The organism is Cytobacillus sp. IB215316 (assembly GCF_033963865.1).
Classification (GTDB): domain Bacteria; phylum Bacillota; class Bacilli; order Bacillales; family SM2101; genus Nanhaiella; species Nanhaiella sioensis.
The window spans coordinates 1-115,343 of record NZ_JAXBMC010000008.1 but is presented as its reverse complement, the minus strand read 5'-3'; the positions used below and the strand labels follow the sequence as shown (position 1 = coordinate 115,343).

111 protein-coding genes and 1 riboswitch (1 of these 112 running past the window's edge) are annotated in these 115,343 nt (G+C 34.5%); of the genes, 79 read left to right on the top strand and 32 right to left on the bottom strand.

Going from position 1 to position 115,343, the window contains the following annotated elements; genetic code table 11:
* Together SLH48_RS14015 and cysK are read left to right on the top strand one after the other, a co-directional pair.
* Window positions 1-359, top strand: partial view of an amidase family protein gene (locus tag SLH48_RS14015; RefSeq protein WP_320258686.1) — the 3' end only. It extends 1,105 nt beyond the left edge of the window; only the last 359 of its 1,464 coding nucleotides appear in the window; its start codon lies beyond the left edge, outside the window; the stop codon is at window positions 357-359.
* Window positions 360-402: 43 nt separating this feature from the next.
* Window positions 403-1,332, top strand: coding sequence for a cysteine synthase A (gene cysK, locus SLH48_RS14010; RefSeq protein WP_320258685.1), 930 nt, complete (start codon window positions 403-405; stop codon window positions 1,330-1,332).
* 417 nt (window positions 1,333-1,749) lie between these two features.
* On the opposite strand, the gene SLH48_RS14005 is transcribed toward cysK, so the two are convergent.
* Window positions 1,750-2,067 carry a YbjQ family protein gene (locus SLH48_RS14005; RefSeq protein ID WP_214481342.1) on the bottom strand — a complete coding sequence of 106 codons (318 nt, stop codon included), beginning with the start codon at window positions 2,065-2,067 and terminating at the stop codon, window positions 1,750-1,752.
* 378 nt (window positions 2,068-2,445) lie between these two features.
* Between SLH48_RS14005 and SLH48_RS14000 the strand changes: the two genes are divergently transcribed.
* The gene (locus SLH48_RS14000; protein ID WP_320258684.1) at window positions 2,446-3,330 is read left to right on the top strand and encodes a hypothetical protein; all 885 of its coding nucleotides are present in this window, start codon (window positions 2,446-2,448) and stop codon (window positions 3,328-3,330) included.
* A 298-nt stretch (window positions 3,331-3,628) separates the two neighbouring features.
* On the opposite strand, the gene SLH48_RS13995 is transcribed toward SLH48_RS14000, so the two are convergent.
* Entirely contained in the window at window positions 3,629-3,787 is a 159-nt protein-coding gene (locus SLH48_RS13995; protein ID WP_214481340.1) for a hypothetical protein, read from the bottom strand.
* Window positions 3,784-4,200 carry a Fur-regulated basic protein FbpA gene (locus tag SLH48_RS13990; RefSeq protein ID WP_320258683.1) on the bottom strand — a complete coding sequence of 139 codons (417 nt, stop codon included), beginning with the start codon at window positions 4,198-4,200 and terminating at the stop codon, window positions 3,784-3,786. Before SLH48_RS13990 ends, SLH48_RS13995 begins: the two co-directional genes overlap by 4 nt.
* Window positions 4,201-4,773: 573 nt before the next feature.
* Between SLH48_RS13990 and SLH48_RS13985 the strand changes: the two genes are divergently transcribed.
* The 9 genes from SLH48_RS13985 to SLH48_RS13945 all read left to right on the top strand — a co-directional run bounded on the left by SLH48_RS13985 (window position 4,774) and on the right by SLH48_RS13945 (window position 13,026).
* Window positions 4,774-6,123 (top strand): aspartate kinase, encoded by a 1,350-nt coding sequence (locus SLH48_RS13985; RefSeq protein ID WP_320258682.1) that lies wholly within the window; start codon window positions 4,774-4,776, stop codon window positions 6,121-6,123.
* A 490-nt stretch (window positions 6,124-6,613) separates the two neighbouring features.
* Complete coding sequence (locus SLH48_RS13980; protein WP_320258681.1) at window positions 6,614-8,311, top strand: methyl-accepting chemotaxis protein; 1,698 nt, start codon at window positions 6,614-6,616, stop codon at window positions 8,309-8,311.
* A 110-nt stretch (window positions 8,312-8,421) separates the two neighbouring features.
* Window positions 8,422-8,640, top strand: coding sequence for a DUF1659 domain-containing protein (locus SLH48_RS13975; protein ID WP_320258680.1), 219 nt, complete (start codon window positions 8,422-8,424; stop codon window positions 8,638-8,640).
* Window positions 8,641-8,720: 80 nt separating this feature from the next.
* Entirely contained in the window at window positions 8,721-8,939 is a 219-nt protein-coding gene (locus SLH48_RS13970; protein WP_320258679.1) for a DUF2922 domain-containing protein, read from the top strand.
* A gap of 149 nt (window positions 8,940-9,088) precedes the next feature.
* Complete coding sequence (locus tag SLH48_RS13965; protein ID WP_320258678.1) at window positions 9,089-9,253, top strand: YvrJ family protein; 165 nt, start codon at window positions 9,089-9,091, stop codon at window positions 9,251-9,253.
* Between the two features lie 399 nt (window positions 9,254-9,652).
* Window positions 9,653-9,976 (top strand): hypothetical protein, encoded by a 324-nt coding sequence (locus SLH48_RS13960; protein ID WP_214481334.1) that lies wholly within the window; start codon window positions 9,653-9,655, stop codon window positions 9,974-9,976.
* Window positions 9,977-10,263: 287 nt separating this feature from the next.
* Complete coding sequence (gene ggt, locus SLH48_RS13955; protein WP_320258677.1) at window positions 10,264-11,874, top strand: gamma-glutamyltransferase; 1,611 nt, start codon at window positions 10,264-10,266, stop codon at window positions 11,872-11,874.
* A gap of 70 nt (window positions 11,875-11,944) precedes the next feature.
* On the top strand, window positions 11,945-12,496 hold the full coding sequence (locus tag SLH48_RS13950; RefSeq protein WP_320258739.1) for a chromate transporter: 552 nt from the start codon (window positions 11,945-11,947) through the stop codon (window positions 12,494-12,496).
* Window positions 12,493-13,026 carry a chromate transporter gene (locus SLH48_RS13945; RefSeq protein WP_214481331.1) on the top strand — a complete coding sequence of 178 codons (534 nt, stop codon included), beginning with the start codon at window positions 12,493-12,495 and terminating at the stop codon, window positions 13,024-13,026. Before SLH48_RS13950 ends, SLH48_RS13945 begins: the two co-directional genes overlap by 4 nt.
* A 47-nt stretch (window positions 13,027-13,073) precedes the next feature.
* Here the strand turns inward: SLH48_RS13945 and SLH48_RS13940 are convergent, their stop codons facing one another.
* Both SLH48_RS13940 and SLH48_RS13935 read right to left on the bottom strand, forming a co-directional pair.
* Window positions 13,074-13,628 carry an isoprenylcysteine carboxyl methyltransferase family protein gene (locus SLH48_RS13940; RefSeq protein WP_320258676.1) on the bottom strand — a complete coding sequence of 185 codons (555 nt, stop codon included), beginning with the start codon at window positions 13,626-13,628 and terminating at the stop codon, window positions 13,074-13,076.
* Window positions 13,629-13,647: 19 nt separating this feature from the next.
* Window positions 13,648-14,736, bottom strand: a complete 1,089-nt coding sequence (locus SLH48_RS13935) for a type III polyketide synthase (RefSeq protein WP_320258675.1) — start codon at window positions 14,734-14,736, stop codon at window positions 13,648-13,650.
* Between the two features lie 453 nt (window positions 14,737-15,189).
* Here SLH48_RS13935 and SLH48_RS13930 point away from each other — a divergent pair, with 453 nt between their 5' ends.
* Window positions 15,190-15,834: a histidine phosphatase family protein gene (locus SLH48_RS13930; protein ID WP_320258674.1), complete on the top strand. Its 645-nt coding sequence runs from the start codon at window positions 15,190-15,192 to the stop codon at window positions 15,832-15,834.
* Between the two features lie 90 nt (window positions 15,835-15,924).
* Here SLH48_RS13930 and SLH48_RS13925 read toward each other — a convergent pair whose 3' ends face one another.
* From SLH48_RS13925 to adh, 7 genes are all read right to left on the bottom strand, one after another.
* Entirely contained in the window at window positions 15,925-16,890 is a 966-nt protein-coding gene (locus tag SLH48_RS13925; RefSeq protein WP_320258673.1) for a TIGR03943 family putative permease subunit, read from the bottom strand.
* Between the two features lie 12 nt (window positions 16,891-16,902).
* Entirely contained in the window at window positions 16,903-17,907 is a 1,005-nt protein-coding gene (locus tag SLH48_RS13920) for a permease (protein ID WP_214481326.1), read from the bottom strand.
* A gap of 175 nt (window positions 17,908-18,082) precedes the next feature.
* The gene (locus SLH48_RS13915; protein ID WP_320258672.1) at window positions 18,083-19,198 is read right to left on the bottom strand and encodes a metal ABC transporter solute-binding protein, Zn/Mn family; all 1,116 of its coding nucleotides are present in this window, start codon (window positions 19,196-19,198) and stop codon (window positions 18,083-18,085) included.
* Window positions 19,199-20,232: 1,034 nt separating this feature from the next.
* On the bottom strand, window positions 20,233-21,207 hold the full coding sequence (locus SLH48_RS13910; protein WP_320258671.1) for a hypothetical protein: 975 nt from the start codon (window positions 21,205-21,207) through the stop codon (window positions 20,233-20,235).
* Window positions 21,197-21,769, bottom strand: coding sequence for a sigma-70 family RNA polymerase sigma factor (locus SLH48_RS13905; RefSeq protein WP_214481323.1), 573 nt, complete (start codon window positions 21,767-21,769; stop codon window positions 21,197-21,199). Before SLH48_RS13905 ends, SLH48_RS13910 begins: the two co-directional genes overlap by 11 nt.
* A 543-nt stretch (window positions 21,770-22,312) precedes the next feature.
* Window positions 22,313-22,660, bottom strand: a complete 348-nt coding sequence (locus SLH48_RS13900; protein WP_214481322.1) for a DUF779 domain-containing protein — start codon at window positions 22,658-22,660, stop codon at window positions 22,313-22,315.
* Window positions 22,660-24,180 carry an aldehyde dehydrogenase gene (gene adh, locus SLH48_RS13895; RefSeq protein ID WP_320258670.1) on the bottom strand — a complete coding sequence of 507 codons (1,521 nt, stop codon included), beginning with the start codon at window positions 24,178-24,180 and terminating at the stop codon, window positions 22,660-22,662. Before adh ends, SLH48_RS13900 begins: the two co-directional genes overlap by 1 nt.
* A gap of 411 nt (window positions 24,181-24,591) precedes the next feature.
* Here adh and SLH48_RS13890 point away from each other — a divergent pair, with 411 nt between their 5' ends.
* The 4 genes from SLH48_RS13890 to SLH48_RS13875 all read left to right on the top strand — a co-directional run bounded on the left by SLH48_RS13890 (window position 24,592) and on the right by SLH48_RS13875 (window position 28,989).
* Window positions 24,592-25,437 (top strand): ABC transporter ATP-binding protein, encoded by an 846-nt coding sequence (locus SLH48_RS13890; RefSeq protein ID WP_320258669.1) that lies wholly within the window; start codon window positions 24,592-24,594, stop codon window positions 25,435-25,437.
* Window positions 25,438-25,447: 10 nt separating this feature from the next.
* A complete protein-coding gene (locus SLH48_RS13885) occupies window positions 25,448-26,149 on the top strand; it encodes a hypothetical protein (protein ID WP_320258668.1) in 702 nt (233 codons plus the stop codon).
* Window positions 26,150-26,230: 81 nt separating this feature from the next.
* Window positions 26,231-26,692 (top strand): NUDIX hydrolase, encoded by a 462-nt coding sequence (locus SLH48_RS13880; protein ID WP_320258667.1) that lies wholly within the window; start codon window positions 26,231-26,233, stop codon window positions 26,690-26,692.
* A gap of 422 nt (window positions 26,693-27,114) precedes the next feature.
* The gene (locus SLH48_RS13875; RefSeq protein WP_320258666.1) at window positions 27,115-28,989 is read left to right on the top strand and encodes a glycoside hydrolase family 30 beta sandwich domain-containing protein; all 1,875 of its coding nucleotides are present in this window, start codon (window positions 27,115-27,117) and stop codon (window positions 28,987-28,989) included.
* 1,089 nt (window positions 28,990-30,078) lie between these two features.
* Here SLH48_RS13875 and SLH48_RS13870 read toward each other — a convergent pair.
* The 3 genes from SLH48_RS13870 to dat all read right to left on the bottom strand — a co-directional run bounded on the left by SLH48_RS13870 (window position 30,079) and on the right by dat (window position 31,573).
* A complete protein-coding gene (locus SLH48_RS13870) occupies window positions 30,079-30,213 on the bottom strand; it encodes a YjcZ family sporulation protein (protein ID WP_214481315.1) in 135 nt (44 codons plus the stop codon).
* A gap of 218 nt (window positions 30,214-30,431) precedes the next feature.
* Window positions 30,432-30,533 carry a YjcZ family sporulation protein gene (locus SLH48_RS13865; protein ID WP_320210010.1) on the bottom strand — a complete coding sequence of 34 codons (102 nt, stop codon included), beginning with the start codon at window positions 30,531-30,533 and terminating at the stop codon, window positions 30,432-30,434.
* Window positions 30,534-30,742: 209 nt separating this feature from the next.
* Window positions 30,743-31,573, bottom strand: a complete 831-nt coding sequence (gene dat / locus SLH48_RS13860; RefSeq protein ID WP_320258665.1) for a D-amino-acid transaminase — start codon at window positions 31,571-31,573, stop codon at window positions 30,743-30,745.
* A 215-nt stretch (window positions 31,574-31,788) separates the two neighbouring features.
* Between dat and SLH48_RS13855 the strand changes: the two genes are divergently transcribed.
* Window positions 31,789-33,237: a PAS domain S-box protein gene (locus tag SLH48_RS13855; RefSeq protein WP_320258664.1), complete on the top strand. Its 1,449-nt coding sequence runs from the start codon at window positions 31,789-31,791 to the stop codon at window positions 33,235-33,237.
* A gap of 84 nt (window positions 33,238-33,321) precedes the next feature.
* Here SLH48_RS13855 and SLH48_RS13850 read toward each other — a convergent pair whose 3' ends face one another.
* Complete coding sequence (locus SLH48_RS13850; protein ID WP_320210013.1) at window positions 33,322-33,456, bottom strand: hypothetical protein; 135 nt, start codon at window positions 33,454-33,456, stop codon at window positions 33,322-33,324.
* Window positions 33,457-33,915: 459 nt separating this feature from the next.
* On the opposite strand from SLH48_RS13850, the gene SLH48_RS13845 reads away from it, so the two are divergent.
* On the top strand, window positions 33,916-34,533 hold the full coding sequence (locus SLH48_RS13845; RefSeq protein WP_320258663.1) for a C40 family peptidase: 618 nt from the start codon (window positions 33,916-33,918) through the stop codon (window positions 34,531-34,533).
* A 239-nt stretch (window positions 34,534-34,772) separates the two neighbouring features.
* Here SLH48_RS13845 and SLH48_RS13840 read toward each other — a convergent pair whose 3' ends face one another.
* The 3 genes from SLH48_RS13840 to SLH48_RS13830 form a co-directional block, all read right to left on the bottom strand.
* Window positions 34,773-35,282: a DNA topology modulation protein gene (locus SLH48_RS13840; RefSeq protein WP_320258662.1), complete on the bottom strand. Its 510-nt coding sequence runs from the start codon at window positions 35,280-35,282 to the stop codon at window positions 34,773-34,775.
* A 439-nt stretch (window positions 35,283-35,721) separates the two neighbouring features.
* Window positions 35,722-36,249 carry a MerR family transcriptional regulator gene (locus SLH48_RS13835; protein WP_320258661.1) on the bottom strand — a complete coding sequence of 176 codons (528 nt, stop codon included), beginning with the start codon at window positions 36,247-36,249 and terminating at the stop codon, window positions 35,722-35,724.
* Window positions 36,250-36,540: 291 nt separating this feature from the next.
* Window positions 36,541-37,347, bottom strand: a complete 807-nt coding sequence (locus SLH48_RS13830) for an HAD family hydrolase (protein WP_320258660.1) — start codon at window positions 37,345-37,347, stop codon at window positions 36,541-36,543.
* 192 nt (window positions 37,348-37,539) lie between these two features.
* Here SLH48_RS13830 and SLH48_RS13825 point away from each other — a divergent pair, with 192 nt between their 5' ends.
* The 16 genes from SLH48_RS13825 (at window position 37,540) to SLH48_RS13750 (ending at window position 53,970) form a co-directional block, all read left to right on the top strand.
* Window positions 37,540-37,746: a hypothetical protein gene (locus SLH48_RS13825; RefSeq protein WP_320258659.1), complete on the top strand. Its 207-nt coding sequence runs from the start codon at window positions 37,540-37,542 to the stop codon at window positions 37,744-37,746.
* 60 nt (window positions 37,747-37,806) lie between these two features.
* On the top strand, window positions 37,807-38,178 hold the full coding sequence (locus SLH48_RS13820) for a hypothetical protein (RefSeq protein WP_320258658.1): 372 nt from the start codon (window positions 37,807-37,809) through the stop codon (window positions 38,176-38,178).
* 82 nt (window positions 38,179-38,260) lie between these two features.
* The gene (gene glcT / locus SLH48_RS13815; RefSeq protein WP_214481307.1) at window positions 38,261-39,106 is read left to right on the top strand and encodes a glucose PTS transporter transcription antiterminator GlcT; all 846 of its coding nucleotides are present in this window, start codon (window positions 38,261-38,263) and stop codon (window positions 39,104-39,106) included.
* A gap of 192 nt (window positions 39,107-39,298) precedes the next feature.
* The gene (ptsG, locus tag SLH48_RS13810) at window positions 39,299-41,371 is read left to right on the top strand and encodes a glucose-specific PTS transporter subunit IIBC (protein ID WP_320258657.1); all 2,073 of its coding nucleotides are present in this window, start codon (window positions 39,299-39,301) and stop codon (window positions 41,369-41,371) included.
* Window positions 41,372-41,527: 156 nt separating this feature from the next.
* Window positions 41,528-41,794 (top strand): phosphocarrier protein HPr, encoded by a 267-nt coding sequence (locus SLH48_RS13805; protein WP_214481305.1) that lies wholly within the window; start codon window positions 41,528-41,530, stop codon window positions 41,792-41,794.
* 2 nt (window positions 41,795-41,796) lie between these two features.
* Window positions 41,797-43,515, top strand: a complete 1,719-nt coding sequence (ptsP, locus tag SLH48_RS13800) for a phosphoenolpyruvate--protein phosphotransferase (RefSeq protein WP_320258738.1) — start codon at window positions 41,797-41,799, stop codon at window positions 43,513-43,515.
* 597 nt (window positions 43,516-44,112) lie between these two features.
* Window positions 44,113-44,322, top strand: coding sequence for a hypothetical protein (locus tag SLH48_RS13795; protein ID WP_320258656.1), 210 nt, complete (start codon window positions 44,113-44,115; stop codon window positions 44,320-44,322).
* 95 nt (window positions 44,323-44,417) lie between these two features.
* Window positions 44,418-44,660 (top strand): DUF2164 domain-containing protein, encoded by a 243-nt coding sequence (locus tag SLH48_RS13790; protein ID WP_320258737.1) that lies wholly within the window; start codon window positions 44,418-44,420, stop codon window positions 44,658-44,660.
* Between the two features lie 98 nt (window positions 44,661-44,758).
* Window positions 44,759-45,202: a hut operon transcriptional regulator HutP gene (hutP, locus tag SLH48_RS13785; RefSeq protein WP_320258655.1), complete on the top strand. Its 444-nt coding sequence runs from the start codon at window positions 44,759-44,761 to the stop codon at window positions 45,200-45,202.
* A 224-nt stretch (window positions 45,203-45,426) separates the two neighbouring features.
* The gene (gene hutH, locus SLH48_RS13780) at window positions 45,427-46,923 is read left to right on the top strand and encodes a histidine ammonia-lyase (protein WP_320258736.1); all 1,497 of its coding nucleotides are present in this window, start codon (window positions 45,427-45,429) and stop codon (window positions 46,921-46,923) included.
* 629 nt (window positions 46,924-47,552) lie between these two features.
* A complete protein-coding gene (locus SLH48_RS13775) occupies window positions 47,553-48,425 on the top strand; it encodes an NAD(P)-dependent oxidoreductase (RefSeq protein ID WP_320258654.1) in 873 nt (290 codons plus the stop codon).
* 137 nt (window positions 48,426-48,562) lie between these two features.
* Complete coding sequence (locus SLH48_RS13770) at window positions 48,563-48,739, top strand: hypothetical protein (RefSeq protein ID WP_214481301.1); 177 nt, start codon at window positions 48,563-48,565, stop codon at window positions 48,737-48,739.
* 323 nt (window positions 48,740-49,062) lie between these two features.
* Window positions 49,063-49,527: an NUDIX domain-containing protein gene (locus SLH48_RS13765; protein WP_320258653.1), complete on the top strand. Its 465-nt coding sequence runs from the start codon at window positions 49,063-49,065 to the stop codon at window positions 49,525-49,527.
* A 515-nt stretch (window positions 49,528-50,042) separates the two neighbouring features.
* On the top strand, window positions 50,043-50,924 hold the full coding sequence (locus SLH48_RS13760; RefSeq protein ID WP_320258652.1) for a dihydrodipicolinate synthase family protein: 882 nt from the start codon (window positions 50,043-50,045) through the stop codon (window positions 50,922-50,924).
* Between the two features lie 371 nt (window positions 50,925-51,295).
* Window positions 51,296-52,732: an aldehyde dehydrogenase family protein gene (locus SLH48_RS13755; protein WP_320258651.1), complete on the top strand. Its 1,437-nt coding sequence runs from the start codon at window positions 51,296-51,298 to the stop codon at window positions 52,730-52,732.
* 275 nt (window positions 52,733-53,007) lie between these two features.
* The gene (locus SLH48_RS13750) at window positions 53,008-53,970 is read left to right on the top strand and encodes an NAD(P)-dependent alcohol dehydrogenase (protein ID WP_214481297.1); all 963 of its coding nucleotides are present in this window, start codon (window positions 53,008-53,010) and stop codon (window positions 53,968-53,970) included.
* 319 nt (window positions 53,971-54,289) lie between these two features.
* Here the strand turns inward: SLH48_RS13750 and SLH48_RS13745 are convergent, their stop codons facing one another.
* From SLH48_RS13745 to SLH48_RS13730, 4 genes are all read right to left on the bottom strand, one after another.
* Window positions 54,290-55,528 carry an NAD(P)/FAD-dependent oxidoreductase gene (locus SLH48_RS13745; protein ID WP_320258650.1) on the bottom strand — a complete coding sequence of 413 codons (1,239 nt, stop codon included), beginning with the start codon at window positions 55,526-55,528 and terminating at the stop codon, window positions 54,290-54,292.
* Window positions 55,525-55,863, bottom strand: coding sequence for a (2Fe-2S)-binding protein (locus SLH48_RS13740; RefSeq protein WP_320258649.1), 339 nt, complete (start codon window positions 55,861-55,863; stop codon window positions 55,525-55,527). The genes SLH48_RS13745 and SLH48_RS13740 overlap by 4 nt, the downstream gene beginning before the upstream one ends.
* A complete protein-coding gene (locus SLH48_RS13735; protein ID WP_413785427.1) occupies window positions 55,860-56,132 on the bottom strand; it encodes a (2Fe-2S)-binding protein in 273 nt (90 codons plus the stop codon). Before SLH48_RS13735 ends, SLH48_RS13740 begins: the two co-directional genes overlap by 4 nt.
* 81 nt (window positions 56,133-56,213) lie before the next feature.
* A complete protein-coding gene (locus SLH48_RS13730) occupies window positions 56,214-57,944 on the bottom strand; it encodes a sigma-54 interaction domain-containing protein (protein WP_320258648.1) in 1,731 nt (576 codons plus the stop codon).
* Window positions 57,945-58,173: 229 nt separating this feature from the next.
* Between SLH48_RS13730 and SLH48_RS13725 the strand changes: the two genes are divergently transcribed.
* The 6 genes from SLH48_RS13725 (at window position 58,174) to SLH48_RS13700 (ending at window position 64,783) form a co-directional block, all read left to right on the top strand.
* On the top strand, window positions 58,174-59,358 hold the full coding sequence (locus SLH48_RS13725; RefSeq protein ID WP_320258647.1) for an FAD-dependent oxidoreductase: 1,185 nt from the start codon (window positions 58,174-58,176) through the stop codon (window positions 59,356-59,358).
* Window positions 59,358-60,383: a proline racemase family protein gene (locus SLH48_RS13720; protein ID WP_214481291.1), complete on the top strand. Its 1,026-nt coding sequence runs from the start codon at window positions 59,358-59,360 to the stop codon at window positions 60,381-60,383. The genes SLH48_RS13725 and SLH48_RS13720 overlap by 1 nt, the downstream gene beginning before the upstream one ends.
* A gap of 203 nt (window positions 60,384-60,586) precedes the next feature.
* Window positions 60,587-61,585 (top strand): proline racemase family protein, encoded by a 999-nt coding sequence (locus SLH48_RS13715; protein ID WP_320258646.1) that lies wholly within the window; start codon window positions 60,587-60,589, stop codon window positions 61,583-61,585.
* Window positions 61,586-62,075: 490 nt separating this feature from the next.
* Window positions 62,076-62,858 (top strand): GH25 family lysozyme, encoded by a 783-nt coding sequence (locus SLH48_RS13710; RefSeq protein WP_320258645.1) that lies wholly within the window; start codon window positions 62,076-62,078, stop codon window positions 62,856-62,858.
* Between the two features lie 163 nt (window positions 62,859-63,021).
* The gene (locus SLH48_RS13705) at window positions 63,022-63,423 is read left to right on the top strand and encodes an acyl-CoA thioesterase (RefSeq protein ID WP_214481288.1); all 402 of its coding nucleotides are present in this window, start codon (window positions 63,022-63,024) and stop codon (window positions 63,421-63,423) included.
* Window positions 63,424-63,886: 463 nt separating this feature from the next.
* Window positions 63,887-64,783 (top strand): hypothetical protein, encoded by an 897-nt coding sequence (locus SLH48_RS13700; RefSeq protein WP_320258644.1) that lies wholly within the window; start codon window positions 63,887-63,889, stop codon window positions 64,781-64,783.
* A 446-nt stretch (window positions 64,784-65,229) separates the two neighbouring features.
* Here SLH48_RS13700 and SLH48_RS13695 read toward each other — a convergent pair whose 3' ends face one another.
* Complete coding sequence (locus tag SLH48_RS13695) at window positions 65,230-66,378, bottom strand: aminotransferase A (protein ID WP_320258643.1); 1,149 nt, start codon at window positions 66,376-66,378, stop codon at window positions 65,230-65,232.
* Window positions 66,379-66,684: 306 nt separating this feature from the next.
* Here SLH48_RS13695 and SLH48_RS13690 point away from each other — a divergent pair, with 306 nt between their 5' ends.
* From SLH48_RS13690 to ald, 3 genes are all read left to right on the top strand, one after another.
* Complete coding sequence (locus tag SLH48_RS13690; RefSeq protein ID WP_320258642.1) at window positions 66,685-66,921, top strand: hypothetical protein; 237 nt, start codon at window positions 66,685-66,687, stop codon at window positions 66,919-66,921.
* 59 nt (window positions 66,922-66,980) lie between these two features.
* Window positions 66,981-68,339, top strand: a complete 1,359-nt coding sequence (locus tag SLH48_RS13685; protein WP_214481284.1) for an aspartate aminotransferase family protein — start codon at window positions 66,981-66,983, stop codon at window positions 68,337-68,339.
* A gap of 216 nt (window positions 68,340-68,555) precedes the next feature.
* Window positions 68,556-69,686, top strand: a complete 1,131-nt coding sequence (ald, locus tag SLH48_RS13680; RefSeq protein ID WP_320258641.1) for an alanine dehydrogenase — start codon at window positions 68,556-68,558, stop codon at window positions 69,684-69,686.
* A gap of 100 nt (window positions 69,687-69,786) precedes the next feature.
* Here the strand turns inward: ald and SLH48_RS13675 are convergent, their stop codons facing one another.
* Window positions 69,787-69,936, bottom strand: coding sequence for a YjcZ family sporulation protein (locus tag SLH48_RS13675; RefSeq protein WP_214481282.1), 150 nt, complete (start codon window positions 69,934-69,936; stop codon window positions 69,787-69,789).
* A 383-nt stretch (window positions 69,937-70,319) separates the two neighbouring features.
* On the opposite strand from SLH48_RS13675, the gene SLH48_RS13670 reads away from it, so the two are divergent.
* Window positions 70,320-70,817 carry a DinB family protein gene (locus SLH48_RS13670; RefSeq protein WP_320258640.1) on the top strand — a complete coding sequence of 166 codons (498 nt, stop codon included), beginning with the start codon at window positions 70,320-70,322 and terminating at the stop codon, window positions 70,815-70,817.
* Between the two features lie 217 nt (window positions 70,818-71,034).
* Here SLH48_RS13670 and SLH48_RS13665 read toward each other — a convergent pair whose 3' ends face one another.
* Window positions 71,035-71,238, bottom strand: coding sequence for a hypothetical protein (locus tag SLH48_RS13665; protein WP_214481280.1), 204 nt, complete (start codon window positions 71,236-71,238; stop codon window positions 71,035-71,037).
* A 654-nt stretch (window positions 71,239-71,892) separates the two neighbouring features.
* On the opposite strand from SLH48_RS13665, the gene SLH48_RS13660 reads away from it, so the two are divergent.
* The 8 genes from SLH48_RS13660 (at window position 71,893) to SLH48_RS13625 (ending at window position 79,503) form a co-directional block, all read left to right on the top strand.
* Window positions 71,893-72,567, top strand: coding sequence for a DUF4386 domain-containing protein (locus SLH48_RS13660; RefSeq protein WP_320258639.1), 675 nt, complete (start codon window positions 71,893-71,895; stop codon window positions 72,565-72,567).
* A 421-nt stretch (window positions 72,568-72,988) separates the two neighbouring features.
* A complete protein-coding gene (locus SLH48_RS13655) occupies window positions 72,989-73,981 on the top strand; it encodes an NAD(P)-dependent alcohol dehydrogenase (RefSeq protein WP_320258735.1) in 993 nt (330 codons plus the stop codon).
* A gap of 229 nt (window positions 73,982-74,210) precedes the next feature.
* Entirely contained in the window at window positions 74,211-74,579 is a 369-nt protein-coding gene (locus SLH48_RS13650; protein WP_320258638.1) for a nuclear transport factor 2 family protein, read from the top strand.
* Between the two features lie 152 nt (window positions 74,580-74,731).
* A complete protein-coding gene (locus SLH48_RS13645; RefSeq protein WP_320258637.1) occupies window positions 74,732-75,307 on the top strand; it encodes a hypothetical protein in 576 nt (191 codons plus the stop codon).
* A gap of 629 nt (window positions 75,308-75,936) precedes the next feature.
* Window positions 75,937-76,842, top strand: coding sequence for a chemotaxis protein (locus SLH48_RS13640; RefSeq protein WP_214481276.1), 906 nt, complete (start codon window positions 75,937-75,939; stop codon window positions 76,840-76,842).
* Window positions 76,843-76,890: 48 nt separating this feature from the next.
* Entirely contained in the window at window positions 76,891-77,484 is a 594-nt protein-coding gene (locus SLH48_RS13635; protein WP_320258636.1) for a DUF1405 domain-containing protein, read from the top strand.
* Window positions 77,485-77,966: 482 nt separating this feature from the next.
* A complete protein-coding gene (ypjB, locus tag SLH48_RS13630; RefSeq protein ID WP_320258635.1) occupies window positions 77,967-78,758 on the top strand; it encodes a sporulation protein YpjB in 792 nt (263 codons plus the stop codon).
* Between the two features lie 67 nt (window positions 78,759-78,825).
* On the top strand, window positions 78,826-79,503 hold the full coding sequence (locus SLH48_RS13625) for a zinc metallopeptidase (RefSeq protein ID WP_214481273.1): 678 nt from the start codon (window positions 78,826-78,828) through the stop codon (window positions 79,501-79,503).
* Between the two features lie 147 nt (window positions 79,504-79,650).
* On the opposite strand, the gene SLH48_RS13620 is transcribed toward SLH48_RS13625, so the two are convergent.
* Window positions 79,651-80,523, bottom strand: a complete 873-nt coding sequence (locus tag SLH48_RS13620; protein ID WP_214481272.1) for a YitT family protein — start codon at window positions 80,521-80,523, stop codon at window positions 79,651-79,653.
* A 494-nt stretch (window positions 80,524-81,017) separates the two neighbouring features.
* Here SLH48_RS13620 and SLH48_RS13615 point away from each other — a divergent pair, with 494 nt between their 5' ends.
* From SLH48_RS13615 to SLH48_RS13525, 19 genes are all read left to right on the top strand, one after another.
* A complete protein-coding gene (locus SLH48_RS13615; RefSeq protein ID WP_214481271.1) occupies window positions 81,018-81,350 on the top strand; it encodes a nucleotide pyrophosphohydrolase in 333 nt (110 codons plus the stop codon).
* Window positions 81,351-81,355: 5 nt separating this feature from the next.
* The gene (dapB, locus tag SLH48_RS13610) at window positions 81,356-82,159 is read left to right on the top strand and encodes a 4-hydroxy-tetrahydrodipicolinate reductase (RefSeq protein WP_320258634.1); all 804 of its coding nucleotides are present in this window, start codon (window positions 81,356-81,358) and stop codon (window positions 82,157-82,159) included.
* Window positions 82,160-82,171: 12 nt separating this feature from the next.
* Window positions 82,172-82,588, top strand: a complete 417-nt coding sequence (mgsA, locus tag SLH48_RS13605; RefSeq protein WP_214481270.1) for a methylglyoxal synthase — start codon at window positions 82,172-82,174, stop codon at window positions 82,586-82,588.
* Window positions 82,585-83,292, top strand: coding sequence for a bacillithiol biosynthesis deacetylase BshB1 (gene bshB1, locus SLH48_RS13600; protein ID WP_320258633.1), 708 nt, complete (start codon window positions 82,585-82,587; stop codon window positions 83,290-83,292). The genes mgsA and bshB1 overlap by 4 nt, the downstream gene beginning before the upstream one ends.
* On the top strand, window positions 83,289-84,440 hold the full coding sequence (gene bshA / locus SLH48_RS13595) for an N-acetyl-alpha-D-glucosaminyl L-malate synthase BshA (RefSeq protein ID WP_320258632.1): 1,152 nt from the start codon (window positions 83,289-83,291) through the stop codon (window positions 84,438-84,440). Before bshB1 ends, bshA begins: the two co-directional genes overlap by 4 nt.
* A gap of 486 nt (window positions 84,441-84,926) precedes the next feature.
* On the top strand, window positions 84,927-86,141 hold the full coding sequence (locus SLH48_RS13590; protein WP_320258631.1) for a CCA tRNA nucleotidyltransferase: 1,215 nt from the start codon (window positions 84,927-84,929) through the stop codon (window positions 86,139-86,141).
* The gene (locus tag SLH48_RS13585) at window positions 86,099-87,091 is read left to right on the top strand and encodes a biotin--[acetyl-CoA-carboxylase] ligase (protein ID WP_214481266.1); all 993 of its coding nucleotides are present in this window, start codon (window positions 86,099-86,101) and stop codon (window positions 87,089-87,091) included. Before SLH48_RS13590 ends, SLH48_RS13585 begins: the two co-directional genes overlap by 43 nt.
* Window positions 87,092-87,495: 404 nt before the next feature.
* On the top strand, window positions 87,496-88,335 hold the full coding sequence (panB, locus tag SLH48_RS13580) for a 3-methyl-2-oxobutanoate hydroxymethyltransferase (RefSeq protein WP_320258630.1): 840 nt from the start codon (window positions 87,496-87,498) through the stop codon (window positions 88,333-88,335).
* Window positions 88,332-89,189 (top strand): pantoate--beta-alanine ligase, encoded by an 858-nt coding sequence (gene panC, locus SLH48_RS13575; protein WP_320258629.1) that lies wholly within the window; start codon window positions 88,332-88,334, stop codon window positions 89,187-89,189. The genes panB and panC overlap by 4 nt, the downstream gene beginning before the upstream one ends.
* 2 nt (window positions 89,190-89,191) lie before the next feature.
* Window positions 89,192-89,575: an aspartate 1-decarboxylase gene (panD, locus tag SLH48_RS13570; protein WP_214481263.1), complete on the top strand. Its 384-nt coding sequence runs from the start codon at window positions 89,192-89,194 to the stop codon at window positions 89,573-89,575.
* Between the two features lie 91 nt (window positions 89,576-89,666).
* Window positions 89,667-92,465, top strand: a complete 2,799-nt coding sequence (gene dinG, locus SLH48_RS13565; RefSeq protein WP_320258628.1) for an ATP-dependent DNA helicase DinG — start codon at window positions 89,667-89,669, stop codon at window positions 92,463-92,465.
* Between the two features lie 30 nt (window positions 92,466-92,495).
* The gene (locus SLH48_RS13560; protein ID WP_320258627.1) at window positions 92,496-93,338 is read left to right on the top strand and encodes a hypothetical protein; all 843 of its coding nucleotides are present in this window, start codon (window positions 92,496-92,498) and stop codon (window positions 93,336-93,338) included.
* A gap of 660 nt (window positions 93,339-93,998) precedes the next feature.
* Window positions 93,999-94,169: a YpmA family protein gene (locus tag SLH48_RS13555; RefSeq protein ID WP_214481260.1), complete on the top strand. Its 171-nt coding sequence runs from the start codon at window positions 93,999-94,001 to the stop codon at window positions 94,167-94,169.
* 19 nt (window positions 94,170-94,188) lie between these two features.
* Complete coding sequence (locus tag SLH48_RS13550) at window positions 94,189-94,668, top strand: DUF5590 domain-containing protein (protein ID WP_214481259.1); 480 nt, start codon at window positions 94,189-94,191, stop codon at window positions 94,666-94,668.
* A 20-nt stretch (window positions 94,669-94,688) separates the two neighbouring features.
* Window positions 94,689-95,876 carry a pyridoxal phosphate-dependent aminotransferase gene (locus SLH48_RS13545; protein WP_214481258.1) on the top strand — a complete coding sequence of 396 codons (1,188 nt, stop codon included), beginning with the start codon at window positions 94,689-94,691 and terminating at the stop codon, window positions 95,874-95,876.
* A gap of 470 nt (window positions 95,877-96,346) precedes the next feature.
* The gene (gene asnS / locus SLH48_RS13540; protein WP_214481257.1) at window positions 96,347-97,639 is read left to right on the top strand and encodes an asparagine--tRNA ligase; all 1,293 of its coding nucleotides are present in this window, start codon (window positions 96,347-96,349) and stop codon (window positions 97,637-97,639) included.
* A gap of 399 nt (window positions 97,640-98,038) precedes the next feature.
* On the top strand, window positions 98,039-98,734 hold the full coding sequence (locus SLH48_RS13535) for a DnaD domain-containing protein (protein ID WP_320258734.1): 696 nt from the start codon (window positions 98,039-98,041) through the stop codon (window positions 98,732-98,734).
* 287 nt (window positions 98,735-99,021) lie between these two features.
* Complete coding sequence (nth, locus tag SLH48_RS13530) at window positions 99,022-99,693, top strand: endonuclease III (protein ID WP_320258626.1); 672 nt, start codon at window positions 99,022-99,024, stop codon at window positions 99,691-99,693.
* 2 nt (window positions 99,694-99,695) lie between these two features.
* Window positions 99,696-100,208 carry a YpoC family protein gene (locus SLH48_RS13525; protein ID WP_320258625.1) on the top strand — a complete coding sequence of 171 codons (513 nt, stop codon included), beginning with the start codon at window positions 99,696-99,698 and terminating at the stop codon, window positions 100,206-100,208.
* A gap of 282 nt (window positions 100,209-100,490) precedes the next feature.
* Here SLH48_RS13525 and SLH48_RS13520 read toward each other — a convergent pair whose 3' ends face one another.
* Together SLH48_RS13520 and recU are read right to left on the bottom strand one after the other, a co-directional pair.
* Window positions 100,491-103,034 (bottom strand): PBP1A family penicillin-binding protein, encoded by a 2,544-nt coding sequence (locus SLH48_RS13520; protein WP_320258624.1) that lies wholly within the window; start codon window positions 103,032-103,034, stop codon window positions 100,491-100,493.
* Between the two features lie 40 nt (window positions 103,035-103,074).
* Window positions 103,075-103,674 carry a Holliday junction resolvase RecU gene (gene recU / locus SLH48_RS13515; RefSeq protein WP_413785424.1) on the bottom strand — a complete coding sequence of 200 codons (600 nt, stop codon included), beginning with the start codon at window positions 103,672-103,674 and terminating at the stop codon, window positions 103,075-103,077.
* 668 nt (window positions 103,675-104,342) lie between these two features.
* Here recU and SLH48_RS13510 point away from each other — a divergent pair.
* The 3 genes from SLH48_RS13510 (at window position 104,343) to thiC (ending at window position 107,157) form a co-directional block, all read left to right on the top strand.
* Window positions 104,343-104,552, top strand: a complete 210-nt coding sequence (locus SLH48_RS13510; RefSeq protein ID WP_320258623.1) for a hypothetical protein — start codon at window positions 104,343-104,345, stop codon at window positions 104,550-104,552.
* Between the two features lie 106 nt (window positions 104,553-104,658).
* Entirely contained in the window at window positions 104,659-105,027 is a 369-nt protein-coding gene (locus tag SLH48_RS13505) for a DUF1798 family protein (protein ID WP_214481251.1), read from the top strand.
* 72 nt (window positions 105,028-105,099) lie between these two features.
* A riboswitch (TPP riboswitch) is annotated at window positions 105,100-105,214 on the top strand.
* A gap of 176 nt (window positions 105,215-105,390) precedes the next feature.
* On the top strand, window positions 105,391-107,157 hold the full coding sequence (gene thiC / locus SLH48_RS13500; RefSeq protein WP_320258622.1) for a phosphomethylpyrimidine synthase ThiC: 1,767 nt from the start codon (window positions 105,391-105,393) through the stop codon (window positions 107,155-107,157).
* 106 nt (window positions 107,158-107,263) lie between these two features.
* Here thiC and SLH48_RS13495 read toward each other — a convergent pair whose 3' ends face one another.
* Window positions 107,264-107,431: a hypothetical protein gene (locus SLH48_RS13495; protein WP_320258621.1), complete on the bottom strand. Its 168-nt coding sequence runs from the start codon at window positions 107,429-107,431 to the stop codon at window positions 107,264-107,266.
* Between the two features lie 257 nt (window positions 107,432-107,688).
* Between SLH48_RS13495 and SLH48_RS13490 the strand changes: the two genes are divergently transcribed.
* Window positions 107,689-108,228 carry a hypothetical protein gene (locus SLH48_RS13490; RefSeq protein ID WP_320258620.1) on the top strand — a complete coding sequence of 180 codons (540 nt, stop codon included), beginning with the start codon at window positions 107,689-107,691 and terminating at the stop codon, window positions 108,226-108,228.
* A 175-nt stretch (window positions 108,229-108,403) separates the two neighbouring features.
* Here SLH48_RS13490 and SLH48_RS13485 read toward each other — a convergent pair whose 3' ends face one another.
* Window positions 108,404-108,601 carry a YppF family protein gene (locus SLH48_RS13485; protein WP_214481247.1) on the bottom strand — a complete coding sequence of 66 codons (198 nt, stop codon included), beginning with the start codon at window positions 108,599-108,601 and terminating at the stop codon, window positions 108,404-108,406.
* Window positions 108,602-109,037: 436 nt separating this feature from the next.
* On the opposite strand from SLH48_RS13485, the gene SLH48_RS13480 reads away from it, so the two are divergent.
* The 3 genes from SLH48_RS13480 to SLH48_RS13470 all read left to right on the top strand — a co-directional run bounded on the left by SLH48_RS13480 (window position 109,038) and on the right by SLH48_RS13470 (window position 114,450).
* A complete protein-coding gene (locus tag SLH48_RS13480; RefSeq protein ID WP_320258619.1) occupies window positions 109,038-112,208 on the top strand; it encodes an ATP-binding protein in 3,171 nt (1,056 codons plus the stop codon).
* On the top strand, window positions 112,208-113,311 hold the full coding sequence (locus SLH48_RS13475; RefSeq protein ID WP_320258618.1) for a response regulator: 1,104 nt from the start codon (window positions 112,208-112,210) through the stop codon (window positions 113,309-113,311). The genes SLH48_RS13480 and SLH48_RS13475 overlap by 1 nt, the downstream gene beginning before the upstream one ends.
* A 338-nt stretch (window positions 113,312-113,649) precedes the next feature.
* The gene (locus SLH48_RS13470; protein WP_320258617.1) at window positions 113,650-114,450 is read left to right on the top strand and encodes an FxLYD domain-containing protein; all 801 of its coding nucleotides are present in this window, start codon (window positions 113,650-113,652) and stop codon (window positions 114,448-114,450) included.
* 289 nt (window positions 114,451-114,739) lie between these two features.
* Here the strand turns inward: SLH48_RS13470 and SLH48_RS13465 are convergent.
* Window positions 114,740-115,343 (bottom strand): transposase (locus tag SLH48_RS13465; protein ID WP_320258616.1); only part of this gene is annotated, 604 nt, incomplete at its 5' end.

Genomic DNA, 115,343 nt, shown 5'->3' with positions numbered 1-115,343 from the left:
ATGGGCAACACTATTTTTTACAATCCCAAAGTAGAAGTGGGGCATTAACAGAGGCGGAATATATTCATAGTAGAGCGAATGATATTTCTTTATCGAGAGACCAAGGAATTGACTACGCAATAGATAAGTACGATGTTGATGTGATTTTATTTCCTTCAGATTCGGGAGCAGATATAGCAGCTAGAGCCGGCTATCCGTCAATAAGTGTACCTTGTGGCTTTACTACAGATGGGAAGCCCTATGGGTTCACATTGACTGGAAAAGCATTTACAGAAACTCAATTAATTAAAATAGCGTACTCATACGAACAAAAAACAAAACACCGTCAACCCCCAAGGAGTCAGTTCTCCGGCGCTTAGAAGCGTTATAGTAGTGGGGGTCAGACCCCGAAGGAGTGTACATATGCGTGTCGTGCAAAATATTGCAGATTTAATTGGTAATACACCACTTATTAAATTAAATCGTCTCACAGGTCAAAATGAAGCAACGGTTTATGTTAAGCTTGAATACTACAACCCAAGTAGGAGTGTAAAAGATCGTGCTGCCTATAATATGATTATTGAGGCAGAAAAGCACGGATTGCTAAAATCTGGTTCAACAATTATTGAGCCTACCTCTGGTAATACTGGTATCGGCCTTGCTATGAATGCTGCAGCGAGAGGATATAAAGCTATTATCGTTATGCCTGACACAATGACAGAAGAGAGAATTAACCTTGTTAAAGCATATGGAGCAAAGGTTGTCTTAACCCCTGGTGAACAGCGTATGCCTGGAGCGATAGAGAAAGCAAAAGAATTAGCGAAACAGATTCCTAATAGTTTTATGCCAATGCAATTTGAAAACGAAGCAAACCCAAATGCCCACCGTACAACTACAGCGGTTGAAATAATTGAAGCTATGAAGCAACTTGGTAAAACACCGTCAGCTTTCGTTGCTACATCTGGAACTGGAGGTACGATTACAGGAACTGGTGAAACGTTAAAAGAAGAATATGAAAACATAAAGATATATGTTGTTGAGCCATCGGGCTCGCCGGTTTTATCTGGGGGGCAGCCAGGTAAGCATAAACTTGTTGGAACGAGTCCAGGGTTTATTCCTGATACGTTAAATACAAGCATATACGATGAAATTATCAAAATTGAGGATGATCAAGCATATAGTATTGTTCGAGATCTTGCATCAAAAGAGGGGATTCTTGTTGGGCCGTCTTCAGGTGCGGCTGTTTACGCAGCTATACAGGTTGCAAAAGAATTATCTCCACAGGATATTGTAATATGTATGACCGCGGACTCTGGTGAACGCTATTTATCCAGTGATGTATTCAAAGAGTGACTGTTTGCATAGCACGAAAGACATAGCTATATGAATGATAACTTAATAAAATCATCAGTCTGTTTATACTATTATTTACGCAAAGAAGTGACTAATTTTTAGATATCCATGTTAAGTTTAGTGAGTATATTAACAAAACAAAGAGGCTGGGACAAAACCCAATTAAAATGAAGAAACCGCACGAAATCAAATTTATAAACCTTGATTTCGTGCGGTTTTATTTTTACTTAATGTATAAAAACCAGATAGTTTTCCACTTATGTTCCAGCCTCTTTTGCATTATATTTACTGGATGCTTCTAGATAAATGATTTTTATTATTGTCATATTAAGAAATAACTTCATGTTTTTGTTTTATATATTATTGATAGTTCATAAAAGCTCTAGTAGCAACTTTAAAATAGCTCTATAAAAAGTACTATTTAGCCAATTTCACTGCAGTGCCTGTAGCGACAACCATCATCATTCCATCTCTTAGTGTTTCAAAGTCTAAGTCTACTGCAATTACTGCATCAGCACCTAATTGCTTTGCTTTTCCTTCCATTTCAGCAATTGCTGCACGACGTCCTTCAGCTAACTTACTCTCGTATGTGCCACTTCTTCCACCAATTATGTCTGTTACACTTGCTAAAAAATCTCGGACGACGTTAGCACCCATAATAGCCTCAGCTGTTACGATGCCTAAATACGATTCAATTTTCTTACCTTCTAATGAATTAGTTGTTGTTACAATCATTTCTAATTCCTCCTTGTAATGGATTCGTGTTTTTGAGTTCCTTCAATAATTAATACGATTAACTGCAAAAAGAGATTCATTTTTACTTCAACTTCTTTCTAAAGTTGTTTTGTCCTAAGAAATACATAGTTATACAATTAGAGTTCACAGCATTCTTACTTATAAAAAATAATGGCAAGCTGTTAAACTTCGCTTAGAGGTTCTTGTTAAAAGGTTACAACAAGAGCATTCATAAAGTTGTCATTAGATAGACTGAATGTATAGGTCATCATAAGGTAAAATATAGTAGAGAGATTATGTGCTAAACATTGAAATATATTAAACTGCGAACTCTGGTGGAAATATGCATATCATTCATAATGGGGGAGTGGAGCTAATATGAAGCACGCAAAGGTAATTAAGATGCTCGTTATACTTATTATAGTCTTGTCGTTGATTTCATCTGTTTATGGTGTTTTCTCAAATCGAGGACCAGGTCAGTTTGAATTTATGTCTGTACGTGGGGAAACAGTAACCGTACAAGGAAATGGGTTATATCAATATGATTCTATAGCCATAGCGTCACAGGCAATTGCACAAGATCTCGTGACGATAGTAGTAGGTATTCCTTTACTTATTATATCTCTCTATATGTCTAGGAAGGGACTAATAAAAGGTGATATTTTACTCACAGGTACTTTAGGGTATTTTTTATATACGTATACTTCGTATTCTTTTCTATCGATGTATAATCCATTTTTTCTTATATATGTACTTTTGATGTCAGCGGCGTTTTTTGCATTTACACTCGCCATGACGTCATTTGATTTGAAAAAGCTAAGCTCTTCGGTTTTCGATAACCGGTTTCCCACAAAGTTTGTAGGTGGATTTTTATTATTCATAGGGGTAACAGTTGGGTTGATGTGGCTAGGTAGGATTGTTCCCGCTCTTATTGACAATTCAATACCAATTGGCTTGGAACACTATAACACGTTAGTGATACAAGCACTAGATCTTGGATTTCTTGTACCAATTTCTATTTTATCAGGTTATTTAGTACTACGAAAAAATTCTTTCGGTTATTTACTTGCATCTATCGTAATCGTTAAAGGAATTACAATGCTAACTGCAATTACAGGAATGATTATTAGTCAATTATTATCAGGTGTCCACGTTAGTGTAAGTGAGATTATACTATTTCCATTGTTTAATGTTGTAGTCATATATTGTTTGTTTCTAATTTTGAAAAACATCGATGAACGAATTGAGCTTAGACATCATTAAAAGTGAGTAAACCAGTAATGCTTTTATCAAATGACGTAAGTACAATGATCATCTATACTTGGAAACATGATTGTACAACAATGTGAAAATCGATCTAATCATACTAAATTTAAGCCACTTTTTCATACACTATGCTGCTAATATTGTTAAATTAGAATATGAAGAATTATGGGATTTCCGTCTATCAAATTCCACACAAATGGAGTTGTTCAATCAGGTGAAGTACATCTCCACCTGATTGGATTTTAGTTTAATCGAAGGAGCGTTATTCGTTTTTGAGACAACTACTTATTGCTAGTCATCGAAAATCGTAGTTTTTTCCATTTTCACCATAATCCTTTGCTTCTTCAAGAATAATTTTTCGTTGATAACGTATTTGATCGGATTCTAGCTTTTTATCCCCCGATTTCTTTTTCGACATTACTTCGTATATATACATTTTTTTATTTTTACTCATATTGATACCTCTTTCTGCAAATATACGGATTCTAATAATGTGAATAATTCGCTTTGACTAAGTTCATAGAGATGGCGATCGTCAGGTGATTTGAAAACCCCGTTATCTATAAGAATAGAGATCCCTAAATCTTGTATTGCTTCATGCATTGAACTTTCGTTTTCTTCGTCCACTGTATTCATTATTTCTTTCATTGTTTCAAGAGGTATATGATTAGCGTCAATATCTACCGTTGACAAATTTGCATTTGACTGTTTTTTTCCATCTTCATGTTGTGTCTCATTATTTGTTGTTTCAGAGTAAATAACTTTCGATGTGTCAGTATGTTCTTCACTGTTTGCAAGTACATTGTTTGTAGTTAGTCCGCTCAATGTAATTGCACCCGCTAATGTTAAGGCTCTAAGTTTTTTCATTAAAATTTCCTCCAAATTGTTAAGTATGATATGTTAATATACATATTTTTTAAGAATGAATCATTGATTTGTGCTGCTAAATGCTCATCATTGTTCTTAAAGCTAAAAAAATGTGTGGTGTTTACCACCTTGATTAGATGTTAACAAAACAATATGTGATAAATGTGTTATAGCTTATTTTTTTCTGTAAATTCATTTCTTCCCTAGAAAAACTAGACGCTACATGATTGAAATTGATTTCTGTTTATTAGTGTAATAGAGTAGTTAGAAAATGAAACACTATACATATTTAGATAAGTTTTTTTCGTAAACTATATTCCTATTTTTACTATAAGACCTCAATAATTTTATAATAGAAAACGTGATTATATCTAATAATGAAAATCGGGCAATTAATGCGAAAAAAACCATTAATAAAGGCATAATAAATGAAAAAAAAGTGTAGTTAAACAATTTGGAATTTTTTATACTGACAAAAAAGGTTGAAAATGTGGTAGTATAAAATATTATAAAAATTTAAACAAATTAATGCGTTAATGCAATGATTAACTTGACGGAAAGGTGTTAATGAAGATGAAAGTGGCAAAATTTGGTGGTAGTTCAGTTGCGAGTGCTGAGCAATTTAGAAAGGTAGCTTCAATAATAACAGCAGACTTACAGAGAAAATTTGTCGTAGTTTCTGCTCCTGGCAAGAGGCATAAAGAAGATACTAAAATGACTGATATGCTAATTACACTAGCAGAAAAAGTTATCGAAAGAGACACGTATGCAAAGGCTCAAGCTGCAATTTTACAAAGATATGCTGAGATAGCTGCAGGTCTAGAGTTATCAAGTAATATCGTTTCAGAAATTGAAAAAAGTATTAAGGACGTAATTGAATCTTATCAAGATGATGATGAGCAATTTTTAGATAGAATAAAAGCAAGTGGCGAAGACAATAACGCAAAACTGATGGCATTTTATTTGAATCACATAGGTTTTGAGGCACATTATGTTAATCCGAAAGAAGCAGGAATTTTTGTAAGTGAGGAGCCTGGTAACGCAAATATTTTACGTGAATCCTACGATCATCTGTACAAACTTAGGAACAGAAGTGGATTTTTAATCATTCCAGGTTTTTTTGGTTACTCTCCTAAAGGGCAATTAGTTACTTTCTCAAGAGGTGGATCAGATATAACTGGGGCTATTGTTGCAGCTGGCGTCCATGCAGACCTTTATGAAAACTTTACTGATGTTGATTCTATATATTGTGTTAATCCAAATATTGTTAATCAGCCGAAAGACATAAAAGAATTATCATACCGTGAAATGCGTGAACTATCTTATGCAGGGTTTTCGGTTTTTCATGATGAGGCATTACAGCCAGTATTTAAGGCTAAAATACCAGTTTGTGTAAAGAATACGAATAACCCTGAAGCAGAAGGCACACTCATTTTATCTGAAAGAGAAATTGGTGAAAATCCAGTTGTTGGGATTGCAAGTGATACAGGGTTTTGTAGTATTTATGTGAGTAAATTCTTAATGAATAGAGAGATAGGTTTTGGTAGAAGGCTGTTGCAAATCCTAGAAGATGAAGGTGTGTCGTATGAACATACTCCTTCGGGAATTGATAATATGTCAATCATTTTGCGCGAGCATCAGCTAGATGGATTAAAAGAAGATAAGTTGCTAGACAGAATTCAAACAGAATTGCACGTAGACGATATATCTATTGAGAGAAATTTAGCCATGATTATGGTCGTTGGTGAAGGAATGAATCATAGTATAGGAATAGCGTCAAAAGCTACTGAAGCATTTGCAAAAGCTGAAGTGAATATTGAAATGATCAACCAAGGGTCTTCTGAAGTGAGTATGATGTTTGGAGTTAAAGCATCAGCTGTCGACAGAGCAGTACGGTCATTGTATGAGAACTTTTACAAATAAAAAATAATTAGCTGAAGTAGTGGGCTTACTTGTTCTTTAAAAGAATGAGTAAGCCTTATTTTATTGTCAACTCTACTTAACTTAATTGAGAAGTTGCTTATGTTATATAAGATTTTTAGCGTCTTTTCATAAGGCTGTTTTCGCATTAATTGTTGCTTTTTCGTAATAAGAGTTAAACACGAACACAACTAGAGTTCGTGGCATCTTTTCTTCTGTACAATGATGATTAACAATATAAAAACCACTTTTTATAGTATTAAATTGATATCAATAGCAAAAATGTTTACGAAAAGAGCCTTTCATAAAAAGATGCTAGGGTAGGAACGCTAGAAACGATAATTTTTTCATTTTTAGCTCCTAGTAAGATAAACAACAATTAATAGGAAAAATAGTAGAAAATAGTAAGATACCTAAATTTTATAGACAAACCTAACTGGAATTCTTTATTATTAAAGGTAGATATTACATTACAGTTGCGTGGGGTGCTATCATGAATTCAGTTGGGAAAAAGCTCACATTATCATTTGCAGTTATAATAGTAGGAATGTTCTTTGTTAGCGGTCTAGGTATTTATCAACAACAACAAATGAACGAAAAAACAGAAAAAATCACGACAAAGTGGTTGCCTAGTGTGGAATCAATTAATAAATTGAATTATATGAAGGAGCATTTATTCAGATTAGAACTTACATATATAAATAAACAAGAAAATAACATAAAAAATAAAATGGATTATACGATTGAGAAAATAGAGGAAGAAATTGAGTTATATGAAAATAAAGGCCTATTAATTGAAGAAAATAGATTGTTTAGTGAATTTGTGTCATTGTGGGAAAAGTATATCAACTTTCATTATGACTTCATTGATAGAATTGACGAGATGGGAGACAACCAGGATATCGATGAAATAAATGAAATGGTAAACACTGCTAGTAAAATTTTTGATAATACAAACGTCTATGTTGATAAATTATTAGCCATTAACAAAAATGAAGCGATAAAAGCAAGTGAGGAAAGTACAGTTGTTTTTGAACAAATGAGATTATTGGCAATTGCTGTATCGATAGCAATTATCGTAATTACAGTTGTATTGTTACTTGTCTTAAGAAGAAGTATAAAAAAACCATTATTACACGTATTGTATGGACTAGACAGTCTTGCAAAAGGAGATTTCTCAATTGATCCTTTACAAGTGAAAAATAAAGATGAAATTGGTAAGTTAGGCACTGCATTTAATGTAATGGGTAAGAACGTTGCAAATCTAGTCCGCAGTGTGATAAAGAACGTTGAGCAGGTTGCTGCATCCTCTCAACAACTTACTGCAAGTGCTGAACAAACTAGTAGAGCTAGTGAACAAATTTCTAACGATATTCAAGAAATTACGAGCGGTGCAGAGCAGCAAATGACTGGTGCAAAAGAATCTTCAACTGCGATAAATGAGATTTCTAAAGGAATGACAGAGGTGACTGCTTCAATTCAATCAGTTGCACAAGCTTCTGAAATAGCGAAGAAAAAAGCTACATCAGGATCAGCAGTCGTTACTCAAACAGTTGAACAGATGAATCTCGTTCACGATAAAGTAGAAGCAACTTCAATTGTCATTGATGCATTTGGGGAAAAATCTAACCAAATTGGACAAATTGTCTCATTAATAACTGATATTGCTGATCAAACTAATCTATTGTCATTAAATGCGGCTATAGAGGCTGCTCGAGCTGGAGAGCACGGGCGTGGTTTTGCAGTAGTTGCTGATGAAGTTCGTAAACTCGCGGAGGAGTCTAGCCGTGCTGCAAACAAGATACATCACATTATAAATGAAGTGCAAGTTGAATCTACGAAAGCAATTACAGCAATGAATGCTGGAACAACTGCTGTTCGAGATGGGATACACCTCGTCAACCAAACTGGACAAGCGTTTAGTGAGATTGAATCTAGTATTAAGGGCATTGCAACTCAATCATTAGAAGTATCTACTGTCGTTGAACAAGTGAACACCAATGCTCAAAGTATTATATCTGTAGTTGAACATACTTCATCGATCGCAGAACAAGCAGCTGCAAGTACACAACATGTTGCAGCGGCTGCTGAAGAGCAAAATGCTACGATGGAGGAGGTGGCATCGTCTGCAGAGGCTTTAAGCCATTTAGCGATGGAACTTCAGGAGTCCATTAACCAATTTAAAGTATAAGCTGTATATTTTTTCAGGAAAGCTACTCATCAAATTGAGTAGTTTTTTGTGTCTGAACGCTACTTTTTACCTTGTTTTCGCTATTAATATAGCGAAAGGAGGTGAGAATCTTGGCTCAAGCGATTATAACTGACTCTCAATTACGGATTATTTACGATTTAGGCATTGATGAGGAAGGAAAGCAAATATTTCGTAATAAAAACTACAACAATGTTAAAACACAAGCAACAACAGATGAACTCTATACTGCTGCTGAAGCGATTATTAGTCTACAGGAAAATGAAGTGCATCGTGTTGAAAGAAACGACTCTCAACAACTTGTTCAATAATATTAACTTTAATTTAGTAAAGTAGACGGTGATAATTGAGCATTATTAACCATGCATATTGTAATGAGGAGGTGTAAGTTTTGGCAAAAACTTTAGAGCTGAAGTTTGGGAATGAAGAAGGGAAAGTAAGTACAATCTCTATTGAATATCCAACAGAACCAGTTGATTCAACGCATGTATCTTCAGTCATGGATACAATCCTTTCATCAAACGTATTCACTTCATCTGGTGGAGAATTTACAAGTGAAAAAGGTGCACGTGTTGTTGAACGAAATGTAACAGACATTGAAATATTGTAAAACCTGACTTAAGTTGAGTGTATTATTAAGGTCGCCCTCATCATTAATACGTTTAAGTAAAGTTATCAATCACATAGAGTGTTCATGTTGTATGGCGGTCTATTGATCATTTATTATGCTAACTTTTGTACATGAAGGGGGGAATTGGAATGGATCAATGGCTCTCTTACGTTAGTGAAGTTGGCTTTCCCATTGTCATATCATTTTATTTGTTACATCGTATTGAAGTTAAGCTTGATGTTGTGATACGAACGATAAAAAGCTTACAAAATAAAAGTGGAGATGAGTTTTTACCGAGTAAGAGAAGTAGCTAATTCAAAATTTATTTCCAACTCAAGGTCCCATCTTTCTTGATGGGACTATTCTATCAGGTGTAGCAGTCACTTCACTAATTTTTAGATATACAGTTTGTTTTAACAAGTTTACTATCCTTCAACGACTGCATCATAGCTTCATCATTTTGACATTGATTATGGATGAAAAATATGTTAACATAGTTAATGTTTTTTATGAAGGCTCTTTTTCGCACACTTCATTGTATGAACCTACAACAGCAAAACGAGGCCTTTGTCGATTGTCATCGTTTTTATCGAGGGAAAGAAGCCACGAAAATTTCGTTTTATACCTGTTTATTGTTTAATGCAGATATCAACAATGATTGCGAAAACAGCCTTAATGAAACTAGGACAAACTCTAAAATAATGGAGGCCATCATGAAAAAGGTTGGATTTTTACTTATTAAGATGGTTGGGCTAGTAACATTTTTTACAGCATTTATTTTTAGTCTTGAAGATGTGTTAGAACATCAAACAACAATTTATGTAGGTATTGTTGTTTGGGTGTGCTGTGACATGTTAGCTAATTTTATAATCGAAAACAAATCGATAAAAAACAAATTGGTAGAGCTATCAACTATTTTAACTCTGTTTGTAATTGGACTTCTTGTTCCAAATTATTATTTCAAATTGTCCATACTATTAGCTATGGCGATAATAACATTTATGTTTAATAGAAAAAGTCAGTCTTCGATTGCATAGCGAGACTGTCTTTTTTTGTTCCTGTTGATAACTTATATGCTTTATTGATATAGTAAATTACGTATTTAAAGGGTATCATCGTTGTGATAGTTTAATTCATGAAATTAGTGGATAATATTCTATATATTTACTTAAGTGTGAAATTTTTAAATGTCTAACGATCATATTTAGTACAACATGTAGGGAATTCTTATTAAATAATAGATTTTTCTGAGTGATTAATTTATAATCTACAATTAGAATATTTTTTATGTTAACAATTGAAAGTTAATGGGGTGTAAAAACAGATGAGTATAGATTTCTTAAATTATCCTTATTCTTCACAACGAATGACAACCTTTGCTAGCAAAGGTATGGTAGCCACATCACAACCTTTAGCAGCTCAAGCTGGCTTAGATATTTTGAAAAAAGGTGGAAATGCCATTGATGCAGCTATAGCAACAGCAGCATGTTTAACTGTTGTAGAACCAACTTCTAATGGTATTGGTGGCGATGCTTTTGCATTAGTTTGGACGAAAGGAGAACTGCATGGTCTAAATGCAAGTGGTCCAGCTCCTAAAAATATTTCAATTGATGCGGTTAAATCGAAGGGTTATGAGAAAATGCCTAAATTCGGTTGGTTACCGGTTACCGTACCTGGTGCACCGAGTGCATGGGCAGAGCTATCAAAAAAATTCGGTAAACTACCATTGACTGATGTCTTAGCGCCGGCAATCGAATATGCTGAAAAGGGTTATCCGATATCACCTATATTAGGTAAGTATTGGAATTCAGCTTATAAAATATTCAAAAAAATATTTACTGATAAAGAATTTACTCATTGGTTTGAAACGTTTGCTCCTGAAGGAAGGGCACCTGAAATTGGGGAGCTTTGGCGTTCTCAAGGACATGCGGAAACTTTACGTTTAATTGCTGAAACAAATGGAGAGAGCTTTTATCGAGGGGAGCTTGCAGAAAAAATCGCAGCTTTCTCAAAACAATATGATGGCTTTTTAGCATTGGAAGATCTTGCATCATATAAACCTGAATGGGTAAAACCTATTTCAGTTAATTATCGTGGTTATGATGTATGGGAGATCCCTCCTAACGGACAAGGCCTTATTGCTTTAATGGCACTTAACACACTTAAAGGATTTAATTTCTCAAGTAAAGACGATGTTAATACATATCATAAGCAAATTGAAGCAATGAAACTGGCATTTACTGATGGTAAAGCATATATAACTGATCCAGACCATATGTCTACTTCAGTTAACGAACTACTGTCTGATGAATATGGACAAGTTAGACGAAACGAAATAACTGATCAAGCTATATTACCAGAAGCTGGTAAACCACCAAAGGGAGGTACAGTTTATTTAGCTACAGCTGATGAAGAAGGAAATATGGTTTCATTCATCCAAAGTAATTACATGGGATTTGGATCAGGTTTAGTTGTTCCAGGCACTGGTATTGCTCTGCAAAATCGTGGACAAGAGTTCTCGCTCGACGAATCGCACGAAAATGCACTACAACCTGGTAAAAGAACTTACCACACAATTATTCCAGGGTTTTTAACGAAAGATAATGAGGCGGTTGGACCATTTGGTGTAATGGGAGGGTATATGCAGCCCCAAGGTCATTTACAAGTCGTAATGAATATGATTGACTTTCATTTAAATCCACAAGCAGCACTTGATGCCCCTAGGTGGCAGTGGATTGATGGTAAAAAAGTTAGAGTAGAGCATAACTTCCCGAATCATATAGCTCAACAACTAGCTCGAAAAGGTCATGAGATTGAAATTGCAACAGATCGTGGAGAGTTTGGTCGTGGTCAAATTATTTGTCGTGACAAGCAAACAGGTGTGCTCTCTGGTGGTACAGAGTCACGTACAGATGGTACTATTGCGGCATATTAGAAATCCAATGAAATAGATTATGGTTTAAAGTAACTTGTACTTAAAGCTTGACTAGAAGGAAATGATGAAGATGAAGCAAATACACCTTTTTTTAGCATTTTTTAGAGTGGGTATGCTAGGTTATGGTGGTGGCCCGTCCAGTATTCCATTAGTACATAAGGAAGTTGTGGAAAAATATAAATGGATGAATGATGATGAGTTTGCAGATGTGCTAGCATTAGGTAACGCGTTACCTGGCCCCATTGCAACAAAGATGGCTGGATATATTGGTTATCGTGTTGCTGGTATATTAGGGATGATCAATGCAGTACTCGCGACAATTGTTCCAACAATTTTGCTGATGGTTCTGTTGTTAACATCATTAACATCTGTCAAAGACCAACCGTGGGTTATTGGGATGACAAAAGCGGTAATTCCAGTGGTTGGGGTAATGCTAGCTGTATTAACATGGCAGTTTTTAAATAACGCTCAAAAAGGACTGGGCTGGTCAAAGACAATTTTTTTAGCGCTTGTTAGTTTATTGTTATTAGAAGTATTGAATGTACACCCTGGAGTCATTATTGCCATTTTATTATTGGTAGCTCTCATGAAAAAAGATAAAATAGGAGGGACTTCCAAATGATATATTGGCAAATATTCCTTGCTTTCTTTATACCAGGAATACTTGGGTACGGTGGTGGACCTGCTTCAATTCCGTTAGTTGAAAATGAGGTTGTACACCGTTATCATTGGTTGACTGTTAATGAATTTAGTGAAGTTATAGCAATTGGAAATGCATTGCCAGGCCCAATTGCAACAAAAATGGCCGGATACATAGGGTACCAACAAGGTGGTGTCCTTGGTGCAGTCACCGCGATTTTTGCAACTGTCGCACCTTCACTTATCTTAATGGTTACGTTATTAAGTATTTTATATAAATTTAAAGACTCGCCAAAAGTGAAGCGTATGACTGCTTTTATAAGGCCTACGATTGCTGTGTTACTAGGGTTAATGGCTATGCGCTTTTTTGTTAATTCGTATGAAGGCTCAGGTACGCTACAAACAGGTATCTTAATAATTCTTAGCTATTTGCTATTGGAAAAATGGAAAGTTCATCCAGCTTATGTGATTGTTGCAGCACTTGGCTATGGTGCCATTTTCCTTGGAGGATAACACCCTTAACTTGGGTGTTATCTTATTTTGAGCTTGGATTAACTTCGCTAATTCTTCAGCAATGGAATGAACCTTGGTTTATCATTTAACTCATTGCTAATCATATATTTTGCTAGCATATTCTCCTCAAGCTTAATGCGATGTTTTAGAACCACTGCATTTAATACAGTAAAAACAAGGGCAGTCAAATAAGCTTCAAACATAATAGGAATAAGAATGAACTCGATAATTACTACTGCATAATTTGGATGCTGAACATATTTATAGGGTCCTTTTGTTACATATTCTACATTCGGTAAAATGATAATCTTCGTGTTCCAATGTTTTCCTAATGAATGTAGTGCCCAAACTCGAATAACTTGAGTAAGAAAAAACAAGCTTAGCAATAATGGCCAAGCTATAGATAACGTTTTTCCAAAAAAATTAACTTCTACAACTAATGATAAGAAGAAGCAACTATGTAGTAACACGATGAGTGGATAACGATCTTGTTGAATGACTATTCCACCTTGAGTAAGCATCCATTTCTCATTAGATTTTGCAATAGCAATTTCAGACAGACGTTGAATAATGATAACAGTTAAAAAAATAGTAAAAATCATACTTACACCTCCATTAATGTTATTTCCATGTTAACAGCGCTAATTCGGCTGAAAATCCTGGTCCCAATGCAATGGCTAAGCCTATTGATCCTTGCTTTACATGCTGTCGCATAACTAAATCAAGTACATACAAAACAGTTGGGGAAGACATATTGCCATATTGTTGAAGAACTGTTAACGATGGTTGTAATAAGTCATCACTCATATGTAAACAACTCTTATAAGCTTCAATGACTTTTTTTCCTCCTGGATGAGCAATAAAATGATTAATATCATCAATGTTTAAGTCATGTTGTTCTAAAAAAGAATGGACGACAGGTGACAGCCAAGAGTTTACTAATGTAGGAATATGCCTTGAGAAGATTACTGAAAGGCCGTCATTAGTTACATCCCACCCCATAATGTCTTCGGAATTTTTCATAAACACTGACTGAGTGCATGAAATATGAGGGAGAGTATTCAGCGTTGATAATTGATCAGCATTTACTTCATCCCCTACAACACATAAGGCAGCAACACCATCAGCAAATAATGACATTCCGACTATGTTACTTTTTGAAGCATCGTTTTTTTGAAATGTTAAACTACATAATTCTATTGATAAGACGATGACCTTTGAGTGAGGGTAAGCTTTACAATAGTCAAATGCACGGGATAAGCCAGCTACACCACCAGCACATCCTAATCCCCATATAGGAATACGCTTCGTATGATTAGCAAAAGGAAGGATATTCATAATTTTTGCTTCTATCGTTGGTGTGGCAATTCCTGTACTTGATATGAAAAAGATGGCATCAATCTCTTCAAAGTGTATCTGTTCGTTCAAATATACATCGTTGTGTAAACATTTCTTAATTGCTTCTGATCCGTATTGTACTGAACTTTCAATATAAATATTATTTTTTTCTTCAAACGTATGCTCCTGCTTGTACCAATCAACATTTTTAGTAAAATGACGTTTCTCAATTTCAGTATTTTCAAATACACGAAGATACCGATCAAGGTTAGTTATTTTGTCTTTAAAGAGCTCTTGTGCAATTTCTTTAGTTGCTAATTGATTAATTTGAAAAGGAGGGATGTACTTACTTATCGAAATAACTTTTGGCATAAAAACACCTCATTTACATGTTATGTTTATTGTGTAACATAATGGAAATTAGTATACTTCTTAAAATTTTTCTCTAAGTTTTGAATCACCATTATATGTTAGTCGGGTCGCAAGCTATTTTTAATAATGATAGAATAATAGAACGAAGAATATTGATTTTATAGCTAAATATACTCATTTCAGAAGGCTCTTACTGCTATTGTCACCAAATTAGCAAAGTAAGAAGGGTTTAATATGTTTAACACCTTTTTTCAGATGAAAGGATGCCACAAAGGATAGTTGTGTATGTGTAAATCAAAATACAACATTCAATGTGGAAACAGCCTTTTAAAAATAAAACCCATATATCAAATGGGATAATTCTAAATATCTAATTGAATCATGGAATCTACATTGATGGTAATTAACTCTCTACTAACAAAATGTAAATAAAGAAATGGCAGAGGTGTTTTAATGAATATGAGTAAACAACAACCAAAGAACAATGTAACACGCTTGTATATAACGAGACACGGTCAAACTGAATGGAATGTTATAAAAAGGATGCAGGGTAGGAAAGATACACCCCTTACAGCATATGGGGTCACACAGGCTCGAAGCCTTGGGAGTAGGCTAGAAAGTGTAAATATAGATGCTGTATATTCTAGCCCAAGTGGTCGCACGTTAGAAACTAGTAAACAAATCATTGGAAAACGAGATATCCCTATGCATACAGATGCCCGTTTGTATGAAATGGCAATGGGCGAATGGGAAGGGTTAACGACCGATGAAGTAAGAGAAAAATATCCGAAGGAAAGTGCGCTGTTTTGGTCAAAACCACAGCTCTATGAAAGCAAATCTGGTGAAAACTTTTTTGACGTTCAAAAACGCAGCCTCGATATGCTTAAATATGTTATTAATGTGAATCAAGGAAAAGATGTATTGCTTGTTACCCATGCCATTGTACTTAAAACGATGATGGCTTATTTTGAAAATAGACCTCTTGAAGAACTATGGAAAGGTCCATTTATACATGGTGCAAGTTTATCTACTGTGGAAATAGGTGATCATAATAATGAGATACTATTGCATGGTGATACGACACACTATGAGAAGTGAATGCAGATCGTTATAATATAATCAATTCATGACTAAAGGGCATCTAACAAAAGGGGAGAGCTATAATGTTACCAGGGCGCTCCTTCTTTATTATAATATTTTTACATTTATAGGATAAAGATAAGGTTCCTTAAGGGCATTTATTGTTTTCCATTCAGTAATTTTGATGTAAGGAAGTTCCATTCCGTTATAGTTCGTAACATCCAAAACTCCTTTGGCCTCGATCCATGTATCCTGTTCAATACTAGAGGCTTCATTGAATTCTGAGAGGAATCCGATGATGCTGGCATCTGCTACACAATGAGTAATTAGAAACCTCGAAATAACAAGCTGATTTTCTTCAAATCCATCCTCCTTGTAAACAAATCCCTTTAATTCAATATTTCTCCCTTTGAATTTACTTACATCTTTACTAATTTCCTCATAGTAGGCATTAAAAACAAAGTCATTCATTTCAATTATAGGCATCGTCTCTAGCATTTGAATAAGCTGAGTAAATTCTTCCTTTGAAATCTCTTTCTGGCTTTCCGTAATATTAGGATTGACAAGGTTATCATCAATCGAAGCATCACTTTGTGTATTATCATTAATCGATGTATCACTTTGTGTATTATCGTCATTCGTATCATTTGCTGGTGTATTATTTGTATCTTTCTGGGAAGATTTCTGGCTGGATAAAACCGCCATACCTCCTTTTTTAGCAGCAATAGAAGAATCGAGAACTTTCGGAGGCAGAAAAAACCCAGTTAATAAAGGAAAAATAATAATCATATAGGATATGAACTTCTTAACATTAAAAGCTGAATTGCCATGGTCATGTCCACAGTTATTGTCTTCATGGGAGCAATGCTCGTGGCTAATATCTTTAACACGCCAGATTCTTGTTATTTGGATAAAAAACAAAAATAAAAAAATGACTGAAGCAGACTGACTTAAACCGACATATTTAGGGTTGATAAATTTGGTAATGTCTCCAGTAGAATGCATCTTTAAGATCATTGCTGAAAATGTTAATAGTATCAATGCTCTAAAAGCTTGCTGATAAGAAATTTTCACGGTTCTTCCTCCTTAGATAAAAGTTTGCAGCATCATGATTACGATGAATACTGTAGATGAAATCAAAGCAAGCAAGCCGATAACAAACTTATACCGGAATACACTTAGCAACATTAACGTATTTTTTAAGTCGATCATTGGTCCGAATATTAAGAAACCTAAAATCGAAGAAGTAGGGAAAATACTACTAAAGGACGCACCGATAAAGGCATCCGCTTCAGAACATAAGGATAAAACAAATGCTAATCCCATCATAACGAGTAAAGAAGAAACGGGACCGCTACCTGTCTCCAATAACGCCTTTGCCGGTAAATAGGTTTGTACAAACGCTGCTAAAAAAGCACCAATAATTAGAAATTTTGCCATATCAAAAAACTCATCAATAGCATGAATTAACATAGACCAAAATCTATTCGTAAAAGATTTGTTAGCTGAATGTGCGTGTGAATGTGTAGCTTGTATACTAATTGGCGCTTTTAATGGGTTACCTTTAAGAACGACGCTTATTGTCAATGCAATCAGAATAGCAATTAAGAAACCTAAACCCATTCGTAGTCCAGCAATTTTAAAACTGTTGCCAAATGCCATATATGTAGACGCAATGACAATTGGGTTGATTAGGGGACCCGTTAACATAAAACCAATGGCTGCATAAATCGGCACACCCTTAGAAATAAGTCTACGAACAATTGGAACGATGCCACATTCACAAGCAGGAAAAAGCGCTCCAACAGTGCAACTCATAATGACCGCCATTACTTTATTTTTGGGAATCCACCTTTCTATATGTTCTTCGGTTACGAAAATTTGAATCATTCCAGCAATTAATACTCCTATCAAAACAAAAGGAAGAGCTTCTATTAATATACTTAGAAAAATAGTATTCAAATTCAGTAAAGAAGGAGGAAAAGTAAAGATACCACTAAAGCTTGTACTAAACGACAAAAGAAGAAGAGTTAAAGCAATAATCGCTAAACCTGTAATATCTATAATACTACCTCGTATAATCTTATTCATGTTAACCTCCTTTTAATAGCCTGTTATAATTCCCCTATTAATTAGATATTAATAGGGGATAAATAATAAATCTTATAATTTTAAATTTTAAAAATGTTCTGTATAATAATATATTCCTCGTCTTGAGGTCGATAGTTAGTATACATTCTTAAGTTGAGTTTTGTTTAAAAAACGATTAATCATTTAAAGCTGTCTTTATGGTATGTAAATTCATTCTCATGATGCTGAAATAGTCATCCCCTTGCTTAATATTTTCTTCTGTCAAGGACTCAAGATTATGGAGAGTTAGAGATTCCGCTCCCAATTCCTTCTGGATCGTTTTTACTACTTTTGGTGTAACACTTTGTTCGAAAATAACATAATGAAGATCATGTTCTTTTGATTCTTCAATAATATTTTGTAACTGTTTTAATGAAGGTTCCTGTGTAGGAGATAAACCAGTAATAGCGATCTGTTCAATACCATAACGTGCTTCCCAATATCCATAAGCTGCATGAGATACTAAAATAATATCCGTCTTGGAGCTTTCAATTGTACTTTTAAATTCTTCGTCAAGTTTTTCTAAGTTCTCTTTTAATTGAATATAATTGCTTTCAAATATTGAAGCATGTTCTGGCTTTAATTCACTCAACTTATTTTTGATATTTTCGGCGAGTTCGATTGCACGGAGAGGATCCAACCAGATGTGAGGATCATAATCACCGTGGTTATGATCGTCTTCATCCACTTCAATGCTTTCATCTTCATGACCGTGTTCTTCAGCGTTAGTATTTTGCTCTTCATGACCGTGTTCTTCAGCGTCAGCATCTTGCTCTTCATGACCGTGTTCTTCAGCGTCAGTATTTTGCTCTTCATGACCGTGTTCTTCAGCGTCAGCATCTACCTCTTCGTGAAGATGTTCCTCGTTTTGAGAGGATTCTAATAGTTCAATGCCTTCTCCTGCTTCTAAAATAGTAACACTTTCATTTTTCAAGGACTTAATAGCATTTTCTGCAAACGCATCAATACCAACTCCACTGTAAATAAACAAATCAGATTTCGCTAGAGCAACCATGTCTTTTGCAGACGGCTCAAAAGAATGGGCATCTACATTTGGAGGGTAAATACTTTTCACATCAACATAGTCTTCGCCAATTTTTTTCGCAAAATCTTCAAGTGGATAAATCGTAGTATAAATTGTTATCTTTTCATTTTCAGATATTCCTGTTTTAACAGTTTCAGAGTTTCCGCAGCCTGCAAGAATAAGACTCATAGCAAAAACTAAAGTATAAAAAGATTTGTTGATTTTCATGTTGTTAGCTCCTAACTTAATAAATTTGTGTAATTAAAGCGTTTAAAAAAGGTAAATCGTAATCATTTCGTTTTATATACTAAATCATGTATATTAGTTTGTAAATGGTTTAAGAACAATTTAAAAAATTTTTACAATAATGTAACATATAAAAAATAGTTAAATTACTTACTAGAAAAATGGGATAAGGAGTTTGAAGATAGAATTATGGAACTTGTTTTAATGGGGATTGTTATGAACAAAGAAATTGAGTTTTTATAAGATAAATGTTTGTTAACAAAAGCAGTTATCGCATTGATTATTGCTTTTTGTTCTATGAAATAAATACTTAAAACCAAGCAGTTTTGGCATCTTTTCTCTTGTTAAGTAAGGTCATTTGTTGCTGTTCTAAATTAGTCCCAAGGGCAACAAAGTTTGCGAAAAAGTACCTTAAACGAATAAAGAAATGAACAACGACTGCTCCAAGATTATTTATTTTATTGAGAAGAAAAATTTGTAACAATCACGAAAAATTAATTTTTGAAAATTCTAATGTGGATGGGCAGTATGATAAAAGTTATAAACTTTAAAAATAAAGGAGTAAATTGGAAGAGCTAGATTGCGGAAGAATGCAAGATATTGTGAAGAAATGTTAAAAGGAGTTTAGTAAAACAGAAAATCCCATTACTTCCACCAGATTCTTCATTTTGGGGAGTATCTACATTATTACCTTTTTGAAAGCTTGAAATGATGGCATAAAATTGTATAAGATTAAAGTCGATTTTAATTACATCTAAAACCTTTTATTGTGTTATTGTGTTCATAAAGCCTCCATTGTGATTTAGAGGTAGTTTAATCAATGGGTCTAAAGTAAAGACAACTACACGATTCTTTTTGCCAAGCCATTTAAAAGTAGTGATAAAACTAAATGATAGTATGAGAACATAGCGGTCACCTATAAATTTATTCTTATAGGTGACTAGCTATTTTGGTTATCATAGGAGCTAACTTTACAGCATAGAACTCGTTTTACATACTGAAAAACTGATTGTTTTCTATTTTGCTATTTCCATATTATTTGCAATAGCTATTAGATCTTCTTGAGTAATATTATCTGATTCAGTGGTTATGTTGTATAAAATAAACTGGCCATTCCTGTTTTCAAACCAACTTAGTATTTTTTCTTTATTAGTCGTATATAAACTTTCATTTGATTCAACGTAAAATGCATCATATCCGTCTACCGTAAATTGCTTAAAATCCTCTCCCATATACGATGTCATTGAAACTACATCATCTGTAAGAAGGTGATATGATATAAGAATTTCGTCATTTGTATTTGTTCTATAAATCAAATTTGGTAAGTTCCATAAGTTATTTGGTTCTTTAGAAAAAGACCCTAGATTATCCCATGTGATTTTTTCTGTAGTCTTAGTTGATCTAGTCTTTAGTGTATCGTAATATTTTTCAGCCATCTCAGGCTCAACGCCACCAACTACCGTTTGGTAATGCGCCGCTTTAAGCGTCATTCCGTTATATAATGCTTGAGGTATTTTGTATTGTGAAAAGTAATCATCCATATGATTTTGCCAATCTTCCATACTTATTTCCTCAGGATTGTTGATGGTCGCTAAAGAAAATGAAACGTTCTGACCATTATCCAACGCAGAGCTGTACATAATTGCAGATTCCCCAGGCTTCAATGATTTACGAATATCTTCAACCGTGTTTTGTATGTGTTCTTTTTCTTGCAAGCTAGGGATGTCAATGATTGTGTCATCTGAAATGTTAAATTCAAAGCTATCAAATGTTAATTCGTAAATAATATTGGCTGCGAAAGCAAAACCAGAGAATAACAATAGACACGCCATAGCGATAGCAATCTTGCTAAACCTTTGATTTCGGATTCCTTTCTTATTGGTATGGTAATGTTTAAAAACAAGTTGTGCATTGTTTTTTATGCTTTCCGGCTCTTTTATACTACTTGCTGTTTTCTCGAATTCACTTTTCAATTCCTTCTCAATGAACATGTAATGACGCCTCACTTTCAGTTGGCAATTTCTTATTTCGAAGATTTTTTAATGCATGATGATGCCTTGATTTTGCTGTTCCAATCGGAATATTTAATGTGTTTGCAATTTCTTCAAAACTGTTGTCATGAAAGTATCTAAGTACAATGACTACCTTTAATTTATATGGCAGCCTATTAACATGCTGTAATAATTGGCTATTCATTTCATTTGTTATCATTGTTTCTTCTGTTGATCTAGGACGTTCTTCGATTGAAAATAACTGATTTTTCTTATCAAGATTAAATTTCCTCCAAAGCTTTCTATTCCAATTAGCTGTTTGTTTAACGATTAGACCATTTAGCCACGAATAGAAAGGTTTGTTCATATCGTACTTTGGAATGGATTTAATCAATTGAATATACACTTCGTTTGCTACATCATTCGCATCTTGTTTGTTATTCACTAAAAAATAAATAGTTCGATAGACATGATGGTGTATTTCTTCATAGACAATTTCGAAAGCTTTTTCGCTTCCAGTTGTCAACTCCTTTAACCAGCTATGTAATTCTTCATCAGTCATATTAGAGCCTCCTTTTTTCTCTCTCTCTATTTATTGGCTCGATTGCAAGAAAAAGTTCAAAAAAAATAAGGCTTTTTTCATCTTGTTCTACTGTTCATTAATAAACCACAGCAAAACTTAGTGTAATAAAAATGTCATCGTATAAAAGAAGAAAAAATGCCGCGAAGCTGTAACTGTATCGTGTTTATTTCTTAGTACGTCATACAATAAACATTGGGAGATCATTAATCTATAAGGCTTTTTTCATCCCGTTCTAATGTTCATTAATAAACCACAGCAAAACTTAGTGTTATGAAAATGTCACCGTATAAAAGAAGACAAAATGCCCCGAAGGTGTATTTGTACCGGGTCTTACTTAGTATGCTACATATCATGCACACACAACTACAAATAAAATAATATTATTAAGAAATAATAGTTTAACAGATTTCTAATGATGAGCAAGTAGGAGTATGTTACGAGGAAACGTTAATGTTGATGGATGGCTACGATAAACACAAATAACAAAAAAACAGCTGACAAGGTATCAGCTGAATATGGTTTTTATATTTGATTTTCATTGTTTGGAAACAATCTTGACCTTGTAAGAAATCTTACTCCTTCTGGGCCTTCTAGAGAAAACATGCCTCCTCGACCTTCGACAACATCAATAATTAATTGAGTATGCTTCCAATATTCATATTGCTGTTTGTTCATATAAAAAGGAGTTTCTCCAATATCTCCTAAATATACATCCGATTGACCGATTAAAAACTCATCTCTTGCATAACACATTGGTGAACTACCATCACAACAGCCACCTGATTGATGGAACATAAGAGGTCCATGTTTCGCTGTTAGCTTTGCTATAAGATTTAGCGCAGTTTCAGTAGCTATCACCTTTTCAAGCATTAGTAGAACCCTAACGCCTTTGGACTATAACTTACTAGTAAGTTTTTCGTTTGCTGGTAATGAGAAAGCATCATTTTATGATTTTCACGCCCAATACCAGACATTTTATATCCTCCAAAAGCTGCATGAGCAGGATATGCATGATAGCAGTTTGTCCATACACGACCAGCTTCGATCTGACGCCCAAAGCGATAAGCTGTATTTATATCTCGCGTCCATACGCCTGCCCCTAAACCGTATAACGTATCATTGGCAATTTGTAATGCTTCTTCTTTATCTTTAAAAGTTGTAACCGCTACAACTGGTCCGAAAATCTCTTCTTGGAAGAAGCGCATATTATTGGTACCTTTAAAAACAGTAGGCTCAATATAGTAGCCTCCTTGTAATTCACCCTCAAGTATATTTCTTTTCCCTCCAGCTAGTAATTCTGCTCCTTCTTGGTTAGCAATATCGATGTATGACATTATTTTTTCTAGCTGCTCTGATGAAGCTTGCGCACCTATCATTGTATTCATATCGAGAGGGTTACCTTGTTTAATTGCTTCTACTCGTGACAAGACCTTCTCCATAAAAGGTTCATAAATAGATTCTTGAATTAGAGCTCTTGATGGACAAGTACAAACTTCACCTTGATTTAGAGCAAACATTGTAAAGCCTTCTGCTGCTTTATCTAAAAAGTCATCCTCTTGTGCCATCACATCTTCAAAGAAAATATTTGGCGATTTACCGCCTAATTCGAGTGTCACAGGGATAATATTATGGGACGCATATTGCATAATCAACCGTCCAGTCGTTGTTTCTCCAGTAAATGCTACTTTTCCTACTCGATCACTAGTTGCAAGTGGCTTGCCAGCCTCAACTCCGAAACCATTAACAACATTCACAACACCTGGAGGTAGTAGATCTTGAATTAACTCCATAAGTACCATGATGGATGCTGGAGTTTGCTCCGCTGGCTTTAGAACGACACAATTTCCAGCAGCGAGTGCTGGTGCAAGTTTCCACGTTGCCATTAATAGAGGGAAATTCCAAGGGATTATTTGACCTACAACCCCAATTGGTTCAGGGAAGTGGTATGCTACAGTGTCTTGATCAATTTGTGCTAAGCTTCCTTCTTCTGCACGAATACAGCCAGCAAAATATCTAAAATGATCGATCGCTAATGGTAAATCAGCAGCTAATGTTTCCCGAACAGGTTTCCCGTTTTCCCATGACTCTGCAACTGCCAATTTCTCCATATTTTCTTCAATTCGATCAGCTATTTTATTTAATAGATTTGATCGTTCAGTGACGCTCGTTTTTCCCCAAGTATGCTTTGCGGCATGTGCGGCATCTAAAGCTCTGTTAATATCTTCGCCATTAGATCTAGCAACTTGACAGTACGCTTGTCCAGTGATCGGCGTCATATTATCGAAATATTCACCACTTACAGAAGGGACCCACTCTCCACCGATAAAGTTATCATATTTCTTCTTAAATGTAATAATTGAGTCTGGCGAACCAGGATTTGCATAAATCAAATGTTCATTCCTCCTATCAATAAGTTAATTTTGATAAGGAAATAGTGTACTTGCTAATTTTCTAAAACTTGTTTCCCTACCAATTCTATGATATTCGAGGGATTTTGTACTTATTACATTAATTAAGTAGCATTAAAGAATGTGATTTACGTGATAAGGATCTATTTTACGGAAAATGGTTGATGATGCCAAGTTGTCACGTAACTATTAATGGTAAAGCTGTTGTGAGAAATATTGTTATGTTTTGGAAGAGGGGAGTGGTACAATATGAAAGTAGTTTTTGTAAAATAATAATAGAAGATATTGAAGGGCCATATAACCACCTTGTTGGTTCCTATTGCATACTTAGTACACAAAAAAATAATAGTTTAATTGTAAAGTTATAATCAATGATAAGGTCGGGTGAAGTCATTGAGTAATATAATTTGTAAAATAGATAATGTATCTAAATCATTTAATGATTTAACAATAATCGAAGGAATATCGTTAACTTTGTATAAAGGTGAAGCGGTTGCTGTTATAGGGAAAAATGGTTCCGGAAAAAGTACATTACTTAAATTAATTACAGGTCTTATTGTGCCCTCAAAAGGAACAATTAACTTGCCTTCTAAACGAGTTGGCTATGTCCCTGAACAGTTTACATGTAATATTCGCATGACTACATATGAATATTGGTATCATTTAGCTAAAATTCACGGGTATAGTCGACAAGAGATAGATACAAAAATCATGGAATTACTTAATAGATTTGAGTTGATTCATGTAAGAGACAAGCAAATTCAATCATTCTCAAAAGGAATGAAACAGAAAGTAAGCCTTATACAAGCGTTAATTCATGAACCTGACATCCTCGTTTTGGATGAGCCGCTATCAGGTTTAGACCGGAGAACGCAATCATCCTTGGTAGAAAATCTATTAGCAATTAAAGAAACTGGTACCTCAATGGTCTTCTCATGTCATGAAAAATCGATAGTTGATGAATTAGCAGATAAGGTGTTGTACATAAGTAATAAAAATGTTAGTAGTGAAAAATCATTAATAAATGAAGAGATGGATGCTTATGAGATTATTTGTAAAATTTCGCAGAATAGCAACGAAAATGCCTTAAATGAATTAAATGATGTATATCACTATTCGATGGTTGGGGATGATCAAATAAAAGTAACGGTAAGGGCACAGGATAAGGATCAACTGTTACTAGATCTTTTACAACAAGGTCATTCAATCATCTTAGTAAGTAAATTAGATGTATTATAGGAGAACTAGTATGGTATATTTATCACGTTATTTTGTTATAACATATTTTCGGTCATTTCGTTTTATTCCCCCAGTAGCTGTATTTTGCTTGTGGGTTGTAATATTTTATACTTATAGTCAAAAGGATATAATGAATAGTTATTTAATATCTAGCATCGTCTTATATTTAATTTCTGCTTGGCTAACACATTCGATGTTTCATCGAGAGGATCACTCTGAAAGAGCAATAATTTTAACTCATATCAAATCAAAAATGAAATTTTTATTAAGCAAAAATATCGCTGTGTTGGTGTATGGTAGCCTACTTATTATTTTTGCAATTGTATATCCACTTATTTTAAATGGATTTCTAACAACCCCGTCAATTTCAGTAATCATCGTCTCGATTATTAGCCATGTATTACTTTGTCAGTTGGGTGTGATCGTAGGCAAGTTTTTTGCTGTAACAAAACATAGTCAATATCATTGGTTAGCTACTTGTCTTGTACTAATGGTGTCACTAGTAACCGAAGCTGTTGCTAATGGTATACCAACCTTTTTAGCATGGATCTTGTGGTTGCTCCCTCCAATTAATAACATTGTCCATATACATAATTTTGGTGATTCCTTTATAATAAATACAACGATCATTCAAAACTATATCATTGTTATCAGTTATATTATTATTGCCTCGAGTATTATCGTATATCGGTTTAAAAAGTTTGAATATTAATAAACTAGTAAAAAAATCTACATTCGTTGCTGTTAGCGGATGAAGCTGCTTTTATAAGTCAAGGTTAGGAGAAAAATATAGATGGGTTATGTAGAAGATTTAAGGAAGGTTATAGGGCATCGTCCTATTATACTTGTCGGCTCAGTTGTTTTGCTAATAAATGATCAAGACGAGATATTACTTCAAAAAAGAAAAGAACCATATGGTGTTTGGGGGCTTCCAGGTGGGTTAATGGAACTAGCTGAATCAACAGAAGAAACAGCTAAAAGGGAAGTTTACGAAGAAACAGGTCTTACTGTGGGTAACTTAGAACTTATTAATGTTTTTTCTGGAAATGAAAATTATTGCAAATTACAAAATGGGGATGAGTTCTATGTTGTAACAATTGCATATTACTGCAATGATTTCAGTGGTGTGGTAAAAACAAATGAAGAGGAGGGGTTAGAAACAGTATTTTTTCCATTACGTTCACTTCCTGAGAAGCTAGTAGGTAGTCACCGCAAAATGGTTCAAACATATATAAAAAAGTACACAAGCTTGTAGTATTAAGCAAGTATTGATGCTAATATTCACATAAATATATGGATGTAAATGTTAATCACCATGTATATATTAATAACAGCAGAATGAATGTAACCAACTGAGGAAGACTAAACACCGATTTACTAGGTTGTTGTTATAATTGAAGAAATATTCGTTTTGCCAATGAGGGACCTAAGACGATCAAAGTAACAAAATTCCAGTGAGGTCTAAAGGGGTCTACCCCCTTTAAATAAATCGATTGTTGGGAGATTTATAGGGTTATTCAAAGTATTATTGGATTACGAATTAATGCTTGTTTAAAATATATAAAGCTTGTAAAATGAAATTAAGTGTAACGCTTGTGTTTTTTATATAAATATGTAAGCGTTAACATTAAATGGTGTACTTCGATTTTATTAATCATAACAAGGGGGAGAAAGGTTATGGAAGTGAAGGTAATTTCAACCAGACGGATAATTATGATAGCGTTGTCATTGTTGTTAATGAGTAGTTTTGTTACTCCTGCTAACGCTGAAGTAAGAAATGTGCAAGTATGGTTAACGACAGCTGATCAACAGCAATTACTTCAGCAGCAAAATGATATTGAATTTTCACTAAACAACAGCGTAGAGGGTGTAACGATTCAAGTTGATGAAAGTAAGGAATATCAAGTAATGGATGGATTTGGGGCAGCGATGTCTGGGTCTTCAGCATGGCTTTTTAATCAAAAACTAAACGATTGGCAACGAAACGCGATATATAACGATCTATTTAGTTATGAAGGTATTGGTTTAAGTTTTGTTCGCCATACTGTAGGTGCATCAGATTTTTCTTTAGAAAGCTACTCATATGATGATATGGCAGCAGGATTAACAGATCCGAATTTAGCAAAATTTTCCATTGATAAAGATAAACAAAATGTAATTCCTATGTTAAAAGAAGCATTAGCGATAAATCCTAATTTAAAAATTATGGGCACGCCCTGGAGTGCACCTGGTTGGATGAAAGATAATGGATCATTAAATGGGGGTAAACTTCTTCCGCAATACTATGGTGTATATGCACAGTATCTTGCAAAATATATTAACAGCTATCAAAATGAGGGACTTCCTATTTATGCAATGACCATTCAAAATGAGCCACATCATGAAACTGCTGGCTATCCGAGTATGAAGATGGAAGCATCTGAACAAATTGATTTTGTCAAAAATCATCTTGGGCCAACTTTTAATAGTCAAGCAATTGATACGAAAATACTTAGCTGGGATCACAACTGGAATGAATATGATTATCCAATAGAAGTAATGAATGATGAGGAAGCAAAATCTTATTTGGCGGGTAGTGCTTTTCATTGTTATGGCGGTTCCCCCGAGCAACAATCTTTAGTGCAAAATGCTCACCCGGACAAAGGTATATGGTTTACCGAATGTTCAGGAGGGGAGTGGTCAACTGATTTTGGAGATAATTTAGCATGGAATATGTCGAATGTAGTAATCGGTTCGACTCGAAATTGGGCGAAGTCAGTTCTGCTATGGAATCTAGCATTAGATGAAAACTTTGGACCAATTAATGGTGGTTGTACAGATTGTCGTGGTGTTGTAACGATGAACCAACAAACAGGTGATGTATACAAAAATGTAGAATATTATGTGCTTGGTCATATTAGTAAGTTTGTTAAACCTGGTGCAAAAAGAATAGATACTAATTACGATAACGATATTCAAAACGTTGCTTTTAAAAACACAGATGGATCAAAAGCCTTGTTAGTTTTAAATAATGCTAATACCCATCAAACGTTCACTGTCAAAGAGGGAGACGAATCATTTAACTATACTCTGCCAGCAGGAGCAGTAGCTACTTTCTTATGGAACTCAAATAATGATAGTAATTTGATTGCAAATGGAGATTTTGAATTAGGAGCATTGAATAATTGGCAAAGCTGGACACCAGAGGGACAAGACCCAGTTCACAAAGTTGATACAGACTATCCAATGTCTGGAGGGTATAAATTGACTCATTGGCAATCTTCCCCTTATCAACAGACGACATATCAACATATTAATGTAGTGAATGGAGTTTATAAAGCCTCGGTTTGGGTCCGTTCAAGTGGAGGTCAAAATACGCTACGTTTAGAAGCAAGTAATCACGGTGGTTCCACCCTTTATGCAAATATTGGATCATCCTCAATAGGTGATTGGACGAAATTTGAAATAGATAATATCGATGTAACGACAGGCACTGTTACTATTGGTGTATACTCTGATGGAAATGAGCATAATTGGGCAGCCTTTGATAATATTCAACTAATTAAGAAGTAAAATAATTTTTATAGGTATATACAAAGATGTTTTTTAGAAATAACTAGGCTTGACCTTTGTGGTTTTATACAAAACGATATTGTTGTATAACAAGCACCCTTTAGATGGGCACAGCAAAAATCTATCTAAAGGGTGCCTGTTGAATAAGTAATAACTACAGCTACAGGTTTAAATATGAGGTAAGAGAAATCATGAGTAAGAAGACCTTCACAGAGAATCAAATTAAGTAACTAACAACTTATTCTTATGATGATTATAAGCTAAAAAGCGATCACGTAAGCGGCCAATATAAGTTGTTTATTGGGGAAAAAGAGAGAGGTATTCCACTCTTACAATTCACTGTTTTACTCTCCAAACTACACACTTTACTGTCCAAACTCACTGTTTTACTATCTAAACTCCACGCTTTACTGTCCAAACTCACTGTTTTACTCTCCAAACTCCACGCTTTACTGTCCAAATCACTGTTTTACTCTCCAAACTATACGCTTTACTGTCCAAACTCACTGTTTTACTCTCCAAACTACATACTTTACTATCCAAACTCACTGTTTTACTGTCCAAACTACACACTTTACTGTCCAAACTCACTGTCTTACTCTCCAAACTACACACTTTACTGTCCAAACTCACTGTTTTACTCTCCAAACTACATACTTTACTGTCCAAACTCACTGTTTTACTCTCCAAACTACACACTTTACTGTCCAAACTCACTGTTTTACTATCTAAACTACACGTTATTATTACTCTTACTAAATCAACAAAGTAGCAGCATCTAGAAGGCTTTAAGTTGTTATATTAGAACTTTGTTCATTTTTAATGTTATATATTGTAAGTCAGCGTTGTGCAGAAAAAAAGATGTGACGAACTATAGTTATGTAGGTGTTTATTTCTTCGTAGGAAAAAACAGTCAATGCTAAAACATCCTATTTAAAAGAAAAAATACTACGAACTCTAAGTGTAAACAAACTATTTCTTCGTAAGAATTGTGAAAGCACCCATAATTTATAACAAAATAAACAGACTAAATTTACGAAGTGATTTAGTCTGTTCATTATGATATTCTAAGATGCTGTCTTCGGTTTTCTAATAAGAAACAAATGCTAACGTTCCTAATACGATAATTAACAAAATGAATAGGACAACAATTAGCGCGAAGCCAGAGCCGAAGCCCCCGCCACCGTAACCGTAGCCTGGTGCTACGCCACCGTATCCACACATAAGCTCAAACCTCCTTTCTTGTGTAGTTAACTCCTTTTAATTAAATACTCTCCCGAATTTAACATTATTTTACATTTTTGTGTTAGGGAGGTGATTATATCACCTCACAAAAAATGAATGATAGAAGCTTTATCATGGGAAGGATAGAAAGTACAATTGAGTAAATGTGAAGTATGATTGGTTGAATTAGGGAGTTTTTATGCTGTGTAGATTAGGAATTAATAAAATCCTTGGCTACAAGCACAGCCGATGATAATCAAGAGCACAAAAAGTACAATAACTAAGGCAAAGATACCGCCAAAATTACTCATAATTACCATTCCTCCTTTCTTGATATATTAATATTTTATGGAATTATTTAAACTCTGATTGTACGTTTAGACATGATGAAAACATACATTTTTAGATATTTTAATTAATTGATTGAATATATAACGCAAAAAAACGGTGATATGGTCTTTATATCACCGTTTCACACATCTTATATTACTTAAGGCTTAACTGTTCATTAGCATGATTTCTAATCTGTTTATTGTTCCTTTAATTGTTGGAAAGCTGAAATAAGTTGCTTTGTTATAGGGTTATTCATTGATATATTCATGTTGTCAATTTTATTGACAGGTAATATTTCGATTGATGTACTCGTTATAAAAACTTCATCAGCATTATAAAGAAAATCAATATCAAAAGGATGTTCTTTTACGGATAGATCATTTTGAGATGCAATATTGATGACTGCTTCCCTTGTAATACCATGTAAAATGTGGTTTGTTGCTGGATGTGTGTAGGCAACACCATCTCTTACAGCAAATAAATTACAACTAGAGCATTCTGTCACAATGCCATTACGTATAAAGACTGCTTCGTCATAACCTGCTTCAGAAGCCTTTTGTTTTGTAATGACATTTGGTAATAAATTTAGTGATTTGATGAAACAATTCGCCCAACGAGTGTCTTCGAATGATTGAAGAGCTACTCCGTTTTGTCGTTTGACACGGTCTACATGACGTGAGGGGCGTACAGTCATTGAAAACTGTGCGGGGACTTTAGGAAATATATGATCTCTCGGTGCGATTCCCCTAGTTACTTGAATATATACTTGTGCATCTTTCAATTCCGAGCGCGTTATCCCCTCTAATATTAGTTCGTTCACTTTTTCTAGAGAAAAAGGTAAATCGATTAATATTTCCTTAGCACTCATTTCAAGTCGGTTTAAATGTGCTTTTAATAGAAATGGTTTGCCATCATAAACTCGAATAACTTCATATATCCCATCTCCAAATTGATGCCCTCTCTCTTGGATCGGTACGACCTTTTCGTTAATATCAATAAATTTATCTCCATAAAAAGCAACTTCCATGTCATCAACCTCCACTAATATTTCTTGCTCAATTCATTTTATGTAATGCATTGTTCATTAATTATGGTTTATTATAGCAATTTTGGTGTGAGGTCAACAGCTTAAAAGTCACAGTAACGTCAAATCTATTAGAATATCAAACATATTTATACCATTTTTATACTAATCGTTCTATAATTAAAAATATAAATTAATATGATTGACGGGTGAAGTCTATGAATATTAAAAAATTATACAAACTAGCATTTGAATCAGCAGGAATAGCTATGGCAATATATGATTGTCAAGGTGAGGTAGGAATACCGCTTGCAATAAATGATGCCTTTTGTAAATTTCTTGGGTATACAAGGGAAGAGCTGTGCAGCAAAACTGTTGAAGAAATTTCGCATCCAGACGACTATAAACGTGATTTACATAAAATTAGCTGTTTGTTAACTGGACATATCGATGAGATTGCAACAGAAAAAAGGTATATACATAAATCAGGACGAATCGTTTGGGGAGAATTAAAAGGTATCCTTCAAAGAAACGAAGATAAAAGCCCACAATTTGCTATAGTTCAAATTCATGATATAACCCATCGTAAAAGTATAGAAAAAGAACTATTAGAAAGTAAGGAAAAATACGAAAGCTTAATTCAAGATTCATTACAGGCGTTTTATGTTGTACGTGATGAAAAGGTTATTTTCGTAAACCCAGCTGGATGTGAATTATCAGGATTTAGTAAAGAAGAAATAATTGGTTCGAATATTTATGATTATTTTACAAAAGATCGTGTTGAACTTGCTGAGTATAATTATAATCAGCTTTTAATGGGGAATTCTTACACAAACGAAGAACAAATAGTCATAACAAATAAAGGTGAACGTGTAATTGAATATACAGCTACAAAAACGGTATATGAGGAAGAAGAAGCCATTCAAGTCATTGCACGTGACATAACAGAAAGAAAAAAATATGAAGAAATGCTGGTTAAATCAGAAAAATTGGCGTTAGTAGGTAAACTTGCAGCCGGCGTTGCACATGAAATTAGAAATCCATTAACTACAATTAAAGGGTTTACACAGTTATTACAAATGACGAAAGAGTACAATGAACAACACGCAGCTATTATGATGAATGAATTGTCTACAGTCGAAACAATCATAGATGAGTTTTTATCATTGGCAAAAACAAAATCAACATCATCTTTTGAAATGAATGATCTTCATAGCATTATTAATAGAGCTATTACTTTGGTTAAAACAAATACTGATTTACATAATATTGAACTAGGTGCACAGTTTGATGAAACTATTCCACTAGTGGAATGCGAAGATGAAATGTTAATCCAAGTATTTACGAATATTATTCAAAACGCAATTGAATCGATGGATACTGGATTTATTACGATGTCTACACATAGAAAAAATGATGTTGTAACAGTTGCAGTTGTTGATAATGGATGTGGCATACCTAAGGATAGATTGAAAAACTTAGGAGAACCTTTTTATTCAACGAAGGAAAAAGGTACAGGATTAGGGTTAATGATTAGTTATAAAATAATTGAACAACATAAAGGACAAATGTCATTTTATAGTAATCCTGGAGAAGGTACACGAGTAGAAATTATCTTACCAATCAAACAAAAAAATATTGGTCAAATCAATGAGAAGCTCTTGTAGAAAGATCTTCGTAACAAGAAAATGAGTATAACGAATCATGGAAAATTAAACCTCACAACATTCATAGTGTGAGGTTTAATTTTTTTATCTTTTATTGTTTTTTCTAGATTGCTTTTCAGTCGTTTCACTCAGTTCATTTGCGAATTCAGCCTCAGCTGCTGATACTGTTGGGTTTGCTACTTCTTTTGACACTTTATTTTGTCTCCCTTTTTTACCCAAAATAATCACCCTTTCGTAGTTGAAAAAATAAACACAATGTTAGTATGGTAGACAATTTACTTTTTACTCATATTAGATCGTGTTTTTATGTGAAAAAATAGTCATTAACACTATAGTTTCTCAGCTCTTTATTATTCGATGATAAAATTTGATCAGTATTGAACATAGGATTACCACAATAACAAACAGATTAGCGTGTACTCTATTGGTTATCCACTTATCATTAAGAATATTTTATATAGTAATTAAAGGTAAGAGTGGCGTTTGAACCCCAACAAAAGTCTAACTAAACGATAATAGTTACAGCATTGTAAACTAAATGTTAAGCTACACCGGACTATAGACCTATCATTTTGAAATAGGGCAACTTTGGATGTATATGGTAGAAAAAATGATAATTGAACAGTGTTATGATTTATTTAGACAGAAAAAGTAGTGTGAAAGGGAGAGAGAAATGATATGAAAAAATTGATAGTTGCTGGTACAATTCTAGGTTCTTTATGGTTTGGTGAAAGTGCCTTAGCTGCATCTTATACTGTTCAATCTGGGGATACACTTTCAAAAATAGCGAACAAGCATCAAACCACTTTAGCTGAAATAACAAAAGCAAATCCACAAGTTCAAAATCCTAATATAATTTACATAGGACAAGCTATCCAAATTCCATCAGCAAGTAATAAAGAATTAAGCACATGGGAAGAAAAGGCTGATCAAGTCGTGTCAACAGGAATGAAATATATTGGTGCTTCTTATTTATATGGAGCTTCAGTGACAAGAACTGATGCGTTCGACTGTTCTTCCTTTACGTATAGAGCTTTTAATGAAAATAATGGTATTAAACTGCCACGTACTTCAGTAGAGCAATCAAAGCAGGGGACACCTGTAGCGATTTCTGATATTCGAAAAGGTGACTTGATTTTCTTTGATACGACTAAAGATGGGGTCATCAATCACGTATCTATCGTCGTTGATTCAGACACAATCCTTCATGCAGGAAGTTCAACAGGGGTAACAAAAGCTGATTTAAATACTTATTGGCGTCCATTTGCAGTAAAAGCTGTACGCATCATTAATTAAGCAGGATCACCGTACCACATATAGAAAATGTATGGGCTAGGTTTTATATCCTTTTTGGTACTATCATTCAATTTATTTGGTGACAAAAGGAACAGGGTCTACGAAAAAAGAAGGCTATAGGCTACTAGAAAGAAAGCTAAACATACATTAATTTCAGAACATATTAGAAGGCTTGGATAAAGTAAATCCAAGCCTTCTTACATTGTAGTATACTGCTTTCTAAACATAAAGTTAACAATTTATAATAGCTGGTGTTTTAAAAAAATTTGTACTTCTTTTGGAGATTTAAGTACAAAAATGTTCTTGTCATTAGAAAATTGCTCCAGTCTCTTTACAATTTCAGGCCTTTTAGTTTTTGGATAATCCCAAATCCATTTAAAAAAAGCTAAGTCAAACCTTTCTTCGCAAGCTTCTCCCATATCTGGTCTCGTTTTATTTCGATACAGTAACATTCTTTTGAATGCACGATACATGCATATCGTTCTATGAATATCAAGAAAAATGATCGTGTCTGCTGAATTAAGTCTTATATCCAACGTTCCACTGTAGTTTCCATCAATAATCCATTTTTCTTTTTTCACTAAATCTTTTTGCATGGTACACTGCTCATCTTTTGGAACACTAACCCAATTAGGTTTCCAAAATAACGCGTCGAGATGATAGACATCTATTTTGAGTTCATCACCTAATCTCCTTGCTAGTGTAGATTTTCCTGATCCGCCCGAACCAATTAGTATTATTTTTTTCATGATGCTTCCCCTTGTATAACGTTCATAATGATTGTTGTTTACCCCAGATTTTATTGATAAAAAGATGATATCTGTATAATACCACTTCTTGAAGTTCTAATTAGTGATACTATAGCAATTGTTTATGAATGGCTCTTTGCGAAAACAATGTTACCATTTGTTTTCAAATTCGTACTATAAAAAGTAGATTAATAACGCTATTCATTGTTGGACAGAAGAAATGATGCCACGAACTCAAGTTGTGTAGGTATTTATATCTTAATACGAAAAACAACAATCAATGCGAAAGCATCCTTATAATAATATCAATACTTGTCTAGTTACCTGTCAAGAAATAACCCTTAATCTAATTAGTGATCGTACTTTTGATAACTTTTACTATAACACAGCAGCTCATTTTAGGTTTTATACATTTAGAACAAACCTGCTGAAAAGAGCCTTAATTAAAGATTGCTGATATGAAATTTTTTTTCTTTTGTGTAATTGGTTCCGTTGACTTTTGTTGTGTTAATATTTGTGCGTATTTGTCTTCAATTTCTTCAATTTTCTTTTCTAGTGAAATGACATTTTTTTGTAACATGTCGATTTCTTTACGATGTTGTAATAGTTGGTATGATACAACTTCATCTGCTTTCTTGTCCAAGCTTTGTTCAATGTTTTTTACTTGATCGATAAGCTGTTCCAAATCAGATTTTTGTAAGTAAGTCGTAGGTGGTTTATGATTCTCATTGACCTGGGTATTCGTATTTGATAATACTCCTTTCCGTACTTTTATTAACTGCACGTCCTTCATCACAACACCACTATTCAATTGTTTTTGAATATGGCGAAAAAATTCCTCGTCTTCATGAGTAAATAAGTAATGCCCATTATCATTTTTGTTAAATGGTAACTCAAAATATTGTATCCAGCGGCGAATTGTTTTCGGGGAAACACCAAGTTTATACGCAAATTCAGATGTATTCATTTGCTTATCTCCTCCCACACAAGTCATAGTCTACAAATTCTTTATGTATGGAAAGATTCCTTTACGTGTGACAAAACTAGTGATAATTAGCAAAAGAAAGTTTTATTCTTACAATTTGAGTGCATATGTGAGAAGCGTTTGTCGTTTTTTTAGTGGATTTGGTAAAATGAAGTGTAAGTATTTAAATTTCATGAATATTCGATAAATAAAGAGGCTGCCACCCTATGATATAGGATATAGGGAATATGATAGGGGGCATCATCTCTTATAACATCTTAAGAGATCTTTTAGTTATAAAACAACATTTTCTTGCAATTGATTTTGGTTAATGACATGATCGATTGCTTCACTAACTGAATTTACAACATACTTGGCTTCCTTTTTAACATCTGGATGTGCTTCAGACATTGCATAACTATTGGCAGTTAATTTAAACATCGGTATATCGTTAAAAGAATCACCAATACATGCAATTTCATCAGTAGATAAATTAAGGTGATTTAGTAAATTTTGTATAGCATTACCTTTACTAATATTTTTAGGCATCACATCTAAACAATTCTCCTCAGATACAAAAGCATCAAGTTGTGTAGGGAACAGCTCTAATAAGTTTTTTTCATGTTTTTGTACGTCATAGCCACCAATAATTATTTTTGTTGGTGCCATTCCTTCCTTCATTTCTGCTAATAAATTTGGTTTTTCAACTATTGGGAAAAACATACGACCTTGTATTCTTTCAATATGCTCATCAATTTTCTCAGCATAATTAGTATTGTCGTGACAAACCAATGTAATGATGTCGTTTTGATCACGTGTGTACTTATATATGTCATGAGCAATTGCTGGAGAAAATGTTGCGTGATGTAATACTTCGTTGTCATTTGTAATTACAAAGGCCCCATTTTGACTAATACGGTGAAAGCGATCGTTTACAACCTTTAAAACCTCAAGGACCTCTGGCTCCATTCGACCAGTTGCAATGGCAAATGTAATATTTTGCTCATTTGCTCTTTTTAGGGCATCTATATCTTCATCGGTTACTTGCTTATTAAAATTCAATAATGTTCCATCTAAGTCAGATACAATAAGTTTTATCATTAATTATCCCTCCAATATAAAAGTGATAACATAATTGAAGTTCGTTGTAAATGGAAATGCATTTTTCAGAAAATTCGATATGTAGTTTTGCCGTAATACAGTGTTGGTCTCAGGGGTAATTTTTTTATAGAGAAAAATGTTTATTTTTGATGAAATTTACTAATTATATCTTATACATAGAAGGGGATGTCATTGAGGAGAATATTGTATTGTTTGTTGGCTCTATTCATAATGTCTAGCTGCACGAAAGACCAAGAAACGAGTAGTAACGACGCTATTACTATTACGCAAATAGAGTTAGATCAAAGACAAAAAAATTCACTTGAATCAATAGCTGGAGATCAATTGTATGCATTTGATGTTAAGGTAAATGATAGAACGACTAATAATCAATACTAATATTAAAATATTAGTATTGATTATTATGAGAATGGAGATCTATTAAAAGAAGTTGCTGGAATGGGTGTTCAATTGGATGAAGATGTAAACACCGTCCTAATAAGTAAAGTAAAGGAAGAATTTAATGATGATAAGTATATAAGATGGGATGGAGCAGTTGTTACCGAATCAGGATTTAGTAAGTTTACTTCGAATTTAATATTGGCTAACAACAATTCTGGACGTGCAATGTCCTCCCAATTATCAAATGAGAGAGTACTTTATGTAAACAAGCCGCAAATTGTAGCATACAATATAAACCATTATGAAGGTTTAATTAGTACAAGTAATAACGTGTTTGAAGGTATTGGAAAGGAAATAAATAGGATCATTCAACAATATGAAAGTGTCTACTTCGTGACAGTTGAACTTGATAGTAAGAATGGAGAGTAAATAACTAGCTATTTCCATTGACGAAGTGCTACCTCTTTCGTTACTATGTAGCCAAGTGTGTGTTGTAAAAGGAGGGAGCACCTTGCAGAACTTTACCGTCGTAAAAGTGTTAAATAATAATGTGCTCATAGCTAAACATGAATCATATGGAGAAGTGATTGTCATTGGTAAAGGCATTGGCTTCGGCAAAAAGAAGAACGATGACATACCACAGTCGACAATTGAAAAAATGTTCGTTTTAAAAAGTGAGAAGGAGCAAGAACAGTATAAGAAGTTAATACCAAATATCGATGAAGACTTTATAGCTATTATGAATGATATTATTCATATGATTAATAAGCGATTAAATAAGCCATTAAACGAGCATATTCATATAGGCTTAACAGACCATCTGGCATTTACAATTAAGAGGCTTGAAGAAGGATTAGAAATACATAACCCATTTTTATTAGAAACACATGCGCTGTACCCGAAGGAATATGAAACAGCTTCAGCTGTTGTAAAGTTTCTAGAAGAAACTTTACACGTATCACTTCCAGAAGGAGAGATTGGCTTTATTGCACTACACATACATAGTGCAATTACAAATCGCAATTTACATGAAGTTAATCAAAACTCTCAGCTCATACATAAGTTAATTGAAATTATTGAAGATTCGTTAGAAGTAGAAGTGAATTATTCTGATGTGAATTATTTACGGCTTGTACGTCACTTGCAATTTGCGATAGAGCGAGTCAAATCTGGTGAACTTGTAGTTGAACCAAAAAAATTAGCTGAGGTATTGAAAGAGGAATATCCCTTGTGTTATAATGTTGCTTGGAAGTTGATCAAAGTTATGCAGCAAACGTTACAATTACCAGTCTATCATGCAGAAGCGGTGTATTTGACATTGCATTTGCAAAGGCTTTCAACTAAAACTGAATTATAGGTATTATACTTTACGTGTTACTGATTCGATCAGGCATGAGTAAAGAAATGATATAAACAACAGGTGTATTCTCTGTTGTTTACCATTTTCTTACTCATGCCTGTTTTTATTTGTTTAAAAAGTAATCGTTTGCACAATATAACATTATGAGCAGCTTTCGAATATTTCATCCATGATTAGGAGGAAACTCACATGTTTAAAAAAGCCTTTGGTGTTTTACAAAAGGTCGGGAAGTCATTAATGCTTCCAGTAGCGATATTACCAGCAGCTGGTATTTTATTAGCTTTTGGTAATGCACTGCAAAATCCAGCATTAACAGATCGTGCAGAATTTTTAAAGCTAGAATGGATTACGCTTATTGCTTCAGTAATGGAAAACGCTGGGGGAATTGTATTTGGTAATCTCCCGTTACTTTTTGCAGTTGGTGTAGCAATCGGTTTGGCTGGTGGTGAAGGTGTTGCCGGTCTTGCAGCAATTATTGGTTATTTAATTATGAACCAAACGATGAGTGTTATTTTACAAGCAAGAGGCACATTGGATCCGGCAGTCGTTGGAACAGATCCGTCCTTCGCGAATGTACTTGGGATACCGACATTACAAACCGGGGTGTTCGGTGGTATTATCGTCGGTATAATAGCAGCAGCATTGTATAACAAGTATTTCAATATTGAATTACCATCTTACTTAGGCTTCTTTGCGGGTAAGCGATTTGTTCCGATCGTAACTGCAGTTGCCGGTTTAGTTCTTGGAATTGTAATGATTTTCTTATGGCCACCTGTTCAACATGGCTTAAATACGTTCTCAACGTCGATGATTGACGCAAATAGAACTTTAGCAGCATTTATATTCGGAGTTATTGAAAGGGCACTAATTCCATTTGGTTTACACCATATTTTCTACTCACCGTTTTGGTTTGAATTTAATTCATATACTAATGCAGCAGGTGAGGTTGTCCGTGGTGACCAAGCTATCTTCTTTAATCAGATTAAAGACGGTGCTGAGCTTACAGCTGGTACATTCATGACAGGTAAATTCCCATTCATGATGTTTGGTTTACCAGCAGCGGCATTAGCAATCTATCATGAAGCACGTCCTGAGAAGAAAACAGTTGTAGCAGGTATTATGGCTTCAGCAGCGTTAACATCGTTTCTCACAGGGATTACAGAACCAATTGAGTTTTCATTCTTATTCGTAGCGCCAGTATTATTCGGAATTCATACAATTTTCGCAGGATTATCATTTATGACAATGCACTTACTAAATGTAAAAATTGGGATGACCTTCTCCGGTGGTGTCATTGACTTCCTATTGTTTGGTGTGCTACCTGGTCGTACAGCTTGGTGGTTAGTTATTGTAGTTGGTTTAGTGTTCTCTGTTATTTACTACTTCGGTTTCCGCTTTGCAATTCGCAAATGGAACTTAAAAACACCTGGTCGTGAAGATGAGGATGAAGATTCAGCACCTGCATCTGTAGAAGCCGGTGAGTTACCTCATAATATTTTAGATGCAATGGGTGGAAAAGAGAATATTGATCATTTAGATGCATGTATTACTCGTTTGCGCGTATCTGTTAACGATATTCAAAATGTTGATAAAAACCGTCTTAAACAGCTTGGTGCTGCTGGTGTACTTGAAGTAGGGAATAATATCCAAGCGATATTTGGACCAAAGTCTGATCAATTAAAAACACAAATGAAAGATATTATGGATGGAAAATCACCAAGACCAGCACAACCAGTATCACCTGAAAAAGAAGTGAAAAAACAAGTGGAAGACGTACAACCTCAAGCGCTTCAATCAGAAGGTAAAGAGGATGTATTCGTTTCACCGCTAACTGGTGAAATTAAGCCATTGGAAGAAGTTCCAGATCAAGTGTTTTCACAAAAAATGATGGGAGATGGCTTTGCAATTTTACCGACAGATGGTGAATTAGTAGCTCCTGTAGATGGAAAAATCGTCAACCTTTTCCCAACGAAACATGCAATTGGTATTGAATCTACAGCAGGTCGTGAAATCTTAATCCATGTTGGAATTGATACAGTTAATTTAAAAGGTGAAGGATTTGAAACACTTGTTACACAAGGAGATAAAGTAAAAGCTGGGCAGCCTTTATTAAAAATCGACCTTGAATATATTAAAAAACATGCACCTTCAATAGTGACCCCAGTCATTTTCACTAACCTAAATGCTGGAGAGTCTGTTAAAATAAATAAGCAAGGAAAAGTAAGTAAACAAGAAAAAGGAATCGTTAAGATTTCTAAATAATTTACCATTTTCTAAAGTAAGCTGATAAAGAGGACCAGGTCTTACTTCTAAATGATTGGTGATACTATATACGTAAGCCGAGTTATAGATGTAGGACCTGAGTTAAATTATCTTGAGTTACTTTATTAATGGGACATTCAAAAGGAGAGATAATTAATGGCAAACAAAACATTTTCTATTACAAGTGATACAGGAATTCATGCTCGTCCAGCGACAGCATTAGTTCAAGCAGCTGGGGGTTTTCAATCAGACATTAATTTAGAATATAACGGCAAAACAGTAAATCTTAAATCTATTATGGGTGTCTTATCATTAGGAATTCCTAAAGGAGCAACGATTACTATTTCTGCTGAAGGTTCAGATGAAAACGAAGCATTAACGAAAATAGAAGCAACAATAAAGGAAGAAGGATTAGGTCAGTAATGATTAAACAAATTAAAGGCATTGCCGCATCATCAGGAATTGCAATAGCAAAAGCATTTCGATTAGAAGAACCAGAGTTGAACATTGACAAGCGTACGATAGTCAATACAGATGAAGAATGTGCTCGGTTTGACGCAGCAGTAGAGTCGGCAAAAGGTGAGTTACAGCAAATTAAAGATCGTGCCTTTGACGAATTAGGGGAAGATAAGGCAGCTATTTTTGCTGCTCATTTACTTGTATTAAGTGATCCAGAGTTGTTAAATCCCGTGAAAGACAAAGTTGTAGCAGAAAACGTTAATGCAGAATATGCTCTACAAGAAGTAGCAGGCATGTTTATAACAATGTTTCAACAAATGGACAATGATTATATGAAAGAACGTGCTGCAGATATTAGAGATGTCACAAAACGTGTACAAGCTCACTTGTCTGGTGTATCGTTAGCTAACCCTAGTATGATTTCAGAAGAAGTCGTAATCATTGCAGAAGATTTAACACCATCCGATACTGCACAATTAAATAGAAATTATGTGAAAGGATTTACGACTGATATAGGTGGTAGAACTTCGCATTCAGCTATCATGGCTCGTTCTATGGAAATTCCTGCGGTTGTCGGAACAAAAACGATTACAAGTGATGTGAAAAATGGTGATATAATTATTGTTGATGGACTTGAGGGCCAAGTTATTGTTAATCCATCTCAAGAGCTTATTGCACAATTTGAGCAAAAGAAATCTTCATTTGAAGATCAAAAAGCAGAGTGGGCAAAGCTCGTTAACGAAAAGACTGTTACTAATGATGATCATCATGTAGAGTTAGCTGCAAATATTGGGACGCCAAATGATGTTGTCGGCGTTAAGAATAATGGTGGCGAAGCAGTCGGCTTATATCGTACTGAATTTTTATATATGGGTCGTGACAATTTTCCTTCAGAAGATGAACAGTTTGAAGCATATAAAGCAGTGCTTGAAAATATGGAAGGAAAACCTGTCGTCGTCCGTACGCTAGATATCGGTGGTGATAAAGAGCTTCCTTATCTAGATTTGCCGAAGGAAATGAATCCATTTCTGGGCTACCGTGCTATCAGGCTTTGTTTAGAGGAACAGGATATTTTCCGTACACAGTTGCGCGCTCTACTAAGAGCTAGCACTTTCGGTAATTTAAAAATCATGTTCCCAATGATTGCAACATTAGAAGAGTTTAGGCAGGCGAAAGCAGTATTAATAGAAGAAAAAGAAAAATTAGTTGCTGATGGTGTCAGTGTATCTGAAAGTATTGAATTAGGAATGATGGTTGAAATCCCTTCTACAGCAGTTCTTGCTGATCAGTTTGCGAAGGAAGTAGACTTTTTCAGCATAGGCACGAATGATCTTATTCAATACACTATGGCGGCTGACAGAATGAACGAACAGGTTTCATATTTATACCAGCCTTATAATCCAGCAATTTTACGCTTAGTCAATATGGTTATTGAAGCTGCCCATCAAGAAGGAAAGTGGGTTGGTATGTGTGGTGAAATGGCTGGTGATCCTATCGCTATTCCAATTTTACTCGCATTAGGCTTAGATGAATTTAGTATGAGTGCGACATCAATATTACCTGCAAGATCACAGCTGAAACGTTTATCAAAAGCAACAGCTGAAAGCTATAAAGAGAAATTACTTTCAATGAGCACGACCGATGAAGTTGTTCAGTTTGTGAAAGAAACATTTCATGTAGAATAATTGTATATTAGAGGATTAAATTAAAGAAACTGATTTGAAGTTGAATTAGAAATCAGTTTCTTTTTGTTGGTTTGTTAAAATTTCAGAAAAATCTGAAAAAGACTTGACGGAAAGTGATATTTTCTCCATAATGATTATACGCATATTATAGGTAGAAGCACATTTGGTTACATGCTAAAATGCTCTTTCTGTATACTTTGTTGTAACAATTCCTAAATTAGATGATATGTCGATTCATACAAAAGTCAACGTCTTATAAAAGAAAGGGTGCCACGAAATCTAGGTTTATACGTGCTTATACGTTATGGTGAAAAACAACACTTGCGAAAACAGTCTTACTAATAATGGACGATTAGTTTTAAGAGAGCTGGATAGTTGTAACTGTAGAAAAAATGACACGAACGCTGTACTTATATGATAGAACGAAAATGCTAAAACAACCTTTATAAATCTTGTTGCTATTGCAATTACATTAGAATAGCAAGATAAGATTAACTAAGGTAAAATGACACAAACGGCTGGTGTATAAGAGCATGCTTGTGTGTGCGCTAAACAACTGATCGTGAGAAAACAGTCTGAAAAAAGGAGAGTGGTTATTTGTCTGTCAGAAAAAAGGTGAAATATAAAAATAACCTACAGGATGTACTGAAATTATTTTTGCTTTTACTTTTCACAGCGATATATTTGCTAACACATTCAATTCAAATGACAGCATTAATCACACTACCAATCTTTTTATTAATTATAGGAATTTTATATTATAAAAAAACTGATAATGACAACAAAAACGAGCAAACTATGCGATAACCCAACTTGGACGTTTACAAATGCTTTCATTATAATCACTTAACAATGGGTTAACCATCTTTTGAATACTTATTAGGAGTGTATATTGAGTGTACATGAAATTATCAAAAGAGTCTCAGGATGACATAATAACTAATATCCAAAGATACTTCTATGATGAGCACGGTGAGGAAATTGGTGAATTAGCGGCGAGGAATTTGTTAGATTTCGTCATGAAAGAACTTGGTCCACATTTTTATAATGCTGGTGTAAAAGATAGTATACGTATTATGACCCAAGGAATTTCTAACATAGAAGATGATATGTATTCTCTACTCAGAAAAGAAACGAACGGCTAAACTATTAAATAATAATTGACAACAAATTCGTTTTACACATAAAATAGTTATTAGATAGTAGATACTTTAGTTATGTATTAATGAAAGAGAGAATATGTATGTCGATTAAATTGGAAAATCGTATTGGAAAGATTGCCATTCAGCTTGTTCTAAGTGTAGACGAAAGTGACGTTTCTCAACAGCAGTATCCCTCCACTTGGAGTACATGTGTAGGTAAAGTAGGCTCAATGGAATCCAATAAAGTCGTAGCTGCAATTGAAACTGCAGCAAGGAAAAATGGCATGATTGATGGTGAATTATACCGAGAATCACATGCGTTGTACCATGCAATTATTGAGGCGCTTCATGGAGTTACGAGGGGGCAAGTTCAATTAGGCTCTGTTCTACGTACTGTTGGTCTTAGGTTTTCAATCGTTAGGGGTAAACCGTATCAAAATGATGCTGAAGGAGAATGGCTTGCCGTTGCTTTGTACGGTACCATTGGTGCCCCAGTAAAAGGGAATGAACATGAAGCAATTGGTTTAGGAATTAATCACATATAATCACACTATAACCAAAGGTTCATGCTTTATTGTTGAATAAAAAAATCATATATGCCCATAGTTTTATAGACATTAGGGGGCTGTATCTAGGTATAACATTTTGTTAACTAGATATAGCCCCTTTTGTGATTTGTGCTTTAATTAACTAAAGAGATTTGGAGTGGATTAGAATGAGTGTGTTCGTAAATGAGGTCGAAGAAAAACAAAGAAAGATGGTGGACGGACTGATTACATTAACTGGACAGACACTGTCAATTACTGATATGAGACAAATATTAAATGACAATATAAAAGTTACAGCTTGTTCAACTAGTATGGAAAAAGTTAAAAAGAGCAGAGAAGCTGTAGAAAGAATTGTATCGGAAAAGAAAGTAATCTACGGAATCACAACTGGTTTTGGTAAATTTAGTGATGTTTTAATAGATGCTAAAGATGTAGAGGAGCTACAATTGAATTTAATCCTGTCTCATGCTTGTGGAGTAGGTGAGCCATTTCCAGAGGTTGTGTCGCGTGCAATGCTTGTGTTGAGAGCGAATGCCCTATTGAAAGGAGTATCTGGTGTTCGACCAATAGTAATTGAAACATTATTAAAGTTAGTTAACAACCGAATTCATCCTGTCATTCCTCAGCAAGGATCACTAGGTGCAAGTGGAGATCTGGCTCCACTATCACATTTAGTATTACCACTACTTGGTGAAGGGAATGTGTATTATCAAGGCAAAATACATCCTGCAAAAGAAGTGTTAGCCGAAGTCGGCATTTCACCGATTGTACTACAAGCAAAAGAAGGTTTGGCATTAATTAATGGAACGCAAGCTATGACAGCTATGGGTGTTGTAGCATACATTGAGGCAGAGAAATTAGCAATTCAAGCTGACTGGATTGCATCCTTAACAGTTGAAGGCTTGCGAGGAATAATCGATGCATTTGATAACGACATTCACGAAGCTAGAGGGTATCAAGAGCAAATTCATGTAGCTGAAAGGATAAGAAAGATTTTAGATCAAAGTAAGCTTACGACCCATCAAGGAGAAATACGAGTACAAGATGCTTACTCAATACGTTGTATACCTCAAGTGCATGGAGCTACGTGGCAAACATTATCTTATGTAAAAGAAAAGCTTGAAATTGAAATTAATGCAGCAACAGATAATCCACTAATTTTTGATGATGGTAACAAAGTTATTTCTGGCGGGAACTTTCATGGCCAACCGATTGCTTTTGCAATGGATTTCCTTGGCATTGCCATGGCAGAACTTGCGAATATTTCTGAACGCCGTATTGAAAGGTTAGTAAACCCTCAATTAAATGACTTACCTCCTTTTCTCAGTCCAGAGCCAGGACTTCAGTCAGGAGCTATGATCATGCAATACAGTGCTGCGTCCCTAGTATCGGAAAATAAAACACTCGCACACCCGGCAAGTGTTGATTCGATACCATCATCTGCAAATCAAGAAGATCATGTAAGTATGGGAACGATCGGCTCAAGACACGCTTATCAAATTATTAACAATGTACGTCGAGTATTGGCTATTGAGTTAATATGTGGTATGCAGGCGGTAGAATACCGTGGAGAAGAACAAATGGCTCCACTAACTCGCAAACTATTCGAAAATGGGAGAAACGTTGTTCCATCAATTAAGAAAGATAGAGTGTTTGCTACAGATATAGAAGCGTTAGCTTTGTGGATGAAGGAAGAACAAGTGACTCATAATGTCTAAGTATGATTGAACCCCACATACAAAGTGTGGGGTTTTTTTGAAACGATGATTTGTTCAAGAGGGGGATTTAGATCGTACTTTGCTTAAGACTGTTTTTGCATTAATGGTTGCTTTTCGTACTAAGAACCAAACACGTACACCACCAGAGTTCGTGGCATCTTTTCTTCTGTACAACAACGACTACCCATATTAAACTATTTATGGTGCTAATTACATAACAATAGCAACACAGTTTACGAAAAGAGCCTTGATTTAAGAGCTTTAGCGCTCCACCTGTACAGGCTTTTCCTTATCAGATGGGAGAGACTCCATTCGGAAGATATAGGCGTTTTCGAAATGAAACTATAAGAAATTTCTATTTATGATTGGCTTTTTTCTCCTTAATTGTTGTTGTTCGTACTTAGATTTAAACATATACACAACTAGTGTTTGTGGCATCTTCACTTTTCTAAAACGATGACCAACAAATAAAACGATATGTTTCGGTTCAAATTTGGTAACAATGGCAACAAAGTTTACGAAAAGATCGTTATAATTTTAACTTAGTGACAGTCAACTGATTGAATTAAATGATAAGATAATGAACATAAACATAATAATATGAGGAAATAGTGAAGGGGATGTTATGCATGTTAAGTAAAGAAAATACAGAGATTGGTTTTATCGGAACGGGTGTAATGGGTAACAGTATGGCAGGTCATTTAGTTGATGCGGGTTACAAGGTAGCGCTTTATACGCGTACGAAGGCAAAAGCGCAAGACCTATTGGAAAAAGGGGCTATGTGGAGAGATAGCGTTGAAGAGCTTGCACAAAAAGCAAATGTGATCTTTACAATGGTAGGATATCCACATGATGTAGAGGAAGTTTATCTTGGAGATAACGGTATATTAAGTCATGTAAAACCAGGTACATATGTCATTGATATGACGACATCGACTCCTACTCTTGCTAAAAAAATTTATGAAGAAGGGAAGAAAAAAAATATATTCTCTTTAGATGCACCAGTGTCGGGTGGTGATATTGGGGCACAAAAGGCACAGCTAACGATTATGGTAGGTGGTGATGAGCAAGTGTTTACTACTTGTAAACCTATTTTAGAAATAATGGGTAAGAACATTATTTTACAAGGGGAAGCAGGGGCAGGACAGCACACTAAGATGTGTAACCAAATTGCGATTGCTACAAATATGATCGGTGTTTGTGAAGCTGTTGCTTACGCAGAAAAAGCTGGCTTAAATCCTTCGAAAGTGTTAGAGAGTATATCGTTTGGAGCTGCGGGGAGCTGGTCATTAAGTAATTTAGCACCGAGAATCATTGATGATAATTTTGAGCCAGGGTTTTATGTGAAACATTTTATTAAAGATATGGGAATTGCGCTAAATGAGGCGGAAGCAATGGGAATGCAAACACCAGGGTTAAGCCTAGCTAAATCAATGTATGACGAACTAGCAAAAAAAGGTGAAGGGGAAAGTGGAACACAAGCATTGTATAAGTTATATTAAACCTTCATAATTTACTGTTTATTGATTTAAATAAGCCTACAGTTTAGCTGTATAAATAATTTCATTCCTAAACGAATAACTATACCATGACTTGATAATAATAGGTGGGTAAATCTATTATTATGGAGGTATTAGGAGTGGCAAAAAGAACGAACAAAAATGATGCAGAACAAAAAAACAAACAAGGATTTGACAGTAGTACGATTGATACTGAATTTAGCCATGAATTTGGAAGTGCTAATGCAAATCGTGCACAAAAAGAAAAAACAAAACGAGAGAATGCCTCAAAAAATAATGGATTATATGAAGGATAAAAGCTGTCTCTATTGAAAAAATATGTAGTTTATCAACAAAGACCACATTTGTGGTCTTTTTTACCTTTTTATGATTATAATTCTAAAAATGGTATTTACATGGGAATGGAATAATAATATTATGATCAATAAGCTAAATAAAAGAGGTCTTACAATGATAAACATCATTCAAACAACTATAAATTTCGTAACAAAGGATAGTAAACCTTTAATGGAGAATAAGTTGTAAAAAACTACATATACATTTTTTGCCGTAGAGCGGATCTCTATGGTTTTTTTATGCACATGAATTCAACAATACTTGATGGAGGGGTTGTTAGAGAATGAATATTAGAAATTCTGCAAAAGCAATTATTTTTAACGGGGAGAAGATCTTATTAACAAAAAATGTAGGTGATGATGGGTTATATTATCTATTTCCTGGTGGTGGTCAAGAGCATGGTGAAACGATTAGCAACACTTTAATTAGAGAATGCATTGAAGAAGTGGGTCAAGAAGTACAAATTGGAGAACTACTTCATATTCGAGAATATATTGGCAAAAACCATGAGCATGCTGCTTATGATTTTAATGTTCATCAAATCGAATATTACTTTATTTGTAGTCTAGTAAATAAAACGAGTCCAAATAAAGTCCCTACAAATCCTGATAGTTACCAAGTAGGGATAGATTGGGCGGATATAAAAGATTTAGAACAATACAGGATATATCCGAAAGAGTTGACTAAATATATTGTTAAATATATTCGAAAAGAAAATGCGCCAGTATATTTGGGTGATATTAACTAGTTAAGTTTTGCTATGTTGAATTTGACTTTTATTGTAATGTTGCCTGATTGTTGATTTATTTGATAATTTGCACATTTTTTTAAATAGCTTAGGAGAATGAGAGACAGATATTCTTAAATGCATGAAGAATGAGTGGATACGTATTCTGATTGTTAAATATTAATAAAAAAGTTTACTCATAGAGTCTTTGACTTTTGCTAGTTTTAACACTAAGAAATCAACTAGATCATATGCAATTTGCTACTAAGAAATGATGTCAAAGTAAAAGGTAGTCTAGTTTTTATTTGGTAATAATGGCATGACAAAGTGGCTTATAGTTTATAGTGTTAACTTTTATGAAGTAGAAGTGTATAAAAAAATCAACAGTGTATACTTTTTTATACACGTTTAAAAAATCCTCTGCTAATACAAAGACATTATATAAATGTTTAATATTTGGCATGAAATTTGCAAAACTTTCTCTGAGTATAATTTTAAAAAATACCGCTATGTTTTCTTAGAAAGGGGAATGTTATATGGCAAATTTTGAAGGTGTGTACGTTGCAGTTGTTACTCCATTTACTGAAACTTATGAAGTTGATTATAAACGCTTATATGAGTTATGTAATTGGTTAATTTCTCAAGGGGTAGACGGTTTAGTTCCTTCTGGTTCATTAGGAGAATATGCTACGTTAACAGTTGAAGAACGTGCAAAAGTGATTGAAACGGTCATTGCTGCTGCAAATTTTCGTGTTCCTGTAGTAGTTGGTACTGGAGCACCTTCTACAGAGCAAGCAGTAAAATGGGCTCAGTTCGCAAAAGACAAAGGTGGAGCAGGCATTATGGCTTTACCACCTATCAATTATAAACCTCTACAAAACGAAGTCATCGCTCATTATGAAGCGTTAAATGAAGTAGGTATTCCGATTATTGCATACAATAACCCTCACGACTACCCTACTGATTTAACTCCTGAATTATTAAAAACTCTTTCAAAGCTGAAAAACGTTAAAGCTGTAAAAGAGTTCAGTGGAGATATTCGAAGAGTACATGACATTTTGGATAAAACAGACTTGGAAGTATTAATCGGGGTAGATGACTTAGCGTTGGAAGGTCCTTTAGCTGGCGCAACTGGTTGGATTGCAGGGGTTCCAAATGCTTTACCTAAACAAAGTGTAGAGTTGTTTCGTCTAGGTAGAGAAGGTCGGGCGACTGAGGCAATAGAGTTATATAGAAGTTTACTCCCTTTATTTCATTATGATGCGAGCCCTCAGCTCGTTCAATATATAAAATACATGATGGAATTAGCTGGACAGCCAGTTGGTACAACAAGACCTCCACGCTTACCTTTAAGTAACGAAGAATATGAAGATGTTAAAAAAGCCTTTCAACGGGCAGCTTCTACTGTGAAGCAATAGCGATTATAAGATCTTTTTGTAAACATTTATTACTACATTTGAGTAACTGACATATAGATTTTTTATAGTCTTTAGCGAAGAAGAGATGTCATGAGTTTTTGTTAATATGATTACAAAAAATCCATTTGTTATTAAAAGGTATACCAAGACAATTATTAATCAATGACTTTTTTAATAAAGGTCCGGGTTGCTATCGTTATCAAATTAGAATTATAAAAAGTAGTTTTAAAGTGTTAGTCATCGTTGTACAGGAGAAAAAGATGCTACGAACTCTAGTTGTGTAGGTGTTTACTTCTTAATACGAAAAACAACAATTAATGAGAAAACAGCCTTAATAAATAACCAAAATGACAATAGTAGGAGGGATATTTGTGGAAACAAAAAACTGGATAGGTGGGGAAGTCGTTTCGGTAGTAGAAGATAGAAAAGTTGTGTATAATCCGTCTAATTTAACGGAAGAAGTTGGAGTTGTGCATTGCTCTAATGAAAATCATGTATTACAAGCAGAGACGGCGGCAAAGCAAGGTTTCAAGGTTTGGTCATCTCTACCTAGTGCTGTGCGAGGCTCGTATTTATCCCAAATGGCAGATGCCTTGCAAAAGAACATTGAAGAGCTTGCAACTTTATCTAGCCGAGAGATGGGGAAGCCAATTGCTGAGATGAAGGGTGAAGTGTTGCGTGCAGTAAATCTATTAAAATACTATGCAGCTGAAGGAGTGCGTTCAAACGGTAATGTTATACCTGCGTCCGATAGTGATGTACTTCAATATACGAAGCGTGTTCCTTTAGGGGTAGTTGGAATAATTACACCATGGAATTTCCCTGTAGCTATTCCTATTTGGAAAATAGCTCCAGCACTCATTTGTGGGAATACAGTAATTTGGAAACCTGCAGAAATCGCTTCATTAACAGCAACAAAAATGATGGAGATTTTTAGTACAGTCCAATTACCTGAAGGAGTATTAAACTTAGTAATCGGTAAGGGGAGTATCGTTGGGAAGACACTACTTGAACAAGTAGACATAGATGCGGTTAGTTTCACAGGATCATCGAATACAGGGATACAAGTTGCTAGTATATGTGCAAAGCGAAATATTAAATATCAAACAGAAATGGGTGGCAAGAACGCAGCAGTTGTTCTAAATGATGCCAATATAGAAAAAACAGTTCCTATCATACTAAGTGGTGCTTATCGTTCTGCAGGGCAAAAGTGTACTGCAACGAGTAGAATAATTGTAGAAAGTAATGTTTACGAAAACTTTGTTGGGCAAATGGAGCGAGCTGTTTCTGAACTTGTCACTGGAAATGCCTTAAATGCCAGTTCATACTTAGGACCAGTAGCATCAAAAGAACAGTTTGATAGTGTTTCAGCATATATTAATCAAGCCCGTACCGAGGCAGAGATCATTGGGGAGGGTATGAGTTCAATAGAATCAGAAGGGTTCTATATTAGCCCTATGCTAGCGACAGGAGTTGACCCTAAACATACACTTGTTCAAGAAGAGGTCTTTGGTCCGCTTGCGGTTGTGTTAAAAGCACAAGACTTTGAAGATGCGATGCATTTATGTAATGAGACAGTATACGGGTTAAGTGCTTCAGTATTTACGAATAATCTATCGAAAGCTCATCGATTTCTTGATGAAAGTGATGCCGGCATGGTTCGAGTTAATCAAGAAACAGCTGGTGTTGAATATCAAGCGCCATTTGGTGGTATGAAGCAATCAAGCTCTCATTCACGTGAACAAGGGCAGGCTGCATTAGATTTCTATACATCAATTAAAACTTGTGCAATTAAATACTCTTTTTAAACTTTGGTGAAGATTTTGCAGTTCCTTCTATCTTTGCAAAGGGTTCGGCTTAAATTGATTTACTAAATTTATAGTGCAAGGGAAAAGACAAATAACAAGGGCAGGGTATCTTACTCTGCTTTTTTATATTTATTTAATACTATAAAAAAATAATCGATTCTTTATGTCGTTTTATGAACGAGAGATATTACTGAACTATGAATATTTTAGTAATATAGATAATATATTAGCTTCAATTAATACTTAACGGACATTATTGATTAAGGAGGAGATTTATGAAAGCAATGATATATACAAGGTACGGGTCACCGGATGTTCTTCGTCTGAAAGAACTTGATAAGCCAGCTATCGAGGATAATGAAGTGCTGATCAAAGTTCATGCAAGAACTGTATCATCGGGAGATGCAAGGATGCGACAAGGAAGTAGAAAGTCATTACCCATGTGGCCAATTTCTAAAATAGCGATAGGTTTTACAAAGCCAAAAAAAAATATACTAGGTATGGATCTTGCTGGGGAAATTGTCTCGATAGGTAGTAAAGTAACACGGTTTAATATCGGTGACCAAGTGTATGGATTTAGCGGGAAAGGCACTTATGTTGAATATATAAGCATAGCCGAAGACGGAGCTATTGGAATTATGCCAAGTAATATGAGCTACGAAGAAGCGGCAGCAGTTCCCTTTGGGGCAGTATCTGCATTGTATTTCCTACGTAAAGGCAATATAAAGAGTGGACAAAAAGTCCTTATTTATGGAGCTTCAGGGAGTGTAGGTACATTTGCAGTACAGCTTGGTAAAGTCTTTGGGGCAGAAGTAACAGGAGTTTGTAGTACAGGTAATGTAGAAATGGTGAGATCTTTAGGAGCAGATAAAGTCATTGATTACACTACTGAGGATTTCACACATCAAAGTGATAAGTATGACATTATATTTGACACTGTTGGCAAAACCAAGTTTTCACACTGTAAAAGGTCTTTAAAACAAAATGGATTTTATGTATTAGCTGTTATTCATTATCCACAAATTTTTCAAATGATACGTACTTCAATAGTAGGTGACAAAAAAGTTGTAAGCGGGATAGCTCCAGGCAATACTGAAGATTTAGTCTTTCTTAAAAAGCTTATTGAGGAGGAAAAGCTAGTATCAGTTATTGATAGATGCTATCCATTGGAACAAATTACTGAAGCTCATGAATATGTTGATAAAGGACGTAAGAAGGGTAATGTGGTCATCACTTAATTGGAATGTTTATTGTGAATTATGATTGGTATAATAGGGTGGGTGGAAAGGTTCTTATCATTAAGCTCTTTTCGTATACTTTGATCAAATTAGTACCATAAAAAGTCGCTTTATATGTTAGTCATCATTATATAGATAAAAAATGCTTTGAACGCTATTTGATTACGTGTTTATTTTTTTACTATGAGAAACAACAATCAATGTGAACACAGTTTTAAAGGAAGACTAGAGAGAAAATAAGAATCCCACAGCTAAAGGTGGGATTCTTTATTATGGAGAGTCTCCATATGATTTCACTAATGTTCAAGTTTGATGATCATTAGTACATTTGTTTATATTTTTGAGGGTATTGACATTTGTAGTCATTCCATAAGTTATTTAACTGTTTTCTTCCTTCCTTTATACCAGGGTGAAATTGGATGATTGAATTATGTCTAACTTGTTCTATGTTTACAATTGATTCATTGACCTTTTCTTCGATTGCCTCATTATTTTTCATTAAGTTTGATACAATTGACAGTCCAGCGGTATTCCCTTGAGCAATTGCAACCTTAGAGCTTTCAATACCTGTGATGTTTCCTGCTACGTAGAGTCCTTCCAATGGTGTTTCCATTCTTTTGTTGTGTAAAGGAATATGGCCGCCCAATTCGGAAATATAGTAGAAGGGACAGCCAGCAACAGCTGCTAATTCTGCTAATGGGTATAGTCCACCAGAGATGCAAACAAAATCGACAAGTAATTCCCTTTCTGTCCCCTTTATAGGTTCACCACTAGAAGTAATATTAACAAGCTTAACACCTTCAACTTTAGTCTCCCCAAATATTTCTACAGCGGCAGTACGTAGATGCAGAGGTATGCCCCAAACTGATATGCCACTTTTAGGGTAAAAGTCAACTGCTATTCTTTGCAAAGTTTGATTTTTAATTAATTTACTCCCGAATCTAAGAAATACTGATGGAGCAAGGTGAGAATACTTAAGTAACGCATCCATAATTTTATGTGGATGCCCAGTTTCTTTCGTGATTTGACTGAACTTTGGAGGAACAATACTAGCCAATTCAATACCAGCAAGCTGTAATTCACGAGCTATTGCAAATGATAAAACATTTAATCCAATGACAATTCCTCTTTGACCAACTTTTACCCTGTGAACATTTGTCATCACCTGTGCGGCACCAATTGACATGACTCCGGGAAGTGTCCACCCTTGAATTGGTGTTGAATATTCAGCGGCACCTGTTGCTAATAAGACGGTTGGTGAAATAATTTGTTCTTTATTCGTATGAATAACCCAGCCATCTGTAGTTTTTTCAAGGTGGTGGACAGATACTCCACAATCGATTGTAACGCCGTTAGCTGTGGCTTGCTCCAATAAATTGTTCGCTTGTTCTATACCATTCCACCAAGTTCCATTTGGTTCTTCATGAAGTTGACCGAGAAGTCGTCCACCTGGTTTCACAAACTCATCAATTACCTTTACGTGTAAGCCATATGTAGCGCATGTTATGGCTGCCTTTAATCCAGCTGGTCCTGCTCCAATAATAACGACATCAATCATTTAGACTCCACCTCCTTTAACGGACTCGGTAGAGTTTTACTTGTTTCTACTTTCATTCCTTCTTCAACGACAGTTATGCAGGATCTAACTCCATTCGTGCCATTGACCGATAAACGGCATTCGTAACAATGTCCGATGTTACAGTATATGCCCCTCGGTGTTGCAGTCTCTTCATGATACCGTAGTGTACGTATATTATTTGCTAATAGAGCGGCAGCAATCGTATCTCCTTCATAAGCTTCGACAAGCTGTCCATCAAACATAAAAGTAATTCGTTTTTTGTCTTGTAATATGCCAAGGATTGGGTGATTCACGATACGGTTTTTTTCGGTCATTTATTTTCACCTAACAGCCCAAAAGATACTGGTCGAATAGGTGGCTGATATTTTAAGGGCTGTAGCCTCTCTGTTTCAAATTCTGAAAAATCTTGTATGAGCGATTCAAGCAGTACTCTACACGTACGACCTCCACAACAGCCCATTCCAGCACGTGTTCTTAGTTTAATTTCTCGAGAGGAACACATATATTGTTGAATAGCATTGAACACTTCCTCGTAGGTTACTTCTTCGCATCGACAGATGATCGTTTGTGCTTCGGTCATAATAGGTCACTCCTTTTTTGTGGTTCAAAAACGTTTAGAATTAACTTATTACTAACAGATGCAAGTTTTATGCCGAAGGATGGTTTATAAATGTATATTTAGTTTTTTCATTCTATTGTATAGTGTTGCTCGTGTAATTCCTAATCGCTTGGCGCATGCAAGCTTATTTCCGTTATGCAGTTTTAAAGCATGTAAGATAACCTTTTTCTCATGTGCATGTAATTCGTCACTTAATGTCCCGATCTCATGTGAAAGGATTTCAGCTGATGAAAGAGCATATGATGTCGATTCGCTTGTTTTGATAGGGTCAATTGTAAAAGGTAAATCTTCATAATTTATATTTCCTTCAGTGCTAAAAACAACCAATCTTTCCACCACATTGCGTAGCTCTCGAATATTTCCAGGCCAATCATATTGTAGTAATTGTTCCATTACAGTCTGCGATATACCATGAATTGGCCGGTTGTATCTAATGGAAAATTCATATAAAAAGTAATGCGTAAGCTCTACAATATCCTCTTGTCTTTTTCGTAATGGTGGAACATTTATACTTACAACATTTAGTCTGTAAAATAAATCTTGACGAAAATCTCCTTGCTTTACTAATGACTCAAGGTCACGATTCGTTGCAGCGATAATGTTTATATCAGCATTAATCTGTTTTGTTCCTCCAATTGGGTAGAATTTTCTTTCTTGAAGAACCCTGAGTAGTTTAACTTGCATGTCTAGCGGCATTTCACCGATTTCATCGAGAAAAAGTGTACCACCAATCGCAAGCTCAATTTTACCTTTCTTACCTTTTTGGTCCGCTCCAGAAAATGCTCCTTTCGCATATCCAAATAATTCACTTTCAAACAATGATGAAGGAATGGCTCCACAGTTTATGGGAATAAAAGGTGCATCATGAGATTCACGTGTATCATGAATGGCCTTGGCGAATAACTCTTTCCCGACTCCACTTTCACCAAGAATTAAAACAGTTGTATTTGTGGTGCATATTCTTTTTGACAATTGAATGGTTTTCTTTATAGCTGAGCTATTACCCTTTATCGTATCAAATGGATCTTTTAATCGATTTAACTTTGCTACTTCTTGTTCAAGGTGTTGGACTTTTGTAGACATATTAAATAATTCTTGATTTAGGCGAACCTGACTCGTTATGTCCATTTCGGTTACTACTGCTCCAACGATATCATTTTCTAGGTGAATGGGATTTGAGTTAATTAAGACGAATAGGTCTGAGCGAGGTTTATGTTGATGGCGGTATAAAGAGCGGCCTTCCTTTAATGTTTTCATAATTTCTAGTTTATCAATGTCAAAAAAATCGGTAATAGGATTTCCTAAAATTTGATCTTTGCTTAAGGAAAAAATTTTTTCAGCTCCTTCAGTCCAAACATGCACGATGCCTTGATGATCGATAACTGTTACTGAGGCATCGATTGTATTGATGACAGCCTCGAAGTAGGCGTTTAATGATTGGTAGGAATAATACATCTTATCTATAAACTGCTTAATACTAACATAACCTATGACTTCTTTTGTATTTTGTACAAGTACGATACTGCTGCTTGTTAATTCAGTAATTAAATGAGCAACAGAACTATTTGAAGGAATTAAACTGACTTCTTCAAGTTGTGTAGTGGATTTGTCTAAAGGTGCAAAAAAGTAATGATCCTGATCTTTGACAAAGACCATTGGATAATTGTCTATGTTAGTTAAATCGTTAGAAGCATGCTGTTCATTAAATTCTTCTTTTGAATATAATAAAAACTCAGTATTAATAAAATCAATGGCATTCGTATATGTTATTGACATTAGTACCCTCCCTAATTTATGTATGTCTTTTTTTACACATTAAAAAATATTATACACTCATTTTATTTCATTGTTAGAACATTTACAATATTTAAATTATAAAATAACGACTTTATATTAGATATCATTATTAGCTTACTCATTTTTTATATGATTTTATATTTTTACTACATTGGTATACTTCTTGCAATATGTAACTAAAGCTATAGTAGTTAGGAAGGAGTCTATCATGTGTACGACAAAACATTGTGAAGTCTTAGTTATTGGTGGAGGTGTAATAGGAAGCGCAGTTGCATATTACGTTTCCAAATCAGGATACAATGTAACTGTCATTGAAAAAGGGGAACTAGCTAGTGGAACTTCATCAAGGTGTGATGGGAACATCTTAGCAATTGATAAAGACCCCGGCTTTGATAGTCAAATGTCCCTTGAGAGTCAAAGACTCGTTGATCAATTAAGTAAAGAATTAGAGCACACTTTTGAATATAGAGCACCAGGAAGTATTTTAGTTTGTGAAAATGAACAGGAGATGGTGGCAGCAGAAGAATGGGTTAGAAAGCAGAAGGCAGCTGGACTTCCGTTTCGAATGCTTGATAGATTTGATATAAAGCAAGAATCTCCGTATTTTGCTGATGACCTACTCGGAGGAGTGGAATGTCAAACAGATTCAACAGTCAACCCATATTTAATGACATTTTCATTATTTGAAGGGGCGAGGAAGTATGGAGCTCAGGTTGTTACTCATACTGAAGTAAAACAAGTGAAGAAAACAAAGAATAATCAATTTATAGTAGAAACATCAAACGGGACTTTTACATCAACATATGTCGTGAACGCTGCAGGGGTATGGGCTCCTAGAATAGGTGAAATGTTGGGCATCACTATTCCAATTAAACCAAGAAAAGGACATATTATCGTTGCAGCAAGGCAACAGCCAATTGGTCTTCGTAAGGTAATGGAATTTGGCTATTTAATCTCTAAATTCGGTGGGAAAAGAATGGTTGATGAGACAACAGAGAAGTATGGAGTTGCCCTCGTTTTTGAGCCAACAGCTAGTCAAAATTTTCTTATAGGGAGCAGCAGACAATTTGTCGGATTTAATACGACTGTAGATATGGAAGTGATAAAGTGTATGGCTAAGAGGGCGATTCGTTTTTATCCTAAGCTAGCTGACTTTTCACTCATTCGAACATATGCAGGATTACGTCCGTATACAGAGGATCATTTACCGATCATTTCACAAGTTGAAGAGATACCAAACTTCTTTATAGCAGCAGGGCATGAAGGAGATGGTATTAGCTTGGCAGCGATCACTGGAAAATTAATTGATGATCTTATACAAGAAAAGTCAGAATCGGCGGTTCCATTAAAACCACTAAGATACGATCGTTTTAAAGAGAGGGTGACACAATAATGAAAGCAAGGCAGGTGTTTTCAACAATTGACACACATACAGGAGGGAATCCAACAAGAACTGTAATTAATGGTCTCCCAAAGTTAGAGGGCAAAACGATGTCTGACAAAATGCTATACATGAAAAGTAATTATGATTATATCCGGCAGTTTTTAATGTACGAACCGAGAGGACATGATGTGATGTCAGGTGCCTTAATCACAGAGCCTTGTCACCCTGAAGCAGATATTGGCGTGATTTACATTGAAACAGGCGGCTATTTACCAATGTGTGGTCACGATACAATTGGAGTTTGCACAGCACTAGTTGAAGCAGGGATGATTAATATCCAGGAGCCGATTACAACACTTACATTAGATACACCTGCAGGGCTGGTCAAGGTTAATATAACAATCTCTAATGGTAAAGCAATAGAGGTAGCCTTTTGTAATATCCCTTCTTTTTTATTGAAAAGCATTAACGTAAACCTCGATGGCTATGGAGATGTTCATTGTGACATTGCATACGGAGGGAATTTTTATGCAATAACAGACGCGAGAAAATTGGGGCTAGAACTCAACCCTGCAAATGCATCAAATATAGTAGAAATAGCTGTAAAACTTCGTGATAAAATAAATGAAAGCACTGAAATTGCTCATCCTGAACACCCATTTATTAATGGCTTAACTCATGTAGAATTTTTTACGTACCCAAGTAACCAAAATGCACACGTGAAAAATACAGTAGTCGTCCCACCTGGTGGTATTGACCGTTCTCCATGTGGTACAGGGACGTCTGCAAAACTTGCGACATTATATGCAAAAAATGAGATAGCATTAAATGAGCTATTTATTCATGAGAGTATCGTTGGAACGACGTTTAAAGGAAGAGTAATACAAACGACTTCAGTAGAAAATGTTGAAGCAGTAATCACCGAAATATCTGGCTCTGCTTGGGTAATGGGCATGCACCATTTCTTTTACAATCCAAAAGATAAGCTGAAGGACGGATTTCTACTCATTCCACCAATGGAGGGACATGAGTAATATAGGTATCTAGCATGCTACTTTAGCATAATTTGTTGCGATTTTTTTATAATAATAGACTGTAAGACGAAGCTTAATAGAAACACCAATCATTAAAAGTAACAAAATGCCATTAACGCTAAATATAACATGCTTATATGTTAGAACAAAACGCAACAATCAATACGAATAAGCCATTAATATGATCAACAAGAGGTGGAGTAATGGAATTTAACAAATTGATTACAACTGTTGATGTGCACGCGGCAGGTGAACCACTAAGAATCATCACTGGTGGAGTTCCTCCAATAAGGGGGAAAACGATGGAAGAAAAAAAAGATTACTTGGCAAATCACTATGAAATTATAAGTCATATTCTTATGAAAGAACCACGAGGACATGCAGGTATGAAGGGGTGTATGATTACTGAACCTGTTCATGAAGATGCTCATTTTGGAATGATATTTTTCAGCAATGAAGGGTATTCATCTATGTATGGTCAAGGGATTATTGAAGTTGTAACCGCTGCTATCGAGACAGGTTTAATAGACATGAATAGCATATCAAAAGATATAATTATCGACAGTGTAGCTGGCAAGGTCATAGCCCATGCACAATGGGATCGAACAACAGTAGAATCAGTAAACTTTCAGTACAGTCCATCATATTTTGATATGATGAACATACAATTAAATGTTCCACATCGTATGTTGAATGTTGATATTGCATACGGTGGTGGATACTATGCAATTGTAAGGGTTGAAGACATAGGGATAGAGCTTGATGTTACAAATTTAGTAGCATTTCGCAAAATCGTCAAAGAGATTAACAATCAAATCGATATAGATTTACTTAGCCATAGTCATGGAGCTGTAAAAGAAATAAGTGGAGTGATATTATATGACGAAAGTCAGTTAAATAGTTCAAAAGTACAGTTATTAGTAATGAACAGTACAGGTCATATTGATCGATCGCCTTCAGTAAGCGGTATTAGTGCTTTAATGGCAGCATTGCACCATTATGGCAAGATACAATATCAAGACAAAATTATTTTTGAAAGTATAATAGGTGGTCAGTTGGTAGGAGAAATGAGTTCTATTACAAAATATGATGGTAATGATGCAATTACAATACAAATAACCGGTTCTGCATTTATAACAGGGCTACACCAATTTCTAGTAGATGAAGATGACCCTTTAAAGAATGGATTTTTATTAAAGTAAAGATTGAATATACCGCTGATTAAAGAATAGACTTTGTCATATGGAGTACACAAGTAACTTATGTACCGTTTCTTAACTATAGCAATCATCCAACAAATCTGTTTTCAGTTTAGTAACGATCATTCTTAACAATCACTACATGTTTTATCTCTGATTTTAAAAAGGTTGTTTTCACACGAATCGTTCATTTACGTATGTCAGAAATAGTATCAAATAGAGTTGGTGCCATCTTTTTACCTGTAACATTAAGGCAATCGTGTAACATTAATTCAAGAGCTGCAATTCAACAGTGTTTACAAAAAGTGGATTAATAAGCATAATTCTACTAAAGCGTTTTGCTAGCTTTGTATGCGTACTTGTATAGATGAAAGTCGGATCCTGATTCATTTTGGATTCGACTTTTTTAACTATGCGAATTATTTCAATTATATGGGGATTATGTACAAGCACACATGATTTAGCTGCATATAGTGAAATAAGGAGTCGATAAATGATGAACAAAACACTTATCGTGGATGTATCACACCACCAAATCACTAGTAATATTAATTGGGCAAAGGCTGCTGAAGAAGTAGCGTTAATGATTATTAGAGTGCAATATGGTTCTACTGTTATTGATCGTGAATACGTCAAACATGTGCATAACTGTAAAAAATATGGTATTCCATTTGCTCATTATGCATACGCTAGGTTTGTCAGTGAAAACGACGCAATTGTAGAAGCACGTGATTTCCTTAATAGAATTGATCCAGCTGCCAAGTTTTTAGTGGTCGATGTTGAGGAAAAAACAACGCCCACCGTTGCACAGATGAAACCTGCTACTCAAGCATTTATTGACGTGTGTAAAGCAAGTGGTTGGAAAGTAGGATTGTACACGGGTCATCACCTTTATAAACCTTTCGGTATGGATAAAGTGAACGCAGATTTCCTATGGCTTCCTCGATACGGTAGCAACGACGGTACCCAGCAAAAGAAACCAGACTATCCTTGTGAAATTTGGCAATACACTAGCAAGGGAAAAGTATCATGGTACAACGGTAATCTTGACTTAAACACTTTGAATGGGAGCAAGTCGTTAGCATGGTTTATCGGTGAGGATGAAGAGCCTGTTGAAAAAAAAGACTATGAAGGACATTGGGCAGAGAACTCGATCCGCAAAGCGATGAATAAAGGAGTTCTTACAGCTAACAGCGAAGGAAACTTCAGAGTGAACGAACATGTAACGAGAGCACAGCTAGCCACAGTTCTAGATCGATTAAAGCTATTAGAATAACAATCGTTATTTGTAAAATAACTAGCAAGAATCTACTAAACATATGCCTATTGATTTTTGAGATTTAAGTTGATAGAAAGCTAAAAGAAAAAAGGTATATAGCTATACTATGTAGAAATAGAATATAGACGAATGAAGCAGAGGTTGTAGAAGGGATGATGAAATGATGCATGAATGTAACGTGAAAGTACGCTTTTCTGAAACAGACGCATTAGGACATGTCAATAACACTAGTTATTTTATTTACTTAGAGGAAGCTAGGGTTGAATATTTTAAGCAATTTGATCCACATTGTGATATTAAAGATTGGAAATATGTTGTAGTTTCAATAAAATGTGATTTTATTAATCAAGCTTTTTTTGACCAGCAATTAAGAATTTTGTCAAGAGTATCGCACGTAGGTACAAAAAGCTTTAAAATAGAGCATTTAATTGTTGATGCTCATTCCAATCAACATATCGCAAAAGGGGAAGCTGTGATTGTCTATTTCAATTTTGAAACACAGCAAAGCGAGGTTATTCCGGATCAATTAAGGTTGGAACTAGAAAAAGAATTGGTAGTTTAAAAAAAAGAAACGGCTAGATGTTCTATTAAAAGTGTTAGGAACATTAAAAAAATATATCTCTTTATTGTTAGACATTATAAAGAATAATTAAACGAAGGATGGTAGGCAATATATTAAGTTGCTCTATTTATCCTTTTTTTATCAACGTGGAGTAAGAGTTCATATGTATAATATGTACTTTAATGGCAAATGGAATGAAATACATTTTCACACAATTGAATGACAATTTGACCTTACTAATAAAAAATTGATTGTTAGACAGCAAATTCGTTTTAGTAAAAATTTCGATTTTATTAGGAAGTGCCGTAAGCTTCAACAACCTGTCCTAGCAATCGAGCATCTCCTATTCTTATACAGTTATTTGAAATAACATTATGAAAAAGGAATATATTTTATAGAGAATTGCTTTGTTCAGTTTATTTTTCGATGACTAATTCCGTTTATGAGTAAATGGGGGGTAATAATGGTAACAAATGTTTACAATGTTTTATTAATTGTTTGTTGCTTGTATTTAGTATGGAAAAAAGATGAAGAAGAATCGTATTTTCCCTTAAAAGTAGTAGGATATTTTATATTAGGATCCTTTGCTTTTAGTTTCAATCAAATCACACTTCCTCTTGGGTTTATATTGTATATATTATTCTTTAGACCAGCTTTAAATGTAGAAGTCAAGCGAATGGCAGCAGTATTTGGTGTTATTACTTTTATCATTGTCCATTGGATTTTACCATATGCTATTAATGAATGGCAAAGCCGCCCATTATTTATTGAGCATGAACTTGGTTCAGTATATACAATTAACTTTCAAGACGAATATGAGCTGATTAAGGAAAAATTAGAATTAGAGGAACTCAATTTAAGGCTTAAGAATTTTGAATTAGACTATGTTAAAGATGGAAGAATTACAGCTTTTAGCTGGCAGTTCTTCGAACAGAAAGGCAATAGCTATAATCTTTATAATATTCGATATGACTTTGATAAAGTGAGGTATCGAATAACGCACAGTCAACTTGATACATGGGTAGATTACAATCGAATAATTGAAAGTGCCCATTTCTTTGAAAATCTCAATGTACTTGATATTAGAGATATAACTTACGCTAAGGGTGACTTTTCTTCATATGGTATTCAAAGTTCAGGGGAGCGGGTCAATTATGCTATAGAAAATCGTACTCATTTCATCATATTAAATGGTGAAATAGACTTATTAGAGGACAATCAATTACCTGTTGAAGGTTATTATTTTTCAGCTTATGCGTTGGAAAAAACAGGTGAGGAACGAGATGCACAAGGAAATATAACACAAAGAAGCTATCGAGGTACTCAAGTTACTGATTATCTATTTAACGTCAAGAGATAGAGATAAAAAATCTTACCTTGATTTTTGTGTGCTGAAGTTTGTCATGTCAATGGGTATTCAAATGACATGTTGATCTAGAATAAAGAAACCAATCAAAATAGATCGTACTAGTTGTTCCATGGCGTTGTATTGAATGCGTTTTTTCATCGTATTTTCCTAGGATTTCGGCTACCTATTAATGTATACTTTCTCCTCATTCTCACATTCCTTATATAGTAGCATGTTTCTAGAAATTACTTTCTTATAAAAAGTAATACTATATTACTGTTATAACAAATCCATCCGGTTAGAGGTCTAAATAATAAAGTACACCTCTAAATATTAGTGATGTACTTGATCATTATTATTATATAATGTGTGATATAACAGACAAATATAAACTCAATCTATAAAAAGCAACTTTCGTTTATCTTTAACTTCTGGTGCCTAGAAAAAGGTTTACTATCTTAATAGTTTAAAACAAAACGTTCTATACGATTTAAACCCTCTGTTAAAGTTTCCATAGAATATGCGTATGATAGACGAATATAATCTTCTCCATAAGAGGAAAAAGCACTTCCAGGAACGACTGCTACCCTTGCTTCCTTCACTAACTTTATTGCAAACTCATAGGATGTTAACTTGAACTGTTTAATGGATGGAAATATATAAAATGCACCCGTAGGTTTAGTAACTGGGAGCCCAATTTTTTCTAGTCGACTTTCGACATACTCCAATCTTTGTCGATATGTATCTTTCATTGAAATAGCATCATTTTTACCATTAGTGAGTGCTTCATAAGCAGCTTTTTGGGAAATAGAAGATGCGCAAGAAACGTTATATTGATGGACTTTTAAAATATGTTTAACTAGGAACGACGGAGCAAATAAAAAACCAATACGCCACCCGGTCATTGAGTGTGATTTACTTAGCCCATTAATGACTATCGTTTTATTCGGTAAATAGCTTGCAATTGAATGATGTCTTCCTATGAACACAAGTTCACTATAAATCTCATCTGATAGTACAAAAATATTTTTATCTTTTAATAATGCCGCGATCTCCTCTAACTCATCAGGTGTGAGAGTAACTCCTGTTGGATTTGAAGGGTAAGGTAATACAATACAACGTGTTTTCTCAGTAATATGTTCTTCGATCAATTTTGCCGTCAGTTTAAAATCACTCGCTGTTGTATCAACATGAATAGCCTTTGCACCACAAAGTTTTATGATTGGTTCGTAACCTGGGTAAACTGGACCAGGAAGTATGACCTCTGTACCTTCCTCTAAAATCGTTCTAAAAGCGATATCTATTGCCTGACTTGCACCTATCGTAACAATGACTTCACTTTCTGGATAATATTGCAAACTGTATTTCTCCAATACAAAAGCTGATGCTGCTCTTCGTAATGCTAGATCACCTGCATTAGGAGTGTATGTAGTATAGTTGTTTGTTATAGATTCAATACCTGCGTCTTTAATATGGCTTGGTGTATGAAAGTCAGGTTGGCCGATTGTTAAAGATATTACGTCTTCAAAATCTGCAACAAAGTTAAAAAATTTTCGTATGCCAGATATTTCAATATTTTTTACACGTGAATTAATAAGGTGTTCCATGTTAACTTACATCCTTCCGAACAAAATTTAAAAGCTGTCTCATATAAAAAGATTAAGATTAGTATATAAATAATGACTGCATTTGTCCAAAAAAGATGAAATCATTCGAAAGAAATGATTTAAAAAACGTCGAATTTTTACAAGTTTCTCTAAAATACTGTGATAAAGTAATAGAACATTTTATAGAAAGGCTTCTTTCGTACCTTTGTTATTGTCACTGCATTAAAACTGCGATAGGAGGTTTTATGCAACAGTCATCACGTTAACGACGAATTCAAGCCTTAGTAAAAAAGGGAGGAAGAAAACATGGAGTATGAACTTAGTTGTAAAGGGAGTGCCTTACCTTGTGAAGTGACAATTGACGAAGACAATGGGAGGTATATGATTCGTAAAGCGGATTCTAGTGGTGAAATTTTTAATAGTCCAGTGGAGCTAGTGAGGTGGATTGTTGAAAATTGGCACCCTGAAGATTTTCGAGACCAGACTCAATTTACTAATATGGTGAAGGAAATTCAATCCTATTTCCCTATTAATAGCAAATAGATTTATGTCAGCATTGATTGTTTGCTGCAACCATTAATTCATTGAAAGGCGGGAGGTATATGGAACGAGAAATTACTGCAAAGGATATGATGATGAAGGATGACCATTATGTCTGGCACTCCATGAAACCATATGACCCTAAATCGACGATGGTAATAAGTCAAGCAAAAGGATCTTGGATAACTGATATAAACGGGAATAAATATTTAGATGCAATGTCTGGACTATGGTGTGTAAATGTAGGGTATGGTCGTAAAGAACTTGCTGAAGCTGCATATGACCAATTATTGGAATGTCCATATGTCCCACTTACTCAAAGTCATATACCAGCTATTCATTTAGCTGAAAAGCTCACTAACTTGTTGGGCGATGACTATGTTTTCTTTTTTTCAAATAGTGGTTCCGAAGCGAATGAAACCGCATTCAAAATTGTCAGACAATATCATCAACAACGTGGTGATCACCATCGATACAAAATTATATCTCGTTATAGAGGTTATCATGGAAATACCTTTGGTTCGTTAGCTGCTACAGGTCAGGCACAAAGGAAATATAAATATGAACCGCTTGCATCAGGCTTTATTCATGTTGCCCCACCTGATGCTTACAGGTCTGAAGAAGACACTACTGTAAAAGACCCGGTTGATATAGCATCTGTTAAAGCGATTGATAACGTGATGACATGGGAGTTAAGCGAGACGATTGCTGCTGTAATCATGGAACCGATCATTACGGGTGGTGGTATTTTAATGCCCCCAGATGGGTATATGAAAGGTGTAAAAAAAGTATGTGAAAAACATGGTGCCCTCCTTATCTCAGACGAAGTCATTTGCGGTTTTGGGCGAACTGGAGAGCCATTTGGATACATGAATTATGATGTTAAACCGGACATTATTACAATGGCAAAAGGAATTACGAGTGCTTATCTACCTTTAGCAGCAACAGCTGTTCGAAAAAATATTTATGATTCGTTTAATGGTTCAGAGCAATATGATTTTTTCCGTCATGTCAATACTTTTGGTGGTAACCCTGCAGCTTGTGCACTTGCAATGAAAAATATTGAAATTATGGAGCAGGAACAGCTCTTTGAGCGATCAAAAAGACTAGGTTCAACTATATTAGAAGAGTTTGATGATAGGCTTGAAGATCATCCCTACGTGGGAAATATACGAGGGAAGGGACTGCTAATTGGAATAGAATTAGTTATCGATAAAGCCTCAAAACAACCATTAGCTATTGACAAAGTAAATAAAGTAATTGAGGTTTGTAAAAATCATGGGGTAATCATCGGGAAAAATGGGATGACTGTTTCAGGGTATAACAATGTTTTGACAATTTCACCACCTTTAACAATTAATGATGAAGATGTGAATTTATTAATTAAAGTTGTTACCCAAGCGTTATATGAAATCTGCTAGTAAAACGAATGGTAGCTGTGTCATTTATACAGAGTAGTAACAATACTTCTTCTACATACATTAATGTTTTAAATCCAAAATTTTAAATCTATTATAAGGGCTGTTTAAACATTGCTTTGAACAGCTCAATCTTGACAGTTATATTCGATAAGTATTGTTAAAGGGAACTTGAATGATCTCACAACAAATAAGTATGGTCGAAAGGATGGTGATAAGATGAGAGTTGGCATTCCAAAAGAAATTAAAACAAGTGAAAGTAGAGTAGCGCTTACACCAGCTGGCGTACTACATTTAACGCGAGCTGGACATAAAGTTTTTATTGAAAGTGGTGCTGGCCTACAATCTGGTTTTTTTGATGAATTGTATATTGAAGCTGGTGCAGAAATTATTGAATCTGCAAAAACAGCTTGGGAATGTGATATGGTGATGAAAGTTAAAGAGCCTTTAACAGAAGAATATCATTACTTTTATGAGGGATTAATTATATTTACTTATTTGCATTTAGCAACAAATCGGGAGCTAACAGAAGCACTCGCCGAGAAAAAAGTAGTCGCTATAGCATATGAAACAGTTCAAATGCAAGACAAGACTTTACCTTTATTAACTCCAATGAGTGAAGTTGCAGGGAGAATGTCCACACAAATTGGCGCACAGTTTCTAGAAAAATCTAAAGGCGGTAAAGGGGTACTACTTGGAGGAGTGCCCGGGGTGAAAAGAGGAAAGGTCACGATTATAGGTGGTGGAGTAGTTGGCACCAATGCCGCAAAAATAGCAATAGGGCTTGGGGCAAATGTGTCAATTATTGATGTTAATCCTAATAGGCTGAGGGAGCTAGATGACATTTTTGGAACCTCAATTCAAACACTTATGTCTGATCCGTATACAATTGGGCAAGCAGTATTAGATTCGGATTTAGTTATAGGAGCAGTGCTCATACCAGGGGCAAAGGCACCAAAGCTTGTATCGTCGGAAATGGTTAGGATGATGGAAGAGAGGTCTGTGATCGTTGATGTAGCAATCGATCAAGGGGGTATATTTGAAACGACAGATAGGGTTACTACACATAAGGACCCAACCTATGTAACACATGGTGTAGTGCATTATGCTGTAGGAAATATGCCTGGGGCGGTGCCTAGAACATCTACAATCGCTTTAACAAATGTCACGATACCATATGCTGTCAATATTGCAAGTAAAGGCTATAAAAATGCATGCCTGGACTGTCCAGCTCTGTTAAAAGGCGTCAACGCTGCTGGAGGGTTTATTACGTATAAAGAAGTCGCTGATGCACATAGTCTTTCATACAGAGAAGTAAATACGGCATTAAATGAAGGTCAAAAAGTATAAAAAAGAGGGAGGTAATCACGTGGTAACCTCCCTATTCCACGTTGTTGAAAAGTGAAATGAAAAGGAAAAGGTATGATAATACTCAATGGAAATTGATTAACTAATATGTTAAACAAAATGCTCCAAGTACGATAATCAACAGAATAAATAGTACAACAATTAACGCAAACGTAGATCCAAAGGCTCCTCCTACTCCTGGACCGTAGCCGTATCCAGGATAGCCAGCGCCAGCTACACCGTAGTTACACATTAATAAATCACCCCACTTTCTCATTCTCTATATATGTCTATGACATATTTATAATTTTGTCTGTACGAATGTGCATGATTAAAACGTACAATTTATTGTTTGGGTTGGAAACCGTATGAGTGTACAAACTTTCACTTTTTTGTATTAAGCTCTTTTCGTGAAATTTACAGCTAATTTACGTAAATTAGAAGATGAAGATATCGTTTTACGTAACAGTCATCGTTTATTTGAGGAAAGGATACGACGCGATCAAGTTGTTTACATGTTTATTTTGTAATACGATAAACAACAATCTATGTGAAAACAGCCTTATTTGAATATAGTATCGTATGCTGTTAGTATTATGATCGGTGAAAATATAAATCAAGAAAGGGTTGTTTACGTTGTCGACAGTAAACGAAGAATTTTCTAAAACTCTTATACAATCATTGAAGGGGGAGCGTGGGCATATCCCTATTAACAGAGCGCTATCTGATATTGATGGGCAACTTGCAGGGGAAAGCATCGAAGGTTTACCATATACAATTTATCAACTTCTAGGTCATATGTCGTATTGGCAGGATTTTTTCTTAGAATTTCTTCAAGGTGGAAACCGTGACCTACCTAAGAATGCAATGGATACTTGGCCACAGGATAAATCCCCATCTAGTAACGAAGAATGGATAAAGCTTGTAGAACATTTTTTAAATGGCATTGATAAAGCATGTGAAATAACACGAAAGATACGACTAGATGAGCCATTACAAAATTGGCCTACTGAAACGCCAGTAAGCTCATTACGTAATATCGCTTCACATAATACATATCATTTAGGCGAAATTATTTTAATTCGACGATTACTTGGCGCATGGCCCCCGCCTGGTGGAGGTTATCCGGCATAAAATGAATACACATAATGCAAGCTCCAGTATGCCTATTATAGTACACTGGAGCGATAACTAAATTTTTTATAAGTAACTAAGGTTTCTTTCTTTAAAATTTCGTACTAAGAAATGAAACATAACTAGCGTTTGTAGCAACTTCTCTTCTTGAAAATGGTGAGAATTAGCTGTTTAAATTTGAAAGCCATAGTGCCAACGTGTACAAAGAGGGTTTTACTTAATATCCATAATCCCAATCAACTTCTTCCTCATGCCACATAACAGGTGACACTTGGCCAAATTCTACATTTTTATTGTCAATAGAGCAATTACATTGTTGACATCCACACTGTTTTTTTATTTCATGGTATATTGATTTATCAACGTCTTCTAATATTGTTACAGGTCGAGTCTCTTTGAATAAAATGGCTGTACCCTTCATATAAATCTTCCCCTTTTTACATGCTAATTTATGTGATCATTTATCGTGATTTTTAAATTCACCTACATTTTATTCCGAGTGATTTCAAATGTCTATAGAAATGTGAAAGTGTTCACAAATAATCCTCAATTTATATCAAACTTTTTTCTAATTAGAAATGATGTTCACCATTTGTATTTTTAATATGAATCAATGTCATAGTATAGCGCTTCCATTATAATGGCTCACTTCATAAAATTTGTTGTTACGGTCCCTAGACTAGAAGATTAAGTTGTCGTTATTAAAGAAGAAAAGACGGCACGAAATCTAGTGATATTCGTGATTATTTATTAATAATAAGCTACAAACTATTTGAAAACAGCCTTGTAAAAAGAGTATTTAATATAGGTGTGTTTTCATGACTTGTAGGATAAAACAGTTTTGTATATGTGAAAACAACACTAAAGTGTCTATGAAATTACAATTTATAGAAGTAATATAGTTACAATCTTACAAATAAGTTAACTGAGTGGCATCTAAGTAGTCATGCCAAAGAGACAGTCATTATAGAGGTTCCATTAGCTCTGGTGGAACACATTGTATGTGTTTAGCAATATTTTAATATTGTAATGGAATATAAAGTAGATAAAGCAACACGCTGAGGAGGTATGAACAATGAGTTCTTACAGAAAAAAAGGCTTAATATTCGGTGTTTTATTAATATTAGGATTAGTTTCAGGTATGTTCTCAACAGTTCCAGCTCTAGAGCAATCGGATTACCTAATTAAATTATCATCAATCAAAGTGCAAGTTCTTGTGGCTATATTTTTTCAATTTACTATGGCCACTGTATATGTTTGTGTGGCTGTTTTAATATATCCAATAATCAAGAAATATAATGAAGGAATAGCTCTTGCGTATTTCGGATTCAGAATTATTGGAGCAGCATTTCTTTTTATTGGAATAGTTTCTCTGATGTTACTGTTATTCATAAGTGAACGTTTTATGATAGAAAGTCAGCCAGATCTATCCTATTTCAAAACTATTGGAGAATTGCTTCGATTATTTAGAGATGGGATGAATCATATTGGAATGATACTGCCGTGGAGTTTAGGTGGTTTAATTCTATATTTTTGTTCTTTTCGAATGAATCTTTTTCCTAAATGGCTATCAATTTGGGGTTTTATTGGCTGTAATTTAACACTGGTAGTAACATTTCTATTGATGTTTGATGTAATTAAATTAATAACACCAATTTACTTTATTATGAATACACCAACAGCTATATTTGAATTGGTTCTGGCTGTTTATTTGATAATGAAAGGTTTCAATCCAATAGTTGAAGACTAATATTATAAATGAGTTAAAATATGAGCATCTTGTTTAAAATGTGTTTCTCTAAGTAATTCATTAAATAGAAATTAGACGATTCTGTTGTCATTTTATTAACACCTTGACCATATTCTAAATTTACTTAATAAGAGAATAATAGAACTTAATGTTGTTAGGATTAGCCTCTGTTCGTGAAACTTTTTTGCACTTACTATTGAATAACTGCTGATGATGATTCTAGCCTTTAGAGGTGAAAAGGTACTAATCGTGTGCTAATTACGAAATGCAACAATTAATATGTAAAAAGTCAAAGTTAACGAAAGAGTATTGCGGAGTGTGCATTTACAGCAACATGGCACACTTTTTATTAATAGCTTACTCTGATTTGAAGTTAATTATAGATTATTATTCTTTTAATATATTAAAGGAGGAGATTAGGATAAAAGCGATAGTATGTGAGAATTATGGTTCACCTGAAGTCTTGGAACTAAAAGATGTGAAAAAGCCAATGCCAAAGGACAATGAAGTATTGATTAGAGTAAATGCAACTTCTATAAATTATGGAGATTTAGTGGCTCGAAATTTTAATGAAATTTCTCCTAGTAAATTTAACATGCCGTTGCTTTTCTGGGCACTTTCTAAATTTTACTTCGGATTTCGGAAGCCAAAGATAAATATTCTAGGAAGTGAGTTTGCTGGGCAAATTGAATTAGTAGGAAAAGATGTCAAATCATTTAAATTAGGAGATGAGGTTTTTGGATATCTCGGTCAAAATATGGGTGCTTATGCAGAGTATATTTGTCTAACTGAAAAAGGGATATTAGCCACAAAACCAACGAATATGAGTTTTGAGGAAGCCACTGTCGTCCCTTATGGGGCAATGACGGCATTGAATTTACTTCGAAAAGTAGAAGTTCGTAGTGGACAAAAAGTACTTATAAATGGCGCGTCTGGGAGTATAGGTTCAGCCGCAGTACAGATTGCAAAATACTTTGGTGCAGAAGTTACTGGAGTATGTAGTACTTCGAGAGTAGAATATGTGAAGGCTCTGGGAGCTGACAATGTCATTGATTACACAACTGATGATTTTACGAAAAACGGTGAAACATACGATCTTATTTTTGACATATTAGGCAAGAGTTCGTTTCAAAGATGTAAAGGCTCACTAAAGCAAAATGGCTATTATCTTTTAGCCAGCTTTAAGATAAAACAGCTGTATGAAATGCTGTGGACTTCAATGTTCAGCAGTAAGAAAGTAATCTGTGCATTGTCTACAGAGAAGGCTGAAGATTTACATTTCCTAAAGGAGCTTATTGAGAAGGGGAAGATCATATCGGTCATTGATAGATCCTTTCCCTTGGAACAGACTGATGATGCTCACAGGTATGTTGAATCCGGACAAAAAAAGGGGTTTGTAGTTATTACTATGTAAATTTTTTAAGGCTCTTTTCTTAAACTTTGTTGCTTGTTTCACTTACATTAGCAATTGAATTGTATTATATGATTTTATAGTCTTTAGAGAAGAAAAGAGCCTTTTTTAACTGTTACAATTACATATTACTTCCTTTTGAATTAAAGTTTTGTAATAATGACTATAATGAAAAAAATCCATAATTTAGTAATAAAAAGAATAGAATTAATAATTTGTAAAGGAGAAAGTAATGAATTATCAACAAGCCTTACAAAAGTATATAGAAGCGACAAATTCTCATGATTTCAACAATGTGAAAAAAGTTCTTCATGAAAATGCCGTTTATTGGTTTACAGACAAGTCTTGTGTAAATTTAGAAGAAATTCAAAGTTATTTCGAAAATGCGTGGCATACAATCAAAGACGAGGTATATGCAGCAAAGGATGTAGAGTGGATTACAGTAGATCAAAAAACTGCCTCTTGTATATATACATATCATTATGAAGGGTATTATAATGGCAAATTTGTTACAGGAAGTGGGCGAGCAACAAATATCTTTGTCAAAAATAATGATTATGACGACTGGAAGTTAATCCACGAACATTTAAGTAGTCTTTGATTGAACTAAAAAGTCACACCTCTTTGTTAGTACTTCATGAGAAAGAAGAGCGTTCTTGGAATGAAAAACAATAATTCAATCGAAAGCATCTTAAATTACAGAGGAACGACATATAATTCATACAAATAGAGGATTTATATGGAGGGGTTATAATGAAAATTCATAAAATGACATTTTTTATAATCTCACTGTTTATTCTTGTTTCTTGTTCATCAAAAACGATTGGTGAACCGGATATTAGTGAGCAAGTTTTTGATGAATTAGGTGAAGGAGTAGTAATTCCAGAATTTGAAAACTATCCAATGGTATTTGCTATCATACAAATGCCACCAATAGGTAATAGTAAAAAATTAACTATAGTATATGCTGAAGAAAGAGGAGAAATCATAGAGGACTTTAGTGATCCCGCAGTGATACAAGCTTATGAGAAAGAAACAAATTCCAAATTTTTATATGGAGTATATGAAGGAAAAACTGTATTGGAATATACTTACATTGAAGACGGAGGAATATCCTTTTCAAACGGAAAAACAATGGTTTTGAATGGAAAAACGATTGAATATGTAGAAAAAAAGAATGATAAGAATGAATTTTTATTTGTAGCGTTAAATTATGAAGAGGCTGCTTATTCTTTTACATTTAATTTGAGTGAAGAGTTTGTACAAGAAGTAGCATTCGAAATTGTAGAAAGTGTCATTAACGTAGTAGATAATGAGTTGGATTCTTAGTTTGCCCTTTGTTACATTTCTGACCAACTGACAAAATGATGGATGGGAATATTATAAATTATATTGTCATATTTTACGAATTTCAAATGATGACAGTTGACTACCATATAAAATGCATTTCAAAGCAATGGTGAAAGTTGTAAAGGAGTTGGAGAAAGAATGGTAGCTGATGGCTGATATAATATCAATGTCTTGTTGTAGTAGACTAAATACGCCTGGTTCCTTGTCATATCTCAATGATAAGGAACCGGGATTTTTTGTATTAATAAGAAACTGATAGTGAAATGAAATAACGTCATTCATCAATAATTATGCTCGATGAAATTCGAATGATGTAGTTAATTAGCTACTAAGTTAAATATTTTGAAATGGAGCTTTAGTTAAGAAGGAGAGTTTACGGTGAGGACATATTTTAGAATAATCATTTTTCATTACTATTAGTTGACGTACCGAAAAACTAATAGAAAGATTTTACTACAATGCATGCCACAGTATGTATAGTTTAACTACTGAAAAATAGAATAGTAGTTTGGATGTAAAATAGGGCAACCTTTTTCTTTATTTATTATTATAATAATAGTAAAGTGAAAATAGAGAATTAGTTAGTGTAGAAGAGGGGGATCATTTTAATGGCTACAAAAAATGGTATATTACTTGAAAGTGGTACAAATGAACTAGAAATAGTAGAATTCGGTATTGGTAACAATAAATTTGGCATCAATGTTATAAAAGTTAAAGAGATTATTAATCCAGTTGTAGTTACAGAAGTACCACATGTACACCCAAACGTAGAAGGTATTATTGAGTTGCGTGGGGAGGTTCTTCCAGTTGTAGATGTTGCTAAGGCACTTGGGTTTTCTAAGTCGAATAATCCAAAACTTGATAAGTTTATCGTTGCTGAATTTAATCAACAAAAAATTGTGTTTCACGTTCATACTGTGACACAGATTCATCGAATTTCTTGGGATAAAATTGAAAAGCCTTCAGATATGTACCAAGGTTTAGAAAGTCAAATTATTGGTGTAGTAAAAATGGAGAGTGACATGTTGTTGTTGCTTGATTTTGAAAAGATTGTTGTTGACATTAATCCAGATTCGGGTGTGAATGTGAATAAAGTGAAGAAGTTAGGTAAACGAGAGAGATCATCTAAAAGACTGGTCATCGCTGAAGATTCACCTTTATTAAGGAAACAGTTAGAAGATACGTTAAAAGAAGCAGGCTTCAGTAACCTTGAGTTTTTTGAAAATGGTAAAGAAGCATTAGCTTACTTGGAACAGACAATTAATGCAGGAAAAGAGATTACAGAGGTAGTACAACTCGTGATAACTGACATAGAAATGCCTCAAATGGATGGTCATCATTTTACTAGACGCATTAAAGAGGATAAGAAGTTATCAAAATTACCAGTAGTCATTTTTTCTTCTTTAATAACGGACGACCTTCGACACAAAGGGCAAATGGTAGGTGCAGAAGGGCAAGTAAGTAAACCGGAAATTGACCAATTAGTACATTTAATAGATGAGTTAATAAAATAAAAATTAGGTAATAATATAGTTATTATAAGTCGAAAGTTGGGTAGTAAAATGAGATGGATCGTCCAAGCTTTAGGGCAGAGATGGGTACTATTTAGTTTATTAGTCATTAATACACTAGGTACAATATATGGTTATTATTGGTATAGGTGGCAATTATATGCTACACCTCCAAAATACCTTATTTTTGTGCCAGATAGTCCTACTGCGTCATTATTTTTTGTTTTTGTTCTCGTGGCCTTCTTACTTAAAAAGAATTGGGGGCTAATTGAAGCGCTAGCAATTGTCACTTTATTTAAGTATGGCATTTGGGCTGTTGTTATGAATATACTAGTATATTTTGAGTTAGGTTCATTAGATTTTGCTAGTTTGATGTTAATCTTTTCACATGGTGCCATGGCGTTGCAAGGGTTACTTTTTGCGCCTTTTTACCGCATAAAATGGTATCATTTAGCAATAGCCAGTGTATGGACTTTACATAATGATGTCATTGATTATGTTTTTGGCATGTTGCCATGGTATCACGTGTTAAATGAATATGTACAACAAATCGGGTATTTTACTTTTTGGCTTAGTATAGCATCAATTGGGATTACGTACGTTCTTTGTGTGAAGAAAGATAGGTTTGTGTTGAGTATAACGTAACAACATACTTGTGCTATTCGCGAAAAACTTAGACGACGATGAGTAAAATCGAACATCATAACAAGTAGCATTTTTATCGTTTTCTAGGGAATGCATTTCAGTTTTGTAAATCAGGTGGAGCAGAATCTCCACTTTTGTCTTTTTACAAGGCTGTTTTTGCATTGAAGGTGGTGTTTCCTACTAATAAATAAACACGGTTACAAATATTGTTTCGTGGGATCTTCTTTTCACAATATGATGATAATCACATAAGACTTCTTTTACTGTAGTCATTCTGTCTGAAAAACACAAAATTTACGAAAAGACTGTTTATAAAAATGCTTTAACTAATTCACTTTTAGCAAATGCTAAAAGCTTATGACCTGTTGTCGATCTTCATACTAAAACGAGGTGAACAGCTTGTCTAGGCTTTTTTCGTATTTTTAGTTCTACTCTTGTCCACCTTCTCATAATTATTAATAGAAGTTTGAGGAGGGACAAGTATGAATGGACGTATGATGTTGTTGTTACTACTAATACTATTAGTATTGCCAAGTAATAAATACGCTGCGGAAATAGAACATTGGAAAAAACTTGATGAAATAGCCGATGAAGCTTTACAAATGGTGAAAAGTGAGAGATATGACGACACAAAAAGTCTGTTGGAACACTTTACTAAAGAATTTTTACAATTTAGTACTAGTGATAAGCCATATACTATGGATGAATTAAGAGTAATAACAATTACACATAATAATGCTGTTGAAGCTGTAACTAAGACGGCCCTTTCTCATGAAGAACGAGTTAGAAAAGTCGTACAATTCCGATTGGTCATTGACGCTATCATTTCAGAGCATCAACCGTTATGGGTTGAAATGGAGCATTCGACAATGAAGTACTTTCATCAAATGAAAGGTGCAATTGAGCAAGACGATACTGAAACATTTCAATATATGTTAAATTTATTTTTAAATAAGTATGAAGTTATCCAACCTAGTATTAAGGTTGATGTTAATCCTGAGTGGGTAACGAGAGTGGATAGCCATATTCGTTTTCTAGAATCATATCAGCATATTAGTTTGGAAAAAGCAAAACAAATCCAACAACTTGATCAAATGGAATCGGATTTATATGAATTATTTAATGCAGTGAAGGATGATGATACTGATCCGTCACTATTATGGGTAATGATTTCAATTGGAAGTGTTATTTTATTATCACTATCATATGCTGGATGGAAGAAATACAGAGCTGATAAAGTAAAACAACAGTCACGTAAAAAGCTAAATGATTGACATAATATCGGTTGTTCAGCTAAAATTATCATTATATTATTAAAATAGAGGAGTGGAGTAAGTTAGCATGTGGTACATCGCCTATTTTGCACTACTAATTATTATTCCTATTTGGGCTCAAATGAAAGTGAAGGGAGCGTATAAAAAATATTCTAAAGTCCCGTCATCATCAGCAATGTCTGGTGCTCAAGTAGCTCGTAGCATATTGGATGCGAACGGCTTACACGATGTCAATATCGAAGAAACACGTGGAGTGCTGTCAGACCATTATGATCCACGTTCAAAAACAGTTCGTCTTTCGTCAGATAACTATCATGGTCATTCACTTGCTGGTACAGCTGTTGCGGCACATGAAGTTGGACATGCGATACAGGATCAACAGGATTATGCATTTTTACGGTTAAGACATTCTCTCGTTCCCGTTGCAAATATCGGTTCGAATTTTTCTTGGATAATTATTCTTGCAGGTATTATTTTTGCTTCAGCAAATATGCTGTTATTAGGTATCATCTTTATGGCATTTGCAGTTTTGTTTCAGGTGGTTACATTACCAGTAGAATTTGACGCCTCTAACCGTGCAATGGAGCAAGTGGTATCACTAGGTGTGATTAGAAACGAGGAAGAAAGAGAAACGAAGAAAGTGCTTAATGCGGCTGCATTAACATATGTTGCAGCGGCAGCGGTTGCAGTCCTAGAACTTGTAAGATTTGTACTAATGTATATTGGTATGTCACAAGACGATTAAGAAGTAAAGCTATACAAATAATTGCAATAAACCAAGACCAGGATAAATCATATCCTGGTCTTTTGTTTGCTTCAAATCCGCAAGTATCATTATCTAAGACATAACGTAATGAACTTTGTAGTACAAACTACTCTACATCATCATGAGTTACCGTTCGAGTGGTTTTTTATTTTCGTCAAGTGTGAAACCTTCTCCTAATACGTCATGGACATCACTTACTGCGACGAAAGCGTGAGGATCAATAGATGTAATAACATTTTTTAAACGGACGATTTCATTTTTTCCGACAACACAATATAAGACATTTTTATCAATTTTAGAAAATGAGCCCTGTGCTTTCAAAAAAGTTGCTCCTCTATCCATTTCTTTCATAATTTTTTCAGCTATTTCTTCATTTTTATCTGAGATAATCGTAGCACCTTTGGCAGCATATGCACCTTCCTGCATAAAATCAATGACACGCGCTCCAACAAATACTGCAACGAGTGTATACATTGCTTCCTGATATGTTAAATATACGATAAGTGAAACCGTAATGACTGCTGCATCAAATAAGAACATTGTTTTTCCCATGCTCCAGCCAATGTATTTATGTGCTAATCTAGCAAGTATATCTACACCACCGGTCGTTCCACCAAAGCGAAAAATAATGCCTAAACCAACACCGATAAATACTCCTGCAAATAATGCTGCTAAAGTTAAATCCTCATTTAATGGCATTTGAATAGTATAGCGCTGAAAAATCCATAAAAAGACTGACAATCCCACTGTTCCAATTACCGTATACAAAAATGCCTGTCTACCAAGTAATCTCCAACCGAGAATAAACATTGGAATGTTTAACAACAAATTTGAATAAGCCGGATCTATTTTTAGAGTAAAGAATAATAGCAAAGTAATACCAGTAAATCCACCTTCGGCAAGGTTATTTTGCATATTAAAATGAACGAGCCCAAATGCGAAAATTGCTGATCCTAGTAAAATAAATAAGATATTTTTAGTCTTGATTCCTAATTGCATAATGTCCTCCAAAACAGTAGTCAGATTAAATAGAATTACACATAAAGCTTTTATGTTAGGGTGTTTTCGCATTGATTGTTGTTTTTCGAAATTAGAAATAAACTATCTTTTCTTCAGTACAACGATTTAAGAGTATAACCCATTTTTTTGTACTAGATTGAAAAACAATAGCAACAAAGAGCCTTATGTTATGTATCTTGCGCATAAAACGAAGGGCAGGAGCTTTATCGCTTCATAAGGGTATTTATGTCTTGTTTCGGAATCAACTGGTCGTATCTTGTCGGCCGAGCAAGGATATCGACATTTCACCTATGAGAACATGACATACTCTTATTATAAGTAAATTTTAGTGCCCCAACTTTTCTTATTATATTTGAACTAGTCGATAGTTACAATAGATGAAATAATGGATAAAAGGGTCAATTGAAAAACGAAACATTTGTCAAATGAGTAGCTTTTGGCTAACATGTAAGATGAGAAAGAGGTGGTTATGAATGACTAAAACGTTAAATGAAATCCAGCTTGATGTTGATCAGTATATTAATCAATTTAAGGAAGGTTATTTTAGCCCATTAGCAATGCTCGCTAGAATGACAGAAGAGCTCGGAGAACTAGCACGAGAAATAAACCATTATTACGGTGAAAAGCAAAAGAAGGATAGTGAGAATGAACGGGAAATTGAAGAAGAACTAGGTGATATGCTTTTTGTATTAATTTGTTTAGCAAATTCCCTCGACATAAATTTGGAAACTTCGCACGATCGTGTAATGGAAAAATTTCAAACTAGAGATAAAAATCGCTGGACTTTAAAAGCGAAAGGAGAATGACAGCAATGGGTGAACAAATTAACATTGTTCTTGCAGGCCCTAGAGGAAGAATGGGTAAAGAGGCCTTACATTTAATACATAATACAAAGGAATTTTCATTAGTAGGAGCGGTAGATCGCAAACATGATGGGCAACTTATCTCTGATATTGACGGTTTACCTAATATGGATACACCCATTTATACTGATTTAGAGAATTGTTTACAAGCTCACCAAGCAGACGTGTTAGTAGATTTGACGACACCTGAAATTGGTAAAAGACATACAGAAATAGCTTTGCAATATGGTGTGAGACCTGTTGTTGGAACAACTGGTTTCTCAGCTGAAGACTTAGCAAGAGTTACTGAATTAGCTGCAAGCAAAAAGCTTGGTACGATAATAGCTCCAAATTTTGCTGTTGGCGCTGTACTCATGATGAAATTTTCACAAATGGCTGCTAAATATTTTCCGGACATCGAAATTATTGAGCTACACCATGATCGGAAATTAGATGCTCCCTCTGGTACGGCTATAAAAACGGCACAATTGATATCAGCGGAGAGAGAGGCAAAACAACAAGGGCATCCTGATGAACATGAGGCAGTAACAGGTGCTAGAGGAGCTAATATTGATGGGATGCATATACATAGTGTGCGGCTCCCTGGTTTGATAGCACATCAGCAAGTATTATTTGGTGGAAATGGACAAACCTTAACAATTCGCCATGATTCATATAATAGAGAATCATTCATGACAGGTGTGAAAATTTCAATTGAAACTGTTATGAAACTTGATCATTTAGTATATGGCTTAGAAAATATTATTGCATAATGGAGGAGCAAGATGAAAATAGCACTTGTAGCCCATGATAAAAAGAAAAATGATTTAATTCAATTCGCAACAGCTTATTTATCTACTTTGGAACAGCATGAACTTTATGCGACTGGTACGACGGGACAAAAAATTTCTGAAGCTACTAACTTGAAGATCCACCGCTTTCAATCAGGTCCACTTGGGGGTGACCAAGAAATTGGAGCGATGGTAGCAAACAATAAAATGGATATGGTTTTATTTTTTCGTGACCCTTTAACTCCGCAACCTCATGAGCCAGACGTATCTGCTTTAATAAGACTTTGTGATGTGTACGCGATTCCATTAGCAACAAATATGGGAACAGCTGAGATACTAGTCAAAGGCCTAGAACGAGGAGAATTCCAATGGCGCTCAATTATTCACGAACAACAAGGTGAACAGACATGAAACTAGATATGCTTGCATTCGGTGCTCATGCTGATGATGTAGAAATTGGCATGGGTGGCACGATTGCCAAATATACTAATAAAGGATTCAAAATTGGCATATGTGATTTAACAGAAGCCGAGTTATCTTCAAACGGAACAGTTGAGATTAGAAAGCAAGAGGCTATGAAGGCATCTGCGATACTATCTATTAGTGAACGATTAAATTTACAACTTCCGGATCGTGGTTTATTCAAAAAAGAAGAATATATAAAGTTAATTGTTGAGAAGATTCGCTTCTATCGACCTAATATTGTTTTTGTACCTTATTTTGAGGATCGGCATCCGGATCATGGGAATTGCGCGCACCTTGTAGAGGAAGCAGTATTTTCTGCTGGAATTAAGAACTACGAAGATAACAAACGCTTAGCAGCACATAAAGTATCATCAATATATTTTTATATGATCAATGGCTTTCATAAGCCTACTTTTGTCATTGATATATCTCAAACTATAGAACAAAAGCTAAATAGTTTAAGAGCATATAAAAGTCAATTTACGAAGGTAAATGATTCAATTGATACTCCATTAACTAATGGGTACATAGAGACAGTAAAAAGTAGAGAAAGATTATTTGGCAAAGAGGTTGGCGTTGATTATGCAGAAGGGTTTATTAGTAAAAAGCCTTTGCTTATGAAACATGATTTGTTAGGAGAGTGTAAATGAAGATGAAAATTGGTATCACTTGTTACCCCTCAGTGGGAGGGTCGGGTGTTATTGCAACTGAGCTAGGTAAAATGTTAGCAGAAAGAGGCCATGAAATTCACTTTATTTCATCAAGTATGCCATTTAGGCTCAACAAGTTGTATTGTAATATTTATTATCATGAGGTAGAAATCAACCAATATTCTGTTTTTAAATATGCTCCCTATGACCTTTCATTAGCGTCAAAAATGGCAGAAGTGGCGAAACGTGAACAACTGGACTTATTACATGTTCATTATGCTATACCTCATGCTGTTTGTGCTTATTTAGCTAAGCAAATGGTTGGAGACGAAAAGCTGAAAATTGTAACAACATTACACGGTACTGATATTACAGTTCTTGGCTATGACCCATCATTGAGTGATATGATCAAATTTGGAATCGAAAATTCAGATGTTGTAACAGCTGTTTCTAATTCTCTTGTTGAGCAAACGTATGACTTACTTGATGTTAAGAAAGAAATTTCTACTGTTTATAATTTTGTTGATGAGCGTGTTTATTCTAAAAAAGAAGCTGTTCAAAATCTAAAAGGTGAGTATGGTATAGACGAAGAAGATAAAGTTATTATTCATGTATCGAATTTTCGTCAGGTAAAAAGAGTCACTGATGTTGTAAAAGCATTCAATATCATTGCAAAACAAGTAAAGTCTAAACTGCTGCTAATCGGGGATGGTCCTGAGGTAACAGTTGTTTGTAAATTAGTAAACGATTTACAATTAACTGATAAAGTACTTTTTTTAGGTAAACAAGAAAATGTTGAGGAGTTATACTCAATAAGTGATTTAACTCTATTATTGTCTGAAAAGGAAAGTTTCGGCCTTGTATTACTTGAGGCATTCGCTTGTGGTGTGCCAGGTATTGGTACAAATATTGGTGGAATTCCAGAAGTAATCACTCCTGGAGAAAATGGCTACATTAGTCAGGTTGGAGATATTGAAGATGTTGCGAAGAAAGCAGTGCAAATTCTGACAGATGATCAATTACACAAACAAATGTCTGAAGCAGCTGTTACAACTGTAAAAGAAAAGTTTCATTCCACAAAAATAGTTGAACAATATGAACGCTTATATTTTACTTTACTAAACCGTAGGGTCGACATTGTTAAATAAGATTCTTTTCATAAAACTGCTATGATTTTTTTACAAAGGCTCTTTTCGTAAACTTTGTTAATATTGTTATCCAATTAATACTAAAAAGTCATTTAACATGGTTAGTCATTGTTGAACAGAAGAGAAAGATGCCACGTACTCTAGTTGTGTACGTGTTTCGTTCTTAGTAAGAAAAACAACAATGAATGCGAAAACAGCCTTTTACAACGGCTCTTTTAATAAACTTTGTTTGAGGTTGATACTAATTTAGGACAGTAACATTTACGATATTGACTTTATGGTTCATACGTTTTTATTTGATAATTATATAAGCAGCAATGAATGCAATGACTGTCCATTTATAAAACGATGCAAAACATCTTGTCTTTAAGTTTAAATTTATCCTAAACATTAAGTTGTGCTCTCACTCATTTAGTTCAAGCTAATTGAGGAGTTTGATGTTTTTAACATATAGAATCATGAAGGTTTAATAAAAGGAGATATCTTATGTTACATGATCCGTTTGAGCTACCCACATTTATTATCCAAACAATACAGCAGGCAGGATTCGAAGCATATTTTGTTGGGGGAGCAGTTAGAGATATGCTACTGCATCGTGAAATAGGTGACGTTGATATTGCAACTTCAGCGTTACCACAACAAGTTATAAAGCTGTTCCCGAAGACAATTGATGTGGGTATCCGTCACGGTACAGTCGTAGTTCTTCACAAAGGTGAATCATTTGAAGTAACTACATTTCGAAATGAAGGGGATTATGAGGAGCATCGACGTCCTAAGGACGTTACATTTATTAGCTCTCTTTCGGAAGATTTACAGAGGCGTGATTTTACAATTAATGCAATTGCAATGACAGGCTCTGGAGCCTTAATTGATCCTTTTGATGGTCAAGCTGATATACAAAAACAGATGATTCGTTGTGTAGGTGACGCAACAGAGCGATTTTATGAAGATGGCTTACGGATGTTAAGAGCTATACGCTTTGTTAGTCAACTGTCCTTTGTCTTAAGTGATGATACGAAAGCTGGGATAAGCCGGTGTAACAATATATTAAAACATATTTCTGTTGAAAGAATTACAGCTGAGTTTGAAAAAATTATGAGAGGAAATAATAGTCACATAGCTTTTCAATTACTGGCTGAACTTAAAATTTATAAATATTTGCCTCATTGTGCGAATAAACAAATCGAATTTGAACAGCTGGCAAACTATAAATGGCACTCGCTTCAAAAAAACGAAGAGTTTTGGACTTTATTCACAATGTTATTAAAAATGGAGACACCAGGAAAGTTTTTGCGGTCATGGAAATTACCTGTAAAGTTAATTAGAAGCGTAGAAATAAACATACGGTATTTTAACATGTTATTAGCATCAGAATGGACAAAGACTACACTCTATCAATGTGGCCTAGAACATGCAGAACAAATTGAACGTATAAGGGCTGTTGTTCATCAAAATGATGGTACAGAAAGGCTACATAATATAAAAAAAATGTACGCTAGTTTACCAATCATTTCTCGCAAGGAGTTAGTTGTTAATGGAAATGACCTACAAGCTTGGTTTAATAAAAAACCTGGTCCATGGTTAAAAGAATATATTAACAACATTGAGATGGCAATTGTCAATGGAGATGTTGAAAATGAAGTAGAGAACATAAAGGAGTGGCTGTTACATTGCAATCTGAAACTAGAAAACAATTGTTAGAAGCTTTCACAGGTGCTGGAGATGAATTTATATCAGGGCAAAAAATAAGTGAACTACTTGGTTGCAGTCGAACGGCCGTTTGGAAACATATTGAAGATTTACGTAACGAAGGGTATGAGCTAGAGGCAGTCCGTCGAAAAGGCTACAGAATTACCAAAAAACCTAATAAGATCTCAAGTAACGAAATACAGCTTGGTTTACAAACAAAAGTGATGGGTAGGAACGTGCATTTTCATGAGAAAGTTACGTCAACACAAAGGGTTGCTCACACACTTGCACATGAAGGTGTAAAGGAAGGGACGATCGTTCTAGCTGAAGAGCAAACAGAAGGTCGAGGGAGACTGAATAGATCTTGGTTCTCTCCAGAGGGGACAGGGATTTGGATGAGTTTAATAGTCAGACCTAATATTCCTCCTCAACAAGCACCTCAGCTTACATTACTCACAGCTGTAGCTGTTGCACAAGGTATTGAAGAACTTACTCATTTGTCGCCTAAAATTAAGTGGCCTAATGACATTTTAGTGAATGGTAAAAAGGTTGTGGGTGTATTAACAGAACTTCAAGCTGAGCCAGAGTGTATTCATTCTGTTATCATTGGTGTTGGAATTAATGTCAATCAACAAACAAGTGATTTTCCAGAAGGGATTGACAAAACTGCCACATCATTAGCGATAGAAACAGGGAATAAACTTAATCGTTCTGAATTGATTCAACACATCCTATTAAAATTTGAAAAGTTGTATTTTGAATACTTAAAACACGGTTTTTTATTCGTTAAGCTGTTATGGGAAAGTTATGCAGTAAGTATTGGTAAAAATATTGTAGTAACAACGTTAAATGAAACGAAGAAAGGTGAAGCTTTGGGTATTACAGATGAAGGTGTACTTATGATGAAGGATGAAATGGATAACATACATTATATTCATTCAGCTGATATATCTATTATGTAATAAATAAATGAATTCTTTCGTTTACTTGTTTTTTATTCACCTGATCATCATTTTATAGATCTATGGACAAAGGTGTTAAGTTCCTTGTAGTAATGACAACGATTAATAGTAAAGAAACCTTTCTTTACACTAAGTACATATTGTAAAGTTTTGCTGGAAAAAAGGACAACAATTTTGTATAATTTTGCATGAGGGTAGTATCCTGATGAGAACTATACCTTATTCAATTAGTTTAAATATGTATATAGCTAGTCTGCCTTGATCCAACATATGGACTGGGACAGAGGGATGAAGCAAACCGATGATGTGAATTATATCCTTCTTTCTCATGTTTTTTGAGACTGAGGGATTTTTTAATACGAACTAACCGGTTACTCATGCCCTCTAAAAAAGGAGGGAAAAACGTGAAACAAGTACCAAATTTTTTACAAATGAAGCAAGAGAACGATCCGATTGTTATGCTAACTGCATATGATTATCCATCTGCTAAGCACGCTGAGGAAGCAAACGTTGACATGATTTTAGTGGGAGATTCTTTAGGTATGGTCGTTTTAGGTTATGAATCAACGATCCCTGTGACAGTTGATGATATGGTCCATCATACGAAAGCAGTTAAGCGTGGTGCACAAGATACTTTTATCGTTACGGATATGCCATTCATGTCATATCAAATCTCCAAAGAGGAAACGCTAAGAAATGCCCAACGAATTATTCAGGAAGCTGGAGCTCATGCTGTTAAGGTTGAGGGAGCAGGTGATGTACTTGATATGATAAAAATTTTAACATCAAGTAATATTCCTGTCGTAGCTCATTTGGGATTGACCCCTCAATCTGTAGGTATTTTAGGCGGATATAAAGTACAAGGGAAGGATCATCAGGCAGCTAAACAACTACTTGAAGATGCTAAAAGCTGTGAACAAGCTGGGGCAATCGCATTAGTGCTTGAATGTATTCCTACTCAATTGGCAGAGCAAGTAACGAAGGTAATAGACATACCGACAATTGGTATTGGTGCAGGAAAAACGACAGACGGACAGGTACTTGTTTATCATGATGTGATCGGTTATGGGGTTGAAAGAGTACCAAAGTTTGTAAAGCAATATACTAAGATTAATAATGATATTAAAACAGGTTTAGAAGGTTTTGTTGCAGAAGTGAAAGATCGTAAATTCCCAGAAAAAGGGCATTCTTTCCATATGAAAGAAGAAGAACTGGAAGCACTTTACGGGGGAGCTAAAGCATGATCATCATTAGAAAAATATTAGATATGCAAAAAATGATTAAAGAGTATCGGCAAAAAGGCATGAGTATAGGTTTTGTGCCAACGATGGGATTTCTACACGAAGGACATATCTCTTTAATGAACAGTGCTCGTCCCCAAAATGATATAGTTGTGGCTAGCATCTTTGTAAACCCTTTGCAATTTGGTCCAAATGAAGATTTTGATTCATATCCACGCGATATAGTTAGAGATGAAAAAATGGCAAGTGATGCGCAAGTTGACATCTTGTTTTATCCTGATATAAATGAAATGTATAACTCAGCAATGTCAACTACTGTCGTTGTGAATGAGCGTGTCAATGTTCTTTGTGGAAAATCAAGACCTGGACATTTTGATGGAGTAGCAACTGTCTTAACCAAATTATTTAATATTGTGAACCCTGATAATGTATACTTCGGTATGAAAGATGCACAACAGGTTGCTGTTGTTGATGGTTTAATTAAAGATTTTAATTTTCCAATTAATTTAGTTCCCATTGAAACTGTTCGAGAAGCAAACGGCTTAGCAAAAAGTTCTCGAAATGTCAGGCTAACTAAATTAGAGAAACAACAAGCACCATATTTATATAAAAGCTTACAATTAGCTAAAGAACGAATTAAGCAAGGTGAAAAAGATCCACATACAATTATTGCCTTAATTACTGATTATATTGACACACATACTGATGGAAATATTGATTATGTAGAATTGTATTCCTATCCTAAATTAACTGCCTTATCTAAAATTAGTGGCAACATCATTATAGCAATCGCAGTTAAGTTTACAGAGGTAAGGTTGATTGATAATATTACTATGGAAGTTTGTAAGGAGGAATAACAATGTACCGTACAATGATGAATGCAAAAATACATCGCGCCCGAGTAACAGAGGCAAATTTAAATTATGTTGGAAGTATAACAATTGATCAGGACATTCTCGACGCAGTTGGTATGATTGCAAATGAAAAAGTTCAAATTGTTAATAATAATAATGGAGCTAGAATAGAAACATATATTATTCCAGGTGAAAGAGGTAGTGGAGTTATATGTTTAAATGGCGCTGCGGCTAGGCTTGTACAGCAAGATGATATCGTTATTATTATTTCGTATAAATTGATTAGTGAGGCTGATTTATCAGAACATCAACCAAAAATTGCAATTATGGATGAAAATAATCAGATAACTGAACTTATTGGCAAAGAGCCAGCGAGAACGGTTATGTAAGTATAAAACCCTCTATTGATGAGGGTTTTCATGTATAAGTAAGTTTTTGTTCAAAGAGGGATCACCCTTGAACAATATTGAGGTGTTATAGATGTTCTCCCGTTTCGTAGTTATAGATCTAGAAACAACAGGAAATGCAGTTAAAAGTAATGACAAAATTATTCAAATTGCGGCTGTGGTCATTGAAGATGGAAAGATCATTGACCGCTTTTCCAGTTTTGTAAATCCAAATCGTGAAATTCCTGCTTTTATAAGTGAACTTACTGGTATTACTAATTCAATGGTAACAGATGCTCCAATGTTCACCGAGATAGCACCTATAATTATTAATATGCTTGAGAATTCTTATTTTGTAGCTCACAACGTCCCATTTGATTTAAACTTTTTGCAAGAAGAAATAAAGTCACATGGCTTTAGTGAATTAACTATACCATCCTTGGATACCGTTGAGTTAGCTAGGATATTGTATCCAACTAAAGATAGTTACAAATTGTCAGATCTATCGGCTGATTTTGTAGTTGAGCATCTGCAGCCTCATCGTGCTGACAGCGACGCTGAAGTGACAGCTATACTGTTTTTGGAACTAATTAATAAATTAAACTCCCTTCCATTAGTCACATTAGAAGCGTTAAAAAAGCATGCTGTTTATTTGAAAAGTGATGTTATTGGAATTATTGCACATGTGATAGAACATAAGCATTCGCTAGGAGAAGAAGTACAAACGGATTTGACCATCGTCCGGGGGCTTGCGATAAGAACACACAGTTATTTAAATCGGAGTGGCAACTTACAACAACAAGCATTTCGACAATTAAAAAATGATCTTCCATCATTAATGGAGAAGCATATTATAAATTTCGAGCTTCGTGAAGGTCAACTACATATGATGGATGTTGTTGATAAAGCATTGCAAACGAATCAACATGCCATCATTGAAGCTGGAACTGGCTCTGGTAAAACACTTGCATATATACTACCAGCAGCTCTTTTTGCCATAACTAAAAATAAGCCAGTAATTATAAGTACTTATACCGTCCAACTTCAAGAGCAGCTAGTTGACAATGAAATTAAGATATTGAGGAATTTGTTAGATGTGCCACTGAAAGTAGCTGTCTTAAAAGGGAAGCGCCATTATATGAATTTGTGGAAATTTGAACGCAGTTTAGCATATTTGGATAGTAATTATGATGTGATTTTGACAAAATGTCAAATACTTGTTTGGTTGTTAGAAACAACAACAGGTGATGTAGATGAACTGAACCTTACCTCTGGTGGTTTGTTATTTTGGGACGAAATAAATGAAAACTCGCATACATTGTTGAACAATGACAATCCTTGGAAGCCTTATGAATTTTATCATAAAGCACGAAATGAAGCTCATCAGGCAGATGTTATCATTACAAATCACTCACTATTGTTGACTGATTTACAAGCTGAACAAAGTTCTTTATTACCAAAATATGATGTGGCAATTATTGATGAAGCTCATCAATTAGAGCGGATTGCTAGCGAATGTTTTGGAGATTATATTAATTATAATTACTTCGTCTTTTTATTTGCAAAGCTTGGCTCACTTGACCAACCTAGTCTACTTTCCAATGCTTTTCACTTATTTAGCGACAAACATTTAAACGTAGATTCTTTTCGGATTATCGACCATCTAATTAAAAACCTAAAGGCTGAAGTTGATGATTTATTTAGAATGCTACGAGCAATCATACTTAAAAATAACAACGATGGTCAAGCGTACCGAACTCAATATAGATTTAATGTTAGTGAAGAACATGGTAGAGAGTGGAATGCATCACTTGAGTTGGTCAGTAGAGTAAGGATGCAAATGATTGAGCTTGTGAGTACAATGCAAACTCAATTTACAGCCATTAAATCCATAGAACACAAATTATCCGTCCATGATAAACGTGAAATCGATTTATTCTTTTCTTTTATAGAAAAGTTTAATCATACTCAACAAGTATTAGAATCAATATTATTAGTTGATAATCAAGAGTCAGTTTCATGGATGGAAACAGATACGAAAGGGGCTCAAAACGCGGTAAAGCTATATACACAACCAATTGATGTTTCAGATCTATTAGCCGATGAGTTTTTTTCTAACAAGCACAGTGTAATTTTAACATCAGCTACTTTAAATGCCCATGAGTCATTTAAGCATATTATAAACCAGCTGGGCCTTGAAGACTTTTACCCGTTAACTGAATTTGTGCCATCGCCTTTTGTATATGAGAAGCAGGCTCTACTATGCATACCAAATGATGTTCCGCTTATAAAAGAGACTTCTACAGAAGATTATATAGCTAACATAGCAAATCATATTGTAGAAATTGCGAGCAAATTACAAGGTAGAATGTTACTGTTATTTACTTCTTATGACATGGTTAGAGAAATGTATAGCCAACTTAAGGTGAAAACTGAATTAGATGACTTTGTCATTTTAGCACAAGGATCTAGCAGTTCTAGCCGGTCAAAGCTTTCCAAAACGTTTCAAGAAATATCTAAATCAATTTTACTTGGAACTTCAAGTTTTTGGGAAGGGGTTGATCTAGTAGGAGAAGAGTTAGCTAGCGTTGGTATCATTAGACTACCTTTTTCATCACCTGATGATCCCATTTCAGCAGCAAAAAATGAAAAAATACGTTTTAATGGTGGTAATCCGTTTACAGAATTAGCATTACCAGATGCTATTTTCCGCTTCAAACAAGGGGTTGGAAGATTAATAAGACATAAAAGCGATAAAGGGATTATATTTGTGTTTGATCGCCGTCTTACAACAACATCCTATGGTAAACAGTTCTTAGCAGCTGTACCAACAATCCCAGTTATTGAAGGTTCAATTGATCGGTTACTTTCTATAATTGAAGAGTGGCATTAGGATAGCTGTAGTAGTTGTGGAGGGATAGTAGTGTTACACTTTTCTAAATGTTTGACAATTTGGTTCGGGTTGTCCTTTATAGGGAATTTGTTGCAACCGCAGCAGCCGGTTGACATAGCAAAAGTGAATTTAAAGCTAACACAGGACGATATTGCAATCACTTTTTTTGATCTGTCATCTGGAGAAGCCACACTTATTCAAAATGCTAAAGGCAATACGATATTAATTAATTGTGGTGGTCCAAAAACCCAAAGTGAAATGGAAATGATGTTTCAATTGTATGATATTAAACAACTTGACACGGTCATTATTACAAAAGATGATATTCAATACGATACGAATATCGATTGGATTATACAAAATTTCCCGGTAGGAAAAATTGTGTTAGCTTCGAATAACGAACATCCCTATCCTTTTTTAGATGATATTAAAATAGAAAAGTGGAAAAATCAAGATTCTTTTGAGTTATTCAATCATGTCGTAATTAAGGTTGAAAATGAAAATATAGGACAGACCGATGGCGCTCTTGATTTATCAATATTTCTTAAAAGTCACCACATTTTGTATATGACAAATGCAGGAAAGTTAATTGAGAAAAAATTATTAACACAAATGGAAACAGAAGTCGATATATTAAAGGTTGGTGATTTTGGAGCAGAAGGTGGTACAACTTCATTTTTTTTAGAAAAAATTGACCCGAAAGTTGCCATCATTTTTCAGAACAAGAATAACAAGCCCAATCAAGAAGTACTGGAAAGGTTATATGATTCTTGGATCGATATTTATTTAACGAAACAAGTCGGGAATATTTCCATTAAATATAGTAATGATCAATATGAAATTATCCCGATTGAAGTAAATAAGCAGGAATAAAATTTTGTTAAACATAGGGTGTATAGCAAGGATTGTTTGTCGTATAAAGAATTAAACGAGTACTCAACTAACGTTCGTCCATCTTTTCTTCAATACAAAGATGACTAACATATATAACATTTTTTATGATACTAATTTGGTAACATTGGAAAGAAGTTTCTGACCTTCTGTATGCACATTAATTGTTACTATTTCTAAATAATTCTTCTCTAAAGACTATAAAAAACCTACTATACATAATGAAATTTATTTGAACTTGAACATGGGAACAAAGTTCACGTAAAGATTTTGAAATAAAAAACCTGTAACAACTTGTGTGTACAGGTCTACGGTGTGGGTTAGGGTATATTTTTTATAAAAGACTGTTATCGCATTTGATTGTTGCTTTTCTTAGGCATCCTTTCACATGTAAAATGAGGTCAATTGTATACATTTATTTGTTGTTGGTTGAAATTAAGCTCATTTCAACAAGTTTCCGAAAAGAGCCTTATAAAAAGAGCTAGGAAACACTCTTATCATATTTATTATCAATTTGTTGAATACACCTGTTATAATTGAAATAGATTACTCTCACTTACTTTGTGAGTACTGTTATTTTTACCTTAGTTCTTAACAATATAAGTAACAAAATTTGTTCACAAAATAGGAGGACTCTATTGCATGGAAAGTAAAATTGAAGTATTATCTACTTTAAAGATTGCACATTCTTCTGATTTATACAAAATTGTCGATAATTTAAATCGTACTTTAAAAGGACAAGATTTAATGTTTGGACTAGCTTTAGACGAGAATGATGAAGAAACAGCAGTTTTTACTATTTACCGTACGTAATAAAAAGGACTTTATAATGATGAAAAAAAGAATTATCCCAATAGCTGTTATTAGCACTATTATTTTCTTTATAATAATTGGATATTTGTATTTAAGTGCAATGAAGCCGATTGAAATCGCTGAAGATACAGCAATTAACATAGCTAAAAAAGAAGCACAAATGCAAACTATTCAAAAAGTATATACATATCATGGAACAGAAGCATATTCTGTTGTGCTTGGTGAAGATCAGTCAGAGCAAGCTCTAGCAGTTTTTATCCCTGAGGATGTTAACAAACCTATTGTTATTAAAAACCAAGCAGATGGCACAACAGAACAGCAAATCATTGACATGGTTAACAAAGAACAAAATCCCAAAAAGATCATATCAGTAACGTTAGGAATGGATGGAAATATACCAATTTGGGAAACGGTCTATATTGATCACCAAAACCGATACGTTTATCATTACTCTTATTTTGAAACAGGCACTCAACGCAAAAGGTATATAATATCCTAAACAATCAAGGAGGAACTGACATGAAATTGGCACATCGAGTATCTTCATTAACACCTTCAACAACATTGGCTATTACTGCTACTGCAAAAGAACTTAAAGAACAAGGGCATGATGTAATAGGGTTAGGAGCTGGTGAACCAGATTTCAATACTCCACAGCATATTATAGAAGCTTCTATTACAGCCATGAATGAAGGTAAAACTAAATACACACCATCAGGTGGCCTCCCAACTTTAAAGAAAGAAATATGTGATAAATTTAATAAAGATCAGGGGATTCAATATGATCCGTCTGAAATAATTGTATGTACTGGTGCGAAACACGCACTTTATACACTATTTCAAGTCCTTCTTAATGAGGGTGACGAAGTAATTATACCTTCTCCATATTGGGTTAGCTATCCTGAGCAAGTAAAATTAGCAGAAGGACATCCTGTATTTGTCAAGGGTGAAGAAGAGAATGAGTTTAAAATTACTGGCGAACAACTTAGGGGAGCAATTACAGAGCGCACAAAAGCAATTATTATTAATTCTCCAAGTAACCCTACTGGAATGTTATATAGTAAAGAAGAATTGGCAGAGTTAGGTGAAATATGTTTACAACATAACATCTTAATTATTTCTGATGAAATTTATGAAAAGCTCGTATACGCCAATAGTGCACACGTTTCGATTGCTCAGATATCTCCACAATTAAAAGAGCAGACGATCATCATCAATGGTGTATCCAAATCACATTCGATGACTGGATGGAGAATTGGCTATGCTGCAGGTAATAAAGAAATTATTAAAGCAATGACAAATCTTGCAAGTCACAGTACATCTAACCCAACGTCAATTGCACAATATGCTACTCTTGCGGCTTATAATGGTTCTCAACAGCCTGTAGAAGATATGCGTGTAGCTTTTGAAGAACGCTTGAATATTATTTATGAAAAATTGATTCAAATTCCCGGCTTCACTTGTATTAAACCTAAAGGGGCATTTTACCTATTTCCTAATGCCAAAGAGGCAGCTAAATTAGCAGGTTTAAAAGACGTAGATGAATTAGCTAAAGCTCTTTTGGAAGAAGAAAAAGTTGCAATCATTCCAGGGTCAGGATTCGGAGCTCCAGACAATTTACGACTTTCATACGCGACATCACTTGATCAATTAGAAAAAGCAATTGAAAGAATTAGTCATTTTATGAAAGTGCAATGTCATGCATAATGATTTTTAATATGCACTCAAAATATAAGCGCTTGTTATACATTTTTACTCAAGATACAATGGATTAATATATTTATTTTTTATGTTTTAGACGAGATGCTTATTCTGGTGTAGAATTACAACTGCATAAACAGCCAAATAAAAGAGGGTTTGACTCAAAAAGTGTTAGTTTGTACTTTAGGCATGTATTGTGCAAATACTATCGAGTCAGACCCTTTTTGTTGGAGAATCTTGCACTTTTACCCTCGTTGAATAAGGATTGGAATAGCATTGTCTTATTGTCTAGCCTCAATGCTAAGTTGCTTTAAGACTCTTCCGTGCTATTAGCTAATAGCAGTGGCAATCACGCTTTTCTGCCTTGCAACAATTTTTGTCGAAATGTATAATGTAATTTGGATACATATAAAAAGAGGCAAGCAACTTGTTTACCTCTGCAAACGGATGTATTGTATTTTGGAGGGAATTTTATAGTGAAAACGACAATTACTGAAGTAAGTAAATATGTTGGCCAGGAAGTAACCATTGGAGCTTGGTTAGCTAACAAACGTTCAAGTGGAAAAATCGCTTTTCTACAGTTAAGAGATGGTTCAGGATTTATTCAAGGGGTTGTAGTTAAGGCTGAGGTTGAAGAAGAAGTATTCAAGCTTGCTAAATCAATCACACAAGAAACTTCATTGTTTGTAACAGGTACGGTTCAAGAAGATGAACGGTCACCTTTTGGATATGAATTAACAGTAACTAATATTAAAGTGATTCGTGAATCGGTTGACTACCCGATCACACCTAAAAAGCATGGTACAGAATTTTTAATGGACAATCGTCATTTATGGATACGCTCGAAACGACAGCATGCAGTTATGAAAATACGTAATGAAATCATTCGTGCAACGTATGAATTTTTCAATAACAATGGCTTTGTCAAAGTAGATCCACCAATATTAACTGGAAGTGCTCCTGAGGGGACAACGGAATTATTCCATACTAAATATTTTGAAGAGGATGCTTATCTATCACAAAGTGGCCAATTATATATGGAGGCTGCTGCGATGGCTTTAGGAAAAGTATTTTCTTTTGGTCCTACTTTCCGTGCAGAAAAGTCTAAGACTCGTCGTCATCTAATCGAATTTTGGATGATTGAACCCGAAATGGCATTCTACGAGTTTGAAGATAATTTACAAGTACAAGAACAATATGTAGCCTATATCGTTCAAGCAGTGTTGAAAAACTGTGCACTTGAATTGAAAATTTTAGGGAGAGAAACTGAAACACTTAGTAAGATTACAGCACCATTCCCACGTATTACGTATGATGATGCAATTAAGTTTTTACACGACAAGGGCTTTGACGATATTGAATGGGGGGATGATTTTGGTTCTCCTCATGAAACTGCAATTGCAGAAAGTTTTGAAAAGCCAGTATTTATAACACATTATCCGACAGCATTAAAACCTTTTTATATGCAGCCAGATCCAAATCGAGACGATGTTGTGTTATGTGCTGATTTAATTGCTCCAGAAGGGTATGGTGAGATTATTGGTGGCTCTGAACGCATACATGATGCTGAATTATTAGCTCAACGTATGAAGGAACATGATTTATCTCCAGAGGCTTATCAATGGTATTTAGATTTGCGTCAATACGGTTCGGTTCCCCATTCTGGATTCGGCTTAGGATTAGAAAGAACGGTAGCATGGCTTAGTGGTGTTGAGCATGTACGTGAAACAATTCCATTCCCACGTTTATTAAACCGTCTATATCCTTAATATTAGTTAACTTTTAATGTTCTCCGGCTCCCACCTCAATAGGTGGGAGCTTTAAATGGGGTAAGGTTTTCACCAGAAAGTGAATAGTGAAGATCTCACTGTAATAAATGGTATTCATAAATAATTAAGTTGAAATATAAACTAAAATGATTATGTTTGTCTGTCATTTGCTATTTAGCATATTATGACTGATAAATTCCCTTGGAGGGTGACTCTAAAGGATCTAACTTACATTTCATCCAATATTTAAGGAAGAATCTCCTTATTGCAAGAAATTGTATGTCAGATCGTTTTCTTTTGAGACATCCTTTTTGCATATATGATGTACTGTGAAATGGTTTGTAAACGGTCATCACATATTCTTGTTCATGTTATACTAAGGACGAGGTGTCATAAATGATAAGTAAAGATAAAATGCTTGACTGGCTTGATCAAGGCAGTATCTCTATCCCAAAATTGCTGTTACAAAACTACGTACAGATTGGCCTTAATGAACAGGAACTTATGTTAATTTTACATGTGTATTCTTTTATAGAACAAGGAAACAAATTCCCTACACCAAATGAATTAGCTGATAGAATGACACTTTCAACAGAAGAGTGCACGGATATATTACGATTGTTAATAAAAAGAGCGTATATTCGTATTGAAGAAGGCAGTGATGAGCATGGAAAAATTAATGAGCAGTATTCCTTGCAGCCATTGTGGGAAAAAGTTTTAATGAGCTTTGTATCAGAGACTGCGGTTGAAGAACCAAACAAAGAAGATATTAATTTATATGTGATGTTTGAAGAAGAGTTTGGTCGACCTTTATCACCATTCGAAGGTGAAACATTATCTATGTGGCTTGATCAGGATCAATATAATCCAATCATTATTAAGACAGCATTGCGTGAAGCAGTACTATCAGGAAAATTAAATTTTAGATATATTGATCGCATATTATTTGAGTGGAAAAAGAATGGGATAAAAACGGTTGAACAAGCTCAAAGTTACGGTAAAAATATTCGGAAGCATCAACAAAAACGGTCAAGTACACAGGAAGGGGAATATAAACGTACTATTCCTTTTTATAATTGGCTTGAACAGCAGTGATCTTTTGAAAAAAGTAGCGAACAATCAGGTGAGCTATTTGCAGCCTGATTTTTTTTGTCCTACTTACTTATGTAAATTGATTAACAAGACTGATCCGCATTACAAAGAATACTACTTTACAATGTTGTAAATTAACCTAAAAATCCAACGGAGACTGTATGATATTGATCTTTATAAAAGAGGAATAACCGTCACTAATGATAATCTTTATTAGTGTTATCTGTTCGTAGGGAAAGGAACAATTAATGCGGAGTAGTCAATAATTAAAATTGGGTGTGAAATATACTATGTTAAATAATACACAAATTAGGTTTTGTTTAGATAAAATGGGGGAAATGTTTCCTGATGCACATTGTGAACTAAATCACTCAAATCCATTTGAGCTTGTGGTTGCTGTTGCTCTATCTGCACAATGCACCGATGCACTTGTAAATAAAGTAACTAAAAAGTTGTTTACAAAGTATAAGAAGCCTGAAGATTATTTGGCAGTCTCATTAGAAGAGTTACAACAGGATATTCGATCTATTGGTTTATTTCGAAATAAGGCGAAAAATATCCGCAATCTATCTCAGTTATTAATCGAGCAATATGGAGGTATTGTTCCTAATGACCGTGACGAGTTAACTAAGTTACCAGGTGTAGGAAGAAAAACAGCAAATGTAGTCGTCTCAGTCGCGTTTGACATACCGGCGATTGCTGTTGATACTCATGTTGAACGTGTTAGTAAACGTTTAGGGATATGTCGTTGGAAGGATAGTGTTTTAGAAGTAGAAAAAACACTAATGCGAAAAGTACCAAAGGATGAATGGTCTGTGACCCATCATCGCATGATATTTTTCGGTAGATATCATTGTAAAGCACAATCACCTCAGTGTGAAGTATGTCCACTCCTTGATTTGTGCAGAGAGGGTAAAAAAAGAATGAAAAAGAACAATAGAAGTACCAAAGGGGAGAAATAAGGTTGGAACTGAATATCCCAAACCATATGAAAAATACACTCTTTTTCCCTGAGTCTATAACAAATCTAAATATTAACCTACATAATTCATTTGAATTGAACGTTGATTTAACTAATTTTGGCTACGACATTGCAGCACATAACGATATAGATACAATTAAGCCTTGGTTGTCGATAGAGCAATATATTCCTATAGTAATAGCTAAATGGAAGGGGATTGAACCAGAGTTAACTCAACATTTTCAGCAGAGGAAAAAAACGAATATCAAACAGGCGATTGTTCAATCATTAGGTTTGTTCTTATCTATGCTTTTTTGGATGAACAGCAGCCCTGTAACGAACCTTATTAATATTCAAGATCAAATTAAAGAATTGAAATACAAACCGATCAATGTAGGTGAAAGAATTGATTTTATAATGAAAAAACCACATCAATTTCATTCTTTTATACAGCTTAGTGAGTTATTTCAAGAAAGTACTAAAATATATTACAAGATTGTTGCATTACAAAAATAACATCGATACTTAAGATTGAAATTAGCTAGTGAGTAAGGTTCGTCAACTTTGTTAATTACTATTACAGGGCTTTATGTAGTTATTCAACTTACGGAGCAATAGTTATATACGTGGATAACTTGAGCACGAAGGGCGATAATCTATGTGAAAATAACCTTAGTTAAAAATCTTTAAATATTAATTTACAAATGAAAAAATGACTTTTGTTTAACCACCATTTGGACGAGCTTACCCACAAAAAAACAACAGGCTACCTCTCATAGCCTGTTGTTTTTTCAGTTATTATTCATTATTATCCTCTTCACTTGGAGGTGGTTCAGGTGGCCGTTCATCATGGTCACCTTCATCAATTAATGGGTCTCCAATTTCTCCTTCATCATCAGTTCCTGGCTCTTCATCAAATAAGTCATCAAACGGATTTTCTAATTCTTCCTCAAATATCGGAATCTCAACAGAGGCACTTAGTGGGTCACTTCTATTTTCTGGATTGCTGTCACTAACTGCTGAGATCTGATAAGAGTAGATTGCCCCTTCAATCGGATCAGGTACGAGGTAACTAAACTCTTTTGTAGTGCCTATTACTTCATACGGGCCTTCATCAATTGATTGTTTAATTTCGAATGAAATGTCACTTAATTCTTCCTCAGATCCATCTAACGTATAGTCCCACAATAATTGTAATGCATTAGTTCTTTCATCATATAAAGCTTCAAAACCATTAGGTGGGTCTATTTTATCATATTTTTCTGAGACCTTAGTTGGTTCTGTGCCTTTCACAAAGTATTCGTAGACGATTTCACTTTGTGGTGTAAATTCACTAGGTAATTTTGCGGGATTTGACCCTTTTTCAACCTTTTGTTGAACCACACTGTTAGGTACAGTGAAATCAGCAGATTCACCACCTGATATGTGGGTGAATAAATTTTTAAATAGTCTACGGGCAATTTTTTCTTCATCTACGCTTTTAAAATATGCATCTTCACTAATTCGATTAAATCCTGTCCATATTGCTGCCGTATATTCTGTTGTATAGCCTGCAAACCATACGTCTTTCGTTGCATTTTCCGGTAAACCGTATTTTTGTGTTTCTTCTACAGGATAGTTAGTAGATCCTGTTTTACCGGCCACTGGGACTGCATTGCTAACGAAGGCATCCCGACCTGTTCCATTGGTAACAACAGATTTTAACATATCAGTTATCATAAAAGCAGTGTAATCTGACATCGCTTCTTCAGTTTCCGGCGTTAAATCCATTTCCCTTCCATCAGGAAAAACAATTTTAGTAACAGCATGAGGTTGATTATAAAATCCTTCATTACCAAAGGCACTGAATGCACCTGCCATGTCTAATGTAGATACACCAGTACTAAATCCACCTATAGCGTATGGTTCGTATATTTGTTTTTCTAGTGGGATTCCTAAACCAACCGCAAAGTCTCTTGCTTTATCGAGACCGACTTCTCTCACTGCTTTAACTGCTGGAACATTAACTGACTGTTCTATAGCATATCTCATAGACATCCAGCCTCTATATCCATCATACCAATTATATATTTGTTTATTAGAATCAGCATATGTCATTTGTTCATCATTAATTTGTTCATATGTCGACCATTTTAAATATTCAATTGCAGGACCATAATCAAGAACAGGTTTTATGGAAGATCCTGGTTGTGCTTTTGTATCTATAGCATAATTCCAACCTCTTGCAGCGTCTTGATTACGTCCACCACCGATGGCTCTTATTTGACCTGTTTTCGTATCAAGTAATGTAATTCCAGCTTGGAGGTTCTCGTTTGGGAAGTTGACAACATTATTCGATTGTAACAGCTCATTAGTGTATTTTTGTGCTTCTGTATCTAACGTCGTATAGATTTCTAGGCCACCTGAATATAGATCGTAATCTCCAGATTCATTAATTTCTTCTATAACATAATCTAGAAAAGCGTCATAAGGTTCAGATTCTATTGTAGTTACATTCAGTGATTCTTCAACAGGTATTGCTTGGGCTTGTTCAGCCTGTTCAGCTGAAATAAAGCCATGTTGCGCCATTAAAGATAGTACAACATTTCTTCTTTCTTCTGCTGCTTCAGGATTTTTAATAGGATTGTAATTATTTGGACTTTGAGTCATTCCTGCTAGTAAAGCAGCCTGATGTAGTTGCATGTCATTTAAATTATCTTTATCAAGGCCGAAATATACTTCAGCTGCTTTGCCTACTCCGTACGTACTTCCACCTAAAAAGATTTTATTTAAATACAGTTCTAATATCTCTTCTTTAGATTTAATTTGTTCAAGCTTATATGCTAACCATGCCTCTTGAACTTTTCGACTTATTTTTTTTTCAGGTGTTAACACATAGTTTTTGACAACTTGTTGTGTGATAGTACTTGCCCCTTCAGCACCGAAGCCTTCTGTAATATTAGCAAGAACGGCTCCACCTATTCGAATAGGGTCAATTCCATGATGTTCAAGAAAACGAGCATCTTCAACAGCTAGAAATGCATCTTGAAGTACTGTTGGAATTTCGTTATATTTTACATACGTGCGTTTCTCTATCCCAAGCTCAGCAAATTCATTGCCATCTTTATCAAATACCTTTGAAGAGAATGAGGCTTGAAATGCTTGTTCATCTAATGGAGGTACATCTTTAATGATTACATAAAAGGCGATTGCTCCAACTATAGCGCCAATAATTCCTAACGAAAAAAATACTAAAATAAGTTTCTTAATAAATTGAAAGATACTTTTTTTAGGTTTTTGGTTACTTTTATGGTTACGTTCAGCTTGTTTACGTGCTGTTCTTGAGTGTGATTGACTTGCCATGTGGTATTCCTACCTTTCAACTTAATAATCCCTAGCAGAGTTATGAGAAATAAATATTATCCAATATGTTAAGATAATCAATGCGTGGCTTATAGCCTAGTGGGACTTCATGACCTAAATCCACTATCTCTTGTTTTGTTATTGATTTTCTATCTCCTTTTTTCATACGGTCCCAAAAACTTAATAGGTGGGTAGCTTCTAGCAGAAAGATCTGTTCATTCTTAGTAAATCGTAAAATGACAAAACACAATCCGTTATGATTTATTACATCTCGCATATGTTTAATTTGGTGGTCGTGAAAGTTTTGCAAAGGGAATGATGTTTTGTTTCTAGTTTCTTTAGCTTCAAAATCTATATACCTACCCTTGTAAATACCATTATAGTCAGTAGTTGAAGCTTGTTTAAAATAGGCTTCTTTAATAACAGCAGCACTTCTTTTCGGATAGTCAACTTGTACGATTTGAACTGGCGTTGGCTTTTTGTGAATAACCGCTATATTGTGTAGTAAATAATAATGATTAGAGTTATTAATATCCTCTTCCAAAGTCATACCACGATTACTGTATGAAGCTTTTTTAGCGGTATTAGTATCTTTATCTTGTTTTTCTTTATATAATTTACCATTCGGATAGCGAATCACTGATTCATCCTCCTCACCTAACTTCACCAACTATCATAACAAATAATAAAACTACATTGTAACGATTTTAACAAAGTGTCATCATAATGATGTTAAAAAAAAAGTATAGGTGTTTTTTTAAGTTATGGCAAGTGATAAACTTCTTTTTACACGTTATTTAGCCTCAAATAATTAGACGATTGTTCGTATAATAATGTTACAAATATAATATTTTGAATGAAGTAAACGATTGGAGAGTGTACTATGAGGACATGTAGTTGGGGTGATTCACACCTAATATATCGAAGATGAGGGAAGGCTAGCCCTCATCTTCGTTTGAAGTTAAGTAGCAGGTTTATTAGGGCCTTCTAGTTTTGGGTTACCATATCCCGTTGCTTTCTGTTTATTTTCTCGATTATTTTGCTGCTTGTTGTTTTTATTTTTGGCCAACTAAAACACCTCCTAACAATTAGTGTAAACAATCCTGTTATTTTCATGCGAACTGCGTTGTCGAATTGTCGCAAATATAAAATTGTCGACTTTCTTTGTTGAATTAGTTCTAGTTTTGTCAATCGTGGAGGTGTTGAGCTTAACATCACGAAACTATACCGTATAAGTAAAAGAGAGGCTATGTTTAGCTCAATGATTATAATGTAAGTTAAATATACTGATGAGGAGGAAGAAGATAAATGGAATTGACCAATAAAGAATTGCAGAATTCGGTGTTTGATGAATTGCTTGACTATCTTGAATTAATAGATCAAAAGCTTGTTAATCATGTTGAAGAACACATAGATATATATGTTGAGCAACAACAAAGGAATATTAAAACTATATCAAATAACCTTCATAAAATAGAAAATATATATGACCATAACATCATCGACATTGCACTCTAATCCCACATGAAAATTCAGCAAAAGATACCCTCGCTATCCTTTCAATCAATCCATCGAATTGATATAATATTATTGGAACTTAAGTAGATTAATTGGAGAAAATAATATGGAAAATTACGAAAAATTAATAAAATTAACAAATATGTTAAAGACATTTAATAATAAATGCATAGATATACTGGAACAAAGAAAAGAGCTTACTCATGTTGAAGTTGATTTTTATCGTGAGGTATATCCGTTTGCTAATGAAGTTAATAAAATTCTTGATATGTGGAAAATCAATGCTTTGCAGTGGATTAATGAACAAAATCCTAAATATATTTATCCTTTGCAAATAGAATCAACTTTTGAAAATTTGCAAACATTGTCTGTTCAAGTTTTTTATAATGAAGGGAAGGGGAAGCGTTTGTTAAACCTTCACCAATCAGTTGATTATTTATTAAATGCGATGATAAGTGAACTTAAAGAAAAATAAAATTGTATAATTTCTTTTTCCTCTATTCACAACAATATTAATTGTGTTATAGTATTAACGATAACTACATATGTTCACTACTAGGGGGGTCCAATAGCTTGGACTGAGAGAAGAGCGCGTTAAAGTTCTTTGACTCTTAGAACCTGATCTGGCTCATACCAGCGTAGGGAAGTAGAATTCGACCAGCTTATTGTTACTATAGCTATGTCATAAATTACTTTCAACAAAAGGGTTCTCAATTTTGAGAACCCTTTTTTAGTTGGTATGGGTTAGCAATTTCATAAGATAGTTTGAATATGTATACTTTATTCAGACCGACTATCTGACAGTTGATTCATTCATTTTATTGAGGAGGAATTTTCAATGACAAAAGAAAGTATTGCACAAAATATGACATTTCCTTGTAGCAAGAAGGTTTATGTACAAGGAGATCAAGCTGATGTAAAAGTACCGATGAGAGAAATTGAGCTTCAACATACTAGTGGTACTTTTGGCGAGGAAGAAAATGAGCCTGTGAGAGTATACGATACGAGCGGACCGTATACAGACATTGCGTATGATGTTGACATACGGAGAGGTCTTCCAAAGCTACGAGATGACTGGATTATTAAACGAAATGATGTTGAACAGTATGAAGGCCGTGAAATAAAACCAGAGGATAATGGATATGTAGAATCAGATGCTCGTTCAAACCTTGAACAATTTCCACATATTAATAAGCAGCCTCTACGAGCAAAAAGTGGCGAATGTGTCACACAATTGCACTATGCAAGAAAGGGTATAATAACCCCTGAAATGGAATTTATAGCTATACGTGAAAATATGAGCCCAGAGTTTGTCCGAGATGAAGTAGCTAGTGGTCGCGCGATCATTCCAGCAAATATTAATCATCCAGAAAGTGAACCGATGATTATAGGGAAAAACTTCCATGTGAAAATTAATGCGAATATTGGCAATTCGGCCGTCTCGTCATCCATCGATGAGGAAGTAGAAAAAATGACATGGGCTATTCGTTGGGGTGCAGATACGATGATGGACTTGTCTACAGGGAAAAACATACATACAACGAGAGAATGGATTATAAGAAATGCACCAGTTCCAGTCGGAACGGTTCCTATTTATCAAGCGCTTGAAAAAGTAAATGGCATTGCGGAAGACTTAACGTGGGAAGTATATCGTGACACATTAATTGAGCAAGCTGAACAAGGTGTAGATTACTTTACGATTCATGCAGGGGTACTTTTGAGATATATACCAATGACTGCAAAGCGTACGACAGGCATTGTTTCTAGAGGTGGGTCTATTTTAGCGCAGTGGTGCTTAGCACATCATGAAGAAAACTTTCTATATACTCATTTTGAAGATATTTGTGAAATCTTAAAAACATATGACATATCAGTTTCTTTAGGGGATGGTCTCCGTCCAGGTTCCATTGCTGATGCGAACGATGAAGCGCAGTTTGCTGAATTGGAAACATTGGGTGAATTAACGAAAATTGCTTGGAAGCATGATGTTCAAGTGATGATTGAAGGACCTGGTCATGTTCCGATGCATCTTATAAAAGAAAATGTGGATAAACAACAAGAAGTTTGTCACGATGCGCCATTTTACACACTTGGCCCATTAACGACAGACATTGCGCCTGGCTATGACCATATTACTTCAGCTATAGGTGCTGCAATGATTGGTTGGTTTGGAACGGCGATGCTTTGCTACGTAACACCTAAAGAACACCTAGGCTTACCGAACAAAGAAGATGTACGTGAAGGAGTTATCGCTTACAAAATTGCTGCTCATGCAGCAGATCTTGCGAAAGGACATCCTGGTGCTCAAAATCGAGATGATGCACTTTCTAAGGCACGCTTTGAGTTTAGGTGGCACGATCAATTTAACCTTTCGTTAGACCCAGAGCGAGCACGTGAATATCACGATGAAACATTGCCTGCCGAAGGTGCTAAAACAGCCCATTTTTGCTCAATGTGTGGGCCTAAGTTTTGTTCAATGAGAATATCTCAAGACATTCGAGATATGGCAAAAGACCAAGGTAAAAATGAGTCTGAAGTGATAGAAGAAGGAATGAAGCAAAAGGCAGAGGAATTTACGCAAACAGGCTCCAATATATACGGCTAAATCTTCTATATAGTGAGAAGTAGGCGAATAGCGCTTACTTCTCACTTGTTTTTACCATGAACTTTCATTAAATACTCTTATTTACACAGACTATTTCTAACAAAACTTACTCTTTTTCAACGTGAATTGAAACTGGGCGATCTTTCTTCGTAGCTACTGTTTCGATTGCAAATTCTGCTTCTTCTTTATGTTTTGCTGCTACATTATGTCCGAATTTATGTTTGGTGTTTTTATAACCTTTCCGTTTATGATTAAAATGCTTACCACGACCCATCCTTAATTCCTCCTATGTATTGTTTTCCATCTTTATTACTATTGGATAAAAAGGCGATAAATATAACTTTTATTCAAAATAAAATGGAATTTAATGATAAAATAAGATCAAACTTCATTAATATCCATAAAAAGAAAAAAATGAAAATATTCCCTATTGATCTTTTGAACTGATCTCTATAAGTGGGATATATTTTAATGATGTTAAGAAAAGTGTACTTCTTAACATGAACGTATTAACTAGAATGGAGTGGTGAGGTGAAAAAAGAATGGTTAATTATTTTATCGGGGCCGATCATTATTTTAATCACTGTTGGAGTGATTTTAACTATCAATTTATACAAGGATTTTGAAGAAAGTGGGTTTTCAACATGGAGCCACACGTGGATTCCACTAGAATCATTAAGAGATAATGACGCAGTCCATTTGTCTTATGGCATGAAATGGAATGGTGTAGGTAGTCCAATTATAAAAGAAATTACAATAATAAAAAGTGATGGTACAGCATTAAATGAGAGTGATAGATTATCAGCTATACCTTATATTTATGTAAGTGGATCTTATGGAAGCTTAGCTGAAAATGAGGAAAGAAAAATAGATACCGTATATCGAGATATTCAAGACTATCAACCTGATAAAGAAAGGTTTGAATTGACATATGTACTAAAAATGGAGGAATTTGATCAATCTTACAAGACGACTGAAATTAAGCAGTTGAAAATTAAATATAAGCTTTTTGGTATAGAGCGTGTTCAGTTCATTGATTTTGGTGGTTTTTTTAGGGGAATTGATAATTAGTAGATTAGGTATTGAATAAAAATAGAGGGGATTATAGTATCCCCTCCATATTATGTCTTATAATATGATGTCATAGTTTTTTAGATGAATAGTAAGAGATTAGTCAATTATGTTTTATTATCGGAAGTCAAATGAACGTGAAAGCCCATTTTGACTTGCAGCTCGCATATATCGTTTAGACGATTTCATCAACAACATACTCAGGCTTCTGCGCTCCATCAGTCTCTAATTGACGTACAATATTTCTGTAATCTCTAATGGGAAGGTTTCCATGCAAGTAGATTTGTCTTGCGAAATCAAGCAATTCATTACCATCTATAGGTTCATATTTCCTTTGAGAAATAAAGTGGTTACGCAATTCTTGAACATTCATGAGAACCCCTCCGATTAATATAATTTATTTATATGGTATCACGAAAAAGCACTCTTTTAAAAAATTTTAAATATTGAGAATTCCGACAATTACTTACATTTATTTTATTTTTTTCTAAAGGGGTGTTTTTTCATAGAGTAGAAATATATACGCATAAAATATTTACAATAATAAGTTTCATGCCTTGTTAAATATGGTGTTAATCGAATAAAATCTTTTCTTTACTTATTTCAAAAGCAATATAGATTAGGAAAAGTGTTGCTGTTGTTTTTCATAGTCATTGAACGTATACAACTAGTTTTCTGTAACAATTAGAAAAAAGTTTATTAATCGTGACTGATGAAACACATTACAATTTATTCTTGTGTCATGATTTTGTGTAGTATAATAATTTATTCCGATATTTAATTACAATTTTTTAATTAGGAGAAATAAGATGAGTAAGCATGAACGTCAAATGATCATCATCGGGTTAATATTAGCAATACTTTTTCTATACTTTTTAAATCCGGTGACTAATTCTAACCCATCTGCTCCAACTGCTAATAAAGGAGTTATCGACCTTACCAATTGGAACTTTAAGAAGGATGGCTTAGTTAGTCTTAATGGGAATTGGGAATTTTATGAAAATGTGCTATTACAACCTGCTATTTTAAATAAAAACGATTTTAGTAACAACTTTCGAAATGTTCCGAACGTTGGTAATCAAATACGAGGTACGAGTGTAATAAATAAAGATGGGTTTGCTACCTATCGACTAAAGGTATTATTAAATGATAAACATACTGACCAACTTTTCGGAATTAAAATTAATGATATACGCATGGCACATAAATTGTTTATTAACGGTTATTTAGTCGGGCAGAGTGGGGAGCCTACCAACAATGTAGAGACGCAACAAATCGGTAATATTCCTTATGCAAAGTATTTCCCGCTAAATCAATCCTCTTTTGAATTAGTCATACAAGTATCTAAATATGATTATTATGATGGGGGTATTATTGACGATATAGAATTTGGCCTTCAAGAGGACATATCTAAGCTGCAACTCATCTCTTTTGGTACAGATTTAGCTATTATTTTTGTTTTGTTGTTATTTTGTGTATATCATATGAGTATTTATTTTATGAAAATGAAAAGTAACAAGTTTTATTTATACAATGGATTATTTTTCTTATGTTTATTAATCTCTTACTCATGTAGAAGTGAGAAGCTCTTTATGCTGTTTTTTCCATCAATTTCAATTGATACGGCCTATAAGATTCAAGATATATCAGCATATAGCGCAATTTTATTCATATTCTTATTCCTTCATGCGTTAGATGCGACTTTACTTTCTAAGAGGGTGATGCGTATTGCATGCTCACTCTTAGTGATTTATCCTTTAATAGTTTTGCTGTTTCCTTATGATAAATATACTCATATGGAGATGTTTTTCTTATTTATTAGCGGAGGTTGTTTAAGTTTTATTTTCTTTAAGTTAGTGAGGGTATTTATTAAAAGAAAATATGATGAGGTTGAGAAGAGAGAGTTATTACTATTATCGAGCATATTTATTTTTCTTTTTTTTATGTATTTCGGTACGATTAATTTCTTTGATATTATGGTAGCTTTGACTGGAGAATTTATACAATGGGAGCCGATTATAAAAACTCGGTCTCAAATTATTTATGATTTAGGCCAATACAGAGAAATAAGTATTGTTATCTTTGTAGCGGTAATGTATATTTTATTAGCTCTTCGATATACACATACATTTGGCATGCTTGAAAGCTTGTCGAATAAGTTAATTTCAATGAACAAAATGAAAGATGAGTTTTTAGCAAAAACTTCTCATGAGTTAAAAACACCATTACACGGCATTATTAATATTTCTTCATACTTGTTAGATAAAAAAGATCAAATGTCAAATAACGAAAGGAATAATCTTACACTCATTCACGACACCTCAGTTAAGCTATCCAATTTAGTAAATGATTTAATTGATGTCTCCAGACTAAAAAATGGACAATTGCAGTTACACATAGCAACTGTAGATATTAAAGTATCAGCTCAAATCGTGTTTGATGTACTCGCATTTGAAGTGCAAGGGAAAAATATTGACTTAATAAATAATCTACACGATTATGCGTTAGTAGAAGCTGACGAAAATCGTTTGCGCCAAATCTTGTATAACTTAATCCATAACGCGATAAAGCACACAGAGCGTGGGGAAATTACTGTTTCATCTCAAAAAATAGAAGAAACCTTATACATATATATAGAAGATACGGGAATAGGAATCCCAGATGAGAAAAGGGAAGAGATATTTAGTTATTACGAACAATTAGATCAATTTATGCAAGTTGATAGCTATCAAAGTATGGGTTTAGGGTTATATATTAGTCGACAATTAATAGAAAAGATGAATGGTCGTATTTGGGTCGATTGGACTGAAGTTGGTATAGGGTCTAGATTTTGTTTTACCCTACCGATTGCCCAAAATCCGAAGCTAGTCGAAGAAGTTGCATCAACAACAACTGCATCTACATATAGACAAAATGAGGATTTACAAAGCGATAACGACACTACTGCTAATTCTGATCAAACGATTCTCATCGTAGATGATGAACGAGCTAATATTCAAGTGCTTCAAAATATGTTATCAAAGCAACATTTTAAGGTTATTATTTCATTTTCAGCGAATGATGCTTTAAGTAAACTCAATGAACATCCTCATATTGACCTTGTTATAACTGATGTGATGATGCCAGAAATGTCGGGAATTGAGCTTTGTCAAAAAATAAGGGAGTCAAAATCATTCATATCATTACCTGTTTTGTTAGCAACAGTGAAAGATATGCCAGAGGACATCGCTCTTGGCTTTAGCGCTGGTGCGAACGATTATATTACGAAACCCTTTGACTCCAACACGATATTAGCGAGGATTCAAACATTGCTTGCTATGAAAACATCGATGGAGGATGCTTTCAATAATGAACTAGCTTTTTTACAAGCACAAATAAAGCCACACTTTTTACATAATGCTCTTAGCACAATTGCATCTCTATGTTATACAAATGTTGATGATGCTATTCGATTGCTCAAAATGTTAAACCAATACTTACGTATCATTTACAACACAACTCCTCAAACGATGTTTATACCACTAGAGCAAGAATTACAGTTGATAGAGGCTTACGTGGAAATTGAAAGAGTTAGGTTTAAGTGGTTAAACTTTACAGCTAGCATAGATGATGAGTTAGATGGAATATATATTCCTGCATTATGTATTCAGCCTTTTGTTGAAAATGCGATTAGACATGGAGTGTTTAATAAAAAAGGAGAAGGAAATGTTTCATTATCAATTACAAACCGTAAAACCTCTATACTTATTATCATAGAAGATGACGGGGTGGGATTGTCGGAGGAAGCATTAAAGCAGTTTAAAAATGGAGAACTGAAAAATGCAGGGATAGGTATGACGAACATAAGAAGAAGATTAGCATCTTTGAATGAAGCGCATATACAAGTTGACTCAAAAATAAACTGTGGAACTAAGATTACATTGGAATTACGAAAAAGAGTCAAGGATGACTTGTATGATACTGAACTGGAGGGGTTGTAATGCTTAAAGTTATGATTGTGGAAGATGAACAACCAACGTTAGATTTGATGCATTTATTAATAAGTCAACAACCTCAATTAACTGTTGCTGGAAGCTTTACAAGTCCAATAGAAGCATTGGCAATGTTCGCTGACATTCGACCTGATGTGGTTTTTCTCGATGTAGAAATGCCGGAAATGAATGGCATCCAATTGGCAGAAAAAATAGTACAAATTGATAAGGACATTCAAATTGTATTTACAACAGCTTACGAACATTATGCTGTTCACGCATTTAAAGTTTATGCAGTTGACTACCTTGTAAAATTTGTTACTTCTGAAGATATTAATAGAGTGACCTCCCGTTTACTAAAAAATCATTTGGACAAAACAAAACTTGCACAAATAGACTTAAAAACGAAGACATCGATACAATGTTTAGGAAAATTTGAAGTAAGAGGTGAAGGTGGAACAGTTGTTAAATGGCCCACAAGAAAAACAGAAGAGCTATTTGCGTATTTTCTCGTCCATCCAAATCAAGTCATCAATAAGTGGAAATTGATGGACATGTTTTGGACGAAAAATGCAACTGTAAATCTCCACACGACTATTTCTAGAATGAAAAAAGTGCTAAAGGAAAATAATATGAAGCTACAAATTCGTAACTTAAACGACGGTTATATACTGGATGTCGAAGCAGAATATTGTGATCTACTAACTTTTAAAACGTATTTTGTGCACTATGACAAGGTAAATAAAGATAATCTTAAAATTAGTGAAAGAACCTTCCAAGTATATAAAGGGCATTTATTTGAAATGAAAGATTATTTATGGGTTTTAGGGGTTGAAGAAGAGCTATCAGGAATGTATGAAAAACTAACTCGTGAATTAGCAAGTTTCTTTATTCAAGAAGGGAATATTAATCGCTCAGAAGAAGTTGTGAAAACATTTTTGACTTTATACCCTCTGCATGAAGAAATGACTATATTTCTTCTAAATATATATGCTAGCAATCTTATTTATGAAAAAAGGTTAAAAGAATACTATAAAAACTATGTCAAGTTATTAAGGGAAGAGCTCGGAGTTGAGCCTTCAAATGAAGTAAAACAGTTCATCCCAAACTAAATATAACTGAGCCAAGAGTGTTGTTTGAAATCTAATAATCAAACAGTACTCTTCTTTTTTAAACCGTTAATTTATCAAACTTACATTTGTTATATTTTCCTATATTGATACATCAAAATACCCTTATTCTTTGTAAGAAAATTGTAAGTATCGTTTGATAATATCTTTTTGTAAGGCTGCTATCGTAAACTTTGTTGCTATTTTATAACATATATGGTTGGCATAGTAATCCAAAAAAAAACTGCAATGAAACTCAAGGTATATACATGTTTATTAACAACAAACCATAGCGGTAACAACCTTTTGAAATGACAAACAGAGATTATAGGGGGAATTTGATGAAGAAGTTAAGTGCTTTACTTGTATTAATGTCTGTATTATTGCTATTTATGGGATGTTCTAATGATGAAAAATTATCAGGAGCGAGCGGAGGTTCGGCTTCACCGACAGAAGATAGCAATACAGAAGAAGTTGAAGAAACTTCTGGAGTTAGTGTAGTTGAAGTTGAAGAAGAAGAAGCTGAAGTAGAAAATGTGAGTCTGGAAATTGTTCAAGATAACGGTATAGCTTGGGTTGATTCAATAGGTACTATTTGGTTACATTCTGCAGCAATTTATGAAAACACAGGTGAAGTACCTATTAAGATTGGTGAAACACAAATGAATTTTAAAGATCAGGAGGGAGGAATTTTAGGTACGGCAACGTGGATATATGCAGTACCAAATGTAGTTTTACCTGGTGAAAAAGCATTTGTTTCAGAAAGTGCAATTATTGATGGTATTACTGATGCTAGTCTATACAAAGAAACTACATATAATTTTGAGTTTAACGAAACAACTGAAGATCCTAATTTAATGGAAGTATCAGCGATTAAAGGGGTAAAAGGCGATGAATGGACCCCATATAGAGTAACAGGCTTAGTGAAGAATACGAAGGACGAAAAACAAGAAAGTATAAGTGTCGCAGGTGCTTTATATGCAGAGGATGGAACATTATTAGGTATTTTAAATGATTATATTGATGTTGGTTTAAATCCAGGAAATGAAGCAGGATTTGAATTATTATATCCAGATATTCCGATTGAATTTGCTGATCAAGTAGCTACAATTGAAGTGATGGCATATGGTTGGAATGATTAAGATATTGCTATTATGCAGTTAATATAAATAAGGTAGATTGGGTCTTATCATAAATTTATTGCTTTTGTTAGGCACTTGGCATCCCAATTGTTTCTTTCGATAATTAATTAGATACATGAAAGAGTATTGTGACTGTTATTGTTTAAAATAGATCGCATGATTACTAGTATTATACTTAATCGAAAACAGACCTATTCTAATAAACACATTTTATCATTGAGAGGCTGGGACATAACTAGCTAAAAAAATTCACCTCTTTTTATTTTTGTACTTGAATACTTTTACTATCTTAGTTGTTGGCAGTGAATTTATTTAAATTCACTGCCATTAACGAAAGGCCCATTTCGTTTTCAACCTTCGATTTTCCACGTACAGAAAATCGAGAAAAACACAAATTCGCCTTCAAAAATCCAAAAACTGGTTCCACATCGATTTTTCGTTTTCGATAGATGGCACTCGTTTTCTCTTCTGAAAGCTTCGCTCTTACATATTCTTTTTGCTGTTCCCATTTTTCATTCACCATTAGTTTTCGATTGTTGCCTTCTTTTGCTTTTGTACATAATGAACGGAATGGGCATGGGGAACAGTCTTCACACTCGTAGACTTTGAACTTCCGTTCAAAACCTGTACGGTCATTGCGAATAGAATGATATTGAAATTGAAGACGTTTTTGATTAGGGCATGTATATGTATCTGTTTCCTCATCATACTCCCAGTTGTTAGGATTAAATTTGTCTTGTCGGTACTTTTTCTTTTGTTCCTTTAAATATAGGTTATATGTAATAAGTGCTTCTCGTTTTCTATTAGAAAGGATATCCGCATAGTTCTGCTCACTACCATAACCTGCATCTGCAACAATGTGGTTCGGTAACTCGAAATAATGTTGCTCAATT

Coding starts and splice junctions, on each gene's coding strand:
- SLH48_RS13480 (WP_320258619.1), top strand. CDS start 109,038: ATGAGTAAGCATGAACGTCAAATGATCATCATCGGGTTAATATTAGCA.
- SLH48_RS13555 (WP_214481260.1), top strand. CDS start 93,999: ATGGAAAGTAAAATTGAAGTATTATCTACTTTAAAGATTGCACATTCT.
- SLH48_RS13545 (WP_214481258.1), top strand. CDS start 94,689: ATGAAATTGGCACATCGAGTATCTTCATTAACACCTTCAACAACATTG.
- SLH48_RS13830 (WP_320258660.1), bottom strand. CDS start 37,347: ATGATAAAACTTATTGTATCTGACTTAGATGGAACATTATTGAATTTT.
- SLH48_RS13820 (WP_320258658.1), top strand. CDS start 37,807: ATGGGTGTTCAATTGGATGAAGATGTAAACACCGTCCTAATAAGTAAA.
- SLH48_RS13750 (WP_214481297.1), top strand. CDS start 53,008: ATGAAAGCAATGATATATACAAGGTACGGGTCACCGGATGTTCTTCGT.
- SLH48_RS13615 (WP_214481271.1), top strand. CDS start 81,018: ATGACTAAAACGTTAAATGAAATCCAGCTTGATGTTGATCAGTATATT.
- SLH48_RS13835 (WP_320258661.1), bottom strand. CDS start 36,249: ATGAATACATCTGAATTTGCGTATAAACTTGGTGTTTCCCCGAAAACA.
- panD (WP_214481263.1), top strand. CDS start 89,192: ATGTACCGTACAATGATGAATGCAAAAATACATCGCGCCCGAGTAACA.
- SLH48_RS13590 (WP_320258631.1), top strand. CDS start 84,927: ATGTTACATGATCCGTTTGAGCTACCCACATTTATTATCCAAACAATA.
- SLH48_RS13840 (WP_320258662.1), bottom strand. CDS start 35,282: ATGAAAAAAATAATACTAATTGGTTCGGGCGGATCAGGAAAATCTACA.
- SLH48_RS13885 (WP_320258668.1), top strand. CDS start 25,448: ATGGTATATTTATCACGTTATTTTGTTATAACATATTTTCGGTCATTT.
- SLH48_RS13475 (WP_320258618.1), top strand. CDS start 112,208: ATGCTTAAAGTTATGATTGTGGAAGATGAACAACCAACGTTAGATTTG.
- SLH48_RS13470 (WP_320258617.1), top strand. CDS start 113,650: ATGAAGAAGTTAAGTGCTTTACTTGTATTAATGTCTGTATTATTGCTA.
- SLH48_RS13620 (WP_214481272.1), bottom strand. CDS start 80,523: ATGCAATTAGGAATCAAGACTAAAAATATCTTATTTATTTTACTAGGA.
- SLH48_RS13645 (WP_320258637.1), top strand. CDS start 74,732: ATGAAAATTCATAAAATGACATTTTTTATAATCTCACTGTTTATTCTT.
- SLH48_RS13990 (WP_320258683.1), bottom strand. CDS start 4,200: ATGAAAAAACTTAGAGCCTTAACATTAGCGGGTGCAATTACATTGAGC.
- SLH48_RS14000 (WP_320258684.1), top strand. CDS start 2,446: ATGAAGCACGCAAAGGTAATTAAGATGCTCGTTATACTTATTATAGTC.
- SLH48_RS13675 (WP_214481282.1), bottom strand. CDS start 69,936: ATGTGTAACTACGGTGTAGCTGGCGCTGGCTATCCTGGATACGGCTAC.
- dinG (WP_320258628.1), top strand. CDS start 89,667: ATGTTCTCCCGTTTCGTAGTTATAGATCTAGAAACAACAGGAAATGCA.
- SLH48_RS13745 (WP_320258650.1), bottom strand. CDS start 55,528: ATGATTGATGTCGTTATTATTGGAGCAGGACCAGCTGGATTAAAGGCA.
- SLH48_RS13920 (WP_214481326.1), bottom strand. CDS start 17,907: ATGAATAAGATTATACGAGGTAGTATTATAGATATTACAGGTTTAGCG.
- SLH48_RS13740 (WP_320258649.1), bottom strand. CDS start 55,863: ATGACCGAAAAAAACCGTATCGTGAATCACCCAATCCTTGGCATATTA.
- ald (WP_320258641.1), top strand. CDS start 68,556: ATGAGAGTTGGCATTCCAAAAGAAATTAAAACAAGTGAAAGTAGAGTA.
- bshB1 (WP_320258633.1), top strand. CDS start 82,585: ATGAAACTAGATATGCTTGCATTCGGTGCTCATGCTGATGATGTAGAA.
- SLH48_RS13730 (WP_320258648.1), bottom strand. CDS start 57,944: ATGTCAATAACATATACGAATGCCATTGATTTTATTAATACTGAGTTT.
- SLH48_RS13760 (WP_320258652.1), top strand. CDS start 50,043: ATGGCAAATTTTGAAGGTGTGTACGTTGCAGTTGTTACTCCATTTACT.
- SLH48_RS13965 (WP_320258678.1), top strand. CDS start 9,089: ATGGATCAATGGCTCTCTTACGTTAGTGAAGTTGGCTTTCCCATTGTC.
- SLH48_RS13805 (WP_214481305.1), top strand. CDS start 41,528: ATGGCAAACAAAACATTTTCTATTACAAGTGATACAGGAATTCATGCT.
- SLH48_RS13640 (WP_214481276.1), top strand. CDS start 75,937: ATGGCTACAAAAAATGGTATATTACTTGAAAGTGGTACAAATGAACTA.
- SLH48_RS13650 (WP_320258638.1), top strand. CDS start 74,211: ATGAATTATCAACAAGCCTTACAAAAGTATATAGAAGCGACAAATTCT.
- mgsA (WP_214481270.1), top strand. CDS start 82,172: ATGAAAATAGCACTTGTAGCCCATGATAAAAAGAAAAATGATTTAATT.
- SLH48_RS13995 (WP_214481340.1), bottom strand. CDS start 3,787: ATGAGTAAAAATAAAAAAATGTATATATACGAAGTAATGTCGAAAAAG.
- SLH48_RS13765 (WP_320258653.1), top strand. CDS start 49,063: ATGAATATTAGAAATTCTGCAAAAGCAATTATTTTTAACGGGGAGAAG.
- ggt (WP_320258677.1), top strand. CDS start 10,264: ATGAGTATAGATTTCTTAAATTATCCTTATTCTTCACAACGAATGACA.
- SLH48_RS13685 (WP_214481284.1), top strand. CDS start 66,981: ATGGAACGAGAAATTACTGCAAAGGATATGATGATGAAGGATGACCAT.
- SLH48_RS13945 (WP_214481331.1), top strand. CDS start 12,493: ATGATATATTGGCAAATATTCCTTGCTTTCTTTATACCAGGAATACTT.
- ypjB (WP_320258635.1), top strand. CDS start 77,967: ATGAATGGACGTATGATGTTGTTGTTACTACTAATACTATTAGTATTG.
- SLH48_RS13725 (WP_320258647.1), top strand. CDS start 58,174: ATGTGTACGACAAAACATTGTGAAGTCTTAGTTATTGGTGGAGGTGTA.
- SLH48_RS13520 (WP_320258624.1), bottom strand. CDS start 103,034: ATGGCAAGTCAATCACACTCAAGAACAGCACGTAAACAAGCTGAACGT.
- nth (WP_320258626.1), top strand. CDS start 99,022: ATGTTAAATAATACACAAATTAGGTTTTGTTTAGATAAAATGGGGGAA.
- SLH48_RS13960 (WP_214481334.1), top strand. CDS start 9,653: ATGAAAAAGGTTGGATTTTTACTTATTAAGATGGTTGGGCTAGTAACA.
- SLH48_RS13855 (WP_320258664.1), top strand. CDS start 31,789: ATGAATATTAAAAAATTATACAAACTAGCATTTGAATCAGCAGGAATA.
- dapB (WP_320258634.1), top strand. CDS start 81,356: ATGGGTGAACAAATTAACATTGTTCTTGCAGGCCCTAGAGGAAGAATG.
- SLH48_RS13845 (WP_320258663.1), top strand. CDS start 33,916: ATGAAAAAATTGATAGTTGCTGGTACAATTCTAGGTTCTTTATGGTTT.
- SLH48_RS13665 (WP_214481280.1), bottom strand. CDS start 71,238: ATGAAGGGTACAGCCATTTTATTCAAAGAGACTCGACCTGTAACAATA.
- SLH48_RS13880 (WP_320258667.1), top strand. CDS start 26,231: ATGGGTTATGTAGAAGATTTAAGGAAGGTTATAGGGCATCGTCCTATT.
- SLH48_RS13940 (WP_320258676.1), bottom strand. CDS start 13,628: ATGATTTTTACTATTTTTTTAACTGTTATCATTATTCAACGTCTGTCT.
- SLH48_RS13705 (WP_214481288.1), top strand. CDS start 63,022: ATGATGCATGAATGTAACGTGAAAGTACGCTTTTCTGAAACAGACGCA.
- SLH48_RS13495 (WP_320258621.1), bottom strand. CDS start 107,431: ATGGGTCGTGGTAAGCATTTTAATCATAAACGGAAAGGTTATAAAAAC.
- cysK (WP_320258685.1), top strand. CDS start 403: ATGCGTGTCGTGCAAAATATTGCAGATTTAATTGGTAATACACCACTT.
- SLH48_RS13950 (WP_320258739.1), top strand. CDS start 11,945: ATGAAGCAAATACACCTTTTTTTAGCATTTTTTAGAGTGGGTATGCTA.
- SLH48_RS13985 (WP_320258682.1), top strand. CDS start 4,774: ATGAAAGTGGCAAAATTTGGTGGTAGTTCAGTTGCGAGTGCTGAGCAA.
- SLH48_RS13865 (WP_320210010.1), bottom strand. CDS start 30,533: ATGGTAATTATGAGTAATTTTGGCGGTATCTTTGCCTTAGTTATTGTA.
- SLH48_RS13550 (WP_214481259.1), top strand. CDS start 94,189: ATGAAAAAAAGAATTATCCCAATAGCTGTTATTAGCACTATTATTTTC.
- ptsG (WP_320258657.1), top strand. CDS start 39,299: ATGTTTAAAAAAGCCTTTGGTGTTTTACAAAAGGTCGGGAAGTCATTA.
- thiC (WP_320258622.1), top strand. CDS start 105,391: ATGACAAAAGAAAGTATTGCACAAAATATGACATTTCCTTGTAGCAAG.
- SLH48_RS13690 (WP_320258642.1), top strand. CDS start 66,685: ATGGAGTATGAACTTAGTTGTAAAGGGAGTGCCTTACCTTGTGAAGTG.
- SLH48_RS13790 (WP_320258737.1), top strand. CDS start 44,418: ATGAAATTATCAAAAGAGTCTCAGGATGACATAATAACTAATATCCAA.
- SLH48_RS13910 (WP_320258671.1), bottom strand. CDS start 21,207: ATGTTCATTGAGAAGGAATTGAAAAGTGAATTCGAGAAAACAGCAAGT.
- SLH48_RS13935 (WP_320258675.1), bottom strand. CDS start 14,736: ATGCCAAAAGTTATTTCGATAAGTAAGTACATCCCTCCTTTTCAAATT.
- SLH48_RS13915 (WP_320258672.1), bottom strand. CDS start 19,198: ATGAAAATCAACAAATCTTTTTATACTTTAGTTTTTGCTATGAGTCTT.
- bshA (WP_320258632.1), top strand. CDS start 83,289: ATGAAGATGAAAATTGGTATCACTTGTTACCCCTCAGTGGGAGGGTCG.
- SLH48_RS13870 (WP_214481315.1), bottom strand. CDS start 30,213: ATGTGTGGATACGGTGGCGTAGCACCAGGCTACGGTTACGGTGGCGGG.
- SLH48_RS13775 (WP_320258654.1), top strand. CDS start 47,553: ATGTTAAGTAAAGAAAATACAGAGATTGGTTTTATCGGAACGGGTGTA.
- SLH48_RS13710 (WP_320258645.1), top strand. CDS start 62,076: ATGATGAACAAAACACTTATCGTGGATGTATCACACCACCAAATCACT.
- SLH48_RS13700 (WP_320258644.1), top strand. CDS start 63,887: ATGGTAACAAATGTTTACAATGTTTTATTAATTGTTTGTTGCTTGTAT.
- SLH48_RS13900 (WP_214481322.1), bottom strand. CDS start 22,660: ATGCTTGAAAAGGTGATAGCTACTGAAACTGCGCTAAATCTTATAGCA.
- SLH48_RS13505 (WP_214481251.1), top strand. CDS start 104,659: ATGGAAAATTACGAAAAATTAATAAAATTAACAAATATGTTAAAGACA.
- SLH48_RS13715 (WP_320258646.1), top strand. CDS start 60,587: ATGGAATTTAACAAATTGATTACAACTGTTGATGTGCACGCGGCAGGT.
- SLH48_RS13980 (WP_320258681.1), top strand. CDS start 6,614: ATGAATTCAGTTGGGAAAAAGCTCACATTATCATTTGCAGTTATAATA.
- SLH48_RS13930 (WP_320258674.1), top strand. CDS start 15,190: ATGAATATGAGTAAACAACAACCAAAGAACAATGTAACACGCTTGTAT.
- SLH48_RS13720 (WP_214481291.1), top strand. CDS start 59,358: ATGAAAGCAAGGCAGGTGTTTTCAACAATTGACACACATACAGGAGGG.
- dat (WP_320258665.1), bottom strand. CDS start 31,573: ATGGAAGTTGCTTTTTATGGAGATAAATTTATTGATATTAACGAAAAG.
- SLH48_RS13635 (WP_320258636.1), top strand. CDS start 76,891: ATGAGATGGATCGTCCAAGCTTTAGGGCAGAGATGGGTACTATTTAGT.
- SLH48_RS13485 (WP_214481247.1), bottom strand. CDS start 108,601: ATGAATGTTCAAGAATTGCGTAACCACTTTATTTCTCAAAGGAAATAT.
- SLH48_RS13660 (WP_320258639.1), top strand. CDS start 71,893: ATGAGTTCTTACAGAAAAAAAGGCTTAATATTCGGTGTTTTATTAATA.
- panC (WP_320258629.1), top strand. CDS start 88,332: ATGATCATCATTAGAAAAATATTAGATATGCAAAAAATGATTAAAGAG.
- SLH48_RS13625 (WP_214481273.1), top strand. CDS start 78,826: ATGTGGTACATCGCCTATTTTGCACTACTAATTATTATTCCTATTTGG.
- SLH48_RS13875 (WP_320258666.1), top strand. CDS start 27,115: ATGGAAGTGAAGGTAATTTCAACCAGACGGATAATTATGATAGCGTTG.
- SLH48_RS13905 (WP_214481323.1), bottom strand. CDS start 21,769: ATGACTGATGAAGAATTACATAGCTGGTTAAAGGAGTTGACAACTGGA.
- SLH48_RS14005 (WP_214481342.1), bottom strand. CDS start 2,067: ATGATTGTAACAACAACTAATTCATTAGAAGGTAAGAAAATTGAATCG.
- hutP (WP_320258655.1), top strand. CDS start 44,759: ATGTCGATTAAATTGGAAAATCGTATTGGAAAGATTGCCATTCAGCTT.
- SLH48_RS13695 (WP_320258643.1), bottom strand. CDS start 66,378: ATGGAACACCTTATTAATTCACGTGTAAAAAATATTGAAATATCTGGC.
- SLH48_RS13510 (WP_320258623.1), top strand. CDS start 104,343: ATGGAATTGACCAATAAAGAATTGCAGAATTCGGTGTTTGATGAATTG.